The following is a 113,270-nucleotide window of genomic DNA, read 5'->3' on the forward strand; positions in this document are numbered from 1 at the left end:
TATCGTTGATCTCCTCAGTGAGAGTGGACGATACATTCGCTCGGAGCGATTGCGGCGCAGCAGCTCTCAGCGCAGGGTGGCGGTGAGGTGCGGGTAGCCCTTCTTCGGGTGGCGCAGCGCCAGGTCCCAGCCGTCGGCGGCGCGTGCGGCGTAGAGGTTCACGGTCGCGGGCAACAGGACCGGCTTGCCGAACCGGACCGAGTACGTCGCGCGCGACGGGATGCGGCCCTCCACGGCCCGCAGCGCCGCGGCCGCGCTCCACATGCCGTGCGCGATGGGCTTCGGGAACCCGAACGCCTTGGCGCCGAGCCGGGAGACGTGGATCGGGTTGCGGTCACCCGAGACCGATGCGTAGCGGTCGATCGTCTTCTGGTCCACCCGCAGCGTCGACGTCGGCACCGGAGGGATCTCCTCGGCCTTCGGTTCGGGCTTCGGCTGATCCGACAGCGAGGTGCGCTGCTGGTGCAGGAACGACGACGTCTGCCGCCACACCAGCTCCCGGCCGACGCTGATCTCGCTCACCAGGTCGACGAGCAGGCCCTTGCGGTGCTCCCGCAGGTTCTCGGCATGCACCCTCAGATCCAGCGGCTCGGTCACGGACACGGGCCGCACCTGCTCGATCACGTTCTCGGCATGGACGGAACCGACGGCGGCGAAGGGAAAGCCCTTCGACACCATCAGCTTCATCACGACGGGGAACGTCAGCGTGAACGGGTACGTCAGCGGGAGCGTGTCGCCGAAGCGCAGTCCGCACACCTTCGTGTACTCGGCCAGGTTGTCCGGGTCGACGCGCAGGCCGCGCAGTACGAGGGTGTCGTCGGGCAGGCGGTCGCCCGAGGCGCCCACGACGGGCAGCGCCGAGAGCGCCGCCCGCGCGTAGACGTCGAGAGTCGAAGGGCGCGAGGAGAGTTCGACGACAGCCATCACGCCCCCAGCATGGACTGGCCGCACACGCGCACGACCTGGCCGGTGACCGCGCTCGACGCCGGGTTGGCGAACCAGGCGACGGTCTCGGCGACGTCGACGGTCTGCCCGCCCTGCTGCAGCGAACTCATGAGGCGACCGGCCTCGCGGGTGGCCACCGGGATCGCTGCGGTCATGGCCGTCTCGATGAAGCCGGGTGCGACGGCGTTGATGGTGATGTTCTTCTCGGCCAGCACGGGCGCGGTGGCCTGCACCATCCCGATGACACCCGCCTTGGACGCGCCGTAGTTGGTCTGGCCGCGGTTGCCGGCGATGCCGGCGATCGACGACACGTCGACCACGCGGCCGCCCTCCTTCAGCGCGCCCTTCTCGACCAGCTTCTCGGTGATCTTCTGGGGGGCGAGCAGATTCACGGCCATGACGGCGTTCCACCGCGCGGCGTCCATGTTGGCGAGCAGCTTGTCGCGGGTGATGCCGGCGTTGTGGACGATGATGTCGGCGCCGTCGTGCCGCTCGAGCAGGTACTCGGCGAGCCTGTCGCCCGCGTCCGGGGCGGTGACGTCCAGGGCGAGGGAGACGCCGCCGACCTTGTTCGCGGTCTGCGACAGGGCGTCGCCGGCCGCGGGGATGTCCGCGCAGACGACGTGCGCGCCGTCGCGGGCGAGTACCTCGGCGATCGTGGCGCCGATGCCGCGGGCCGCGCCGGTGACGACGGCGACCTTCCCGGCGAGCGGGCGCTCCCACGACTCGGGGGCCTTCGCGTCGCCGGCACCGACGCGGATCACCTGGCCGGAGACGAACGCGGACTTCGCGGACAGCAGGAAGCGCAGCGTGGATTCGAGGCCGGCCAGGCCGGTGGCGGCATCGGGGGAGATGTACACCAGCTGGGCCGTCGCGCCGCGGCGCAGTTCCTTGCCGACGCTGCGGGTGAAGCCTTCGAGCGCGCGCTGGGCGATGCGCTCGTCCACGGAGGAGGCTTCCTCCGGGGTGGTGCCGAGCACCACGACGCGCCCGCTCGGGCCGAGCCCCTTGATCGCGGGCTGGAAGAAGGTGAACAGCTGCTCGAGGCCCGCGACGTCCGTGATGCCGGTGGCGTCGAAGACGAGCGCCCCGTACGCGGTGTCGGCGGGATCGGCGAACGGGTAGTCGGACAGCAGAGTGCGGATCGGTTCGACGAGGCGGCCGTTGCCCCCGACGAGCAGCGGGCCGGCCAGCGGCGGCTGACCCGGCTCGTACCGGCGCAGCTTCTCCGGCTTCGGCAGGCCGAACTGCTTGGCGAGGAATGCTCCGGGCGCGGACCCGATCAACTGGGCGTAGAGGCCGGGGGCGCTCTTGGTTTCAGCCACGATTCCACCTTCTCTGGTTCGGACGTCGGTATTGTCGGGAGGGGCCGACGGTGTGGTGTCGACAACGAACTTACTCGCGAGTAAGAATAGTAGCCAGAGTCTGTATCCACCAGCATCCCGGGAGACGTCAGTGACCACCACCGCTCGTTCCACGCAGCTGCGCCGTGTCGCAATCCTCGGCGGCAACCGGATCCCCTTCGCCCGGTCGGACCGCACGTACGCCCGCGCGTCGAACCAGGACATGTTCACCGCCACGCTCGACGGGCTGGTGAGCCGGTTCAACCTCCAGGGCGAGCGGCTCGGTGCCGTCGTCGGCGGGGCCGTCCTCAAGCACAGCCGCGACTTCAACCTGATCCGCGAGTGCGTACTCGGCAGCGCGCTGAACCCGCACACCCCCGCCTGGGACCTGCAGCAGGCCTGCGGCACCGGCCTGCAGTCGATCATCTCCGTCGGTGACGCCGTCGCCGCCGGCCGCATCGAGGCCGGCATCGGCGGCGGTGTCGACACCACCTCCGATGCCCCCATCGGCGTCAACAACGAGCTGCGCGAGTTCCTGCTCTCCCTCAACCGGGCCCGCTCGACCGGCGACCGCGTCAAGCTGCTCGGCCAGGTCCGGCCGTCGATGCTCGGCATCGAGATCCCCCGCAACGGCGAGCCCCGCACCGGACTGTCGATGGGCGAGCACGCGGCGATCACCGCCAAGGAGTTCGGCATCGCCCGGGAGGCTCAGGACGAGCTGGCCGCCGCGAGCCACCGCAACATGGCCGCCGCCTACGACCGTGGCTTCTTCGACGACCTCGTCACCCCGTTCCTCGGCCTCACCCGCGACGACAACCTGCGCCCGGACTCGACGGTCGAGAAGCTCTCCGGCCTGAAGCCGGTGTTCGGCGTCGAGCTCGGCGGCGCCACCATGACCGCGGGCAATTCGACCCCGCTCACCGACGGTGCGTCGGCGGCGCTGCTGTCCTCGGAGGAGTGGGCTGCGGAGCGCAGGCTGCCCGTGCTCGCCTACCTCGTGGACTCGGAGACCGCGGCGGTCGACTACGTCCACGGTGGCGACGGCCTGCTCATGGCCCCCACCTACGCGATCCCGCGGCTGCTGAAGCGCAACGGCCTGACGCTGCAGGACTTCGACTTCTACGAGATCCACGAGGCGTTCGCCTCCGTCGTCCTGGCCACGCTCCAGGCGTTCGAGTCGGAGGAGTACTGCAAGGGCCGGCTCGGTCTGGATGCTCCGCTCGGGTCCATCGACCGCAGCAAGCTCAACGTCAACGGCTCGTCGCTGGCGGCCGGGCACCCGTTCGCCGCGACGGGTGGCCGCATCGTCGCGTCCCTGGCGAAGATGCTGCATGAGAAGCGGCAGGAGACCGGCAAGCCCGTGCGGGGCCTCATCTCGATCTGCGCCGCAGGTGGGCAGGGTGTGACCGCCATCCTCGAGGCCTGAGCCGACCCCGGCGGCCCCGTCCGGAAAAAATCCCGGAAGTCTGTAACGCCCCGGCGGGGCCGCCGATAAACCAGTCGACCTCGCGTTGCTGCCTGACCCCCGACCTGGCGGCAACGCGAGGTCTTTCGCTTGTCCGCGGGGGCTCGGACCGCCCATCGGCTCGGGGGCGCCGGGAACCCGACATTAGGCTGGATACCGAGTGGTGCGCCCGATCCGGGGCGCACCCCGGTGAAAGGACATGGGTGAGCGGCAAGAGCGGGACGAACGACCCCGAGGACGGCCAGGACGAGGTTCGGTCCGCCGTCCCCGAGCCGGAGGCGACGCCCCAGGACGCCGCCGGCAACCGGACGGAGGCCGTCCCCGTGGCGAGCGCCGAGCCCACCCCGCCCCCGCAGCCCGTCGCCGGCGACGTTGCCGGGGCACCCGAGCAGGTCCCGGACGCCGAGCCGGAACCGCCGGCGGACGCCGACGTGCCGCCCTGGGAGGCGCCCACTGCCGTGCTGCCCGTCGTCGCGCCGGCGTCCGGCCGCACCGACGCCGAGGTCGAGACCGAGGTCATCCCCACCCTGTCGGACGACGCCTCCCGGGAGCCGGCCACCGAGCAGGAAGCGGCCCCTCGGCCGGCGACCGTACCTCCCGAGTCCGGCACCCCGGCCGGACCGCCCCCGGCCGAGCCACCACCGCCCGGACCGCCACCGGCCGAGCCGGCGCAGGCCGGACCCGGACGCGACGGCGGTCCGCCCTGGCGTCGCATCGCGCTGGTGGTCGGCGGCGTCGCCGCCGTGCTCGCCGCCCTCTACGTCGGCGACCTCGCCGTCTCGTCGGGCAACGTGCCGCGCGGCGTCACCGTCGCCGGCATCGAGATCGGCGGGCGGTCGGTCGCGGAGGCGGAACAGATCCTGCGGACCGAACTCGGGCCACGCGTCGACGAGCCCGTGACCGTCACGGCGGGCGACGTGACCGCGCAGATCGTGCCGGCGCAGGCGGGTCTGGACGTCGACTGGGAGCACACCCTCGACCGCATCGGATCGCAGCCGCTCGACCCGATCACCCGCGTGACGTCGTTCTTCGGCGGCGGCAACGAGATCGGCGTCGTGTCGACGCGCGACGACGCCGCGCTGTCGGCGGCGATCGGCGGCGTCCGCGCGGTCGCCGACCGGCCGCCACGGGAGGGCAACCTCGTGTTCGACGGGGCGACCCCGGTGCCCGTGCCGCCGCTGCCCGGGCAGACGCTCGATGCGGAAGCCTCCGCAGACCTGTTCGCCGAACGCTGGGCGTTCGGCGACGTCGCGTTCCCCGTCGAGACGGTCGAGGTGACGGTCACGCCCGAGGGACTCGAACGCGCACTGCGAGACGTCGCGGACCCCGCCGTCGCAGCCGACGTGACGGTGCGCGGTCGCGACGGGGCCGTCGCGACCCTGCCCAGCGACCGTGTCGGCGCCGTGCTGACCTTCGTGCCCGACGGCAACGGGGGACTGACCCCGCAGTACGGGATCGAGGCCGCGACCGAGATCCTCCGGCCGCAACTGGCCGCGACCGAGGTGGAGCCGAAAGACGCCCGGATCGTGCTCGAGGGCGGGGGCCCGACGGTGATCCCGTCGGTCGACGGCGAGCTCGTCGATTGGGCGGTCAGCCTCGAATCGCTGCCGCAGCTGCTGGCCGCGCCGGGGGAGCGGGTGACCGACGCCGTGTACAAGCCGGTCGCTCCCAAGCTGACCACGGAGGCCGCCGAGAAGCTGGGCATCCGCGAGGTGATCGGCGAGTTCACCACCGGGGGCTTCGAGTACGCCTCGGGCGTGAACATCCGCCTGGCGGCCTCGGAGATCAACGGTGCGCTGGTCAAGCCGGGGGAGACGTTCTCGCTCAACGGCTACACCGGCCCGCGCGGCGCGGCGCAGGGGTACGTCGAGTCCGGCATCATCAACAACGGGCGCCCATCCAAAGCGGTGGGCGGCGGCATCAGCCAGCTCGCGACCACCCTGTACAACGCGACGTACTTCGCAGGCATGGAAGACGTCGAGCACACCGAGCACAGCTACTACATCTCCCGGTATCCGGCGGCCCGGGAGGCGACGGTCTTCGAGGGCGCGATCGACCTGAAGTTCCGCAATCCGTTCGACACCGGGGTGCTGATCCAGGCGATCGGCACGTCGTCGGACATCACGGTGCGGATCTGGGGCACCAAGACCGTGGACGTCGAATCCGTGACCGGTTCCCGCACGAACTTCACGGCGCCGAACACGATCACCCTGCCGGCCGGGCCGGGGTGCATCCCGTCGAGCGGCGCGCAGGGTTTCACCGTGAGCGACACCCGCATCATCACCGACGCGGCCACCGGCCGGCAGATCTCGAGCACCACCCGCACGGTCCGCTACGACCCGGTGCCCGTGGTGCGCTGCGTCAGCGCCGAGCCGGAGCCCGCGCCGGAGGCGGCACCGGCCGCGCCGTCGCAGCCGACGCCCGGGGAGGCGGAGACGCCCGGAGGCGGCGCGGAGGCACCCGCCGGCGCGCGACCGGCCGTGACGACGACCCCGCAGCCCGCCCCGAGCACCCCGGACGAATCCGGGGATGCGCCGGCCGCGGCCCCCGCGGGAACGTCGCAGACCGGCACGCCGTAGCGGCGGAACCAGCCTGCACACGACTGTGCCCTCCCGTTACGAAACGGGAGGGCACAGTCCTGTGTACTACCTACTCACTCGGATCCGGGCCGAGCCGGGCCGAGCCGGGCCGGGCCGAGCCGGGCCGGGCCGGGCCGGGCCGAGCGAATGTATCGTTCAGCTCCTCAGCGGTAGCGGACGATACATTCGCTCACCTGCCACGGCCACCTGCCACGGCCACCTGCCACGGCTCAGAAGGCCGCTTCGTCGAGCTCCATGATGTCGAGGTCGACGTTCGCGACGATGCCGCGCACGGCGGTCAGCTCGGGCAGGACGTTCTTGGCGAAGAAGCCGGCGATGGCGACCTTGCCTTCGTAGAACGCCTTGTCCTTGGCGTCCGGGCCGGCGTCGAGGGCCGCGAGGGCGATCTCGGCCTGCTCGAGCAGGCGCCAGCCGATGAGCAGGTCACCGAAGGCGAGCAGGAACCGCACCGAGCCCAGACCCACCTTGTACAGCTCGGTCGGCTGTTCCTGGGCGCCCATGAGGAAGCCGGTCAGGGTGGCGGTCATGGCCTGGACGTCCTCGAGGGCCGTGGCGAGCAGGGCCCGCTCGGACTTGAGGCGCTCGTCGGCGCTGTCGGAGGCGAGGAACTTCTGGATCTGGCCGGTGAGGTGGGCGAGGGCGACGCCGCGGTCGCGGGCGATCTTGCGGAAGAAGAAGTCCTGCGCCTGGATGGCGGTGGTGCCCTCGTAGAGGGAGTCGATCTTCGCGTCGCGGATGTACTGCTCGATCGGGTAGTCCTGCAGGAAGCCGGAGCCGCCGAGGGTCTGCAGCGAGTCGGTCAGGTACTGGTAGGCGCGCTCGGAGCCGACGCCCTTGACGATGGGCAGCAGCAGGTCGTTGACGCGGTGCGCCAGCTCGTGGTCGGCGCCGGAGATCTGCTCGGCGACGACGTCGTCCTGGTGGGCGGCGGTGTAGAGGTAGACCGCGCGCAGACCCTCGGCGTAGGCCTTCTGCATGGCCAGGGCGCGCCGCACGTCCGGGTGGTGGGTGATGGTGACCCGGGGGGCGGTCTTGTCGGTCATCTGGGTCAGATCGGCGCCCTGGACGCGTTCCTTGGCGTAGGCCAGGGCGTTGAGGTAGCCGGTGGAGAGGGTCGCGATGGCCTTGGTGCCCACCATCATGCGGGCGTGCTCGATGACGTCGAACATCTGGGCGATGCCGTTGTGGACCTCGCCGACGAGCCAGCCCTGGGCGGGCACGCCGTGGCCGCCGAAGGTGACCTCGCAGGTGGCGGACGCCTTCAGGCCCATCTTGTGCTCGACGTTGGTGACGAACACACCGTTGCGCTCGCCCATCTCGTTCTTCTCGAAGTCGAAGTGGAACTTCGGGACGAAGAACAGCGACAGGCCCTTGGTGCCGGGGCCGGCGCCCTCGGGGCGTGCGAGGACTAGGTGGAAGATGTTTTCGAACAGATCGTCGGAGTCGGCGGAGGTGATGAACCGCTTGACGCCCTCGATGTGCCAGGAGCCGTCGTCCTGCTTGATCGCCTTGGTGCGGCCGGCGCCGACGTCGGAACCGGCATCGGGCTCGGTCAGGACCATGGTGGCGCCCCAGCCGCGTTCGACGATGGTCGCGGCCCACTTCTTCTGCTCGTCGGTGCCGTTGGCGTGGAGCACGCCGGCGAAGGACGGACCGGCGGCGTACATGAAGGCGGCCGGCTGGGCGCCGAGCATCATCTCGTTGACGGCCCAGCTCAGGGCGCGCGGCGCCGGCGTTCCGCCGATCTCCTCCTCGAGGCCCATGGACCAGTAGCCGGCCTCGTACCAGGAGTTGAACGCCTTCTTGAAGCCTTCGGGCAGCGAGACCGAGTGGGTCTCGGGATCGAAGACCGGGGGGGTGCGGTCGGTTTCGGCGAACGACTCCGCCGCGGGGCCCTCGGTGAGGGTCTTCACCTCGGACAGAATGCCACGAGAGGTCTCCTCGTCGAGGTCACCGAACTTCCCGGCCTCGAGGAGCGTCTGAATCTTCAGCACCTCGAAGAGGTTGAACTCCAGATCCCGGAGGTTGCTCTTGTAATGGCCCATGTCTGCGCTACTCCCAGTGAGATGGTGCGGTCAAGCAGTGTTCGAGTACCGCCCAAGTTATTACTCGTCGGTAACATCCGCCTATGTTACCCGCCGGGCAACTAACTGCCAAGGGTCGGTTTGCGTGCCACGACCAGTGCGTCGATCGCCATTCCTGCGTCCGTTTCCCGCATTCTCCGCTCGGCGGTCCGGATATCCAGACGGTCGTGCATTTCCTCGGCGAGATCCGTTGGTGTGTAGAGGATCTCGGGATCGCGAGGACCTCCGACGCCCTCGGTGGGATTGGTCGAATCGTGCCCCAGAAATATGAGGATTCCGTCAGGTTTCAGGGCCGCGATCACATTGTCGATCAATGCTCGTCGCTGTGGCGGAGGGAAATGGAGATAGGCGGAGAGGACGAGATCATATTCGGCGTCGAAGGTGACCTCGGTCACGTCGGCGCACGCGTACGTCAGGCGCTCACGCACCCGTCGCGGCGCCTGCGCAGCGATCGCCCGGGCCTTGTCCACCGCCACCCGGGAGAAGTCGACGCCGGTCACCTCCCAGCCGCGCGTGGCCAGCCAGAGCGAGTGCCGGCCCTCGCCGCACCCCAGATCCAGTGCCCGGCCGTGCGGCAGCGACGTCGCGAACTCGACGATCACCGGGTTCGGCGGCGATCCCCACACCGTCTCGCTCTCCGCATACCGCGCATCCCACTCCTGTGCGTCCATGGACGCACGGTAGCCCGGACGCCGCGCCGGTCAGGGGTGGAGCGTGGTACGCAGCAGCAGCACGTTGTAGTTCTGGTGCACGGTCGTGAGGAAGTACAGGTCCGGACCCGACGACCACGGGTGGATGTACGCGCCGTACGCCGTCGGCAGCTCCCGGGTGTCGACGACGACCTCCGGCGCGCTCCACGGGCCGGTGGGCGACGGGGCGCGGCGCAGCACCACGGAGTTGTGGCCGTCGGTGGTCAGCAGCACGAACTGCCCGAGGTAGTCGTTCCACTGCACCGACAGCTCGGCCGCGCCGCCCGCCATCACCGGGCGGGCCGCATTCACGTCGCGCACCCACGCGCCGCCGTCCCAGTACTCGTACGCCGCGAGATCGAGCATCTGCAGTTCCGGCACGCGCGCCAGGTGCACCAGGCCGCCGCGGCCGGGCGGCGTTCCGTACTGATAGACGAACCCGCCGTGCCGGACGAAGGCGCCCATCTGAAAGTTCCGGTTCCCGCCGACGCTCGGCCGCTCGGTCTGCGGCGCCACCGTCCAGTTCTCCCCGTTGTCGTGGGAGAAGGCCAGCCCCGAGAAGTTGGTCTCCCACGAGCCGGCCTGCCCCCAGTTCTTCACCGACATCAAGCTCAGGAACTGGGTGTCGCCGACGGCGATCCCTGCGGTGGGGATCCGGCTGATCTCCACGAACGGGATCTTCGGGCTCGGTACGAGTTCCTTCGCCTGACCGAAGAAGTCACGGGCCGCGCTGTCGAACGTCATTCCGTCCGTGAGGTTGCGGTCCGAGCTGCGGAACAGCGCGCTGCTGCGCCAGGCCCAGATGCTGCCCGAGAGAAGGTTGGGCAGCCCGAGGCCCGCCGTGTCGCCGAACGCGGTCAGCACCTGGCCGCGGCCGTTGTCCCACATGACGCCGAGGTCGGTGCCGAGCACGTTCATGTCCTGCGTGCGGTTGGTGCTGAGCATCCCGGTCTGCTGCGCCACCACCTGGGTGCGGCCGCGCAGCTCCGGCAGGCCGTTGACCCCGTTGAGTCCCGGGATGGGATTGATCGCGTTCGGGTTCGCCGCCACAGTGCCCGCGAACGGAACCACCGTCACGGCGGCACAGGTCAGCGCAAGGACTCCGAGGCGGGCGGAAGCACGTCGGTAACCCCCATTACGTGTGTGCACGGCCACAGACGGTAACAGGAGGTGGCAGTAGTCACACGCGGTCCCGGGCCCGTCGGCGTGTCCCGGCGGCCCGCGCGCAAGGGCCGTGGCCGACGGGTCGGCTCCGCTACGATTCGCGCGCGCGTTACCGTGTCAGGAACGCGATGCACTGACAGCCAGTGCACGAAGAAGAGGAGTTCGCCTGATGGGTGCACAGATCGCCGGTCCCGCCCCGCTGCGGAACACCGCACTGCTCGGGCTGGGCGTGCACCGCCCCGAGCGGATCGTGACCAACCACGAGATCTGTCAGCAGATCGACTCGAGCGACGAGTGGATCCAGTCCCGTTCCGGCATCAAGGAGCGGCGCTTCGCGGAGGACACCGGCGAGACCGTCCTCGACATGGCGATCTCCGCGGGCCGCAAGGCGCTCGAGGCCGCCGGCATCACCGGCGACCGGCTCGGCGCCGTCATCGTGGCGACCTCGACCTACCCGTACCAGACCCCGCAGTCCGCCGCGCTGGTCGCCGACGCCCTCGGCACCGGCGGCGCCGCCGCCCTCGACATCTCCGCAGGCTGCGCCGGCTTCTGCTACGCCCTCGGCGTCGCCTCCGACCTGGTGCGCGCGGGCACCGAGGACTACGCGCTCGTCATCGGCGTCGAGCGGATGAGCGACACCACCGAGCCCACCGATCGCTCGGTGCGGTTCATCTTCGGCGACGGCGCCGGCGCCGTGGTCGTCGGCCCGTCCGACGAGGTGGGCATCGGCCCCACCGTGTGGGGATCGGACGGCTCGCAGGCCGACGCCATCCGCCAGGAACCCGACTGGGTGAACTTCGCGAACAACCCCGATCAGAAGCGGCCCTGGATCATCATGGAGGGCACCGCGGTGTTCCGCTGGGCGGCCTTCGAGATGGGCAAGATCGCCCGGCAGATCGCCGACAAGGCCGGTGTCGAGCTCGCCGCCCTCGACGCGTTCGTCCCGCACCAGGCCAACCTGCGCATCAACGACGTCATCGTCCGCCAGCTCGACCTGCCGGAGACGGTCGCCGTCGCCGACGACATCATCGAGACGGGCAACACCTCCGCCGCCTCCATCCCCCTCGCGATGGAGAAGATGCTGCGCACCGGTCAGGTCCAGCCGGGTGGGCTCGGCCTGCTGCTCGCCTTCGGTGCCGGCCTGTCCTACGCGGGACAGGTCGTGAAGATGCCGCCGCTCGCGCAGTAGTGGCCGCGGCGAACTCCGCCGGCCGCCGGCGCTGGTTGTGGTTGCTCGCCTACGTGCTCGCCTTCGTCGCGTTCGTCGTCCTCCAGCAGACGTACGGCGGCGACGAGGCGGGTCCCGGCGGGTCCACGTCGGCGCCCGCGCCGGCCCCGTCGTCGGCCGCCGCCGCCGAGGCGGTCGAACTGCTGAAGAGCCTCGCCGTGCGGGAACCGGACCCGTCCGGCGGTTACGACCGCGCCCTGTTCGGGCCGGCATGGACCGACGACGTGACCGTCGCGGGCGGGCGCAACGGCTGCGACACGCGCAACGACGTCCTGAAGCGGGATCTCGTGAACATCAAGCTGGCGCCGGTGACGAAGGAGTGCACCGTCGAGGCGGGGACCCTGTACGACCCGTACACGGGGCGGGAGATCTACTTCCGGCGCGGCGTCGACACGTCGTCGGCGGTGCAGATCGATCACGTCGTCGCCCTGTCGGACGCGTGGCAGAAGGGTGCGCGGCTGCTCGATGCGCAGGCCCGCAAGAACCTCGCGAACGATCCCCGGAACCTGCAGGCCGTCGATGGGCCCACGAACCAGGGCAAGGGCGACAAGGACGCGGCGCAGTGGCTGCCCCCGAACTCGGAGTACCGCTGCACCTACGTCTCCCGGCAGATCGAGGTGAAGGCGGAGTACGGCCTGTGGATCACGCCGGACGAGAGGGACGCGATGGCCGGCGTCCTGGCCACCTGCTGACGGCCGGGCCTCAGGCGCGGCGGTGCGCGAGGTGCTTGCGGACCGCCGTCACCACCCCGACCGCCGAGGCGACGATCACCACGATGCACACGATGCCGACCGCCAGGTTCAGCTGAGCCGTCAGGTCGGAGCCCGTGCGCTCGCGCAGGTCGGAAAGGAACTGCGGCGAGAAGTACGGCCGGTGCACGAGCACGGCCGTGGCCACCGCGACGGCGAGCAGATCGGAGACCACCGACAGCGCGGTGACGGCCGTCGTCCAGCTGCGCACGACCAGCGCCACGCTCGCCGAGACCACCCACAGCGCCGCGACGGCCATCATCGCCGGCACCAGCCGGTCGGTGAAGCTGGGGTCGAGGGCTTCGTACCCGGCACCGAAGAACGACGGCGCGAGCGACGGGGACAGGCTCGCCACCCCGATCAGCACGACCACCGCGAACACCAGTTCCGCGACCGCCTCGCCGACGGGGATCTCCCGGCCGTGCGGCACCGCCGGGAGGTCGTCCGGGTCCCACCGGCCGAGGTCCGTGCCGGCGGGCGCGGTGCGCTCGAGCACCGCGAAGACGACGGTCACCCAGAACGCGGCGTACACACCGCCGGTCAGGGCCGCGTCGATCGCGTCCCACACGACGTCGGCGGTGTCGAGGGGCGCGGCCGCGGGAGCGGTGGCCTCGGTCAGGGCGCCGAGCAGGGTCAGTCCGCCGAGCACCGCCGCCACGACCCCGACGACGGGCCACAGCACCCGTAGGTAGGTGTCGTAGAGCCGGGGACCGATCAGGTGCCGCGGGGCGCCCCGGTAGGTGCGGGCGAGATCCTCCGGGGAGCCGAGGCCGGCGAGCACCTCACGCACGTCGCGGTCGGCGGCGGCGTCGTCGATGCGCCGGCGCAGTTCGGCGGCCACGTCGTCGCGCCGGGACCGCGGCAGGTGGACGAGGACGGCGTGCAGGTACCGGTCGACGAGTTCCCCGTCGGTGAGGCGGGTGGACATCTCGGTGTTCCTTCCGTTCGGTCCCGGCCTGCATGTGCGGCCGGGCGGGGCGACCCGCGCCGACCGGGACCGGGCGGTACTGTGCCGGTACACAGTATTGGGCAGGACCTGCGAGGGTGTGGGGAAGCGCGATGACGGCCGAGCCGCTCGACGAGTACTTCACCGCCACCGTCCGCGGCTGGAGCGCCGGCCGTGCCGTGGCCGGACAGGTACCGGACGAGCTGGTGCTGCGCTGTTTCGACGCCCAACTGCAGTCCCGTCACCTCGACTTCGCGGCCCGGGAGATGCAGCGGCGCGGTGCCGGGTTCTACACCATCGGCTCGGCCGGGCACGAGGCGAACGCCGCCCTGGGCCTGCTGTCCCGGGTCACCGATCCGGCACTGCTGCACTACCGGTCGGGGGCCTTCTATGCCGCGCGGGCGGCCCGGGTGCCGGGCACGACGCCGGTGCGGGACGTGCTCGCCGGCTGCACCGCCTCGACGCTGGACCCGATCTCCGGCGGCCGGCACAAGGTGTTCGGCAACGCCGAGTTGAACATTCTCCCGCAGACCTCGACGATCGCCTCCCATCTGCCGCGCGCGGTGGGGACGGCGTTCGCCCTCGCCCGCGCGGCCCGGCTGGGCCTGCAGTGCCCGTGGCCCGCGGACTCGGTGGTGCTGTGCAGCTTCGGGGACGCCTCGGCGAACCATTCCACCGCGGTCGGGGCGCTCAACGCGGCCGCCTACTGCGCGTACCGGGGGCTGCCGCTGCCGCTGCTGTTCGTGTGCGAGGACAACGGGTTCGGCATCAGCGTCCGGACGCCGGAGGGCTGGGCGGAACGCACCCTCTCGTCGTATCCGGGGGTGAGCTACCGCGCGGCCGACGGCGCGGACCCGGTCGGCGTGCTCACCGCCGTCGCGGACCTGCTCGTCGCCGTCCGCACCTCCCGCGCACCGGCCGTGCTGCACCTGAAGACGGTGCGGTTCCTCGGCCACGCCGGCTCCGACGCCGAGACCGCGTACCGCACCCGCGAGGAGATCGCCGCCGACTACGTCCGGGATCCGTTGCTGGCCACCGCGCGTACTCTGGTCGACCGCGGAACACTTTCCTCCGCAAGGATTCTCGAACGATACGAGGAGATGCGTTCCGTCGTCGCCGCCGAGATGGAGGCGCTCGCGACCGCCCCGCGGCTGGTATCGGCCGCCGAGGTGATGCGGCCGCTGCACGCGCACGGTCGCCGGCGGGTTCCGGACGAGCCGGGGCTCCCGTCGCCGGAGCCCCGCACGCTCGCCCAGGCGGTGAACGCCGCGCTCACAGGGATTCTCGAGGCGATACCGGAGTCGTTCGTGTTCGGTGAGGACGTGGCGGACAAGGGCGGGGTGTACGGGCTCACGCGCGGTCTGCTCCGCCGATTCGGGCCGCACCGCGTCTTCGACACGATCCTGGACGAGCAGACGATCCTCGGTACGGCACTGGGTTTCGCGGTGGCGGGCCTGCTGCCGATTCCGGAGATCCAATACCTGGCCTACCTGCACAACGCCGAGGACCAGTTGCGCGGCGAGGCGGCGAGTCTGATGTTCTTCTCCGACGGCCGCTTCCGCAACCCGATGGTGGTGCGCATCGCCGGCCTCGCCTACCAGCGCGGCTTCGGTGGGCACTTCCACAACGACAACTCCGTCGCGGTGCTGCGCGACATTCCCGGTCTGGTGCTCGCGGTGCCGAGCCGTCCGTCGGTTGCGGGGGCGCTGCTGCGCAGCTGCGTGCACCTCGCGCGCAGTGAGGGCCGGGTGTGCGTGTTCCTCGAGCCGATCGCGCTGTACCACGAGCGCGACCTGTACGACGAGGGCGACGGGCTGTGGCAGGAGCCGCCCGATTCCGTTGCGGTACAGCCGGGCTCGGTGCGGGTATACGGTACGGGCGACGACGTGCTCATCGTGACGTTCGGCAACGGCGTCCGGATGAGCCTGCGCGCGGCCCGTCGGCTGTCGGCGCGCGGCGTGGAGGCCGCCGTGCTGGACCTGCAGTGGCTGGCGCCGCTGCCGCTGGCGGAACTGCTGGCGTGCGCGCAGTCCTTCCCGCGCGTGCTGGTGGTGGACGAGACGCGGCGCAGCGGCGGGGTGTCGGAGGCGGTGGTCACCGCACTGGTGGACGCGGGCTACCGGGGCCGGATCTCGCGGGTCACCAGCCGCGACAGTTTCGTGCCGCTCGGCCCGGCGGCGGCCGAGGTGCTGCTGTCCGAGGACGACGTCGTCAGCGCGGCGACGGAGTAGAGGCGCGGTCGCGGTCGTCTCCTGGTCGCCGCCGTCGCGCAGCTCGACGGCCTCGCGCCCCGCCCGGCAGGGACGAAGGTCCCGGGAAGCGGGGACCTTCACCGGGCAGGAATACCCGGAGGGGTACTTGAAGAGTCCCGGGCCCGGGTCTACAGTCGTCGTTGAATACCCCACCGGGTATCAAGGGGCGTGGAGGCCCAGCCCGCGTCCGCGCCTGCGTCACGGACGGAAAGGACTGTTCACATGTCGCTCCATTCAGGCAACGGTGCCGCGCGACATCGAGTACTCGTCGTCGGAGGTGGCACGGCCGGAATCGCGACCGCTGCGCGCCTGCGCCGGGCCGGCGTCACCGACATCGCGGTGATCGAGCCCTCCGACGAGCACTGGTACCAGCCCCTGTGGACGCTCGTCGGCGGCGGACAGGCGTCGCTGGACGAGACCCGCCGAGCCGAGGAGAAGCTGATCCCCAAGGGCGTCCGGTGGATCCGGGCCGCCGCGACCGCCGTCGACCCCGGCGCGCAGACCGTCACGACCGACCGCGGGACCGTCGTCGGCTACGACTACCTTGTGCTGGCCACCGGCCTGCAACTCGACTGGGACGGCGTGCCGGGCCTCGCCGAGGCCGTCGGGCACGGTGCCGTCTCGAGCAACTACTCCTCGCAGTACGCCCCCTACACGTGGGAGCTGATCCGGAACATGCGCTCCGGCACGGCGATCTTCACCCAGCCCGCCGGCCCCATCAAGTGCGCCGGCGCGCCGCAGAAGATCGCCTACATCGCCTCCGACTACTGGCGGCGGCAGGGCCTGCTGGACGGGATCCGCGTCATGCTCGTCCTGCCCGGCGACTCGATGTTCGGCATCCCGTCCTGGCGACAGACCCTCGAGGGGGTCGCCGCGAAGTACGGCATCGAGGTGCGCCTGAGCTCGGAGATGACCGCGCTCGACGGATCGTCGCGCAAGGCGACGATCGTGAACAACGCCACCGGCACCGAGGAAGTCGTCGGGTTCGACATGCTCCACGCCGTGCCCCCGCAGCGCGCGCCCGGCTGGGTCGCGGCGAGCCCGCTCGCCAACCCGGCGAGTCCCTTCGGCTACGTCGAGGTCGACAAGCACACGCTCCAGCACCGCCGGTATCCCAACGTGTTCGCACTCGGTGACGTCGCGGACCTGCCGACGTCGAAGACCGGCGCGGCGGTCCGCAAGCAGGCGCCCGTCCTCGTCGCCAACCTGGTCGCCGAGATGCGCGGCGTCGGCAAGCGCAAGAGCTACGACGGGTACTCGTCCTGCCCGTTCGTCACCGCCCGGGACAGGATGATGCTCGCGGAGTTCGACTACGAGCTCAACCCGTCTCCGAGCATCCCGGTCATCGACACCACCAAGGATCGCCGCGACATGTGGCTGCTCAAGCGCTACGGCCTGCCGGCCATGTACTGGCACGGGATGGTCAAGGGCCGCGTCTGAGTCACCGGAGGCGGCGCAGCGCGATCGGTTGCCCGTCCGACGGGTACGGAAGTGATGTGAAGTTCAGCGGCGCAACGTAATCGGACGGAACGTGCCACCGGTACCCGAGCAGCAGGTGGTGCAGCACCGTCTTGATCTCGGCGCCGGAGAAGTACATGCCCAGGCAGCGGTGCTCTCCGGCGCCGAACGGCGTCCACGCGAACTTGTGCACGCGGTCCTCGCGTCGTTCCGGTGCGAAGCGACCGGGATCGAACTTCTCCGGTTCCGGCCACAACTCGGGCATGTGGTGGCTGTAGTGCAGCCCGACGTTGATCAGGGTGCCGCGCGGCACGAAGTGGCCCAGGATCTCGGTGTCGGCGGTGGTGTACCGGACGATGCCGGGTACCGGGGTCACGATCCGCTGGCACTCCTTGATCACCAGGTCCAGGCTCGTGAGCGATTCGAGGTCCGCCAGAGTCGGGGTCGTCGTACCGAGTGCCTGCGACTCCTCCCGGCACAGTTGCTGCCACTGGGGGAACTGGCCGAGGTACTGCAGTACGGTGGACAGCGTGATGGTCGAGGTGTCGTGCGCAGCCATCATCAGGAAGATCATGTGGTTGACGACGTCCTCGTCCGAGAATCGCTCGCCGTCCTCGGATTCCACGTGACACAGCGCGGTGAACAGGTCGTCGCCGTCGCCGGCGCGACGGGCCGGCAGGTAACGCCGGAAGAACTCCTCGAGCCGGCGGCGGCCCACCACGCCACGGCGCCAGCGGGTTCCGGGCAGGGGATAGCGCACGATCGCCGTGGCCGCCTGCACGCACCCGATGAACGCCTTGTTCACCTCGGCCATCTCGGTGGCCGACGATCCCTCGGCACCGCCCATGAAGATCGACGTGGCGAGCCCGAGGGTGAGGTCCTTCAGTGCCGGGTAGGCGCGGAAATCCTCGCTCGGTGTCCACGAGTCGAGGGCCTGTGCGATCGCGGGCTGCATCGAGTCCGTGTAGCGGGCCAGGCGGTCCCGGGTGAAGGCCTGCTGCATGATCCGGCGGTGCGTGCGGTGCTCGTCGCCGTCGAGCAGCATCAGGCCGCGGTCGAAGAACGGGCCGATGAGGGTCCGCCAGCCCGGACCGTTCGCGAGGGCCCGGTCGCGGTTCTGCAGCGCGGCGCCGCAGGCGTCGGGTCCGAGCAGCACCACCCAGGGCCGGCCCGCGAACCGGAACCAGGACACCGGCCCGTGTTCGCGGTATCGCCGGTCGTAGGCCCTCAGCGGGTTGCGCATGTAGTCGAGGGCGTACCCGACGTAGGGCAGGCCGGCGTCCCCGGGTACCGCGGTCAGGCCGGGCGGGGAGGGCGCGAGCACTTTCGTCATGAGGTCTCCGATTCGTCGGACCGTATCTGACATGAAGCTCTGTCAATTGACAGTAGCGTGGATCACAGGCGGCGATCTGTCAAGATTCGACTATGGGCAGGCCCAGTCGTCAGTACCGCGGAAAGAGCGCCGAGCAGCGCACCGCCGACCGCCGTGAGCAGTTGCTCGCGGCCGGCCTGACGGTGTTCGGCCGCGAGGGCGGTGACCGTGCCACCATGACCGCGATCTGCCAGGAGGCCGGGCTCACCGAGCGGTACTTCTACGAGAGCTTCTCCGGCCGGGACGAGCTGCTCGTGTGCGTCGTCGAGCGGATCGCCGACGAGATCCGCGAGCGCGCGCTGACGGCACTCGCCGAATCCGAGCGCGGCCCCGAGGAGCGGGCCCGCGCCGCCATCGCCGCGTTCGTCGCGGTCCTCACCGACGATCCGCGCAAGGGCCGGGTCGCCGTCGTCGAGTCCGCGGCCGCCGAGCCCTTGCGCACCCGTCGCCGGGAACTGCTGCGCCAGTTCGCGGACCTCGTCGCGATCGAATCCCGCGAGCTGTGGGGCGACCGCGCGCTGCAGCCGCCCCACGACCAGATCGCCGCGCTGCTGTTCGTCGGGGGCCTCGCCGAGCTCATGACCGCGTGGCTCGGCGGCGAGATCGACGTGACCCCCGATCAGATCGTGGAGGCGGCGACTCGCCAGTACACGTTCACCGCCCACCGCTGAGGCTGTCGTCGCGCTCGGGCCGCGCCGCGCGGCGCTGGCTGCCCGGCAGCCGCCACACGGGTTCGAGCGCCGCGGTCTCCTCGGCTGTGGCCACCCGGAACGGCGGGGTCGCGGGCGCCGCGAGGCTGCGACGGCCCTGGCCGCGCGTGGCGCGCAGGCTGGCGACGATCGACACGGTCAGGATCGTGGCGACGACGGCGAGCGAGATCGGTGTCGGCACGTAGAACACGTCGATCTTCAGCAGCATCTTGACGCCGACCCACATCAGCACCAGCGCCAGCCCGATCTTCAGGTACACGAAGCGGTGGATCAGGTCGGCGAGCAGGAAGTACATCGCTCGCAGGCCCAGCACCGCGAACGCGTTGGCGGTGAAGACGAGGAACGGCACGTCCGTGACCGCGAAGATCGCGGGGATCGAGTCGACCGCGAAGACGATGTCGGTGATCTCGATGAGCACCAGCACCGCGAGCAGGGGGGTGGCCAGCAGCGCACCACCGCGGCGGACGAGGAACTTCTGTCCGTGGTAGGCGTCGGTCATCGGTACGTGGCGGCGGAACAGCCGCAGCGCCCGGGACTTCTCGGGGTCGAGGTGCTCGTCGCGCTGCCGGATCATCCGGTAGCCGGTGTAGAGCAGGAACGCCGCGAACAGGTAGAGGATCCAGCCGAAGCTCGCGATGAGGACCGAGCCCGCCGCGATGAACAGACCCCGGAACACCAGGGCGCCGAGCACACCGAGGAACAGGACCCGGTGCTGGTACTCACGCGGCACGGCGAAGTACGTCAGGATGATCGCCCAGACGAAGACGTTGTCGACGGCGAGCGACTTCTCGATCAGGTAGCCGGAGAAGTACTGCTGGCCGAACTCCGAGCCGTACTGCCACCAGATCAGCGCGCCGAATCCGACGCCGGTGCCGACCCAGAACAGCGACCAGCCTGCGGCCTCGCGCACGCCGATCACGTGCGCGCGGCGGTGCGCGAACAGATCCACCGCCAGCATCGCCACGATCGCGGCGAGTACCGCCGCCCACAACCACAACGGAACGGTCATCGGGACCACCTCTCAGCCTCGAAACGGCCGAAAGTCTTTCCCGGCTCGAACCGAGCCCGCTCCGCCGGGGGGCCGGCGGACGGCCCCCGAGTTGACGACGAAGCGCGGAGGGATACTCCCTTTCGCGAACTGTAATTAGTGAATAATATTTCCGGTTAGCTGTCAAGGGATCGGGAGGTAGGGGCGGGTGAGCAGCTCGATCGCGTGACCGGCCGGGTCCTTGAAATAGACCCCGCGCCCGCCGTGCCCCGTGTTCGTTTCGCCGGGGCGGCGCATCTGCGGATCGGCCCAGTGCTCGATGCCGGCGTCGCACAGCCGCCGATACGCCCGGTCGAAGAGGTCGTCGTCGACCATGAACGCGTAGTGCTGCATCTGGATCTCCACCGGGGGCTCGGCGAACTGCAGCAGTACGCCGTCGTCGAGCTGGATGTTGGTGAACGGGCCCCAGGACGGTGCTTCCGACAGTTCCAGCAGTTCACGGAAGAACCGCGCCGACTCGTTGCGGTCCACGCTCAGACCTCCACCGGGTCGCCGATCCGTGAGTGGCGTAGTGCCGGCCCGGTGTTCACCCGGCGAACCCTACCCGGGGCCGCCCGGGCGCACCAGGGATGCGGCCGCGGCCCGAGCGCGAAGCGCGATACCGGAAACCGCGGTGCCCTATGGTGTGCGGGTGACCTCCTCCGCCCGCCCCGGAACGCCGCCCGCCGGCGACGAGGACCGTGCCCGGGGCTGGACGTTCCTGACCAACCACGCGCACGTACTGCTGTGTGTCGCCGGAGGCGGACAGCCCACCGTCCGCGAACTCGCGCAGCGGATCGGGATCACCGAGCGGTCCGTGCAGACGATCCTCGCCGACCTGGTCGACGGCGGCTACCTGACCCGCACCCGCGCGGGCCGCCGCAACCTGTACTCGGTGAATCCGGCCGGGCGGCTCCGTCATCCGCTCGAATCCGCACACACCGTCGGCGAGCTGATCGACGCGCTGCGCTGAGCGCGGGGCCCGTCGCCGGGGATGCCCGGCCCGCGCTGTCACGGACACCTGCGTCGTGTGACCGCAGCCACGTGGCATGCTGGCGCCCATGATCGACGTCGAACGTCCCAAGCTGGAAGGTTCCGTCGCGGTCGGGGGCGGCCGCCGGATCGGCTTCGCCGAGTTCGGATCGGCCCAGGGCCGGGCGGTGTTCTGGCTGCACGGCACCCCCGGGGCGCGTCGGCAGATCCCCGTCGAGGCACGCAGCTACGCCGAGCGCGAGCACGTACGGCTCATCGGCCTCGACCGCCCCGGCATCGGCTCGTCGAGTCCGCACCGCTACGAGAACGTCCTCGCCTTCGCGGACGACCTGCGCATCGTCGCGGACACTCTCGGCGTGGACCGGATGGCGGTCGTCGGACTCTCCGGCGGCGGCCCCTACACCCTCGCCGCGGCGCATGCGATGCCCGAGCGGGTCGTGGCCGCCGCGGTGCTCGGGGGCGTTGCGCCCGTCGTCGGGCCCGACGCGATCAGCGGCGGCCTGATGCGGTTGGGCACAATGGTCGCGCCGCTGCTCACCGTCTGGGGTGTCCCCATCGGCATGGGCGTGACGTCGATGATCCGGGTCGTGCGGCCGTTCGCGTCGCCGCTCATCGACATGTACGGGTGGCTCTCGCCCGAGGCCGACCGGCAGTTACTGGCCCGCCCCGAGTTCAAGGCGATGTTCCTCGACGATCTGCTCAACGGCAGCCGCAAGCAGATGGCCGCGCCCTTCGCCGATATCGTGGCGTTCGCCCGGGACTGGGGTTTCCGTCTCGAGGACGTCAAGGTGCCGGTCCGGTGGTGGCACGGCGACACGGACCACATCGTCCCCATGGAACACGGCCTGCATGTGGTGGGCCGGCTGCCCGACGCCCAGTTCCACCACCTGCCCGGCGAGAGCCACCTCGGCGGCCTGGGCGTGTCCGAGGACATCCTCTCGACCATCCTGCGGATCTGGGACGACGCCGACCGCTGACTCCGCGGTGGCCGAATGTCACACAGGTTCGATCACATTGAACGCGTGTCACATTCGGCCGAGGCGGGGCGCACGGCGCCGGAGAGGGCATGATGTCCGGATGGACACCGGCGTCGAAGCGGACGGGTGGGCCACCCGCTGGGTGGAGCCGCTCGCCGACCTCGCCGCCGGCACGACGACCGCCCTGGTCCCGGACGTGATCGTCACCGCGCTCGCTCTGGGCCTGACGCACCGATACGTCGGACGCACCGTCGCGACGGACGTGCACGGCGTGCCGGTGCGGGCGACGGTGCGGTCGGTGCAGGTGCGCCGTCGCCGCGCGCACCTGCAGTCCCGGGTCGAGCTCGCGGCGGTCGACTGGGGCGGGCGCCGGGTGGACGAGGTGACCGTGGTGGCGCACGGGGTGCGTGTCGTCCCCGGGCTCCGCACCCGGCTCAGCGCACACCGCCTCGACGTGCACGGCACCAGCGGCGTCGGCACCGTGCTCGACTGGCTCAACTCCCTCGGCCACGCCTGGGTTCTCGCCCTCGACCGCGACGGATCGATCCGCGCGACGCATCGCCGCCGCCGGCTCACCGCGCTCGTCGACGCCACCGTCACGGACGGCGTGGCCCGGATCGAGCTGGGCGACGCCCGCTGCTACGGCGTGCCGGTGCCGGGACGGCTGCTCCCACCACGCGACGTCGCGCTGCCACCCCTGCCCGGCGGTGCCGGGAGCGTCTGCGCCGCGCGCGAGGGTCACCTCGTCCGGTTCGCGATGCAGGTGCCGGCCGTGTCGTACGCGTTCGACCCGCTCGGCGCGTGAGGGTCCGGGGGGCTCACAGCCACCGGCGCGGCGGCTTCTTCACCCACATGATCTTCTCGTCCGCGGCGGTGGGGGCGGCTGCGGGATGGCCGGGATGCTGCGCGGCCCACGCCGACTTCTCGGTGAGCAGCCGCGCGACGAGCGCCCACGTCTCCATCGTGCGCGGCGGGTGCGCTCCGGCGGCCCGGGCCAGCTTCCGGCGCACGTCGTCGCTCAGGGCCAGCAGCTCGTCCGCGGTGATGCCGCGATTCCAGGCGAACCGGGCGAGGACGAGCGCCTTCTCCCGCCGATTGCGGGCTGCCTCGTCGGTGTGCGCGAAGTCCTCGTCGGTAGCCATGCCCTACAGAATTGGTCGCCGGCCGGGTCGTTGACAACCCACCGCGCGCGGCTCACGCTCGGAGCAGGCGCACGCGCGGCCCGGGGGAGGACGAAATGCCGGTGACTCCGATGGATCTCCCGGACGGCACACCCGCGGACGTGCGGGTGCGCGCGGCGTCCGCCCCCCGGGTGCCGGTGTCGGATCCGGCGCTCGGCCGCGACGTGCGGGTCGACACCAAGGGGGTGCCCCCGCACCGGCTCGTCGCGATCGGCGACTCGGTGCTGCAGGGGTTCCAGAGCGGCGCCGTCTTCCACACCGACGTCTCGGTCCCCGCGATCGTCGCCCACGAACTCGGCTGGCTCCGCCGGTTCCGCTACCCGCGCTACGGCGGTCCGGGCGGGTTGCCGCTCAACATCGAACTGCTCCTGCGCGATCTCGAGCGACGCTTCGGGCCGTCGGTGAACATGTGGGAGACCCCGCTCGCGCTGTTCGCCGTCCGCGCGTTCATGGACCAGGTGGAGGACTACTGGGAGCGCGGGCCCGGTCGGGAGCCGCCGCTGCCGGCGGCATACCAGCACAACCTGTCCTGTTTCGGCTGGGACCTGCGCGACGCCCTGAGCAAGACGGCCGCGACGTGCGAGGCGGCGATCGCCGCACCGAACGACGACCTGCTCGACCAGATCGTGCAGAACAACGGGGAGCGCGCCGCGTTGCAGGTGTATCCGCGCTGGAGCGACGGGGCGAAGGCGATGACGTTGTTCGACGCGGCCGCGGCGCTCGGCGACGACCACGACGACACGACCGAGTCCGGGATCGAGACGCTGGTGGTGTTCCTCGGCTCCAACAACGCGCTCGGCACGGTCACAGACCTGCGCATCGCATGGAGCGGTCCGGACTTTCGCGACCTCACCGCGAAGGACGCCTACACCATCTGGCGGCCCGAGCACTTCGCGGCCGAGTTCGCGGAGGTGGTCGAGCGGGTGGCGGCGATCCGGGCGCGGCACGTCGTGTGGTGCACGATTCCCCACGTCACCATCGCGCCGATCGCGAAGGGACTCGGACGCAAGATGGAACCGGGGTCGCCCTATTTCCCGTACTACACCCGGCCGTGGATCGAGGAGGCGCGGTTCGACCCGGCTCAGGACGAGCACATCACGGGTGCCGGCGCGTACGCGGTGGACGTCGCGATCGACCTGTACAACGACCGCATCGAGCAGGCGGTCGCCGACGCTCGTTCCGGGGTGCACGGCCCGGCCCGGGACTGGTATCTGCTGGACGTGGCCGGCCTGCTCGAGCGCCTCGCATCGCGGCGCTTCGTCACCGATGTCGGTGCCCGTCCGGCGTGGTGGACCCCGTACCCGCTCCCGTCCGCACTCGCCGCGCTCGACCCCGTGCCGGACTCGCGGTTCCTGACGGCCGACGGTCGTGGGGGCCGGGCCGCGGGCGGGCTGTTCTCCCTCGACGGCGTGCATCCGACGACGGTCGCGAACGGGATCCTCGCGCAGGAGCTGATCAACGTGATGCGCCGCGCCGGGGTGCAGTTCCACCACGGCAACGGCGGGGTGCGCCCGGATCCGGTGACCGTGGACTTCGAGCGGTTGATCCGCAGGGACACCCTGGTACGGACGCCGCCGGGGAACATCGACTCGACGCTCGGCATCCTCGCGTGGGCGGACGAGATCGGTGACCTCGTCCGGCGCACGCTGAGCATCCGCTTCCGGTGATCAGTTCTCGGCGGGGGCGGTCCTCCGGTCGAGCAGCGGGCCCCACAGTTCGGCCGCGACGGTGTGGGCGCGCCGGTGTCCGTGGACGGTACGTCGGAGTCCCCGGACGGTGCCGGGACCGGTGGCCAGGTCGGTGAGGGCTTCGCACAGGTCGACGATGTCGACGTGGAAGCGCATCGAGGCGTCGAGCAGTTCGTCGAACGCCTGGTCCTCGGTGTAGGAACGGCCCCTTGCGGAGCGGAGAAGAGCCTGCGCGGTGTCGAGTGCCGTCAGGCGTCGTACCGCGGGGATGTCACGGTGTGCTTCGATCGTCAATTGTCCGCCTCTGAGGTGTCGCCACTGGGCGTGTGTCAACTCGTTGTAGTGCGGGTACCCCGCCGGTTCGGCAGTTACCCGAGTTTGTGTCCTCCGTCACAGTACGAGGACTGTGCCGTCGTGTCCACCGTACCCGTGTTTGCCCAGCGCAGGCCGGTGAGTCGGTGCGGTGCCCCCGGGCGTTCCGTCTTCGATGTCCGAATTCCCCGGAGCGGCAGAGAGATCCGACGCCGTGTATGTTGCGCGCCGGTCAGGCCGGAGGCGCCGGGCGGTGATCGAGGAACCAGTCCCGCGCTTGCTGTGCCACGACCTCGAGCGTGCCGGGTTCCTCGAACAGGTGCGTCGCCCCGCGCACGATCCGCAGTTCGTGTTCGCACCGCATGGCCGCGGCGGCCTGCCGGTTCAGTTCGATCACCATGCGATCCAGGCCGCCGACCAGCATGAGCGTGGGGGCGCGGACCCGGCCGAGCCGGGGCATCGCCAGATCGGGTCGCCCGCCGCGGGAGACGACGGCGGCGATCTCCCGGTCCGGATCGGCGGCGGCCCACAGCGCCGCGGCGGCGCCGGTGCTGGCCCCGAAGTAGCCGATCCACTCGGCTTCCGCGCGGACGAGATCGGTCACCTCGCCGAGCCGGCTCGCGAGCAGTTCGATGTCGAAGACGAGGGCGCGGTCGCCCTCCTCGCCGGCGGTCAGCAGGTCGAACAGCAACGTGCCCAGGCCGGCGGCGTTCAGTTCCCCGGCGACGTACCGGTTACGCGGGCTGAACCGGCTGCTGCCGCTGCCGTGCACGAAGATCACCAGGCCGTCCGATCCGGCGGGGACGGTCAGGGTGCCGGCCAGGCTCACGTCGCGAAGCTCGAGCTCGACGTCCCGGCCGCCGGAATCGACGCCGCGGTCGCGCCGGCTGTCGGCGGTGCTCATCGGGTCCGGCTCAGGCCAGGGTGACGGTGCGGGTGTGCGAGCGGACCGCGGCCTGCAGGTCCTGGCGCGAGAGGGTGTGCGGACCGCACGCGCAGCGCGCGGGCACGTCGTCGTCCTCGAACTGGGTCGCCTCGAGGGTGTCGACGAACTCGGACCCGAGGGATCCGCCGTGGTGCGCGGTCTCGGACCGGTCGCGATTGCCGTGCGCCGTCGGACCACCGCCGGCGACGAGCACCGGCCCCTCCGGGGTGCGGTAGACGGTGGCGACGTTGTGGCTGGCGGGGCACTTCACGCGTACGAGGGCGTGGTCGCTGCGCTGGCTGCCCAACGAATCCACGGCAGCACGAGCCATCCGGCGGCGGTCTGTGGGAAGGAGGTCGGGGATGTTCATGGGACCTATTGCACACCCGATCGCGGCCGGATCGAGGGCTTTCGCGAGCAACGGGCCCGATTCGCCCGTTGCGCTACCAGTGCTCGGGTGTGGCCACTGTGGCGGGCAGCCGGGTACGTGCGTCGCCCCGGGCGGAATCGACCTGTGACTGGACGAGGAACAGGCATCCGGTGAGGTCGGCGCCGCGCAGGTCGGCGTCCCTCAGGTCGGCGCCGATGAGGTCGGCCCGGCGCAGGTCCGCCTCGCGCAGGTCCGCGGCGACGAGGAGGGCGCCGCGCAGGTTCGCACCGTGCAGGTCGGCGCGCCGGAGCTTCGCGCCGAGCAGGTCCGCGCCGCGGCGGTTCTTCCTCCGGCCGGGCACGGCGGCCCGGGCGAGTTCGCTCGCGCGCAACAGCAGGGCATTGATCTCCTGCCGGTGCGCCGCGACGTCGAGTCCGGCGAGGGCGTCGGCGTCGCCGCGGGTCAGCCGGTCGGTCGCGGCACGCGCACCGCGCAGGTCCGCGCGGAGCGGCCCGGAGGTGGGCAGGGACACCGCCTCGTCGAGATACCAGAGCAGCTCGTGCAGTTGGCGCACGACGGGAAAGACGTCGAACATCCGCCGGGCGGTCTGCGGCGCGCGACGCCAGTCCGCGCCGCCGAACGTGACCTGTGAGACCTTCTGGCCGGCGCCGAAACAGTCGTAGACGGTGCACCCGGTGAACCCCTTGCGCCGCAGGTCCCGGTGGATGCCGCAGCGGAAGTCGTCCCGCAGGTTCGGGCAGGGCCGGCCCGCCTCCTTGTCGATCGCGAAATCGGTCGATGCGGCGAAAGGCAGAGCCACACAACACAAACCGAAGCAACTGCCGCAGTCGGCCAGAAGGTCCGGACGGGGAGGGCGGCGGTCCGTCTCGGACAAGGCTCACGTTCCTTTCGGTGGGCGGGGCGCAGCCGGTGGCCGGCCGAGCCTAGCCCGGCCCGCCCTCCGGGGCCCGCGGTGGGCGGCCCGAGGGGCCGGGCGGTGGCCGCCACGACGGGTCACGCCCGCTGAGTCCGATCAGACGATCGAGGTCCGGGGCGTCGTCGGGAACCGCGACCGCCGGCCCGAAGAGCCCGCCGGCCGCGCGTTCCTCGTCGGTGGTCGCGGCGACGAACGACAGGCACGCGGCCAGCGCGGCGGGATCGCAGGAGAACCTCCGGCCGCTGGCGGTGGCGATGTCCCAGCCGTGGATCACGAGTTCGTCGAGCGCCACGATCCCCGCGACGTGACCGGGCAGATCGATGCCGCCGGCCTGGGTGGTTCCGGTCCATGCGCCGGGATCGCGCCACGCCTCGGCGAGGGCGAGGACCTGCCCGGGGATCCTGGTGCGCCAGTCGTCGCCGAGCCGGGACGCGTCGGCGGACGGTCCCTGCCCGGTGTGGTCGCCGACGGCTTTCCCGGCGGCGGCGGTGAATGCCAGGGACAGCCCGCCCACGTGATCCACCAGGTCCCCGATGGTGGTGCCCGCGCACGGGGTGGGACGGGCGAGTTGTTCGTGCGTGAGCGCGCCGACGAGCCGTGCCATCTCGTGGGCGGCCGGTGCCAGGTCGAGGATCTCGGTCATGAGCGTTCCTTCCGGCGGCGGTGTGCTCATGGTGCCGCACCGGTCCGACAGGTTCGGTCGGCCGTTCCGGACGTCTCGACGCGACGAGAAAATCTACAGTCGAAACAGTAGACTTTCGGCATCGAGGCCGATAACATCGAGGACGTCAACGCGAAGGATCCGGAAGAGGGGCAACCGACGGGTTGCCGGGGAAGTTGCAGAGGGGGCGGAGCCGCACTCGGTTCTGCGGCTCCGCCCCGACGACGCGACGGGCGGACTCTGTGGAGGCTGACCACGTCGCCACCGGAGAGCAGAGCGAGAGGCTGGTGATGCGTATCCCTCGGGATTGCGAACTCGTGTATGTCATTTCCTCGTGCCGGTCGAGGCCGGCACTGTCGTAACCGTCACGAACCCCGGCGCCCCATGTGCCGGGGTTCCCTCTCGTAGCAACGAAGGGCACGTGGATCCCACACCCGACCGCGCTCCCGCGGTCACCAACGAACTCGACAACGACGACTACCCCGCCTTCAGCATGGGTCGCGCCGCTGCGGCGCTCGGGGTCACTCCTGCCTTCCTCCGCAGTCTGGACGACACGGGCCTCGTGGTGCCGCACCGTTCCGGGGGCGGTCACCGCCGCTACTCCCGGAACCAGCTCCGGCTCGTCGCGCGGGTGCGGGAACTGGTCGACAGCGGCACCGCGGTGGACGCGGCGTGCCGGATCGTCTACCTCGAGGATCAGCTCGCCGAAGCGCGAAGTCGCATTCCGAGCAAGTGAGGCACCCGGGTTCGGGTGGCGGGATGTGAACGCAGACACGCCTCCGCGCCGCAGGGGCTACCCCTCGTATAGTCCCGGCGGCGCGGAGGTGCTGTGACCTCGGGCCTGCCGCGCGAACACCCCTCCGCGTGCTCGACGGCCGACCCTGTTCATTTGTTTCATTTGTTTCCCGACTGCCTGACACCTTACCATAAACCGGTCGATCGGTTTGTTGGATTCGAAGAATTCATCCGAGCGACCGACGGGGGACGAAAGCCGTTCCCGGCGTCCGATCCAGTCACTGGACACGGGCGTGCTCCGATTCGTCCGGGTCGTCTATAGTCCCTCGATAAAAGCAGTCCGGCCGGTTTGCAATGAAAGAAGCGACAATGACCGTGGATGCGGACGCAGTGCCCCGGAACAGTCCCGTCCTCGGTTTCGAGTCGACGGTGCCCAGGCGGTACGTCCACCGGCAATCGGTGTCGGAGGTGTTCCTGACGGACTGCACGTCCGCCGGCGCCGACCATCGATTCCTGCTCGGCGCGCAGTGGCCACGGCTGCACGGCTTCTACCGGACCGAAACCGGCCGATACGACACCATGCTGATCGCCGAGACCCTGCGCCAGACGGCGATCTACTTGGGGCACACGCAATATCGCGTTCCCCTCGGTCATCCGTTCGTCATGCAGACCCTGCGGGTGGACGCGGCGGTGCAGGCGCTCGCCATCGGTACCGGCGCCGCGGAGGTCGTCCTCGACGCCTGCCTGGAGGACCCGGTGTACCGCGGCGGGCTGCTGTCCCAGTTCGATCTGACGGTGGTGTTCGTCGTCGGCGGACGGCAGGTGGGCACCGGACAGGGAGTGGCGAACGTCCTCACCCCGGACGACTACCAGCGGCTGCGCTGGAACGGCACCGGCCCGCGCACGATCGGGGATCCCGTCTGCCCCCCGGCGATTCCCCCCGCCGTCGTCGGGCAGTCCCGGCCACTGGACGTCGTGCTCGGTCCGCAGTACGCCGAGAACCGCTGGCGCCTGCGGGTCGACGATCGTCATCCGGTCCTGTTCGACCACCCCAGCGATCACGTTCCCGGCATGCTCGTCCTCGAGGCGTTCCGGCAGAGCGCCCGCGCCGCATGCGGCCGCCCACACGCCGACGTCGACCTCATCGAGGCCGCCTACCACCGGTTCGTCGAACTGGACGAGCGGGCGAACGTGGTGGCGCGGATCGATCCGCACGATCCGTGGACCGTGCGGACCTCGGTCGAGCAGTGGGGCGAGGCGCTGGCGACCGGCACGGTGCGGCTCGCACCGGATCGGTCACGATGCTGACCGCCGCGTGGCGTTCAGTCGGCGGGCGGCGTCCAGCGGGCCCGACGGATCCGCGGGATCTCACCGTGGCGGTCTGCGGGCATTACGGCGGGCAGCAACAGGATCCACATCTCGTCGAGGCGCTGTTCGAGATCCTGCCGGTGGGTGAGGACGTTGGACACGAGCTGGACGCCGTTGTAGGCGGAGATCACGAACCGGGCCAGCATGGCCGCGTCGATCGTGTCGAGGATGTCGCCCTGGGCGATCGCCTGCTCGGTGAGCTTCTCGCAGGCGGCGATCCAGTCCAGGTACGGGCCGGTGGGACCGTCGGTGGCGCTGAGTTCGAGCGTCAGGCGGATGCCGGCCCGCACGATCGGCTCGTCGATCATCTGCCGCGCCATCTCGTGCGAGAGCATCACGATCTGCTCGAGTGCGGAAATGTCGAGGCCCGCGATGGCCTCGACCGCGGCGATCGAGATGCGATGCTGCTCCTCGATGACGACTTGGGCGAGTTCGTCCTTCGACCGGAAGTGGAAGTAGAGGGCGCCCTTGGTGATGCCCGAGCTCTCGACGATCGCGCCGAGGCTCGCGCCCTCGTAGCCCGACCGTTCGAAGTTCTCGGCCGCGCCGAGAACGATCTGCTGCCTGGTCGCCACCGCCCGCGCTTGCTGAGCCATCCGTCCTCACTCCGTTCCCACCCTGTGTTCCGACGAGGTGCATCGTGACGAACCCCATCGGGTTTCCCCCACCCGGCCGAATGGTACCCACAGTAATGGACCGCCGCCGCGACGAAGGTTCGTCGCAACCCCTGCGAATCGCGCTGATCGGCGCCACCGGCTTCGTCGGGGGCGCCGTGCTCGCGGCGCTCACGGCGTCCGGCGTGCCCTGCACGGCCGTCGCGCGACGGCCGGACGAGCTGCCCCCCGCCGCGACGCGGAGGGCCGCGGCGGACCTGACCGAACCGTCGTCCCTGGACGCCGTGGTCGCCGCCGCCGACGTGATCGTGCACGCCGCCTCCTACACCGGATCGGACCCGCAGACGTGCGACGCGGTGAACCGTGCCGGGACCGGGAACCTCCTGGCCGCGGCGGCCCGGCAGCACCGGCCGCACGTGATCTACGTCAGCACGATCGGGGTCTACGGTCCCGGCCCGCACCGCGGTGTCGACGAGGATGCCGTCGTGCCGAATCCGGTCTCGGTGCTCAGCGAGAGCCGGCTCGCGGCCGAACTGGCCGTGCGTGATTACGGCGGCACCGTGGTGCGGGCCGCCTTCGTCTACGGGCCCGGAGACCGCTGGTTCGTGCCCGGCATCGCGCAGATCCTCACTCGCCTCGGCGCCTGGGTCGAGGACGGCCGCCCCCTGCTGTCGGTGATCTCGGTCGGTGATCTCGGCCGCCTGATCGCGGCACTCGCGGTCCGCGGCACCCGCCCCGGCTCCGGCGGCGATGTCCTGCACGCCGCCCACCCGGATCCGGTGAGTGTGCGGGCCCTCGCGTCGGCCTTCGCCCGCGACGCCGGATTCGACCTGCCCCGCACCAGTCTCGGGTACGACGAGGCCGTGGCCGTCGCGCCGGAGCGGGGACTGACCGAGCGGCACATAGATCTCGCCGGCCACGACCACTACTACGACGCGGCGCGCATCTGGCGGGAGACCGGGCTGCGGGTGCCGCCCCCTGGCTTCGGTCCATAGGGGCCCTCCCGGCGCGCGGGCTCGGTCCCGTTCCCGGCCACCGGGAACGACCGGGGCGCCTCGGGGCGCGGCAGCTACCGTCGCGACGGTGACCACCGTTCCGGCTTCGAGTAGTACGTCGCATCCCCTGCTGTCCGGAAGAACGGCGATCGTCACCGGAGGGGCGAACGGCATCGGCGCGGCCGTCGTCCGGCTGTTCGCCGAGCACGGTGCCGGCGTCGTCCTCGTCGACACCGATCGTGGGGCGGCCGAGCGGCTGGCCGCCCGAATTCCCGGCGTGGTGCCGATCGTCGGCGACGCCGCGGACCCGGCCGTCGCGACGGAGGCCGCGAGCCATGCCCCGGACGTACTCGTCAACAACGTCGGTGACTTCCTCCGCCCGTCGACGCCCTTCGCGGAGGCCGACGAATCCGAATGGGAGGCCCTGGCCCGCGCCAATCTCGACCACGCCCTGCGGATGACCCGCGCCGTCCTTCCGGGCATGATCGACCGCGGCCGGGGCGGCTCCGTCGTCAACGTCACCACGGTCGAGGCGCACCGCGGCATTCCCGGGCACGTCGTGTACGGCACGTACAAGGCCGGGCTGCGGCACTTCACCCGCAGTCTCGCCGTCGAGGTCGGCCGGCACGGCATCCGGGTGAACGCGATCGCGCCCGACCTGATCGCGACGCCGCAGGTGCCGTACGAGCGGCTCGTGCCGGAGGCGGACCGGCACCGCTGGCCGGGGTGGGCGCCGCTGGGCGGCCCGGGCCGCCCCGAGGACGTCGCCGGACCGGCCCTGTTCCTCGCCTCCGACCTCTCCCGCTACGTCACGGGGTCCACCGTTCACGTCGACGGTGGCAGCCTCGCGGCCGGCGGCTGGTTCCCGCGCGCCGACGGCTCGTGGACCAATCGTCCCCTGTCGCCCTGACCGGATCCTCTACACCCGAAGGGTTTTCGCGTGAACTTCCTCCCCCCGACGCTGAGCGTCAATCTCCCCAATTTCGGCGACGTGCTGGCCCGCGACAACTTCGCCCACCTCGTGGACGTCGCGGTCCGGGCCGAGGAATGCGGCGTGGACCGCGTGAACGTCACCGACCATGTCGTGATGGGAGCCGACACCTCCGGTTACGCGTGGGGACCGTTCGCCACCGAACCCGATGCGATGTGGCTCGAACCCATGACCGTGCTCGCGGTGATCGCCGGCCGGACCCGCACGATTCGCCTCGGCACCGGCGTGATCATCGCGGCGCTGCGGGGCGCCGCCGTGCTCGCCAAGACCGCGGCCACCCTGGACCACATGTCGGGAGGGCGGCTCGACCTCGGGGTCGGAACAGGCTGGCAGGATAAGGAATACGAGGCCGCGGGACTGAGATTCGCCGATCGTGGCCCGCTGCTCGACGACACGCTCGCCGCCTGCCGGGCGCTGTGGGAGCACGCCCCGGCCTCGGTGCAGCGCCCGAGCGTGGCGTTCACCGACGTGTACTGTGCGCCGCGTCCCGGCGGCCGTCGCATCCCGGTCTGGGTCTCGGGGTCGTTGTCGAAGCCGGTGATCCGCCGGCTCGCCCGGTGGGGCGACGGGTGGATTCCCATCATGGGTGCCGGCCCGGACGAGCTGCGCCGGGGCCGCGATCTGCTCCGCGGCGCGCTCGAGCGGGACGGCCGCGATCCCGACGTCCTGCAGATCCGCGGACGGCTGCAGGTGGTCCACGACTCGGCCGGCGAGATCGCCGTGCCCGCGACGGCGCAGGCGGTGAAGGAGCTTCTCGCCGTGGGTGTCACCGACGTGATGGTGCCGCTGACCCTGGTGCATCCCGATCCGGACCGGGCCGCGGACCGGCTCGCGACGCTCGTCACGGTGCTGCGGGAGGCGGCCCTCTAGCGGCGGCGGGCCGCCCACGCGGTGCGGCTGCCACGGACCGTCAGGTCGCCGCGGTGCAGCAGACCGTCGGGGCTGTCGGGCGCCAGCAGAGCGTCGAGGGTCTCGAGATCGTCGGTGGCCAGCCGGCCGTCGAGCGCGGCGCGGATGCGGGACAGGTAGGCGTGTGCGTAGCGGGCCGCGCTCGGTGGTGCCGGCGCCGCCGCCACGGTGAAGCTGCGCTGGGCGGTGACCTCGAAACCGGCCCGCTCCAGGTGGGTCCGCCAGTCCGGGTGCGCGTTCCAGCCCGCGCGCGCCAGGGCCTCGTGGCAGCGCCGCTCCAGGCCCGGCCTGCCCCGCCCGACGTCGTCGGGCAGGAACCGGGGCAGCTCGTCCATCTCGACGACCACCAGCAGGCCACCGGGATTCAGTGCGGCGTGGAGGTCGCGCAGCACCCTGTCCGGGTCGGCGACCTCGTGCAGCGACGAGGCCGCCCACGCGACATCGACCGTACCGATCGAGGGCCAGGCGGCATCCAGGTCGGCGAGCACGACCCGGAGCCGCTCGGCCGTGCCGTGCTCGGCCGCGGCGGCGCGGACGCGTGCGAGCATCGACGCCGACCTGTCGACCGCGACGATCTCGGCGGCGGGGAAGCGGCGCCCGAGCGCCAGGCTGCCCGTGCCCGTTCCGGCGCCGACGTCGACGATCGTGCGCGGCCCCTGCGGGGCGTGCTGCTCGGCCCACGCGGTCACCTCGTCCAGGTACGAGCCCAGTACCTCCGCGTCCAGGTCCAGTAGTTCCGCCAGCCCGGGGTCGTGGTGTGCGTGCCGGCTGCCGGGGGGCTGATGATCGTGCGTCATGGCTGCCACGGTAGCGACTTCGATGCGTGAAGGGCATACCATCTTGCGTATGACGCAAGATCTCGATCTGGACGCCGTGATCCGCCGACGCATCCGCGGCCTGCGACTGGCCCGTGGCTGGTCGCTCGATTCGCTGGCGGCCCGCTGCCGGCTCAGCCCGTCGACGCTGAGCCGCATCGAGACCGGCAACCGCCGGATCGCTCTGGATCAACTGGTGCCGATTGCCCGGGCCCTGGGCACCACGCTCGATCAGCTCGTCGAATCCGCCGAGGACGAGGACGTGGTGATCCGGCCGCAGCCCGAGCACATGCCCGGGGTGACCACGTGGCTGCTGTCCCGGGAACGTGCCCTGCACGGCGTGACGGTGGCGAAGATGCGTATCACCCCCGACCGGGCCACCGGAACCGGTGCGGCGAAGGTGCATCCGGGCCGGGAGTGGTTCACCGTGCTCTCCGGCACGGCCCGATTGCAGCTGGGCGAGCGGACCGTGCTCGTGCGGACCGGCGAGGCCGCCGCGTTCTCGACGATGGTCCCGCACGTGATCGGTGCCCACGACGGTCCGGTGGAGATTCTCACGATCTTCGACCACGACGGCGAGCGTGCCCACCTCCACGGTGAGCACGGCGCGTCGCGGCCGTGACGCCGGCGGCTACAGCGGTTTCAGAAAGTCGAAGAACCCGGGCGTGTGCACCTGCCGCAGCCGGGTGAGCGCGCGGTAGCTGATCAGCCACACGCCGTCGACCCTCCGGTACTCCTCGTGGTAGTGGCCCCAGCCGTGCAGGTGCTCCTCGACCGCTCCGTTCGCCCACCACAGTTGGTCCTCCATCGCCCAGATCCCGGTGGCCGTGGTGTCGGAGGTGAGCGTGATCTCGGGTGTGTGACCGTGGTGCGCGCTGGTGACCGGCGTGTCTCCGTCGAGCAGGTTCTCGATCGCGCGCCGCAGCGGTTCCCGGCCCACCACCCGGTTGGCGCGATCACCGGTCCGCGGCTGGGTGTCCTCGGGCAGGCCGCCCCACGTCTCGCTCACGACGTCCTCGGTGTGCAGCGTGGGATACAGGTCCCATTGCTTGGTGTCCATCACGCGAAGCCGCGCGGCGAAGAGCCGCTTGATCTCCTCGACGGCCAGCAGTTGTTCCGCGGCGGTCAGCGTCAGGGCCGGTTCCGTATGCGTCACAAGGGCTTTCCCTTCACTCGGTAGCGGATCGGAGCAGCCGCACCTCGCGGTCGGCGGTGAGGTCGACGACCAGTTCCCGGCGCGCGATGCGCCACCCGTCCGGCACGCGGCGGTACTCGTCCCGGTAGCGGACGGACACCGTGTAGTCCCGGTATCCGTCGCCGCTCGGGTACACGTGGTGCGCCTCGCAATACAGCTCGCCCCGGGCCCGGTCGCCGTCGAAGTCGATCACATGCTGGCCGAGGACGTGCCGGGTGGAGTGCAGGTGCGCGACCGCGGCGAGCACCCCCTCGGCGATCGGCCCTGCTCCGGTGAGCACCGGGTCGTGCCCGCGACGGACCAGTCCCGGCGGCTGCACGAACTCGGCGTCGTCGGCGAACAGCGAGCGCAGCACGGTCGGATCGCGCCGGTCGACGGCGCGGGCATACCGTGCGACGACGTCCGCGAGGGCGAGGCGGTCCTCGACGGGGCTGCTCATGCCGGCATTCTCCATCGCCCGCCGGCCGGCGCGCGTCCCTCGTCCCGCTGACCGGACGGCGCCGCGCCGGGGCGGGTGAAGCGCAGGACGGGGCAGGTGCCCGGATGGTCGGTGACGGTCACGACCAGGCCGGCGTTCTCGGTGACGGCGGGGAGCAGCGCGGCATACGTCGCGGCGAGGGCGTCGGCGAACGTGCGGCGGTGCGGTGTCACCGATCGCGCGGCGCCGGGACGCAGCACGGTCGCCGTCCCGGCGCCGGCGGGTGCGCGCTCGCCGGTGATCACCACGTGGTCGAACCGGTCGGCGGTGATCGCATCGTCGTGTTCGCCGACGCCGATCATCACCGCGATGTCCGTGGGGTCGAGCATGGACTCGGCGGCCTCGGAGAGGACACGCACGGTGCGCGGCAGGCCCTGCGCCGGCATCAGGACGGCACGGTGCCCGGTGCCGACCGCGCTGACCCACGGCCCCAGCAGCGAGAACAGGGGAGCGGTGCGGGTTCCGAGGATGGCCACCGTCCCGGCGTCGTGGTGGGGGCCGCAGTGCCACAGCGCTCCGGACGGTCCGGGGATCCGGTAGGTGGGACGGGCGGCGGTGCCCCAGCCTTCCAGGGACTCCCGGACGCGGTGCAGCGCCGTCAGGGAGGTGACGATGTCGTCCATGACCACGTGCGACGGCAGCACACCGTCGAAGTCCGCGTGGACCGCCTCGGTCAGCGGCTTGTGGTGCCGCACGAGCACGTCGATCATCGCGCGGACGGTCCGGACGCGGTGCGCGGGATCGGTGGCCGGCGCGGTCGCGGGCGCACGGCGCTGCCGATCGAGTACAGCGGAAAGCTGCTCGGGGAACGAGGATTCCATGGGGCCTCCTGTCGTCACCGCCGCGTACCCGCCCGTGCCGGGCGCTAGGTCAGCGACGCTTCGTGGATCTCGCGGTCGAATGCGGGCAGCGGTCCCCCGGCGCGCAGGGTGGTCGCCAGCGCCGGATCGGCCAGGTGCAGCCGGCCGACGGCGATCAGGTCGAACTCCCCGCTGCCGAGACGCCGTTCGAGCTCGGGGATGTTGTCGTCGACCGGTGCCGAGCCGCTGATCCGGCTCTCCCGCAGCGACTTGCCGATGCCGACGCTGCCGACGGCCATCGTCGTGACCCCGGTCAGCTGCTTCGCCCAGCCGGCGAGCGAGAGGTCGCTGCCCTCGAAGGCGGGCGTGTCGAAGCGCCGGATGCTCGCATCGAGGATGTCGACCCCGGCCTCGACGAGAGCACCGAGGATCACCTTCAGCTCGTCGGGCGTCTCGGCGATGCGGGCGGTGTAGTTCTGCTGCTTGTGCTGCGAGAAACGGAACACGATGGGCAGGTCGTCGCCGATCTCGGCGCGCACGGCCTCGACCACCGCAGCGGGAAACCGGGTGCGGCGCTCGAGGTCGCCGCCCCAGGCGTCGGTGCGGGTGTTGGTGCCCTCCCACAGGAACGAGTCCAGCAGGTAGCCGTGCCCGCCGTGCAGCGCGATCCCGTCGAAGCCGACCTCCGCCGCGGCGGCCGCCGCGCGCGCATAGGCGGAGATCACGTCGGCGATGTCCTGCTCGGTCATCGCCTCCGTCGGGCGCGACGCCCGCGCGACGTAGTCGGCGGAATACGAGGTGACCCCCGGGGTGCCCCAGCTGCCCGAGGGGCGCATGGGCTTCAGTGCGGGGTCCACGGCGCTCATCGCGCCCCACAGCGGCCCGACGTGCCACAACTGCGGGACGATCCGCCCGCCGGCTGCGTGCACCTCGTCCACGACCCGGCGCCAGCCCGCCAGCGCAGCCGCGCCGTGCATGCGGGGTACCCGCGGATTGTCCACGGCCGTCGGATGATCGACGGCCACCCCCTCGGTGACGATCAGGCCGGTCCCGCCCTCGGCCCGCCGGCGGTAGTAGGCGGCGACATCGTCGCCCGGCACGCCGTCGATCGAGTACGACCGCGTCATGGGTGACATGACGATGCGGTTCGCCAGTTCGAGCGAACGCACGCGGAGCGGGCGGAACAGCGGGGAGGAGGAAGCCATGCGGTCGAAAACCTCTCTCGGCAGGACGGTATGGAATCTCCCGCCTCTCGGCGGGACGGTCTGGAAGTGGCCCGCCGGCCGGGTACGACACCGGCCGGCGGGCCCGTGCGGCTCACATTCCCATGCGGTCCGGCCGGCGGCGACCCGGTGTCCCACTCAGTGCGATCGAGGAACGGGCCGGCGTCCCCGGCCGCGTCAGCGCAACTTGATGCTGCCGCCGTCGGCCATCAGCGTCTGGCCCGTCATGTACCTCGAATCGTCGGACGCGAGGAACACGACCACCGGGGCGATGTCCGTCTCGGGATCGCCGATCCGCTGCAAGGGCACCTTCGCCGCCGCGGCGGCCGCCCGGTCGGGGAACGCCTGCTGCCAGGCGAGCACACCTTCCGTGGCGGCGAACGGGCACACGACGTTGACGCGGATGCCGTCGGCCGCCCACTCGTTCGCGGCCACGCGGCTCACCGCCCGGATCGCCTCCTTCGCCGCCGCGTACGACGTCTGCGTCGGCATGCCGTCGAGGGCGGATCCGGAGCCGAAGTTGACGACGGACCCGCGGGCCTGCTTCAACTGCGGGTGGCAGGCCTGCATGAGGTGCACGGTGGGGTAGAAGCCCGTGCCGAACGACAGGTCGAACATCTCCGCGGTGTGCTCGAGCAGCGGGGCCTGGCGGGACGCGTGCGCGTTGTTGACCAGGACGTGGATGCCTCCGAACGCCGCCACGGCGGCGTCCCGGATCCGCTCCGCGCTCTCGCGCCGGGAGATGTCGGCCTGCAGGAACTTCGCCTCGCCGCCGGAGTCGACGAGTTCGGTCTCGAGGGCGTGGCCGCGGTCGTCGTCGACGTCGACGAACAGCACGCGCGCGCCCTCGCGGACGAACACCCGGGTGACGGCGCGCCCGATCCCGCCCGCGCCGCCGGTCACGACGGCGGTTTTTCCGCTCAGTTTCACGACCGTGTCCTTCCGCTCAGGCGCCGACGGTCTCACCGGTGGCCAGCGCGACCTTCTCCAGTTCGGCCACACTGTAGGCCGAGTACGTCTCGTACGGTCCGCGACCGGAGAAGTAGGACGACAGCTGTCCGCCGAGTTCCTCGACGGTGAACGCGGAACCGGCGGCGTCGAAACGGTGCTCGACCTTGGGTGCTTCCATGAGCGCGACCATCTTGCCGTACACGACGAAGACCTGGCCGTTGACCTCGTCGGAGGCGGGGGAGGCGAGGTACCGGACCAGGGTGGCCACTCGCTCGGGCGCGAGCGGGTCCAGGCCCGACGCACCGGTGTTGTTCTCGCCGAACGCGTCCGCCGTCATGGCCGTGCGGGCGCGGGGGCAGATGGCATTGGCTCGCACCCCGTACCGCGACAGGCCCTGGGCGGTCGAGAGGGTCAGGGCCGTGATGCCGGCCTTGGCGGCCGAGTAGTTGGGCTGCCCGGCCGAGCCGAACAGGAACGCCTCGGAGGAGGTGTTGATGACGCGGCCGTAGACCGGGCCGTTTGCGTCCTTCGAAGCCTGCCGCCAGTGCACGGCCGCGGCGCGCGACGTCGCAGCGTGGCCCTTGAGGTGTACCCGGATCACGTCGTCCCAGTCCGACTCGGACAGGTTGAAGATCATCTTGTCGCGCAGGATGCCGGCGTTGTTGACCAGGATGTCCATCGAGCCGAACTCGGTGACCGCGGTGCGGACGAGTTCCTCGCCGAGTGCCCAGTCCGAGACGTCGCCGGTGACGGCGACGGCGCGGCCTCCGACGGCGCGGATCTCGTCGACGACGTCGTGGGCGGCGGCACCCATGTCGTTGACGACGACGGCGGCCCCGGCGTCGGCGAGGGCGAGGGCTTCGGCACGGCCGAGGCCGGCGCCTGCTCCGGTGACGACGGCGGCGCGGCCGTCGAGGGTCAGGTTCTGGGTCATGGTGGGCTCCTTGTGTCCGTGCGGGTATGCAGAACGATGACTGAAAACTAGTATTCATTCTATTGCTTGCACAAGGGTGTTCTCGGACCGCGGTCCCTCGGGTGGGAGGCGGTCCTCGAATCCTGCAGCCAGGCTGGTGGCCTGGCTCCTCGTTCGTCGCTATCCGGCCGTTGATCCAGGAATAGGAATATGTTCTACTGAATCTGCTGTGATCCGCGGCACACACGCGACGATCGTGTGGGCGTGCGCGTCCTCGCCCACCCACGAACTCCGGAAGGACCCGCGATGTCTCTGAACCTGGCCGACCTCACCGAGGCCGTCGTCGATGCGATACCCGACCGGACGGCCCTGAGCTGCGGGGACGAGTCCCGGACGTACGCCGAGTTCGACGCCCGCGCCAACCGGGTCGCGCATTACCTCGCGGCCGTCGGAGTGACCGCAGGTGATCATGTGGGCCTGCACATGCGCAACAGCCTCGAATTCCTCGAGGTCATGTTGGGCTGTTTGAAGATTCGCGCAGTACCCGTGAACATCAACTTCCGCTACGTGGGTGCCGAGCTCGTGCACCTCTACACCGATGCGGACCTCGTGGCACTCGTGCTCGACGACGAGTTCGCCGACGTCGCGGCGCAGGCCGTGCCGCACACCTCACGGCTGCGGCACATCGTCGTCGTCGGAAGCGCGGAGACGGCGGCGCTCGAACAGGCTGCGGCAGGTGCGGGTGCGACCGTGGTGCGGTATGCGGAGGCGGCGGAGAGCGCCTCGGCGGAGAGGGATTTCGGTGAGCGCAGCGGCGACGACCGGTACATCCTCTACACCGGCGGCACGACGGGCATGCCCAAGGGTGTGATGTGGCGGCACGAGGACTTCTACTTCGCGGCGCTGGCCGGCGGCAACCCGTACGGCGAACCGCACCGCAGCCCTGCCGATCTCGCCGCGGCCGCCGCGGCAAACGAGCACCCGATGTCCTATCTCGTCACGGCACCGCTCATGCACGGGGCTGCGATGTATTCGGTGCTGATGGGGTTGTTCACGGGTGCGAAGCAGGTGCTGATGCGGTCGTTCGAGCCGGTGGAGGCGCTACGCCTGATCGAACGGCACCGGATCGCGATCGTGATGGTGGTCGGCGACGCCATCAGCCGGCCGCTGGCCGACGCGGTGGCCGCACGCGGCAAGGAGTTCGACCTGAGTTCGCTGCTGGTCATCGGTTCCGGCGGGGCGCTGTGGTCGGCGAGTGTGCGCGCGCAACTGGCGGAGCTGCTGCCGAACGTCTACCTGCGCAACTCGTTCGGCTCGTCGGAGGCAGGCGCGACCGGCACCCTCGACGTCGGTTCGGACGGCCGTGCCCGGATCTCCCCGTCGCCGACGCTACGGGTGGTCGATACGGATCTGGCCGAGGTCGAGCCCGGCTCGGAGACCATCGGCTACCTCGCGCGCATCGGCCACGTCCCCCTCGGCTACTACAACGACCCGGACAAGTCCGCGGCGACGTTCCCCGAGCGCGACGGCGTGCGCATGTGCCTGCTCGGCGACCTGGCCACCGTGGAGCCGGACGGCTCGATCGTGGTACTCGGCCGCGGCTCGGCGTGCATCAACACCGGCGGCGAGAAGGTCTACGCGGAGGAGGTCGAGGAGGCCGTCAAGAGCCATCCAGCCGTCCTCGATGCGGTGGTGGCTGGAGTGCCGGATCCGCTACTGGGAGAACGGGTCTCGGTGGCCGTCCAGTTCCGTCCCGGTGTGGAAGCGCCCTCGGTCACGGAACTGGCCGATCACTGCCGGACCCTGATCGCCGGGTACAAGATCCCGAAGACGATCGTGTCGGTTCCCGAGGTGATGCGCTCACCGGCGGGGAAGGCGGACTATCGGTGGGCCAAGGCGACGCTCGAGAACGCGACCGTCGACGCCTGACGCCGTCGGACACGGGAGCGGCCGGCCCCACATCCGGGGCCGGCCGTTCCCGGTCTTCGGGGCACGTCAGCGGCCGGCTCGGGCGAGCAGCTCGCGCGCTTCGTCGCGGCCGTCGAGGACCCGTGCGGTGCGCTTGCGGATCCGCCACCGACCGTCGTTCTTGACGAGTTCGAAGCGGTTGGCCGTTACGCGCCAGACGCGGAAGCCGTTCTCGTCGTGCCGCAGCAGCTGCGAATGGCAGGTGGCCACGGCAGTGTCACCCTCGACCCGGATGTGCACAGGGTCGAGGAGGTGTCCGCATCCTTCGTGGATGTAGTCCTGGTGCGGCCGCGTGCGCACCATCTCCATGATCTCCTCGCGGCCGTTCATGGTGCGCATGTCGACGTCGTAGACGGCGTCCTCGGTCCACAATTCGCCCACCGCGGCGGCGTCACCGGCATCGACGGCCGGGCCGTAGGCGGTGACGATCTCCTGGACGGCGATCTTGTCCTCGAGGAGCTGGACGCGGGCGAGGAGGGACTGGACGAGCTGTGCGGTGTCGGTCATCGGGTCTCCTGTTCGGACGGTTCGGCCGGGGCGAAGTCCAGCCCCAGGTCGGTGCCGAGTGCCCGCAGGCACTCGAGTTGTTCGCAGTAGTGTTCGACGCCGGTCGCGGCGACGGTCGCCCCCACGACGGTGGCGCCGGCCTCGCGACGGCGTTCCAGGGACCGGACGGTGCGCTCGCGCGCGCCCAGCGGGTCGAGGGGCGCCCCGGTGTCGAGGACGACGTCGAAGCCCGCCGGGAGGTCCACCCGGCCCAGCATCGCGGTCAGGTCGGGCAGGGGCAGACCGAACGGCACCCAGCCGTCGCCGTGGGAGACGGCGCGGCGCAGCGAGCGCAGCGTGCGGCCCCCGATCCACAGCGGGACGCGGGGTTGGACGGCGTGCGGCTCCACGAGCAGGTTCTGGAATTCGTAATAGGACCCGTGGTACTCCGGCAGGCGTCGGGACAACGCGGCGCGCAACGCGGCCAGGGCGTCGTCGGCGCGGGCGCCCCGGTCGTCGAACGGGGCGCCGAGGAGGTCGAACTCCTCGCGCAGGCTGCCCACCCCGAGGCCGAGCGTCAGCCGGCCGCCGCTGAGGACGTCGAGGGTGCCGTAGCGTTTGGCGATCTCGAGCGGGTGGTGGTAACCCAGGACGAGCACCTGGGTGGCGAGCCGGATGCGGTGCGTCCGGGCGGCGAGATAGCTCAGGGTGGCGAGCGGGTCCCAGTAGGTGCCTCCGCGGGTGTCCGCGATGTCCACCGGCACGGCGACGTGCTCACTGCAGGTCAGATGGTGGAAGCCGAGCCGGTCGGCGGTCCGGGCCACCCGGACGAGGTCGTCGACGCCGGCGGCGCGTTCCCACGGTGAGTGCACGCCGGGGTGCTGGACCACGACGGGGCTGACGATTCCGATGCGCATGCGAGCCTCTCCGCTGCCGGGACTGGGAGGGTGTCGGTCCGTTGTACCGGACGGCATCGCTCCGTCGCGGCCGACGTTCCGATGAGCGGGATCCGGGTCGATCGCGGACGCGAGGCGCGTCAGGGTCGCAGGTGGGAGATTCGCGCCGCCGATCACTACTGGTGGCGAGAGTGAGCTGATACACTTTCAGAATTCATTTCAGTTTTCCCGCTTCCACCCCGGGAGCAGATGTATCGGGAGGCCGCAGATGGCAGTCGTCGAAGCAACGGAACCGACAGCTACCTCCGCCCCGCGGCGCGACGTGCCGCCGTCGATGGTCGAACGGATGACACTCATCCTCGACGCGTTCGAGGGCCGGTCCTCGCGGCTGACGCTGGAGGAGGTGGCGTGCCGCACCCGGCTGCCCCGCTCGACCGTGCACCGCATCCTCGATCAGCTCGTGAAGCTGAACTGGGTCGATCACGCATCCTTCGGCTACTGCCTCGGCCGGCGGGCGCTCGGTCTCGGCGGCGGGGACGGTGGCCACGGGGAGATCCGGGCGTCGGCGGCGCCGCTCCTGCACGAGCTGCACATGCAGACCGGCATGGTGGTCCACCTCGCCGTCCTCGACGGCGCCGAGAGCGTCTACCTCGACAAGGTCGGCGGCCGCTTCGCCGCGGCGCTGCCCTCGCGGGTCGGCGGCCGGGCATCGGCGTATACCACTGCCGGCGGCAAGGCGATGCTCGCGTGGCTCGAGCCCGAACGCGTGGACGACCTGTACGAGCGGCGCCTGGCCCGCCGCACCGAGCACACCATCGGTGACCTTGCGACCCTGCACCAGGAACTCAGCCGGATCCGGCAGCGGCGCGGTCTGTCGTTCGAGCGCAGCGAGTCCGTACGCGGCGTTGCCTGCGTCGCCGTCGCGGTGCGCGGGCACGACGGTCCGGTCGCCGCGATCTCGCTGTGTGGCGACGCCCGCACCGCGCAGCTCGAGCGGGTCGCGCCCCTCGTGGTGGATGCCGCCCGGGAGGTCTCCCGCAGCCTCTACCCGGAACTCGGCGCCCCGCGCCGGGGCCGCAGGGCACCCGAACCGCCCGAGAGCACGTGGTCCCCGGACGCGATGGACCGGTTGCTGTCGGTCCAGAGCGGGCAGTGGCTCTAGCGACCAGCGGCGCCAGCGGTCACCAGCTCTGATCGAGACCGCGGCCTGGGCACCGCCGACAGCGGTTCGTCGGCGCGTCCTGCGCCGCCCCCGGCGGACTGCACCCAGACCGTCGGCGCGCGTGATCCGGCGCCCAACATGTAGAGGATCGGCTGCGGCCGCCGGCGGAACAGCCGATACGGTATGCCGCGGTCCGCGGCACTCCCAGTCGACTTCTGTCCGTGCCGGTGCACTCGAATTCGGTTTCGGACGGGCGGGTGTCATTGCCGCGGATCGGTGACACCTGCTGGTTCGACGCCTCAGTTCCGCACCGCATCCGATCGGTCGCAACCGAGCCCTCCGAGGCGCTCGTGGTGACCAACGATGTTCCCGTGCAACAGCGGGACAACGAGGGCATGGCGAGCGGGCGGTCGACCCGACCGAGGATGCGATCGCCGAGGCCGTGTCGGCCGAGCACCACAGGCGCATGGCCGCCGTGCTCGACGACTTCACTGCCGCCGCTGCACCGGTGTTCGAGCGGATGGCCCGGCTGGGACACATCAGGATCTGCGCAACGACCTGGATTCCAGCCAAGTGGCCTTCGTGACGGCGGCTGCCATCCGCGGGGTGGAGGAGGTGTGACCACCGACCACTGAATTCACCAGGCACACAGCGGTCTTCACCGGTTTACTACCGACACCGCCGGATCAGGGCGCATGAAGTGCCGACGGGAGTACCCGGAGCAACCCCCGCGCCGAGCGGATGTCGGATGCTCTCCTCGCGCGGCGCCAGTCCGTGCCTGCTTCTCGGGCGCGCGGTACCCAGCTCGCGCGCGTTCCGTGCGGCGCTCGGCCCGGCTGCCACCGCGAGTGCTCGTGCGGGGTCCGGGCTGCAATCCGCTGCAACGTTGAGTGGGCTCGCCCCCTCTCCCTACATTCGTGGCCTGGGTTACACGGCGTGAGACGAGAACCGTCCCGAAGTCTCGTCACGCTCGGGGCCTGAACCTGTGCGGCCGGCCCTCGGACAGAAAGTAGAGGAGAGCAATGGCGCTGAACAAGAGTGCATTACTGAGCGCGTATCGGAAGATGTCGGAGATCCGCGAATTCGAGGACCGGTTGCACGAGGAGAACGCGACCGGCGACATCCCGGGGTTCATCCACCTGTACTCGGGGCAGGAAGCGATCGCAGTCGGTGTGTGCGAGAACCTGAACGACACCGACTACATCGGCTCCACCCACCGCGGGCACGGCCACTGCATTGCCAAGGGGTGTGACCTCGACGGGATGATGGCCGAAATCTTCGGCAAGAACGACGGATTGTGCCACGGCAAGGGCGGATCGATGCACATCGCCGACCTGTCGGTCGGCATGCTCGGCGCGAACGCGATCGTCGGCGGTGCCCCGTCGCTGGCGATCGGCGCTGCGCTGAGCGCCAAGACCCTGGGGAACGGCGGTGTCGCGGCCTCGTTCACCGGCGACGGCGGATCCAATCAGGGCACCGTGTTCGAGGCCATGAACATGGCGGTCGTGCTCGAGTTGCCGATCGTCTTCGTCATCGAGAACAACGGATTCGGTGAGGCCACCGGCCGCGACTACGCGGTCGGCACACCGAGTATCGCTGGGCGGGCCGCGTCGTTCGGGATGCCCGCCACCACCGTCGACGGTACCGACTTCTTCGAGGTCCACGAGGCAGCGCGCGAGGCGGTCGAACGAGCCCGCAGGGGAGGCGGTCCCTCCACCATCGAGGCGGTGGCACACCGCTGGCACGGCCACTTCGAGGGCGACGCCCAGCTGTACCGCACCGCGGACCAGGTCGCCGAACTCCGCAGGACCCAGGATCCGCTGGTGAAGTTCCGCGCGAAGGTCGACGGCAAGAAGGTCACCGCGAAGGAACTCGATGCGATCGACGCCGAGGCTCGTGAACGGGTCGACGTCGCCGTCACGAAGGCGCGAGCTGCCGAGTACCCGCCGCTGACGAACCTGCTGACCGACGTCTACGTGTCGTACTGAGAGAGAGAACGAAAATGACCACGTCGAAGACGACATATCGCGAAGCGATCAAGGCCGCACTCGCACAGGAGATGCAGCGGGACGCGACGGTCGTGCAGATCGGTGAGGACCTGCGCGGTGGTCACGCCGGCACCAATCCGGAACTCGAGTCCGGGAAGGTGGAGGCGTTCGGCGGTGTGCTGGGGGTGACGAAGGGTCTGTGGACCGAGTTCGGTTCCGACCGTGTCATCGACACCCCGATCACCGAGTCCGCGATCATCGGCATGGCAGCCGGCGCTGCTCTGACCGGGCTGCGGCCGGTGGCCGAGTTGATGTTCATGGACTTCTTCGGAGTCTGCTACGACGCGCTCTACAACCAGGCGGCGAAGTTCCGGTACATGTTCGGCGGCAAGGCCCGTACCCCGCTGGTGGTGCGGGGCATGATCGGCGCCGGATTCTCCGCCGCCGCTCAGCACTCGCAGTCACCGTACAACGTGTTCGCCGCCGTTCCCGGCCTCAAGGTCGTCGCCCCGTCGAACGCCTACGACGCCAAAGGCCTGCTGATCCAGTCGATTCGCGACGACGATCCGGTCGTGTTCTGCGAACACAAGACACTCTACGACGTTAAGGGCGAGGTTCCGGACGAGCCGTACACGATCCCGTTCGGTGTCGCCAACTACACCCGTGAAGGCACGGACGTCACGATCATCGCGCTGTCGGCGATGGTGAACGCCGCCAACGCCGCCGCGGACAAGCTGGCCGCCGAGGGGATCTCCGTCGAGGTCGTCGACCCCCGCACGGTGTCGCCGCTCGACGAGGAGGGCATCCTCGAATCCGTGGCGTCCACCGGCCGGGTAGTGATCGCCGACGAGTCCGCGGCGCGCTGCGGGTTCGGTCACGACGTCGCCGCGCTGATCGCGACGCGTGCTTTCGGGTCACTGAAGGCGCCGATCGAACTGGTCACCCCGCCGCACACTCCGGTGCCGTTCTCCCCGGTCCTCGAGCAGGCGTGGCTGCCGAACGCGGCTCGGATCGAGGCCGCCGTCCGCAAGGTTGTGAGTGCCTGACATGAGTGAGATCAAATTGATCGAAGTTCCGAAGTGGGGCCTGTCCATGGAGGAAGGCACCGTGGCGGAGTGGCTGGTCGAGGAGGGAGCGTCCTTTTCGAAGGGCGACCTGATCTGCGAGATCGAGACCAGCAAGATCGCCAACCAGTTGGAGGCGCCGTTCGACGGGGTGCTCCGACGGGTCGTCGCCAAGCCGGGGGAGACGTTGCCGGTCGGTGCGGTGCTGGCGGTGTCGGCCGAGGCTGCAGTCTCCGACGCCGAAATCGAGGAATTCCTCGCCGGCATCGGGGCGGATCAGGTGCCGACCCCGGCCGAGTCCGGGCGCTCACCGGCCGGACAGCCCGCCCCCGCGCAGCCGGATCTCGAGAGCAGCCCGCCGGCGCCGGCGGCCCACGAATCGGTACCGGTGACCGGGGCGACCACCGGGTCCCGTCAGCGGCCCGGTGCGATGATCGTTCCCGATGCCCTGCGAGGACGGACGAACGGTGACGTGTTCGCGACCCCGCACGCCCACCGCTTGGCGGACGAGTTGTCGATCGACCTGGCCCGTGTGACGGGGACCGGCCGGGACGGCCGGATCTCCGTTGCCGACATCCACGACACGATCCGGGCGGCCGGTGGAACCGTCGCACAACCGCCGTCGCCGACGCGGTCAGGTATACCGGGACGTTCCTTCGAGGACGACAGCACCGTCCCGGCCACCCCCGTGGCCCGACGTCTGGCCGCATCCCTCGGGATCAACCTGCACGACTGCCGGGCCACCGGGTCACGCGGCCGGGTGTGTGAGGCCGACGTCCGCGAGGCCGAGTGCCGGTTCCGGCTGCAACCGGAAGTCGTCGCAGCGCCCGAACCCGTCGCGGAGGCGGAGTTCGAGACGATTCCGTTCACCGCGATGCGCAAGGCGATCGGGCAGCGGTTGCAGGAGTCGAAACGCAGCGCCCCGCACTTCCGGCTCACCGCGGACCTGCAGATCGACGATCTTCTGGCCTTGCGGGCAAAGATCAATGCAACCGTTCCGGCCGTCAAGCTGTCGGTCAACGATTTCGTCGTCAAGGCGTGTGCCGCGGCGCTGCGGAAGGTGCCCGATGTCAACGTTCAGTTCGACGAGGCGACACAGTCGGTGCTGCGCTATGCAAGTGCCGACATCTCGGTGGCTGTCGCACTGCCGTCGGGTCTGATCACCCCGATCGTGCGCGGCGCCGACGGCAAGACTCTCGCCGAGATTTCCGGGGAGGTGCAGTCACTGGTGACCAAGGCCAAGACCGGGAAACTGGCGGTCGACGAGTTCCAGGGCGGCACCTTCACGGTGTCCAATCTCGGCATGTTCGGTGTGCGGGAATTCGACGCGATCATCAACCCACCGCAGGGCGCCATCCTCGCGGTCGGTGCCGCACAGGAGCGTCCCGTCGTTGTCGACGGTCAGGTCGTTGCGCGCACGATGCTCACCGTCACGCTCTCGTGCGACCACCGGGTGATCGACGGCGCGCTCGGCGCGACCTTCCTGCGAGAACTCCGGCGTTTCGTCGAGTCACCCGCGCTGATGCTGGTCTGAGAGGTACACCATGACAGAGAAATACGACGTCCTCGTCGTCGGCAGCGGGCCGGGTGGCTATGTCGCCGCAATCCGTGCCGCGCAGCACGGTCTGCGCACCGCCGTCGTCGAGCGGGACCGGCTCGGCGGGATCTGCCTGAACTGGGGGTGCATCCCTACCAAAGCGTTGCTGCACGGTGCCGATGTCGCCCACACGCTGGCGAACCTTCGGCCGCTCGGGTTCAGTGCGAGTGGTGTGGAATTCGACATGGCACGCCTCGTCGAGTTCAGCCGGTCGGTGTCGGGGCGACTGTCCGACGGCATCGGCTACCTGATGAAGAAGAACGGCATCGACGTCGTCCGGGGGTCGGCGCGGCTGCTCGACAAGGGAGTCGTCGCAGTGACGGCCGCGGACGAGTCGGTGTCCGAGTATCGGGCCGACCACGTCATCCTGGCCACCGGAGCCCGGCCGCGTTCGGTTCCCGGTGTCGTGCCTGACGGCGACCGGGTCTGGACATACTTCGATGCTCTGGTCCCGTCGGAGCTGCCGAAGTCATTGCTGGTCATCGGATCCGGTGCCATCGGCGTCGAATTCGCGAGTCTGTACAACGATCTCGGGACTGACGTCACCCTCGTCGAATTGGCCCCGCAGATCATGCCGGTCGAGGATGCTGCCGTCGCAGGCCATGTACGGCGGCAGTTCGAGAAGCGAGGCATCGGGATTCACACCGGCGCCTCGGTGTCCGAACTGACGGTCGGCACGGATGCCGTCACCGTGGCCGTCCGGTCGGCCGACGGAACGATCGATGAAGCGACCGTGGACAGAGTTCTCGTTGCGGCCGGAATCCAGGGCAACGTCGAGGGTCTCGGCCTCGAGGAACTCGGTGTCGAAGTCGATCGCGGATTCGTCACCACCGACCAGTGGTGTCGCACTACCGCATTCGGCGTGTACGCGATCGGTGACGTGGCGGGCGCACCCTGCCTCGCCCACAAGGCCAGCCACGAAGCCGTGCTGTGTGTGGACAGGCTCGCCGGTGCGGATCACGTCCGGCCGTTGGACCGCGACTACGTTCCGGGCTGTACCTACGCGAGGCCGCAGGTCGCCAGCCTCGGTCTCACCGAAGAACGAGCGCGTGCGACCGGCCGTCGCCTGCAGATCGGGCAGTTCGATCTGCAGGCGTCCGGAAAGGCGCGCGCGATCGGCGAAGCCGACGGCTTCGTGAAGACGATCTTCGACGCCGACAGCGGCGAACTCCTCGGTGCCCACATGGTCGGCCCGGATGTCACCGAGCAGATTCAGGGATTCGGCATCGCTCGATCCCTGGAGGCGACCGCCGACGATCTCGCCGAGGTCGTCTTCGCGCACCCGACACTATCGGAGGCGATGCACGAATCGGTTCTGGCCGCACTGGGCCGTCCGATCAACATGTAGCAAGTCCCGCCGAACCGCGGACCCGGGTGGGACCGTGGTTCGGCGGGAACTCACGCCCAGGAATCGAACAAAACGTGAATCCCATACCTGGAACATCACCCGAGGGGCCGGTTCCGTCGGGCCGCAGATTGCTTCGACTGGAGGTCCGCAATGCGCAAACCCCCATCGAACGCAAGCCGAACTGGATCAAGACCCGCGTCAAGACGAGTCCTGCGTACGCCGAACTCGAGAGCCTGGTCGAACGCGAAGGACTGCACACGGTGTGTGCGGAAGCCGGCTGCCCCAACATCTTCGAATGCTGGGAAGACCGCGAAGCCACGTTCCTGATCGGCGGTCGGCAGTGCACGCGCCGCTGCGACTTCTGCCAGATCGACACCGGCAAACCCACCGACCTCGACCGGGACGAGCCCCGCCGCGTCGCCGAGTCCGTGCACGCGATGGGACTTCGGTACTCCACCATCACCGGGGTTGCCCGCGACGACCTGCCCGACGGCGGCGCCTGGCTCTACGCCGAAACCGTCCGACAGATCCACGCCCTCAACCCCGGGACCGGCGTCGAGAATCTCGTCCCCGACTTCAGCGGAAGGCCCGACCTGCTGGCTGAGGTGTTCGACTCCCGGCCCGAGGTGCTCGCCCACAACCTCGAGACCGTGCCGCGGATCTTCAAGCAGATCCGCCCCGCGTTTCGCTACGAACGCTCGCTCGGTGTGCTCGCCGCGGCCCGCGACTTCGGCCTGATCACCAAGTCGAACCTGATCCTCGGTATGGGGGAGACCCCACAGGAAGTGCAGCAGGCGATGATCGACCTGCACGATGCCGGCTGCGACATCCTCACCATCACCCAGTATCTGCGTCCCTCGCCGCGGCACCACCCGGTAGAGCGGTGGGTCGAGCCGGAAGAATTCGTCGAGTACTCGAAGGCCGCCGAGGAGGTCGGTTTCGCCGGCGTCCTGGCGGGGCCGCTCGTGCGTTCCTCGTACCGCGCCGGCCGCCTCTACGCCGACGCCATGGCTCACCACCGCCGTGAACTCGCGGCTCCCCTCAGCCATCTCGCCGAAGCGCACCCGTCAGGAGATTGACCACATGAGTTCCGCTATCGAAGACAACCGCATCATCGAATTCGCCCGTCGCGGGCTGCCGTACGGGGGCGGAAGTCCCGGCGACCTTCTGGTCGAATTCGGTATGACCCCAGCCGATTATCTGATCCGGTTGGGTGAGATCCTCGACAGCCCTGTCGCCTTACGACTGCACCCCCGGCTACGTGCGGACCTGCGCAACTTCGTCGCTGCGCGCACCCCTGCGCCGCGCGCCGCGCCGAATCGGAGCGACCAGGTTCGGAGAGGATCCCGGTCCGCCGCGGTGTGAGCCCCGGGAGCAGGGCACGCGTGCCCCCAGATTCGTCGACACGGAGGCGGCGGGGTTCGGAGCGAGATGTTCGCAGGCGGAATGTCACCTGATCACACGGACTTCGACACCGTCCGCGAACCGGTACGGCTGGGGCGTCAGCACAGGGCCGAGGCTCTTGCGCAGCCGGGAGACCTCGGCGCGGACGGCAACGATGTGGTCCCGGTCGCCGAACAGGGCCTCGCTCAACGACGCGGCATCGATACCGGCCGATCGGGTACGTGCCAATACCCTCAGAATCTGCGCGTGCCGCGGTGACAGGGCACGCGTCCATTCCATCTCCCCCCGCACCGTCGCCCGAGGGGCCGCCCCCAGGTCGAGTTCGAGTTCGATGGCCGTCCGTTCCGCGCGGCGGCGCACCAACCATGCGTCACCGAGCGGTTCGGGTACGCAAAGTCCGAGACCGGGCACGAGCAGTGGTCGGTCGGCCTCCGGTGATGCCAGTCGTTCGGGAACGCCGATGCCGCTGGCTGCCACGACCCAGCCGTGACCGTCCACGACGACAGCAGGCCCGCACGTCCTTGCGAGCACCGGCGCCGCGTCAGTACGGAGCCTGTCGAGGTGGGCGGCATGCTCGCGCCAGAGCATCGACTCAGCCAACCGCACAGCCGTCTGCACGAGGGCCACGGTGGCCGGATGCACCGACATCGCCGACCCGCTGAGATCCAGTACGCCGAGTACCTCGCCGGAGCGTGGATCGTGGACCGGTGACCCCGTACACGACCAGCCGTAGTGGGACCGCGCATAGTGTTCGGCCGAGAAGAGCTGTACCGGAGCGTCCTCGACCAGCGACGTGCCGACAGAATTGGTGCCTACCGACTTCTCCGACCAGCGGGCGCCTTCCACGAATCCGAGGACGTCAGCTTCCCTCTGCACGTCGCGTGCACCCTCTCGCCACAGCACCACCCCGTCCGAGTCGGCGACGACCACGATGAAGTTCGCGTCGCTCGCCACCTCGGTCAAGGCGCCGCGTAGCTCGGGCAGAACCGACGTCAGGGCACTTCGTGCACGGCGAGCTTCGAGTTCGGAGACGTCCGCGAGTACGACGTCCTCACACCGGGCGGGACTGACACCGTCTGCCCGAAGACGCGACCACGACCGGGCGACAACGTCACGCGGAGGCACCGGCGGCGTCCGACCGGACATCACCGCGTCGTGGACGTCGCTCAACAATCGGGCGCGTCGCGACAAGTCTTCACCGGAACCGAAAGCGAGCAACCGTTGGCGCGCCGAACTGGCCCTACTCACACCGTTCAGCCTACCGTCAGGAGTGTGAGCCGCACCATGGCCCCTGCCGTCTGCGGCCATCACGAACGCGGAAGTCGTCGACGATCTCACGCACTCGTCGAGGAGTGGTTCGTTGCCGGCGCCTGCGACGGATTCAACCTGATGTGTCCGGCGTATCCGGATTCGCTGGACGACTTCGTCGACCTCGTCGTCCCGGAACTGCAGCGCCGCAGCCTGTTTCGCGCCACGTACCCGGGTACCACGTTGCGCGACAGTCTGGGACTGTGGTCCTTCGCGTAAAGGCGCTCGGGTGATGGCGCCGCTCGGGTAGTGGACAGCGGGTTATGGGTCCTGCTCGTCGAGCACCCGCCCGATGAAGCCACCGAGTCGAGTCTCGAGGTGGCGGATCCGAGTCTCGGTGGGCAGTGCTCGATCGGGCTGATTGCCAGGCAGTGGCAGCAGCTCTCGCACATACAGTGAGCACGCGAAGTTGCTGCACATGTAGGTTCCGACGCTGTTTCCGGCCTTGCCGCCGGCGCCGGCCTTGCGTGCCGTGAACAGCGCCGTTCCGCCGATGCGGTGAACGGCGTGGCAGATGGTGCACATCGTGCTGCGCGGCCGGGAGCTGTCGGTCTCGGCCTGTCGCAACTCGATTCCGACCACCTGCCCGGCGTGCTGGGCAATCAGATACGCGCGAAGCGGGGCTCGGGGGTCCGTCCAGCCGAAGAAGTCGAGTTCCGCCCAGCGCACGGTGTCGAAGTCGGGCGGGAACGTCACCGTCCTGATCTTGCTGCGCGAGCTGTTGACGAACGATCCGAGGACGTCGTCGCGGGACGGTGCCTGCATCACCACTATTCCTTCCACGTTTGATTCATGAAACAAGTGGAGTATAAACTCGCGGGCATGGGTCGCCACAAGGATGTCGAGCGTCGGCGCGCGCTCCTCGAGGGCTGCTGCGCCTACGCCGAGGAGCAGGGGCTGTTCGGTCTCACCCTCCGCCCGCTGGCCGATCGGCTCGAAACGTCGACCCGAAATCTCCTCCACCACTTCGGCAGTCGTGAGAACCTGATCGTCGAGATCGTCGACCGCACCCTGGTGACCCATCTGACCGCGTCGCGGGATCTGCTCCTGCGGATCCGCGATCTCTCGGCCGACGAGTCGTCGCCGTCGGCGACCGCCGCCCACGTGACCGCCGTGATCTCGCAGGGGCTCGAGATGGCGTGGGCGGAAGCGCACACGCCGGATGGGCGCCGGCGAACCGCCATGTTCTTGGAGATCTATGCCGCGGCGACGCGGGATCCCGAGCTGCAGCAGACATTCCTCGTCCCGGTGGTGACGGAATGGGTCGACCCCATGGCCGCGGCGATCGAGGCCGCGGGCGCGTCACCGGGCGCGGCCCGGTCCGTCGCCTCGCGCATCCTCGCGGCCCATCGAGGTCTTCTCCTCGAGGATCTCGCGCTCGGCTGCAACGTCGCCACCGATGCCGCGCATCGGGACGCCGTCCTGGCGGTCCGTACCGAGATCTCCCGTGCGACTTCCTCGGGCGGGGAAGGGGTCCATGACCCGGCGGAGTGAGCAGCCCGCCAGTCGTTCGTCGCGATCTCGTTCGCACCGCTGTTCCGGGCTTTCCCGTCGTCGCCGGGGTCGCCGGCCGGCCTGGTATCGAGCCCCGGCTCGATCGGCTGACCGGCACGAGCTGCCGGACCTTTCCTGGGCACCTGTTCTCGCCAGGCTCGCAATCTTCGACACACCGGTCTTGCTAACGATAACGATTATCAGTAGCTTCTGTGGCGCTGGGTACTGCGGGAGATGCGAGCGGAAGGCCACGTGTGGCACACCTACTGCTGGTGGAGAGCTGGGTCGGCGCAATGGGAACGTTGCTGCCGAGAGCGATTGCCGACCTGGGAGTCGAGTTCACGTTCCTGACCCGACGGCCGGAGCACTACCCGGACACCCTGCCGGACGGTTCCCCGCATCCGCTGCGTCTCGGTCGCGCGGTAGCGACTGCCGAGACCAACGATCCGGCTGCCGCACTCGAGGCGGCGCGGCGGATCGATGCCGAGGCAAGGATCGACGGCGTCCTCACCAGCTGCGACTACTACCTGCCGACCGCCGCGCGAATTGCCTCCGCACTCGGACTTCCCGGTCCGACACCCGAGGCGATCGAGACCGCCTGCGACAAGGCGCGCACCCGGGCGGTGTTGGATTGCGTCGGTGTCCCGGGGCCGCGGCACACCACCGCGTCGGTCGACGACACGATCCGGCTCCGTACCGCGGCCGAGTCGGTGGGATTCCCCTTGGTGGTCAAACCCACCGATCTGTGTGCGGGAATGTTCGTGCGACGCGCGGACAGTTGGCTGGATGTCGAGTCGGCGGTGCACGCGCTGCGGGGGTTCGAGATCAATGCGCGCGGGCAGCGGCGGAACTCGACGGTGTTGCTCGAGGAGTTCCTCACCGGCCCGGAATTCAGTGTGGAGAGCTGGATTTCGCGCGGCAAGGTCCACACGGTCGGCGTGACCGACAAGAGCTTGGGTGGGGCGTCGGGTTTCGTGGAGACCGGGCACATGTTCCCGGCCGACCTGGCTGAGGGAGACCGCGCGAGAGTGGTGGCCGCCGCGGAGGAGGCGATCGATGCGGTGGGTCTCGATCACGGTGTGGTGCACACCGAACTACGCCTGACCGCCGCTGGGCCGCGGATCATCGAGATCAATCCACGGCCGGCCGGCAATCAGATCACCGAGCTGATCCGGCATGTGAGCGGAGTCGACCTGCCGCGGGTGGCGGTCGAGCTCGCACTGGGACGCGAGCCGATCGTCCCGACGGTCCCGGACGAGCACCGTGACGGCGGACGGCCCTCGAGCGCAGCCGTGAGCATGCTGGTGCCGACGAGGGCGGGTGTTGTCACCGGAATCGAGGGAGTGGACACCGTCGCAGCCGATCCGTCGGTGGTCTCGGCGGCGTTCAAGGGGCCCGGTCACCGAACCACGCCGGGAATGGACAACAACAGCTACCTGGGCAGCGTCGTCGTCATCTCGCCGGAGCGGTCCGGGGCCCGCCCGCTGGCGGAGCGCCTGTTGTCGTCGATCTCCGCCACATACGGCGAGGAGCCGGCGTCATGACCGCCACCTCAGCGATCGGTACCGCGACGAACGGTCGCCTGGCTGCGCTTCTCGAGCGCTACCGCACCGACCCTGCCCGGCGTCCCGCGCGCGATGTGGTGGTGTCGGTTGCGTTCACCACGTCACAGGGAGTACGGCACGGCGGGCGCAGTGGCGGCTACCGCAACCAGGTGATCTCGCTGCGGGTGGGGGCTGCGACGGGCTCGTGCGCGGTCGAGCCGGGCTCGGTGGATCCGGAGATCGTGCACGCGTGCGCAGGGGTGGCGGTGGCCGATCTGCTGCACCATGCCGAGATCGCCGTGCAGATCGCCGCACTCGATGCTTACCTGACGCACCAGCGCCCGCACTCGGGTGAGCCCCGCGCAGTGACGGTGCAGCTGGATTCCGGGGATTCGCTGCAGCGCTCGCTGGCCCGGGCGCATCACGTGACCGGGCTGGTCGACGCACCACCCGACGGGCGGGTGCTGGTGATCGGAGTGGTCAACTCGCTGCTCGTCAGCTTGCGCGAGCGCGGGCTGCGGTACGTGCCGTGTGATCTGAAGGGCGGCACCACCGAGTGGGGTGAGCCGATCGTTACCGGCTTCGCCGAGCATCTCGACGAGTGTGATGCGGTGCTGGCCAGCGGAATGATGCTGGGCAACGGCACCGTCGACACCTTGTTCGCGCGGGTGGCAGGGTCCGGCCGGCGGCTTCCGGTCACGATGTTCGCCCAGAGTGGCGCCGCGGTCGCCCGGGAGTTGCTCGGACGCGGCATCGACGCACTCTCCGCCGAGCCGTACCCGTTCTTCTGGCTGACCGGGGACGCCGGCCCGATCTACCTGTACCACGGGTCGCGTGCACGATGACCGTGATCGATTCGCCGGCGCGGGTGGGGAACAGCCCACTCGTGCGCATCCTCACCCCGGTGCCGAACCCGCATCCGGGCTACTTCGCGAAGATCGAGTCGCTCGGCTTCGGTGGGCTCAAGGCGCGGTCGGCCCTGTCGATGCTGGCCGGTGCCCGGCGACGCGGGGAACTGCGTGACGGCGCGCGGATCGTCGAATCCACCAGCGGCACTTTGGGGGTCGGGCTGGCATACGTGGCACAGCCACTCGGCCACCCCGTCACCCTGGTGGTGGACTGCGAGCTCGAACCCGCCATGCGCAATCTGCTGTGCGCGCTGGGTGCCACCTTGGAGATCGTGGGCCGTCCGCACCCGGAGGGCGGGTGGCAGCAGGCCAGGCTCGACGTCCTGCACCAAATTCTTGCCGCCGACCCGGATGCGTACTGGCCCAACCAGTACGACAATCCCGACAACGCCGTGGGCTACCACGGGCTCGCCGACGAGATCGTCGCGGGCCTGGCCGCACAGGGTATCGAGCGGGCCGAGGTGCTTGTGTGCAGTGTGGGCACCGGCGGCCACAGCAGCGGAGTGGGTCTGCGGTTGCGGCAGGTGTGGCCGGACCTGCGGATCATCGGGGTCGATGCGGTGGGGTCGACGATCTTCGGACAGCCTGCCGCCTGCCGGGTCATGCGGGGACTGGGCAGCAGCGTGCATCCGGGCAATGTGCGATACGAGATGTTCGACGAGGTGCACTGGGTCGGCCCGCGCGAGGCCGTGCACGCCTGCCGCAGCCTGGCGCGGGACGGGTTCCACACCGGCGGCTGGTCGACGGGTGCGGTGGCCACGGTGGCCGGGTGGGCGGCCACCCGCTGGCCGGGCCCGGTGGTCACCGTCTTTCCGGACGGCCCCGACCGCTACCTGCGCACCATCTTCGACGACGACTGGTGCGCTCGGCACGGCCTGCTCGCTCCGCCGCGAACACATCCGCACGAGATCGCCGAGTGCGGTGACCCGGCGGAGTGCTGGACGCGGTGCGAATCCGTGCGGGCCCCGCACCCGTCGGCGAGGGACCGGATGGAGACGGCGCGATGAGCCTGACCTGGTCGGTGAGCACCCTCGCCCTGGCCCGGCCGTTCCGGATCAGCCGGGCGGTGATGTCGTCCCGCCAGGCGGTCACGGTCACCGTGACCGATCCCGAAACGGGATCGTGCGGCCGCGGCGAGGTCGTCACCTCCGTGTTCGCGGGCCTGGACGTGCACCACATCGAGACCCAGCTGCGGGCAGTCGCGGCGTACTGCGGTGCCCGAGGGATCCCCGAAACGATTCCGGCACAGGTGCACCCGGCGGTTGCCGGCGCCGTGTGGTCCGCCGTCGCCGACTACCGGGCACGTGTGAACAGGCAGACGGTCGCTGCGCACCTCGGGTTGCCGCTGCCCGCCGAGATCCCGATCTCCCGCACCCTCGGAATCGGTGCGCCCCAGGACATGGCCGCCGAGGCCGCCGAGTTGTCCGGGTGTGGGTTCGCTCTGCTGAAGGTCAAGACCGACGCCGACCCGACCGAATCGGTACGGCGGCTGGCCGCCATCGCCGCTGCCGCTCCAGGCGTGGATCTGATCGTCGACCCGAACGAAGCGTGGACCGCGGCCACCGCCCTGTCGGTGCTCGCCGACAGCGGTGGTCTGCCGATCGTCGCGCTCGAACAACCGCTGCCGGTGCACGACCGCGACGGAATGCGGGAGCTGCGCAGCCGCACCGATCTTCCGCTCGTCGCGGACGAGGCCGTCCACGGCCTGGCGGACCTGGACGAGCTGACCGGCCTCGCGGACGTGGTGAACATCAAACTCGCCAAGTGCGGCGGCATCTACCGCGCCCACGCACTGGCCGCGGCGGCCGGCGCGCGCGGAATGGAGGTGATGCTCGGCTGCCTGGTGTGCAGCTCGCTGGGTATCGCCCCCGCGGCGCAGCTGGCGTCCCTGGCCCGATGGTGCGACCTGGACGGGCACCTGCTGCTCGCCCGAGACCCGTGGGCCGGCCTCGGGGGTGAAGACGGAAAGCTGCGCCCGAGCGGCCTGCCCGGACTCGGCGTGTACCGACCCGACAACGAGGAAACGCGATGACCGCCAACGACTCCCCGGCAGGGACATTCGCTCTGCTGCGCAGCTTCCCCCGCTCGGTACAACTGCTGGTGCTCAACCAGTACGGCGTCAACACCGGTTTCTACATGCTGGTGCCGTACCTGTCCATGCATCTGACCGGGAACCTGGGTCTGTCCCTGACGATCACCGGCCTGGTCCTCGGGGTGCGTACCCTCAGCCAGCAGGGCTTGTTCCTGATCGGGGGCACCGCTGCCGACCGGCTCGGACCCCATCGGGTCATCATCGCCGGCTGTGCCCTGCGGTCGGTGGGCTTCGCAGTGTTCGCTGTGGGCACCAGCGTGCCGCTGCTGCTTCTCGCCTCAGTTCTGTCGGGATTGGCTGGGGCTCTGTTCAATCCGGCCGTGCGCTCCTACATCGCGGTCGCCGAACCCCGGCGCCGGGCGGAGGCATTCGCGGTCTTCAACGTCTTCGCACAGGCGGGGGCACTGTCCGGACCGCTGATCGGCAGCGCGCTGCTGACGGTGGACTTCCGTACCGTCGCCGTCGCCGCGGCGGCCGTCTTCGCCGCCCTCACCCTGGCGCAGTTGCGGTTTCTGCCCTCCCACCCGGTGGACCGCGCCGAGACGACGGTGCTCCGCGGCTGGGGTGCGGTGCTGGCCGACCGCCGGTTCGTGCTGTTCACCGTGACCATGCTCGGGATGTTCGCCCTGCAGACGCAGATGTACCTGGTGTATCCGGTGCTGGCCGGGCGGATCACCGACTGGAGTGGGGCAGTGGCGGTGCTGTTCCTGTCCACCACCGTCTTCGGTCTGCTCGCCCAGGTGCGGCTGACCCGATGGTTCGATCGCCACACCAGCCGGGGCACGGCCATCACGGCGGGGCTGATGTTGATGGGCGCCGCGTTCGTGGTGGCACTGCCGGTCCTGTGGGGCGAACCCTCCCACGGCGCGGGACGGATCGGGCTGACGCTGGCGCCGTTGTTGCTTTCCGCCCTGATCCTCGAAGCGGGCATCCTGATCGCGCAGCCGTTCGTGATGGAACTGATCCCGGCATACGGGGCGTCGAACATCTCCGGAACTCTGTTCGGGATGTTCTACCTGGTCTCCGGGGTGGCCGCCGCCGGCGGCAATGCGTTGATCGGGTACGGCCTCGACCTGGGCAACGGGTGGCCCGGTGCGCTGGTGTGCGTCGCCCTTGCGTGGGGTTCGGCCACCGGGATCTGGCTGTTGCACCGCCGCGGCCTGCTCGCCGACCAGGCCGGAGCGCGGACATGACCACGGCTGCAGGGGCTCGGAACCTGTTGACGGACAACCCCGCTCTGTACGAGGCACGATTCCCCGACCCCGACCACAGTGCCGCCCGGTTCGTCGACGACATTCTCGCGACCTACCTGACCTCCGACGACGCGGCGCCGCGGACACACCCGGCGACGGTGCTGGACCTGGACTGCGGCACCGGCCGCGACCTGGGATACCTGGCCCGGCGGGGATACCGTTGCCTGGGCATCGACCAATCCCCGGCGATGGTGCGATACGCGCAACAACAGTATCCCGGCGTGAGAGCCGCGGTCGGCGACCTGCGCACCTTCGAGGTCGACGCGAGCGTCGACGCCATCGTCTGCCTCGACAGTGCCCTGCTGTACTGCCACACCGACGCCGAGCTGGAATCGTGCCTGCGCTGCTGCCGCAGGCACCTACGTCCCGGTGGGTTGCTGATCGCCGAAATGCGCAACGGCGCCTTCTTCCTCGGCAACCCCGAACTCCTCGACGGCCCCACCCACTCGGCCTTCTCCTGGCACGGTCACACCTGGCGGGCGGAGACCACCCTGTGGATCGACCACGCCGCACAGCTGCTACGCCGCCGCCGGCAGTGGCAGATCCCCGAGTGCACCGAGCCCCTCGTCCAAACCTCGGCGTGGCGGCTGCTGTTTCCGCTGGAGCTGACCGGCCACCTGCAGCGCGCCGGATTCGTGGTTCGGGCACTGTTCGACACGCCCGGACCCCGCACCGAGACCGGCTGGCCGGGACGAGGAACCGATCTCGGCGGCACTGCTCTCTGCGGCGACCGGCTGCACGTGATCGCCGAGGCCGTCTGATTCACCCCCACGCTCCACCCCGACCCGCTCGATCCACTGCCCGAGGAGATACCCCGATGAATCCGATTCCCCTGCCACCGCTTCCGCACCTGAGCCGGCGCTCGTTCCTCGGACTCGGCGCCGCCGCCGGCGCCGTACTGCTCGGCGCATGCAGCACGAGCGGCGAGACCGCCCCCGCGGCCACCGCCGCGCCCCGGGACGGCGGCCGACTGCGAGCGGTGTTCGCCGGCGGCGGCGCACAGGAGGTGTTGGACCCGCACAAGACCAACCTGTACGCCGACGTCGCCCGCGCGAACGCGCTCTACGACAAGCTCGTCGAATACGGCGACGACCTCGGTCCGGTACCGCGGCTCGCCACCGCCTGGCATCCGAACGCCGACGCGACCACCTGGACGGTGGAGCTGCGCCCGGCGGTCTTCCACGACGGCCGGCCGGTGCGCGCCGCCGACGTGCTGTACTCCTACCAGCGGATCCTGGACCCGACGAACGCACTGCGCCCGCGGGCCTCTCTCGAGGTGATCGACATCGCGCGCTCCCGAGCTCTCGACGACCACATGATCGAATTCGTCTGCGCCCGCCCGTGCGGGGAACTGGCGAACGTGCTGGCCGCGTTCGGCGCCTACATCATCCCGGAGGGCACCACCGACTTCAGCCGTCCGATCGGCTCCGGGCCGTTCACGTTCGTCTCGTTCGAACCGGGTCGCTCGCTCGTCACCGCGCGATTCCCCGACTACTGGGACGGCGCCCCTCACGTGGACGAACTCGAGATCCTCACCGCTCCGGACGAGACCGCACGGATCAACGCCCTGCTCGGGGGGCAGGTCGACTACGCCGACGACCTCGGTGTCACCTCGGCGCGCACCTACGAAACCGATGCCCGGATGCAGATCCTGCGGTCCCCGCGCAGCGCGATGTCGGCGTTCGCGATGAAGGTGGACCGGCCACCCTTCGACAACGTGGATCTGCGGCGGGCGATGTTCGCCCTCGTCGATCGCGACGAGCTGGTCACCACCGTGCTGGGGAGCACCGGTGTGGTCGGCAACGACCTGTTCGGCAAGGACTTCAAGTACTACGCCGCCGACCTGCCGCACCGCACCATGGACCTGGACGAGGCCGAGGCCCTGATCCGCAAGGCCGGCGCCCGGAACACCACCATCGAACTGCAGACCACCGGCGCCACCAATGGATTCGTCGAGGCCGCGAACATCCTCGCCGAACAGGCCGGTCGCGCCGGACTGCGCATCGACGTCAAGGTGACGGAGGGATCGACCTATTGGACACACACCCTCGACGAGGGTGTGTTGTCGAGTTTCCGTTCCGGGGCCATGCCCATCGAAACCCACTTCGCGCAGCGGATGCTGTCGACCTCGGCGAAGAACTACACCCAGTGGCGCCGCCCCGAGTTCGACGCATTGTTCGCCACCGCCAGCGAAACCACCGACGAGAACATCCGGGCCCGCGCATATCAGCAGATGCAGTCGCAGCTCCACAGCGAGGGAGGTCTGCTGGTGTGGGGCTTCTCCGACGGCCTGCACGGGATGGCGCCGCACCTGGCGGGGATGGCCGAGAACGCGCCCAGCAACACCCTCGGGTACGCCCGCTTCGACAGGGCCTGGCTTTCGTGATGCTCGCCCGCTACGCCGGTACCCGCCTCACGGTGGGACTGGCCCAGGTGCTGGGCGTACTCGTCGTCGTCTTCTCGATCGCCTCCGCGCTGCCGGGGGACGCTGCGGTGGTGATCGCGGGCGATGACGCAGATCCGAGGCGGATTGCGCAGCTACGCGAGCTCCTCGGGCTGGACCGGCCGCTGTCCGTGCAGTTCGGGGACTGGCTGACCGGTCTGCTCGGCGGCGACCTGGGCACCTCCGTGGTATCCGGTCGCCCGGTCACCGCGATGCTGGGCTCGGCGCTGGCGCCGACGCTGACCCTCGCCGCTCTGGCGTTCGTGGTGCTCGTCCCGCTGGCACTGCTCCTCGGAGTGGTCGCCGCGGTGCGCCGCGGCCACCGGATCGACCGGGCCGTCACCGCCCTGACCGTAGCGTTCTACGCGGCACCGGAATTCGCGTTGGCGATCGTGCTGGTGGCAGTGTTCGCGGTCGGGCTGGGATGGTTCGCGCCCACCGCGGTCGGCGCCGGCGGTCCGTTGCTGATGCAACCGGAGCTGTGGGTGCTGCCCGTACTGGTGCTGGTGATCCGCCCGGTGTGCTCGCTGTCGCGGTTGGTGCGCTCGTCGCTGATCACCATCCTCGACACCGAATACATCCGGCACACCCGTCGCCTCGGTGTGCCCGTGCGCCGGGTGATCTGGCGGCATGCCCTGCCGGGCTCGCTCACCCCGGCGGCACAGCATCTCGCGCGGGTCGCCGATTGGCTGCTCGGCGGGGTCGTGGTCGTCGAGGCGGTGTTCGCGCTCGGCGGTCTCGGGCAGTTGCTGGTCAGCGCGGTCAGCAGCCGCGACATTCCGCTGTTGATGGGATTGGTGACGGTGTTCGCGGTGATCACGGTGGCGGTGAACACGGTCGCGGACATCGCGGCGTTCCAGCTCAACCCCACGGCCGGACTGGCATCGTGACCGGCTCCACGCTTCTCGAGCGTGCGGGTGGGCGGTCCCGGGTGCGCATCGGGGCTGCCCTGACCGCGGTCCCGCTCGCGGTCGCGCTGCTGGGGCCCCTGTTCACCGAACCCGGTGCCCGTGGCCCGGCGTTCACCTACGGGGACCAGTGGCTCGTGGGAACCGACTCCGAGGGGCGCGACCTGCTCACGCAGGTCCTGCTCGGGGGGCGCTCGCTGGTGCTGGTGGCCGCGGCATCCGTGGCCCTGACCTACCTGCTCGCCGTGCCGTGGGGGGCAGCTGCCGCGACCGCTCGGGTACGGATCGTCGACGAGATGCTGATGCGCCCCCTGGACCTGCTGCTGTCGCTGCCGTCGATCATGGTGCTGCTGCTGGCCGTTGCGCTCACCGACGCCGACCTGGTCGTTCTGACAGTCACCGTGGCGGTGCTGCTGTTCCCGGATGCGGCGCGTCTGGTGCGGGCATCGGCGCTGCACGCCGCGCACACCCCGGCCATGGAGGCGCTGCTGCTGCAACACGAAACCTGGTGGCGCCGGCACCTCGGCTATCTGGGACGATCGCTGCTCCCGGTCCTCGCGGCAGACGCAGGACTGCGGTTCGTCGGGGCGATCTACCTGGTTGCCTCGGCCAGCTTCCTGGGGGTGAGCGCGGACTCCGCCGGCACCGACTGGGCCGTGATGATCGACCGAAACCGCGCGGGCCTCGCCCTGGTCCCGTGGGGTGTCGTCCTGCCCGCGGCCCTGATCATCGCCTTGGCGATGGGTGTGAATCTGCTGTTCGACTCCGGCGCTCGCGCGGTAACACGCGAGGTGTCGACGAGGAAGTGGCGATGACCGAGGTAATCCCGGCGGCCCCGGCCGCCGCTGTGCCCAGCGGCACCATCCGAGTGCGCGGTCTGACCGCACGGACACGGGATCGGCTCCTGGTCGAAGGCGTCGACCTGGACATTCCCGCCGGGGTGGTCACCGCGCTCGTCGGGGCCTCCGGGAGCGGCAAGACCACTACCGCGCTGGCCTTGATGGGCGAGCGCCGCCCGGGGGTCGAAGTGACCACGACCGCCCTGGACACGGGCGGGGCACGGTTCGGGTATGTGCCCCAGCACCCCTCCTCGGCGCTGAACCCGGCCCTGCGGATCGGTACCGTGCTCGACGACATCGCTCGTGCCGGCCGACGGCACGGGCATCCGGTGACCGTGGCCGACGCACTCGAACGTGCAGGATTCGCCGATGATCCGGGCATGCTGCGCCGTTACCCGCATCAACTGTCGGGCGGACAGCAACAACGACTGGTCATCGCCCAGGCTCTGCTGACCGACCCGACATGCCTGATCCTCGACGAACCCACTACCGGGCAGGACCCGGCTCGTCGCACGGCGGTCCTCGACGAGATCACCCGACTTGCCCGGCAGGGCCTGACGATCGTGCTCGTCACCCACGACCTGGACGCGGTCCGCGCGGTCGCCCAGCGTGTGATCGTCATGGGCGGCGGCCGGGTGCTCGAGACCGGTGACGCCGCGATCCTGCCGGTCGCCGCCCCGCGGATCCCGCAGACACGCGCCGACAGCGCTGATTGCCGCCCGACCCGGGCCGACGCCCGGTTGATCCTGGACGCCGTCTCGGCGGGGTACCGCAACACCGAAGTTCTGCAGCGTTACTCGCTCTCGTTGCAGCCGGGCGAATGTCTGGCACTTCACGGCCCCTCGGGTTGCGGTAAGACCACCGCGGCTCGGGTCGTCGCGGGCTTGCACCCACCCACGGCCGGGCGGGTTCTTCTCGACGGCCACCCGTTGGCCGCATCGGTACGGCGACGGACCCGGCACCAAGCGGCGGCGATCGGGTACGTCTTCCAGGACGCCAAGGCGGCCTTCGACCCGTACCGCAGCGTGTGGGATCAGATCCTGCGCGGTCCGACACGCCTGCGCGGTGCCACCGGCCCGGAAGCGGCCGCGGCGGCCCGCCGCGCGCTCGACCAAGTGGGTCTGGCCGAACGGATCACCCGACAGCATCCCTCCGCACTTTCCGGCGGCGAGGCCCAGCGCGCCGCCCTCGCCCGTGTCCTGGCGGTCGAGCCGTCGCTGCTCATCTGCGACGAAGTCACCACGGGACTCGACCCCGCATCCCGACAGCGGGTGCTCGACATCTTGTCCGATCTCGTACGAACACAACGCATATCCCTGCTGATGATCAGCCACGACGGCGCCGTGGTGGACGCGGTCGCCGACCGGATCGTCGACATGACGCTCCCGGCCACGAACGGGGAACCGCCGTGAGCGCGCATCGCCGCGTCCGTCGCCGAGGAAACCCGACTGTATCCGCACCGAGCCCGAACCGGACAAATCACTCGCGTTCGGGGAGTCGGTTGTGTCAGTCTCTCGGACATGACCGTGCACGACGCCCTCACCATCCGTACCGCCACCGACGACGACTGGCCGGCCCTGGAGCTGCTCGACTCGGTGGCGTTCGGGTATCACCCCATCGATGCCGATCGGACGCTGCTTCGTCCGATGTTCCGCACGGAGAACATCGTGGTGGCGACCGAGCGGGGGGCGCCGATCGGTCAGGCGCTGTATCTGGACATGGAGCTCACCGTGCCCGGCGGGCACCAGGTCCCGGCATGTGGTGTCAGCTGGGTTTCGGTCGCTCCCACGCACCGTCGCCGCGGCGTGCTGCGGTCGATGTTCACCGAACTGCACCGCCGGATGGAGGCGACCGGGGCACCGCTGGCCGCCTTGACCGCCAGCGACGCCGGCATCTACGGGCGCTTCGGATACGGTCCGGCCACCGTCGCCACCGAGGTCACCGTCGATCGGCGCTTCGCTCGCTTCCGCGAGGACGCCCCCGATCCCGGCGGGGTGGTCCTTGCCGACGCTGTGACGGCGGCCAACCAGTTGCCGGAACTCTACGACCGGTGGCGGTTGCGCACGCCGGGAGCGCAGGCACGTCCGAAAGCCGAGTGGGACTACACCTTTGCCGATCCCGAAGAGCGCCGCGACGGCGCCTCGGCGCTGTTCTTCCTGGTTCATCCCGACGGGTACGCGACCTTCCGCCGCAAGGGATCCGACGCCGAGCCGGTCGCGGTGGTCGAGGAGTTGGTCGCGATCACCGACGACGCTCACGCCGCGCTGTGGCGCACCCTGTGCGGACTGGACCTGACCCACCGCATCGAAACCGTCCAGCATCCCGACGATCCGCTGCGCCTGCTGCTGACCGACTACCGCCTGCCGCGCACCACCTCCCGGGTGGACGAGTTGTGGCTGCGGATCATGGACGTGCCGGCCGCGTTGACCGCCCGCGACTATGCCGCCGATCTGGACACCGTGCTGACGGTCCGAGATCCGTTCCGCAGCGCCGGGGGCACTTTCGCGTTGACGGTACGCAACGGCCGGGCCCGGTGTGTCCGCACCGACTCGGCGCCGGTGATCACGCTGGATCTGGACGCGCTATCCGCGTTGTATCTCGGCGCGCACAGGGCCCGCACATTTGCTGCCGCCGGCCGGGTGGAGGCGCGCAGCGCCGGTGACATCGACGACCTGGACCGCGCATTCGACGTCGCCCGCCCCGCAATGTTGGGCTGGCACTTCTGAATCGAGCGCTGACCTGTGTCTTATCGGCACAGTGCGGGGCTCTCATGATCTGGTCGGATTTCTCGAGTTGTGACCTTCAGCAGTCGGCGGGCCGGGAGGGCGCCGCTCAGACACCCGAGTTAGGGGTCAGGGCTCGGCCGGGGGCACGACCTGCTGACCCGGGTGTAGGCGTGCCTGCAGCTCGATCCCGCCGCCGGTCGGTGCCGGCGGCAGCGCACCGTCCACACCACCAGCACCCACAGTGCCGCCCGGGGCGTGCCGAGCCTGGAGCCGATGACGTCGACGGTGGCTGTCGATGCCACGGTCAGTCACACCAGCACGATCACCGAGGTTACCGCCGCGAGCCCGCCACACCTCCGGACTGCGCGGACCGGCGACGCGTCAGCTCGGCGACGTCGATTCGACGACGTGTTCAGGTCAATCGGCGACCAGTCGCGCCGACCCGTAGCGTCCTGCGCCGTGCTCTCGTTGTCGACGGATCACGTAGCAGCCCGGAGCGATACCCGTCGCCCCGTGCTCGGGGTGAAGAAGATACGCCGTCCCGGTGGTCTCGGCGATGCCCAGAGCGAGACCCATGGTGTCCCGGACGGGAGTCGTCCACGTGCAGGTGCCCTCGTCGGCGACGAGGGAATGCGGGTTGCCGCCGGCGGCGCTCCGCAGCAACTCCACTCCCGATCGTGGCACCCGGATGGAGCGCGCCCACGATGTGCGTTCGACGGCGGCACCGACCATCGGGTAGGGGATGACGATCAGATCACCTTGAGCCTGGAGACCACCGGTCACCGGGACGGTGACCTCCCGGTCCAGGTGGTCGAGGACGTCCAGCCCGCTGAGGGCCGTGAGGTCGGACAGTGTGAGTTCGGAATGCATGGGATCACCTTGGTGGGGTTCAGGTTCGGCGAACGAGTTGTGCATAGTCGGTACCGCTGATGCCATAGGTCCAGCCCGCGGCGTCCAGAGCGGACGGAACCCATTCGGGGACGTGAAGGCCGTACCGGCGCCGTTGCCCGTCGCGTTCGACGGAACCGTTGACGACGAGCAGGATCCGGCCGGGGCGACCCCAACCGGTCGGGGATGCATACAGTCCGAGCGTGCATCCCGGGTTTCCCGGATCGTCTGCATGGTCCACGAGTGCGAGCGCGGCCATGTCGATGTACCTGTCCCAGCCGATTCGCTCGACGGCGCATCGGCGGACCTCGACATTGCGCTCGTCGTTGATCCGCTCGACGGTGGGATCGAGGACGACCCAATCGGGAACGATGGTGCCATGTTGCACGAAAACATGGCTGCCGTCCGAGAATTCGAGCGCCGGACGATCGGGGTGGTGTAAGCGGCGTTCGTTGTGGACGCCCTCGGGTGTGGGTTCGGTGTGCACGGCGGTGGGCCGTTCGGCCATGACGCAGACTCCGTCGAACGCCCACCACCACCCGGTGGCGCGGACCAGTGCGGCCTGAAGATCGAGAAGGTCGCCGTCGCGCGACTCGAAGCTCGCGAGGCCGAAGCGTCGGACCGTGTCGTAGTACGCGACCCGATGTGCCTCCTGTTGCCCGTACCAGGTGACGCCGGGAGTCGGGCGCGGCCACAGTGTGCGTATCGCCGTCGCGACACCGACGTACAGAGAGGTCCGCAACGAATCCCACACGGCCGCACGAACGAGCGGGTCCGGCCGGTGCCGCCGAAGTATGCGCGCGTCCATCCGGTCACGGGACGCGGACCAGAGTGCGGCGATCCCTGCCGAAGGGTGTGCAGGCTTTCCGAAGCGCAGCGGGGGGACCGATAAGCTTTCGTCGGCAATCAACTGCAGTGCCACTGGGGGAGAGGGTACCCAGACGAACTCCGGTTCCTCGAACCCCGCTCGTCGGTAGAGTCCTGCGACGGCGGATTCCGCGGAGGGCCGGTCGGAAGGTCTCGTACACAGTCCTTGCGCGAGCCAATGGTCGCGCCGGACGGACACCGCGGCGGCAATCGCGTGAGGATCGGTGATTCTGGTGGACAGGGTGCGGTGTGGAACCGCTGATGAGATCGGCACGGCGCTCACCGGATGGTGGCGGTGGCCGCCTTTCCTGTAGTCATGGTTATCGAGGATGGCACGGGAAGGCTCTGGGCGCAAGCAATTGTCCCGCCCAGGCATTCGGACGTGGACGAAGACCGGCGCCTACTTCATCGGCCGATCGTGACCGTCATCGATCGTCGTACGGGACTGCTGCAGAAGGGCATTCTCGGAGCTACCGCCGCGTCCAGGGCAACGGATCGACACATGGGCAACGGCGCGCGCGTCAGCCGATCTGCTCGAAGAGGGACACGATGATCCCTTCGGGTCCACGCACGTAGGCCATCCGCACGCTGTTCTCGTACTCGCCGATGCCGCCGATGAGCCCGTATCCGTCCGCAGCCACCGCATCGACGGCCGCTTGGAGGTCGCCGACCTCGAAGGACACGTTGCGCAGCCCGAGCTCGTTGGCCATCGCCAAGGGTGATCCGGGCACGTGGTCGGGCGTGACGAAGGTTGCGAGCTCGAGTCGGGTCCCTCCGTCGGGCGGCCGCAGCATGGCGATCTCACAGTGCGCTCCGGGGATGCCGCAGACGGTCTCCACGAACTCGCCCTCCACGGATCCGGTGCCCTCCACTTCGAGACCCAGTCCGACGAAGAACGCTGTCACCGAGTCGAGGTCCGCGACGGTGATGCCGATGTGGTCGAAACGTTTCACGTGCGCCATGGGATCCATCCTCCGATTGTCGTTGTGCCGATGCTGGGACGGAGGCGGGTCTGGGATCTCGACATGTACTTGCCGCAGAGCTGCGGGCGACCCGTGGTGTCGAAGGTCGCTGCCGTCCTGCACGTACCGGACCTCGCTGGTCATGGGCACGCATCCAGTGTTGTCCCGGGTGCTACGAAACCTGAGAAGTGACACGCGAGCGACCGGGCCGTCCGCGACGTCACCGAGGAGATCGGCGAGGAGTGGATCACCCGGCCGTCGACGGCGGGCGGCTCACAGGCCGTCGGCGCGTAGCCAGGTGCGGAGGCGGCGTCGGGCGTTGGTGTACGGGGAGGAGGTGTTGAGCTGGATCATCCGTCCCGCGGTGTACGTGCGATACCAGGGCGCGCCGTAGAGTTCGCCGTTGTCGAGCCCGCGCACCAGGGCAACGATGCGGTCGTGGGCGGCATCGAGCCGCTGCAGCAGCTGCGGCCACGGTACGTCGGCATGATCGCGGTAGAACTTCTGCGCCGGCGAGCCGAGTTGGTTCCAGGTGAATCCCGGTGCCGGGAGTTGCGGTTCGATGCCGCGAGCGCGGTCGTCGTGCCACGAAACGACCAGTTCGTTCCATCCGATCAGGTACGCCACCAGATCGGCCGGGCTCATCCGGGTTCCGGTGCGGTGCCCGGGCAGCGACGCCTCCCGGGCCCGTTCGACTGGCACACGTTGCAGCGCGCGCGTGAGCGCGCCGTACGTCTCGGTGAGGGCGCGCAGCAACTCGTCCTCGGTGTGCGGTACCGGCATGCGTGTCTCCGTGTGGCGGGCGGTGGTGTCGGCATGCACGGTATCGGCGACGGTGGTTCCTGTGCCTGGCGACGGCCCCGGTCAGACCACCGGCGCCGGGTGGTCGATCCCGAACCGGCCCCGGAAGAACAGCATCGGCCGCTCCTCGCACACGGTGTCCAGCTCGAGCACCCGGCCGATGATCACGTCGTGATCGCCGGCGACGTGCACCTCGTGCACCTCGGCGTGCACGCGCATCAGCACGTCCGGCAGTGTCGGCGTCCCCCACCGGGAGACCTCCCAGTCGAGTTCCTCGTACCTGCGGCCCCGGCTCGAGCCGAACCGCGCGCACAGGTCGGACTGGTCCTCGCGGAGCACGTTGACGCAGAAGCGCCCCGCGGCCCGGATGCGCGGCCACGCGCGGCCCCGGTGATCGGCGCAGATGAGGATCAGCGGCGGCTCCAGGGACACCGAGGCGAACGACTGGCACGCGAACCCCACCGGGCCCGCGTCGTCCAGTCCCGTCACCACGGTGACCCCGGTGGCGAACTGTCCCATCACCCGGCGCATCTCCTCCGGATCGGGCGCAGCGACGGTCGATCGTGCGAGTGTCGTCGTCTCGAGGGGCATGAGTCCACCTCCGGTTGTGGGGACGGATCGGCGTGCATACGCCGTGGTCGATGCGACCGACGCTAGGGCAGGCCCGGCGTGCCCCCCATCGGGGTCCCGCTGAGCGGAAGCGGCCGCGCGCGCCGCCTCGGCGGGCCGGGCGATCTCGCTGAACGGGATGGTGTATGGCCGCTGCGGGCCACGGCTGGCAGCCTGCGGTTCGTATGGGCGGTGCGCCCGGCACCACGGCGACGAACAGGGACGACGATGACGGATGTGAGCTACGAGGGGACCTTGAAGGAACTCTCCACCGACCAGGGTGTGCTGCGCTACCACGAGGCCGGCGACGGCCCGCCGCTGCTCCTGCTGCACGGCTCCGGCCCGGGGGTGACCGGTTGGCGCAACTACCGCGGCGTCCTCGCCGACTTCGCGCGGCACTTCCGCTGCCTGGTGCTCGAGTTCCCCGGCTTCGGCGTGAGCGATCCCGGCGACGGCCACCCCATGGTGATGGCCCAGGGCGCCGTCGGCACCTTCCTCGACGGCCTCGGCCTCGGGGCCGTGGACATGATCGGCAACTCCATGGGCGGGATCGTCGCCACCAAGGTCGCCATCGACGAGCCGCACCGGGTGCGCAGACTCGTCACCATCGGCGGCATGGGAAAGAACGTCTTCGCGCCGGGGCCGGGCGAGGGCATCAAGCTGCTGATGGAATTCACCGACAATCCCACGCGCGAGGGGCTCGTCCGCTGGCTCCACTCCATGGTCTACGACCCGGCCGTCGTCACCGAACAGCTGATCGAGGAGCGCTGGGCGCTGGCGACCGAGCCGAAGACGCTCGAGATCGCCCGCCGGATGTACAGCTCGCAGGCGTTCGCGGCCGGCGCCGCGGCCGCCGCGGCGTCGAACGCGACCCCGTACTGGGCGCAGCTGCACAAGATCAAGGCCCCCACCCTGCTGACGTGGGGCCGCGACGACCGGGTCAGCCCCGTCGACATGGCGATGCTGCCCATGCGCGACATCCCGAACAGCGAGCTGCACACCTTCCCGAAGTGCGGGCACTGGACGATGATCGAGGCCCGCGACGCGTGGCTCTCGGCCGTCCTCGCCTTCCTGCTGCGCGACGAGCGGCGGACCTAGCCCACGGTCCCGCTGAGCGGGAGAGCTTTTGCCCTCCCACCTGCGCATATGTCACCTTTCGAGTCAGTCGATCGGCGCGGAGAAGAAGCGCGGATCCTTCACCAGTTCCAGGAGTGCACGATGCTCGACGGTTCGCAGCGAATCGCCGCCGCCGATCTCTTGTGGGCCGCCGAGCGAGACCGCGCCCCGATCGGTCCGCTGACGGAGACGTTCCCCGAGATCGACGTGGTGGACTCGTACGAGATCCAGCTGATCAACATCCGCCGGCGGCTCGAGGCCGGCGCCACGGTGTACGGCCACAAGGTCGGGCTCTCGTCCGAGGTCATGCAGAAGATGATGGGCGTCGACGAACCCGACTACGGGCACCTGCTCTCGACCATGGTGTACTCCGAGGACGAGCCGATCGACACCGCGCAGTTCTGCTACCCGCGCATCGAGGTCGAGATCGGCTACGTCCTCGGCGAGACGCTGCCCGGCGCGGACTGCACCGAGGAGGACGTGCTCCGGGCCACCGAATACATCGTTCCCAGCATCGAACTCATCGACTCCCGGATCGAGGACTGGCGCATCGGCCTCGCCGACACGATCGCCGACAACGCCTCCTCGGCGGGCGTGATCCTCGGTGCCGGCCGCATCGCGCCGGACCGGGTCGACATCGGCGGTATCGCCGCGGTGCTGTACCAGGGCGACGAGGAGATCGCGCGCGGTGCGGCGGCCGCCGTGCTCGGCGACCCGACCCGTGCCGTGGCGTGGCTGGCCCGCAAGGTTGCCGGCTTCGGGGTGCGGCTCGAGGCCGGGCACGTGATCCTGCCCGGCTCGTGCACCCGCGCGATCGACGCCCGGCCGGGCGACACCTTCCGGGCCGAGTTCAGTGATATCGGCTCTGTCTCAGTCGAATTCAAGTGAGGAACAGACCAGTGACCAAGGCTACCGCCGCGATCGTCGGGCCCGGCAACATCGGCACCGACCTGATGTACAAACTGCTGCGCTCGGACGTCATCGAGCCGCGCTGGATGATCGGCGTCGACCCCGCCAGCGAGGGGCTCACCCGGGCGGCCGCCGAGGGTCTGGTCGCGAGCCACGAGGGCGTGGACTGGCTGCTCGCCCAGGACGAGCGCCCCGACGTGATCTTCGAGGCCACCTCGGCCTACGTGCACCGGGCGAATGCGCCCCGCTACGCCGAGCTCGGCATCCAGGTCGTCGACCTCACCCCGGCCGCCCTCGGACCCGCCGTCGTGCCCGCCGTGAACATGGGGGAGCACGAGGACGCACCGAACGTCAACCTCATCACCTGCGGCGGCCAGGCCACGATCCCGATGGTGCACGCCGTCTCCCGCGTCACCGAGGTGGAGTACGCCGAGATCGTCGCGAGCGTCGCTTCGCCGTCGGCCGGTCCCGGAACCCGCGCCAACATCGACGAGTTCACCCTCACCACCAGCCGCGGCATCGAGACGATCGGCGGTGCCCGAACGGGCAAGGCCATCATCGTTCTCAACCCCGCCGAACCGCCGATGCTCATGCGCGACACCGTGTTCTGCTCGATCCCCGAGGATGCCGACCGGGACGCGATCGCCGCGTCGATCCACGACGTGGCCGCGACCGTGCAGGGCTACGTTCCCGGTTACCGGCTGCGTGCCGAGCCGCAGTTCGACGATCCCACCCCGATGAGCGGCGGGCGCGCCCGGGTCGCGATCTTCCTCGAGGTCGAGGGCGCCGGCGACTTCCTGCCGCCGTACTCGGGCAATCTCGACATCATGACCGCGGCCGCCACCAAGGTGGGCGAGAGCTTCGCGGCCAAGCTGCTCGCCGCCCGCGTGTAGACCCCCACCGCAGACCGTACTTTCGAAGGAACACAGTCGATGCCCTACAGCGCAGATCTCGACATCCGGATCACGGACTCGTCGTTGCGTGACGGCTCCCACGCCAAGCGTCACCAGTTCACCGTCGAGGACGTGCGCTCCATCGTCGGTGCGCTCGACGACGCCGGCGTGCCCGTCATCGAGGTCACCCACGGCGACGGCCTCGGCGGCTCGTCGTTCAACTACGGCTTCAGCCGCACCCCGGAGCAGGAGCTCATCAAGGCCGCCGTCGAGACGGCGACGCAGGCGAAGATCGCGTTCCTGATGCTCCCGGGGCTCGGGGTGCGCTCGGACATCCGGGAGGCCGCCGACAACGGTGCCGCGATCTGCCGGATCGCCACGCACTGCACCGAGGCCGACATCTCCGCCCAGCACTTCGGTCTCGCCCGGGAACTCGGCCTCGAGACCGTCGGATTCCTGATGATGTCGCACAGTCAGCCGCCCGAGGTGCTCGCGAAGCAGGCCCGCATCATGGCCGACGCCGGCTGCCAGTGCGTGTACGTCGTCGACTCGGCCGGCGCCCTCGTCCTCGAGGGGGTCTCGGACCGGGTCGCGGCTCTGGTCGCCGAGCTGGGCGACGACGCCCAGGTCGGATTCCACGGCCACGAGAACATGGGCCTCGGCGTGGCCAATTCGGTGCTCGCCGTGCGGGCCGGGGCCCTGCAGATCGACGGGTCCACCCGCCGGTTCGGCGCCGGTGCGGGCAACACCCCGGTCGAGGCGTTCGTCGCCGTGGCCGAGAAGCTCGGTATCCGAACGGGTATCGACACCCTGAAGATCATCGACGCCGCCGAGGACGTCGTCCGGCCGGTCATGGACGGCGAGTGCCTCCTCGACCGGCTGTCGCTGACGATGGGCTACGCCGGTGTGTACTCGAGCTTCCTCAAGCACGCCGCCGCCCACGCCGAGCGGTACGGGGTCTCCGGTGCGGAGATCCTCATCGAGGCCGGCCGGCGCAACCTCGTCGGTGGCCAGGAAGACCAGCTGATCGAGATCGCCGTCGGTCTCGCCGCCCAGAAGTAGACCCCCGGGTCTTGAGAGAGAGCTGACAGTCATGGGCCAGGTTTTGGACAACATCATCCAGTACGCGGACGAGATCCGCGCCGAGGGCACCGAGGGCGACAAGCTCATGCGCCTGACGGACAACAACGCCAAGCGGCTGCGCGACGCCGGTGTCATCCGCATGCTGCAGCCGAAGGAACACGGCGGCCTCGAGGTCCACCCGCGGGAGTTCGCCGAGACCGCGATGGCGATCGGCGCGATGGACGGCGCCACCGGATGGGTCGCCGGCATCGTCGGCGTGCATCCGTGGGAGCTCACGTTCTTCGACCCCAAGGCGCAGGACGAGATCTGGGGCGAGGATCCCGACATGTGGATGGCCTCCCCGTACGCCCCGATGGGCGTCGCGGTTCCGGTCGACGGCGGCTACGTCCTCAACGGCCGCTGGTCGTTCTCCTCCGGCACCGACCACTGCGGCTGGATCATGATCGGCGCCGCAGTGGGCGACAAGGACGGCAACCGGCTGAACCCGCCGCAGGTCCTGCACGTGCTGCTGCCGCGCTCGGACTACGACATCGACCAGGACAGCTGGAACGTCGTGGGCCTGCGCGGCACCGGCTCGAAGGACCTGATCGTCGAGGACGCCTTCATCCCTGCCTACCGCACCCTCGACGCCGACATCGTCCTCGGCGGCAACGGGTGGCGTCACGCGGGCCGGGACGAAACCCTCTACAAGTTCCCGTTCTCGTGCATCTTCCCGCTGGGCATCACCTCGTCGCTCATCGGCATGGCCGAAGGCGCGCTCGCGTGCTACATCGCGGCCCAGAAGGAGCGCGTCGCGGTCACCGGCATCCCGATCAAGGAGGACCCGTACGTCCTCTACGCCCTCGGTGAGGCGGCCGCCGAGATCGCCGCGTCGCGCGCCGCGATCCTCGAGACCGTCGACCGCTTCTGGGACAAGACGGACAAGGGCCAGGAGGTCACGTTCGAGGAGCGCGCGATCGGCCGCCGCACCCAGACCGCCGCCGCGTGGCGGGCCGTGCGCGCCGTCGACGAGATCTTCGCCCGCTCCGGCGGCGGCGCGATGCACCTGAAGTTCCCGATGCAGCGCTTCTGGCGCGACGCGCACGTCGGCCTGTCGCACGCGATCCACGTCCCCGGCTCGATCTTCCACGCGTCTTCGCTGACCCAGCTCGGCGGCGAGCCGCAGGGCGTCCACCGCTCGATGATCTAGCCTGCCCCGCCGACCTTTTCAGGATGGAAGACAAATGACGGACATTCGAGCACTCGGATACCTCCGGATCCAGACCACCGACGTCGCGCGCTGGCGCGAACTCGTCGTCGACGGACTCGGCATGGCCGTGGGCTCCGGCCCGGAGCCGGACGGCCTCTACCTGCGGGTGGACGAGCGGCGCGCACGCCTGATCGTCCTGCCCGGCGAATCGGACAGGGCGCTCGCGGTCGGCTGGGAGGTGCGGGATCAGTTCGCACTCCAGCGTGTCCGGGAGACCGTGGAGAAGGCGGGTATCACCGTCGACGTCCTCTCGCAGGAGGAGTGCGACTACCGCGATGCCGAGCAGGTCATCGCGTTCGACGACCCGATCGGCACCCGCGTCGAGGTGTTCTTCGGTCCGGTGCTCGATCACAGCCCGGTGGTGACTCCGCACGGTGGCCGGTGGGTCACCGGCGAACAGGGCCTCGGCCATGTCGTACTGCCCGCCACCGATTTCGATGCGGCGTACGCGTTCTACACCGAGGTGCTCGGTTTCCTGCCGCGTGGCGCGATCCGCCTCCAGGCACCCGGACCGGCGCGGCGCGTGCGCTTCCTCGGAGTGAACCAGCGCCACCACAGCCTGGCCCTGTGCCCGGCGCCGCCGACCGAGGAGCCCGGCCTCGTGCACCTGATGACGGAGGTCGACACCCTCGACGCCGTCGGGCAGGCGCTCGACCGTGTGCGCAAGCTCGGCTTCTCCATCTCCTCGACGCTGGGCCGGCACACGAACGACAAGATGGTGTCGTTCTACGTTCGCGCGCCGGGCGGGTGGGACCTCGAGTTCGGCACCGAGGGGATGCTCGTCGACGAAACCTATTACACGGCCGAGGAGATCACCGCCGACAGCTACTGGGGCCACGACTGGTCCGAGTCCGAGCCGTTGGCGGCCTTCACGCCGAAGGCCTGACTCTCGCAGTGGAACACGACGAAGGCCCGGCCGGGGGATCGCCCCGGCCGGGTCTTCGTCTCTCGTTCCCGGAGTCGTACTCCGTGGCTCTCGGGAGTCGTACTCCGTGGCTCTCCGGAGTCGTGCTCCGTGGTTCGGAACCGCGTGGATCAGGCGTGGGTGACCTGTTCGAGCTGTGGCGGCGGGAGGCGTCGGACGAAGGGCGCGGCGACCACGGCGATGAGGGCGAGCACACCGCCCAGCACGAATGCGGTCTGCGCACCCGAGGCCTGGGCCTCGGCCGTGCCGGAGCCGGCGGCGGCGTCGGCGCCGATCGTGAGCGCGGCGACGAGCAGCGCGGTACCGGCGGCACCGGCGAGCTGCTGCAGCGTGTTCATGATCCCGCTGCCGTGGCCGTAGAGCCGCGGCGGCAGGGCGCCGAGCGAGACGGTCATCAGCGGGGTCATGAGCATGGCCATGCCGATGCAGAACACCACGTGCATCGCGATCACGAGCCCGATCGACGTGTCGGTGCCGACGGTGCTCAGCCACCACTGGCCGGCGGCCAGCAGGAGCGCGCCCGGGGTCACGATCGGGCGCGGCCCCACGGCGTCGTAGATGCGGCCGACGATCGGCGAGATCACGCCCTGGACGAGACCGCCGGGCAGCAGGATCAGGCCGGTCGTCAGGATGCTCACCCCGAGCCCGGCCTGCAGGTAGATCGGCAGGACGACGACGGTGCCGAGCATGGTCGCCATGGCGATGACGACGATGACGACCGAGATGCGGAAGTGGGGCACCTCGAACGGATTCAGGTCCAGCAGTGCGGTGCCGGTGCGCTCGAGGCGCTTCTGGCGCGCGACGAAGAGGCCGAGGGCAACGACGCCGACGATCAGCGCGGTCGCGGGGCCGACGATGGTGCCGTCGAGGAGGGACGCGACGTTCGCGAGGCCGTAGACCAGGCCGCCGAAGGCGAAGACCGAGAGGACGACCGACACCACGTCCAACGGCGCCTTGCGGGTCCTGCCGGTGTTGCGGAGGAGGAGCAGGCCCGCCGCGAAGGCGACGATCGTGGCCGGAAGCATGAGACCGAACAGCCAGCGCCAGCTCATGGAGTCGACGATGATGCCGGAGACGGTGGGGCCGATCGCGGGCGCGACCGAGATGACGACGGAGTTCAGGCCCATGACGGTGCCGCGGTGGGCGACGGGAACCGTGGTGATGGTCGTGGTCATCAGCAGCGGCAGGATGACCGCCGTGCCACCGGCCTGGACGACGCGGGCGAGCAGCATGATCTCGAAGCCGGGGGCGGCGGCGGCGAGTGCGGTGCCGGCGATGAACAGGATCATGGCGGCGGTGAACAGGGTTCGGGTCGAGAACCTCTGCAGCAGGAAGCCCGTGGTGGGGATGACCACGGCCATCGTCAGCATGAAGCCGGTGGTGAGCCACTGGACGGTGGCGGCGGAGACCGAGAAGTCCCCCATGAGTTGCGGGAGCGCAACACTGAGCACGGTCTCGTTGAGGATCATGATCAGGGCGGAGACCACCAGCACGCCGATCACCTGAGCGATGTGCCGCGTGGAGGTGAGCCCCTCCGACGCGCCGGGGGCCGCGCCGGCCGGGCGCGTGTCTTTCAGTTCGAGGTTCGTCATCGACACCTTCGCTTCTTCGGTCGTGGACCGGTCAATGATGTCACAGAGTGACGAAGTGTCATAATGTGACATCAACCGCCTTGGCGGGTGCAGTGGGGGCGTGGAGCCGCCCGTGGCCGGACATGCAGGCAGGAAAATTGTCACCAAGAAAGTATTCTTGACACTCTGTCATTGAAGCGCATACGGTGTTGCGTGGCGCACGTGTTGCAGCTCACACCCGGGCGCATGTCCGCCGACGTCCTGTCCGAGGACGCGTCCGGTGGGGCGTCTTCGACGTGGTCGTGCCGAACGCGTCACAGCCCTGACCATCACTCACGAGGGAATGATCGAATGTCTCTGCAAAACAAGGGGATTCTGATCCAGGCCGGGCTCGGCGCGGTGCTCGTCACCGTCCTGATGATTCCGTTCCAGTCCCTGACCCCGCTCGCGCTCTACAGCCCGATGCTCATCCTGCCCGTCATGCTGTTCTTCACGCTGCAGGCACCACCGCGGGCCCTGCTCGGCATGTTCCTCAGCTTCGTGGGCGGCGTTGCCTGGGGCGCAGCGTTTCTCGCCGTCCAGAGCGCCCTGCCCGGCGTACCGCTCGAGCTCGTGATGGGCATCGGAGTGGCGTGCGTGATCTTCCTCGTCCTCGCGGTGCACCCGCTCGTATTCGGCCGCACCCCGCTCGGCATGGTCCCCGCCGTGCTGCTCGGCGTCGTGGAGACGCTGCTCGTGACGAACCTGTCGGTTCTGCTGCCCGACGGTGCGCCCGTGCCGAACCTGCCGTGGCTCGTCGTGATCTTCGGTTACGGCTGCGTCATGACCCTGATCCTCGTCCTCGTGCAGGACAAGATCATCGGGGCCCTGCTCGGTGCGCAGTGGCGCTCCGCGCCCACCGACGAGGCGCCGAGCTCCCAGATCCCGCCCACCCCGCCGGTGCGTCCGTCCCCCCGGCCGACGGCCTGATCCGCCGCGGTTGAGCCGTGTCCGAACGGCATCGGCCGTCGGCTCCGGTGGATCGGGCCGGCCTGCCGGCGCAGCAAGTCGACGGTGGACCGACTGTCATGGAATGTGCGCCGCCCGGCCGACCCGATCCCGGGTAAGGTACCCGCCCGTCGACACTTTCACACCAACGGAGCCCGGGGAACCGGTGTGAGGTTTCTCGCGCTCGGAACGGACGTCGCAGGGCCGGCATCCGATTCCGGATGCCGGCCCTGCGATGCGAGCGAGTCAGCCGCGGTTGAGCAGCTTGCGCATGGCGTCGGCCGCGCCCTTGACGAGCGTGTCGCGCGGGAAGCCGCTGCGCTTGACCGCCGCGTCGTAGTTGCCGCCGGCCACCCACACCGGCCCGTCGGTGAGGTGTTCGAGCCCCTCGCGGGCCACATCCTCCGGCTCGGCGACGAGCATGCCGGGGATGTCGAAGTTCAGCCCGGCGCGGATCATCGCCGGGGTGCGGGTCACGCCGAGGACGAGTTCGACGACGTGTACCCCGTGCGGGGCGAGCTCGAGCCACAGGCTTTCGGCGAACACGCGACTGAACGCCTTGGACGCCGCGTAGATGCTCTGGTGTTCCGCCCCCATGTAGCCGGCGAGCGAACCGAGCAGCATGATGCCGCCCCGGCCGCGCTCCTTCATCTTCGCGCCGAACAGGTGCGAGAGTTCGAGCTGCCGATGGATGTTGAGGTCGATGACGCCGCGGAAGCCGTCGAGGTCGCCGGTGACGAACTCGTTGCCGTAGCTGTTGGCGCCGGCGTTGAAGATGAGCAGGCCCACCTCGACGTCGTCGGTCGCCTGCCGGATCTGCTCGACGGCGTCGGCAGAGAGCAGGTCGAGTGCCAGGGTGCGGACCTGGACGCCGTTGCTGCGCACCTTCTCCGCGGTCTCCTCGAGCGGGCCGGGCTTGCGGGCGATGAGCACCAGATTCAGCCCCGCCTTGCTCAGCTCGTCGGCGAAGGCGGAGCCGACGCCCTCGGAGCCACCGGCGATGACGGCCCACGGGCCGTACTGCTGGACGTTGATCACGAAAGTTCCTTTCCAGCTGATTTACTGGACGATCGGCCCCGGCACCGGGGTGTCGTCGAGGACGGTGATGCGGCCCTCGGTCGCGGCCCGCGTGATCGTCTCGGCGAGCCGGGCGCAGCCGCGGCGCGGAGCCCCGGGGCGGTCGTCCCGGCCGCCCCGTTCCCGCATCTCGGGGCACCGCGCGCGGGCCTGTTCGTTCCATTGGACGGAGGTGTGCTCCCAGCTGTTCTTCGAAACGAGAACGCGGGCACCGCACTCAGTGCACTGCAGGGGCTGCATCGGGATTCGCCGCCTCCTCGGCGTCCTTCGTGCGGGCGAGGTTCTCCTCGACTTCCCTCATCCACGCCGCCACCGGGCGGGCGGTGTCCATCTCGAACTCGAACCGCTCGGTCATCTCCGGCTTGACGTCGGCCGCGTCCACGTAGAACTGCTCGTACCAGCGGCGCAGCTGGTAGACCGGGCCGTCCTCGTCGCACAGCAGCGGATTCTCGATGCGCGTCTTGTTCTTCCAGATCTCGACGTCCTGCTCGAAGCCTCGGGCGATGAAGTCACCGAACTTGCGGGCCGTCTCGTCGGCCGAGTCGCCGAGGGCGTCCGACTTCTTCACGATGATCCCGTACATCAGGACGAACTTGTTCTCGGTGACGGGGTAGTGGCAGTTGAGCAGCACCGAGTCGATATCGTAGCCCTCGTACTTGTACTGCAGGTCGTCGATCATGAACGACGGTCCGAAGTACGCCGCCTCGGAGCGGCTGCCGACGAGCTTCGGCTGGCCGTCGGCGTGCGGCCGCATGTCCTCCCGCGCCTGACCGTGCATGATCTGCGTGGCGACGTGCCCCTCGAAGATGTTCTTGAAATACGTGGGGAACGAGTAGTGCACGTAGAAGAAGTGCGCCATGTCGACGATGTTGTCGATGATCTCGCGGCAGTTGGTGTCGACCTCGGTGGTGTACCAGACCCAGTCGGTCCACTCGTCGCTCGTCGCGCCGGCGATGCGGGGAATGGTCACGTCGGCCGGCGGCGGGTTGCCCTCGGGGTCGTTCCAGACGAACAGCATCCCGTCCTGATCGAGCGTGTGCCAGGCGCGGGTCTTCGCGATCGGCGGAACGCGGCGGGCGTAGGGGATTGCGGTGCAACGTCCGTTGCCGCCCCAGCGCCAGTCGTGGAACGGGCAGGCCACCGAGTCGCCCTTGATCGTGCCCTGGCTGAGGTCGCCGCCCATGTGCCGGCAGTACGCGTCGAGGATCTTCAGGTCGCCGTTGCTGTCGGCGAACACGACGAGCTTGGTGCCGAAGGCATGGACCGAGTGCGGCTTGCCGTCCTTGAAGGACTCGGACAGGCCGAGGCAGTGCCAGCCGCGGGCGAACCGGGTGGGCGCGGAACCGGCCTCGATCTCGCGAACTTCGACGTCGTCGGACTTGCTGGAGCTCACTGTCGTCCGTCCTTTCGAATGGAATGTCGTATCGGATGGAGCACCTCGGGCACCGGTGCTGTGCGCGGGTGGGCCGGGGGACGGTGGCCGCCTGCGACCGTGTGCTCGACGCTAGGTGAGCCCGCTCACCGGGGATGGAGCGCATCCCACTGTCCGGGACCGTCTGCGGCGGTGTATCCGGACGGCACCGCAGGATGGGGTGCCTGTTCCTGCCACGGTGACCCGTCCGGGTCGCGAAGGAGACACACCGATGTCCGACGACGTGCTGACGAAGGTCCGCGAGCTGCTGCCGTCCATCGCGGAGCGCGCCCGCAGCGTCGACGAAACACGCCGGGTGCCCGACCAGACCGTCCAGGACCTGGCCGCCGCGGGAGTGTTCCGGATGCTGCAGCCCGCCCGGCACAGTGGTCTGGAGAGCAACCCTGTGCGCTTCTACGAGGTGGTGCGGGCGATCTCGGGTGCCTGCGGCTCGACGGGCTGGGTGGCCTCGATCCTCGGCGTCCACTCGTGGCATCTGGCGTTGTTCGATGCGCGGGCACAGGACGACGTGTGGGGACAGGACGAGTCGACGCTCCTGTCGTCGTCGTACGCACCGGTCGGCGAGCTCGTCCCGGTCGAGGGCGGCTTCGAGCTGTCGGGCAGCTGGCGGTTCTCCTCCGGCTGCGAACACGCGTCCTGGGCGCTGCTCGGGGCGCTCGTCGTCGGGGCCGAGGGCCGGCCGGTGGACTTCATGACGGTGCTCGTGCCGCGCACCGACTACCGGATCCAGGACGTGTGGGACGTCGTCGGCATGCGCGGCACCGCGAGCAACGAGATCACCGTGGAGAAGGCGTTCGTCCCGCACCACCGGACGGTGCGCAACTACGAGCTCGCGCAGCTGCGGGCCCCCGGGCACAAGGTCAACCCGGGGCCGCTGTTCAGGCTGCCGTTCGCGGCGGTCTTCACCACCGCCGTTGCCGCGCCGGTCATCGGAACGGTCGCCGGATGCTACGAGCAGTACCTGAGCGCGATGCGCGACCGGGTGCGCCTGAGCCTGGGTGGAGGCCGGTTCGCCGAGGACCAGTTCGCGCAGGTCGCCGTCGCCCGCGCCGCGTCCGAGATCGACGCGGCGATCCTGCAGACGGACCGCAACATCCGCGAGTTGTACGAGCTGGCCGTGGCCGGGGAGCCGCTGCCGACGAGCATGCGGCTGCGGGTGCGCCGCGATCAGGTGCGCGGCACCGAGCGCGCCGTCGAGGCGATCGATCTGCTGTTCAAGACCGCGGGCGGCAACTCGCTCGGCCGCGGCAACCCCGTCGAGCGGGCGTGGCGCGACGCGCATGCCGGCAGCGTGCACGTCGCCAACGATCCCGAACGTGCCCTCGCCCTGTACGGCCGGGGCGTGTTCGGGCTGCCGGTGGAGGACAACCTCGTCTGAGCCGGTCCTTCCCGCGCGCGTCGATGCTTCCTGCGCGCGTCGGCACACGCAAGTAAGCACCGTGCCGCGCAACCACATGGGATCGCCCGGTTCGGTATCCTCCATCTGGCCTGGGCGTGGACGTCGAACCCGGACGCAGGGATGCGGCACAGTCCAGGGCAGGTCCCACTGAGCGGAAGATTTCTGCCGGCGCGACGCAGGATGAGGGACGCTGGGCGGCACGGCGTAGCCGCAGGTACGAGACGACGGAGGAACCACGGTGCCGAGAGTTGCCGAAGCGCGGGACGCCGCGGAGCCGACGTCCGCCGAGCAGCGCGCACGGTTCGGCCGCATCCTCGACGCGGCGGCGCGCCTGGCAACCGAGAAGGAACTCGAGCGGGTGCAGATGCATGAGGTCGCGAAGATGGCCGGCGTGGCCATCGGCACCTTGTACCGCTACTTCCCGTCCAAGACGCACCTGTTCGTGGCGGTGATGGTCGACCAGATCGAGCAGATGAGCGATCGGATGACCCAGCGCCCGAACCCGGATTCGACTCCGCAGGAGGCCATCTACGAGGCTCTCGTGCGGGCCACCCGGGCGCTGCGGCGACGGCCGTTGCTGGCGGCGGCGATGATCCAGTCCACGAGCACCGCCAAGGCCACGGCCATCCCCGACGTCGCCAAGATCGACCGCCGGTTCCGGGAGGTCCTCTACCGCGCGGCCGGGCTCGAGTACGTCACCGAGCGGGATGCGACGCTCGTGCGGGTGCTCGAGCAGGCGTGGTTCGGGATCATCCAGTCGAGTCTCAACGGCCGGATCTCGGTGCCGGATGCGGAGTCGGACCTGCGCGTGGCCTGCGAGCTGCTGCTCGCGGGCCTGTCGAACGCGCGGCCAGCTCCGTCCGCCTGACGCCGGGCCGCTCCGGTCCCCCGCCGGGGCGCCGTGCCCGCCCAGTACTGAAATGAATTCTTCTATCGTCGACGGTCGCGCGGGCCGGTCGGCTGCGCGACGTGCGCATGCATACTGGTAGTTCATTGCGAGAGCAGCCTCGCCGCCGACAGGCCATTGTCTCGGCGTAGTTAATAGAATACATTTCAAAAATGAACGCGTTCCCGGTTCGTCCGTTGGCGCGTCCGATTGCCTTCCAGCCCAGCACTCACGTTCCGAGGAGCTTGTTCATGACCGAGGTAGTCATCGTCGAGGCGGCGCGCACCCCCATCGGCCGCCGCCGGGGCGCCCTGGCCGGTCTGCACCCGGCCACCCTGCTCGGCACCGCACAGCGCGCCGTGCTCGACCGCGCCGGCCTCGCCCCCGACCAGGTGGGTCAGATCGTCGGCGGCTGTGTCACCCAGGCCGGGGAACAGTCCAACAACATCACCCGGCAGGCGTGGCTGCACGCCGGCCTGCCCTACGGCACGGCCGCCACATCGATCGACTGCGCGTGCGGCTCCTCCCAGCAGGCCGTCCACATCGTCGCCGGCCTCATCGCCTCCGGGCAGATCTCCGCGGGCATCGGCTGCGGTGTCGAGTCCATGAGCCGGGTGTTCCTCGGCCAGGCACTCACCCCGGAGACCGGCAACCCGTACCCGGACGACTGGACCATCGACATGGGCGACCAGTTCACGTCGGCCGAGCGCATCGCCACCCATCGCGGCATCAAGCGGGGTGACACCGACGCCTTCGGCCTCGAGTCGCAGCGCCGCGCCGCCCGGGCCTGGGCCGAGGGCCGGTTCGACCGCGAGATCGTGCCCACCGAGGCGCCCGTCCTCGCCGACGGCGTGCCCACCGGGGAGACCACCGTCGTCACCCGCGACGGCGGCCTGCGCGAGACCACCGCCGAGGGGCTGGCCGCCCTGAAGCCCGTCGTGGAGGGCGGCATCCATACGGCCGGGTCGGCATCGCAGATCAGCGACGGCGCCGCCGCCGTCCTGCTGACCAGCGCGCAGCGCGCACAGGAACTGGGCCTGCGGCCCCGCGCACGCATCGTCGCCTCGGGAATGGTCGGGTCGGACCCCTACTACCACCTCGACGGCCCGATCGACGCCACGCGGAACGTCCTGGACAAGGCCGGCATGACGCTGGGCGACATCGATCTCGTCGAGATCAACGAGGCGTTCGCGTCGGTCGTGCTGTCGTGGGCGCAGGTGCTCGGCGCCGACCTGTCCAAGGTCAACGTCAACGGCGGCGCCATCGCCCTCGGCCACCCGGTCGGCTCGACCGGCGCCCGGCTCCTCACCACCGCACTGCACGAACTCGAACGATCCGACCGGTCCACGGCACTGGTCACCATGTGCGCGGGCGGCGCACTGTCCACCGCCACCGTCATCGAACGCATCTGACCACACCATCGAATCCACGAGGCCGACATGACCATTGGACTGACAGACGAGGATCGCGACCTGCGCGACTCGGTGCGGAGCTGGGCCGCCCGGCACGTCACCCCCGAGGTGCTGCGTGAGGCCGTCGAGGCCAAGGCCGACACCCGCCCGGCGTTCTGGGGCTCGCTCGCCGAGCTCGGGGTGCTCGGCCTGCACCTTCCCGAGGAGGTCGGCGGTGCCGGATGCGGCCTCGTCGAACTCGCCGTCGTCACCGAGGAACTCGGCCGGTCGATGGTGCCGGGCCCGTTCCTGCCGACCGTGCTGACCGCGGCCGTGCTGCGCGACGCCGGCCGGACCGGCGAGCTCGCCGGCCTCGCGGACGGATCCACGCTCGCCGGCATCGCTCTCGACCCGGGCACGCTGCGGGTGGAGCGCGGCGCCTCGGGCACCACGCTGTCCGGCCGGTCCGGGTACGTGCTCGGCGGCCACACCGCCGACCTGCTGCTCGTCGCCGCCGAGGACGCCGGCAACCGGGCCTGGGTGCTGCTGCGCCGGGACGGACTCGAGCTCGAGGACCTGCCCAGCCACGATGTGGTGCGCGGCAATTCGCAGATCGTGGTGGACGGTTTCGCGCTCGCCGCGGCGGACGTGCTGCGGATCGAGCCGCAGCGGGTCACCGACCTCGCCGCCACTCTGTTCGCGGCCGAGGCGTCCGGAATCGCGGACTGGTGCGTGCGCACCGCGGCCGACTACGCCGCCGTGCGCCGCCAGTTCGGCCGCCCGATCGGCCAGTTCCAGGGTGTCAAGCACCGGGCGGCGCGCATGCTCACGCTCGCGGAGCAGGCCCGCGTGTGCGCGTGGGACGCCGCCCGCGCGCTGACGCCCGGCGCTGCCGACGCCGACGAGGCGTCCCTCGCGGCCGCCGTCGCCGGCGCCACCGCCCCCGAGTCCGCCTTCGCCGTGGCCAAGGACTGCATCCAGATCCTCGGCGGCATCGGCTACACGTGGGAGCACGACGCGCACCTGTATCTGCGTCGCGCACAGTCGCTGCGAATCCTGCTGGGCTCCACCGCGTCCTGGCGCCGGCGCGTCACCGATCTCACCCGCCGCGGCGCCCGCCGCGTCCTCGGCATCGACCTGCCGCCGGAGGCGGAGCAGATCCGCACCGGGGTGCGTGACGAACTCGCCCCGGCCGTCGACCTCGGCGGCGGCGAACGCACGCGGTATCTCGCGGAGAAGGGATACACCGCACCGCATCTGCCCGCACCCTGGGGCAAGGGCGCCGACGCCGTCACCCAGCTGGTGATCGCCGAGGAGCTGCGCGCGGCGAACCTGACGCCGCACGACATGATCATCGGCAACTGGGTGGTGCCGACCCTCATCGCGCACGGCAGCCCCGAGCAGCAGCGACGGTTCGTGCCGCCGTCCCTTCGGGGCGAGATCGTCTGGTGCCAGCTGTTCTCCGAGCCCGGCGCCGGCTCCGACCTCGCGTCGCTCACCACCAAAGCCACCAAGGTCGACGGCGGATGGGTGCTGCAGGGCCAGAAGGTGTGGACCTCGATGGCGCGCGATGCCCACTGGGGCATCTGCCTCGCCCGCACAGACGCCTCGGTGCCCAAGCACAAGGGCCTGTCGTACTTCCTCGTCGACATGCGCGGCAGCGAGGGGCTCGACATCCGCCCGCTGCGCGAGATCACCGGCGAGGCCCTGTTCAACGAGGTCTTCATCGACAACGTGTTCGTTCCCGACGACTGCCTCGTCGGCGAGCCCGGCGACGGCTGGAAGCTCGCCCGCACCACCCTCGCCAACGAACGCGTCTCCCTCTCGCACGACTCGTCCCTCGGTTCCGGGGGTGAGGCCCTCCTCGAGCTGGCGGCCGGACTGCCCGGCGGCCTCGACGACGAGCAGGCCACCACGCTCGGAAAGGTGCTGTGCGACGCCCAGACCGGCGGTCTGATGGGCCTGCGCACCACGCTGCGGTCCCTCGCCGGGGCCCAGCCGGGAGCCGAGTCCTCGGTCGCGAAGCTGCTCGGCGTCGAGCACATCCAGCAGGTGTGGGAGGTCGCGATGGACTGGGCCGGGCCGCGCGCCCTGCTCGGCGGGCAGCACCGCCGGTCGGCGACGCAGATGTTCCTCAACTCGCAGTGCATGTCGATCGCCGGCGGCACCACCAACGTTCAGCTCAACATCATCGGCGAGCGGCTGCTCGGCCTGCCCCGCGACCCCGAACCCGGAAAGTGAGCACGGCGATGACATCGACGCAACGAGGCGCCGGTTCCACGGACGAAGAGGAGAACTGACCGTGCCCATCGACCCGAACGTCGCCCTGTCCGCCGAACCGACGGTGCGCGAAGCGATCTGGACCGACCGCGACGTCATGCTCTACCACCTCGGTCTCGGCGCCGGGGGCGACGGACTCGACCCGGCCGAGCTGAGCTGGGTGTACGAGAAGAACCTGCGCGTGCTCCCGACGTTCGCAATGGTCGCCGGTCAGGGGATCTCGGCCGGCGCGCTGAAGCCGGCCGGAATGAACCTGCCCGGCATCGACATCGACCTGCGCCGGATCCTGCACGGCGGGCAGTCGCTGCAGGTGCACGCACCGATCCCCATCTCCGGCACGGCGCACATCTCGTCGCGGGTGGCGCACGTGTGGGACAAGGGCAAGGCCGCGGTCATCGTGCTGGAGCAGTCCGCCGCCACCCCCGAGGGCGCCCCGCTGTGGACCACCGGCATGCAGATCTGGGCCCGGGGCGAGGGCGGCTTCGGCGGTGAGCCCGGACCGGAAGCGGCCCAGTCGATTCCGGATCGGGAGGCGGACGCGGTCCTCGTCTCCCCGACGAGCCCGCGGCAGGCGCTGCTGTACCGGCTCAGCGGCGACATGAACCCGCTGCACGCCGATCCGGCGTTCGCGCGGGCCGCCGGCTTCGACCGGCCGATCCTGCACGGCCTCGCGTCGTACGGCATCGTGTGCAAGGCCGTCGTCGACGGCATCCTCGACGGCGATCCCACCCGGGTGCGGGACTTCTCGGTGCGGTTCGCCGGCTCCCTGTTCCCGGGCGAGACCCTCGAGACCGCCGTCTGGCGCGACGGCGACCGGCTGACGCTGCTCGCCACCTGCCCGGAGCGCGACGGCGCCCCCGTCCTCACCCACGCCACGATGGAGGTCCGCTCGTGAAGACCGGCACCCATCCCACCGCCGCCACCCACGCGCACCGCACGGTGCTGACGTCGGCGCCGCAGGACGCACCCGTCGACCGGGCCACCGCCGCTGCGCGGCGCGTGGTCGACGCCATGCTGCGCACCGACCGGGGCAACGCCAACCTCGACCGCGTCGCCGAGGAACTCGACAGCATCGCCGACCACCTCGAGGAGCACGCACCCGCCGTCGCCGAGCGGCTGATCGACATGTGGAACGGCGAGGGTGTCACCCGGCACGACCCGGTCACCGGCCCCGAGAACGCGATCGCGCCGCCCCTGGTCCTCGAGGGCCTCGAGGACGGCTCGGTACAGGGCACCGTCACGCTCACGCTGCCGTACCAGGGCCCGCCCGGATGCGTGCACGGCGGCGTATCCGCGCTGATCCTCGACCACGTGCTCGGCGTCGCCAACGCCTGGGGCGGCAAGTCCGGCATGACGGCGAACCTCGTCACGAACTACCACCGGCCGACGCCGCTGTTCGAGCCGCTCGTCGTCACCGGCCGGCTCGTCTCCGTCGACGGCCGCAAGATCCGCACCGTCGGCAACATCGCGACGGCCGACGGGCAGCTGTGTGTCTCGGTGGAGGGGCTGTTCGTCGACAGGACGGTGCCGCGGCCCCGCTAGGAGGAGAACACCGATGGGAGCACTCGAAGGCCGGGTCGCGCTGGTCACCGGCGCCGGCATGGGCATCGGCCGGGGCATCGCCGCGGCGTTCGCGCGGGAGGGCGCGGACGTCGTCGTCGCCGAGATCGACGAGACGGCCGGCGCCGGCACGGCCCGGTGGCTGCGGGACGAGTGGGGCGTGCGCGCCCACTTCCAGCGCACCGACATCACCGACAAGGGCCAGGTCCACGCGATGGTCGACGCCGCGGTCGAGCGGTTCGGCCGCCTCGACATCCTCGTCAACAACGCGTGGCGCAGCTCCGGTTACGCCCGGTTCGAGAACATGACCGACGAGCAGCTGCGCGGCGGCTTCGACATGGCGGTGATGGCCGCGTTCTGGGCGATGCGGCGCGCCCTGCCCGAACTCGAGCGTCGCGGCACCGGCCGGGTGATCAACCTGTGCTCCCTCAACGGCGTCAACGCGCACATGTACTCCGTGCAGTACAACGCCGCCAAGGAGGCGCTGCGCACCCTCACCCGCACCGCCGCGCGGGAATGGGCGCCGAAGCAGATCTGCTGCAACGTGATCTGCCCGGGCGCGCAGAGCGAGGCGTTCCGGCGGGTGGCCGAGGCCAACCCGCAGATGGCGGCCGCGTCGGCGGCGGCCAACCCGATGGGCCGGATCGGCGATCCGGTCGAGGACATCGGGCCCGTCGCGGTGTTCCTCGCCGGCGACGCCTCCCGCTACGTGACGGGCAACACGCTGTTCGTCGACGGCGGCGCCCACATCAACGGTGTCCAGTGGGCGCCGCAGGTGGACTGAGCCCGTCGCCGACAACGGTCCCGGACATCGACAACTGTCGCGACGTGTGTCGGTGTCCGGTTCCGTCCACCGCACCTGTTCGACGGGACGCGGGCCCCGAATCCGGGCGCGACCACAGCGTCGACCTCCCCCCGCGACCGAACCGTGACCGACGCCGACGAGGATGGAGCGGACACGAGTCGGTGAGTGGCGGGAGGCGTGGGCGGCGATGAGGCCGAGCAGGTGCGTGCGGTGCGGCCGGGTAATGGGCCCGTTCGAGGAGCGGATCCACGATCGGTGCGCGCGGTGCGCGGGCCCGGCACCGCGCTCGTCGGCACCGCGCTGGGCGGCACCGCGCTCGTCGGCACCGCGCTGGGCGGCACCGCAGCGCGACGCCGGACCCACGCCCTGGCCGCCGTCCGGTGAGCCGCCGCGCCCCGAGCCCGGCCCCGGGTCCCTGCTGCAGAGGCTTCGGCGCTCCCGACTGCACTGGCGTCGTCCCGCCCCCGCACCGCCGCCGCGCGTCCCGGTCCCGCCGCCGAATCCCTGGCTGCGCCGGGCGAAACGCGCGGCCGCGGCGCTCACGGTGGTCGCGTTCGTCACCGTCGTCGCGGCCTCGTCGCTGCGCGTGTGGACGCCGTCGTCGTCGCGGTTCATGCGGATCGACGACGGTCCGATCGCCTACCAGTACGTCTCGCTCGACCATGTCAGCCGGTACGTCGTCGCGTCGGTGATCGCGCACGAGGACGACCAGATGGGCCTGCGGGCACAGGCGTTCCACTGGGGTGACTTCGCCGACCGCGCCCGTGCCCATCTGACGGGCGAGGAACAACAGACGTATTCGACGATCCCGCAGCAGCTGGCGAAGAACATGTTCTTCACCCCCGACCAGAGCGCGGTCCGCAAGGCCGTCGAGACGGTGCCCTCGGTGCTGCTGAGTGCGACCCTGCCGGACGCCCGCATCATGGAGCTGTACCTGAACTACGCGCAGTTCGGCCCGGACCTGTACGGGGTGTGCGCGGCCAGCTGGTACTACTTCGACACCCCGCCATGGGAGATGTACCAGTACCACGCGATGCAGCTGGCCGGCATGCTGCCCAACCCGGAGGACGTGGTGCGCCTGCCCGGGGGCGGTGTCGCGACTCCCGCCGACGCGCAGTACCCGAGCGCGGCGTTCCACATCAACGGCGCCGCGAACGTCGACCTGCCCGCCCGGTTCGCCGGCTGGGGCGGCTGGGAGAACCTCGTCGCGTCGGTCGGGATCGACGACTCGGCCGCCGACCACGCCGACGACCGTCCGAGCGACGACTCGTGCTCGTCGATGCCCGAGCCGGTGCGGCAGCGCCTGGCCGTGGAGGATCCGGGGTTCGTGTCCCGGTCGCAGTAGCCGGACACGCCGCGACGGACCTGGCGGTTGCGCGCAGCGGTGTTTCTTGCGCACGTACGGACGCGCGCAAGAAACACCTTGCCGCGCAGGAGCATTCGACGACGGCCGCTAGATGCCGACCTCGCGGCGCAGCGTCTTGCCCGTCGCGTTGCGGGGCAGCAGGTCGGAAGTGATCCGCCAGCGCGTGGGCACCTTGAAGTACGACAGCCGCTCGGCCGCGAACTCGCGCAGTTCCTCCTCGGTGACGTGAGCCCCCTCGGCGACGACGACCACGGCCGCGACCTCCTGGCCGAGGTCGGGGTGCGGAACGCCGATCACGGCGCACTCGCGCACGGCCGGGTGCTCGTCGAGGGTCTGCTCGATCTCGGTGGGATAGACGTTTTCGCCGCCGCGCAGGATCAGGTCGGAGCGACGGCCCGTCAGTCGCAGCCGGCCGTTCTCGATGACGCCGTAGTCGCCGGTGCGCAGCCACCGGTCCGGGGTGATGGCCGCGGCCGTGGCCTCCTCGTCCTCCCAGTAGCCGAGCATGACGAACGGGCTGCGCACGCACACCTCGCCCTCCACGCCGTCCGGCAGCCATTCGCCGAACGGGTCGCGGATCTCGAGGCTCACGGTGATGATCGGCCGGCCCAGGGTGCCGGGGAACGCCTCGAGGTCCTGGGAGTTGGCCACCGCGATGGCGGTGCTGCACTCGGTGAGGCCGTAGCTGTCGACGAGGGCGTTGCGGGCGAACGGCACCTTCTCGCGCAGCCGGTCCTTGAACGCGATCGACGACGGCGCCGACGCGAGCGCGAACGCCGTCAGCGACGACAGGTCGTACTTGCCGAGGTCGTCGTGCTCGAGCAGCCGCGACGCCATGGTGGGGACCGCACCCCAGTTGGTGACGCGTTCGCGCTCGATGAGGCCGAGCACCTTGTCGACGTCGAACGAGCCCTGGTGCATGATCACGGCGCTGCCCGTCGCCAGGCGCGGGACGACCAGGTTGTGCAGGCTCGCGATGTGGAACAGCGGCGAGGTGAGCAGGTAGCGCAGGTCGCTGGGGACGTCGTCGCCGGCGGTCCGCCCGGTGAACGCGGCGAGCAGGGCGTCGCTGAACCGGTGGTAGTCCACGACGGCGAGCAGGTTGCGGTGCGAGTGCAGCGCGCCTTTGGGCCGGCCGCTGGTGCCGCTGGTGTACAGGATGACGGACGGGTCGTCCTCGTCGATGTCGACGCGCGGCGGCACGGCGTCGGGGAACTGCGCGATCAGCCGGGGCAGGTCCTCCTCCATCGTCAGGACCGTGATCCCACCGGTGTCGACGTCGGCCAGGGCCGCGGCGCGCTTGGCGTCGACGACGAGGATCTTCGGCCGGCTGTGCTTCAGGCCGTACTCGATCTCCCGCGGCACCCACCATCCGTTGAGGCCGACGGTGATGGCGCCGAGCACCTGGCTCGCCCAGAACGCGATCACCCATTCGGGGGTGTTCGCTCCCAGTATCGCGACCCGGTCACCCTTCTCCACGCCGTACCGCTCGCGTAACGCGTGGGCGAGGGAGTACGCCGCGGCGGCGTGCTCGGTGAACGACAGCCGGCGGTCGGCGGTGACGAGGTAGTCCCGGTCGCCCCAGCGCAGGGAGTCGGCGAGCAGGTCGCCCACGGCCTTGCCGCGGTTCTTCATCACCGGCATCGAGGCGCCGAGCACCTCTTCCTCGACGATCTCGAACCGGCCACCCGGGCCGGTGAGGCGGGAGACGACCTCGTCGAGGTACAGCCGGGGATCTGCGGACGCAGTCATGCGGGGACCTTTCCTTCGTGTCACGTGAATACCGTGTCACCTGCTGCGATGGGCCTGGAACCCCACCCCGGCCGCGGCCGCGTGTGAGGCGTGCCACTGCAATTTCTCATGCCGGATCGCGGCCGCGGAAGTGGTTACCACTGAGCGGGACTTCCCGTGATCCACCCGACAGCCGGGGCTACGTTCGGCGCAGAATCGCTGCCGGAGGAGCAACCGCATGTCCACATTTCTCGACAACCCGACGACGAGGATCGATCCCTTCGCCCCCGCGAAGCTCGGTCCGCTGACCCTGCGCAACCGGGTCATCAAGGCGGCCACGTTCGAGGGGCTCACCCCGAAGGGGCTCGTCACCGACGAGCTCATCGAGTTCCACCGCCGGCCCGCCGCCGGCGGCGTCGGCATGACGACGGTCGCGTACTGCGCCGTCGCGCCGGACGGCCGCACCGCGCCCGGCCAGCTGCAGTGGACCGACGAGACCCGGCCCGGCATGCGCAGGCTCACCGACGCGATCCACGCCGAGGGCGCCGCGGTGTCGGCGCAGATCGGGCACGCCGGACCGGTCGCCGCCGCCAAGTACCTGGGCACCCCCGCCCTCGGTCCGAGCCGCGCCTTCCGCATGACGACCCAGAACTTCAGCAAGCCCGCGACCAAGGCGGACATCGCCCGCATCACCGAAGCCCACGCCGAGGCCGCGCGCCGCGCCGTCGAGGCCGGGTTCGACGCGGTCGAGATCCATTTCGGGCACAACTACCTGATCAGCTCGTTCCTGAGCCCGAAGATCAACAAGCGCAAGGACGAGTACGGCGGCTCGCTCGAGAACCGCGCGCGCTTCGCGCGGGAAGCCGCCCGCGCCGTCCGCGACGCCGTGGGAGACAGGATCGCGATCCTCGCCAAGCTCAACATGGACGACGGTGTGCCCGGCGGCTTCTGGCTCGACGAGTCGATCCAGGTGGCCAAGTGGCTCGAGGCCGACGGCTCCCTCGACGCGCTCGAGCTCACCGCCGGCAGCTCCCTGCTCAACCCGATGTACCTGTTCAAGGGCGACGCGCCGCTGCGCGACTTCGCCGCCGTGATGCCGCAGCCCACGAAGCTCGGGATCCAGCTGGTGGGCAAGCACTTCCTGCGCGAGTACCCCTACCGCGACGGCTACCTGCTCGAGGACGCCAAGCAGTTCCGGTCGCAGCTGAAGATGCCGCTGGTGCTGCTCGGCGGCATCACCAACCGGGCGATCATCGACGAGGCGATGGCCGAGGGCTTCCAGTTCGTCGCCGCCGCGCGGGCGCTGCTGCGCGAGCCGGATCTCGTCAACCGCATGCAGGAGGACGCGGCCGCCGCGTCGCTGTGCAACCACTGCAACAAGTGCATGACCGCCATCTACGGGGGCACCCACTGCGTGCTCCGGACGGCGTGAAGGGAGCCGCGACGATGACGAGCACCGTGAACCCCCGCGCCGCCGCAACGGAGACGGGGGTGCAGCGCGCCACCATCGCCGAGATGCTGCTCGACCGCGTCGGCGACGACCGGCTCGGCCTGCGGACCCGGGAGCAGGACTGGACCTGGGACGCCGTGGTGCGCGAGAGCGCGGCCCGCGGCGAGCTGGCCCGCGCGCTGCGCGTCGACGGCCCGTTCCACATCGGCATTCTTCTCGACAACGTCCCGGACTTCCTGTTCTGGCTCGGCGGGGCGGCCCTGGCGGGCGCGACGGTCGTCGGCATCAATCCCACGCGCGGCGCGGCGGAGCTCGAGGCCGAGATCCGGTACGTGGACTGCCAGCTCATCGTCACCGACACCGCCGGGATGGCGAAGCTGCGCGGCCTCGACCTGGGCCTCGACGAGGACCGCTTCCTGCTGATCGACGATCCCGACTACGCGGCGCGGCTCGAGCGGGTGGAACCGGCGATCGCCGACGGCGTCGGCGAGGACAGCCTGTTCCTGCTGCTGTTCACCTCCGGCACCACCGGCCGTTCGAAGGCCGTCAAGTGCTCCCAGGGCCGGTTGTCGCGGCTCGCGTACGCCAACACCGCCAAGTACGGGCACCACCGCGACGACGTCGACTACTGCTGCATGCCGCTGTTCCACGGCAACGCGCTGATGGCGCTGTGGGCGCCGGCGCTGGCCAACGGCGCGACGGTGTGCCTGACCCGCAAGTTCTCCGCGTCCGGCTTCCTGCCCGACGTGAAGTTCTTCGGGGCGACGTTCTTCACCTACGTCGGCAAGGCCCTGGCGTACCTGATGGCCACGCCGGAGCAGCCCGACGACGCCGACAACCGGCTCGAACGGGGTTTCGGCACCGAGGCCTCGCCCGAGGACAAGGCCGAGTTCGTGCGCCGGTTCGGTGCGGTGCTGTACGAGGGGTACGGCTCGAGCGAGGGCGCCGGTTCGGTCCGGCTCGATCCGCAGGCCCCGGAGGGCGCCCTCGGCCGGCCCGCCCACGCGGGTATCGCGGTGGTGAACCCCGACACCCTCGAGGAGTGCGCCCGCGCGGTGCTCGACGAGCACGGCCGCGTCCTCAACCCGGACGAGGCGATCGGGGAGATGATCAACAAGGAGGGCGCCCGCGCCTTCGAGGGCTACTACAAGAACGACGTCGCCGACGCGGAGCGGATCCGCAACGGCTGGTACTGGACCGGCGATCTCGGCTACGTCGACGAGGCCGGCTTCATCTACTTCGCCGGCCGCAAGGGCGACTGGATCCGGGTCGACGGCGAGAACACCTCGGCCCTGATGATCGAGCGGGTCCTGCGCCGGCATCCGAAGGTCGTGAGCACCGGCGTCTACGCGGTGCCGGATCCCCGGTCGGGCGATCAGGTGATGGCGGCGATCGAGGTCGAGTCCCTCGCCGGCTTCGATCCGGTCGAGTTCGCCGAATTCCTCACCGGGCAGGCCGATCTCGGTTCGAAGGCCGCGCCGCGGTTCGTGCGCGTGTCGACGAACCTGCCGGTGACGGGCTCGAACAAGGTCCTCAAGCGCGAGCTGCAGGCGCAGCGCTGGCACACCACCGAGCCCGTGTACCGGTGGGTGGGACGCGGCGCGCCGGAGTACACCGCGATGAGCGCGGACGACAAGGCCGCGCTCGACCGGGAGTTCGCCGCGCACGGCCGGCAACGGCTGCTGAGCGTGTAGGCGATGCCGGACACCCGCGTCGCCCTCGTCACCGGTGCCAGCCGCGGCATCGGGCGCGAGACCGCCCTCGCGTTCGCCCGGGCCGGCTTCGACGTCGCGGTCACCGCCCGCACGGTCCGCGAGGGCCGGGGCACGGTGCCTCCGCGCACCCGCCGCGACGGCGACGAGCCGATCGCCGTCCCCGGCAGCCTCGAGACCACCGCGGCGGCGATCGAATCGCTCGGGGTGCGGGCACTGCCCGTCCCGATGGACCTGCTCGACGTCGACTCCGTGCGGGCCGCGGGCCGCCGTGTGCTGGACGTGTGGGGCCGGATCGACGTGCTCGTCAACAACGCCTACGCACAGACGAGCGGCAACATGGACCGGCTCCTCGACATCGATCTCGCCGACGCCGCCGCCATGGTGGAGGGCAACTACCTGCACCAGCTGGCGCTGATCCAGACGGTGCTGCCGGCCATGCTCGCCCGCGGCGGCGGCGTCGTGATCGACCTCGTGTCCGGGTCGGCCGCGATCGATCCGCCCGCGCCGCCGGGGGAGGGCGGCTGGGGCCTGTCGTACGCGGCGTCGAAGGCCGCGTTCGCGCGGGTCGCCGGGATGATCAACGCCGAGTACCGCGCCCGCGGTGTCCGGGCGTTCAACCTCAGTCCGGGTTTCGTCGTCACCGAGTCGGGGCGGGCCCGGGGCGGCACCCGCGCGGTGGAGGACGCCGGGTTCGACGCGGTGCCGGCGACGGTGCCCGCCGACGCCGCGGTGTGGCTGGCGACGGTGCCCGACGCGGACCGGTTGCTGGGCAAGGTCGTATGGGCGCCGACGCTGATCGAGAGGATGTCCGCTTCCGCGGTGGAGCGGCGGAACGAGAGGACGGACGTCACGTGAAGCTGGGTGTGGTGGTGCCGGTCGAGCTGGAGCAGAGCGGGGAACCCGAGTGGATCCTCGAATTCGCCCGCGCCGCCGAGAAACTGGGTTTCGACGAGATCTCCGCCGTCGAGCATTCCGTCGTCGTCGCGAACACGGGCAGCGCGTACCCGTATGCGCCGACCGGCAAGTCGCACCTGCCCGACGACTGCGACCTGCCCGACCCGCTCGAGCTGCTGTCGTTCGTCGCCGGCGCCACCACCGACCTCGGGCTCGCGACCGGGGTGCTGGTGCTGCCCAACCACCATCCCGTGGTCCTGGCCAAACGCCTGGCCACCCTCGACCGGCTCGCCCGCGGCCGGGTCCGGATCTGCCTGGGACTGGGCTGGATGCGGGAGGAGATCGAGGCGTGCGGCGGCGACTTCGACCGTCGCGGGAAGATCGCCGACGAGGCGATCGCGGTGATGCGGGCCCTGTGGGCCGGCACCGGTCCGGCCGGGGTGGACTTCGACGGCGAGTTCTACACGTTCCGCGGCGCCCACAGCTGGCCGAAACCGCACCGCGAGACCGGGGTGCCGCTGTACATCGGTGGGCACAGCGCGGCCGCCGCGCGGCGGGCCGGCCGGCTCGGCGACGGGTTCCAGCCGCTCGGCCTGGCGGGGGAGGACCTCGACCGCGCGATCGGGCGGATGCGCCGCGCCGCCGAGGCGGCGGGCCGCGATCCCGGCACCGTCGAGCTGGTGCTCGGGGCGACCCTGCCGCGGCTGGACGAGGCGCGGATGGACCGGGCCCGGAAGCTGGGGGCGGGGCGGATGGTGCTGTCGGCCTCGCCGAACGCGGGATCGCTGAGCCAGGTCGTCGACGAGATGGCCGCCTGCGCCGAACGCCTCGGCCGGGTCTGACGCCGGGCCGGTTCCCGCTGGCCGAGATGCTCCGCCCGGCCGCCGGCAACGCTGACTAGCGTCCGAGGTCACAACGACATTCGGTCGCTAGGAGAATCGCGATGGATCTGAAGGAATCCCCGGAGCAGGTCGCGCTCAGGAAGGAGCTGCGCACCTACTTCGCGTCGCTGCTGCCGGAGGACAAGCGCCGCCGTGCCGGTGAGCAGGGGGTGGGCGGCGAGCACTTCCGCGAGGTCGTCACGCTGCTCGGCAAGGACGGCTGGCTGGGGATCGGCTGGCCCACGGAGTACGGCGGGCAGGGCCGCTCCATCGAGGAACAGTTCGTGTTCTTCGACGAGGTGCAGCGGGCGGGCCTGCCCTTCCCGTTCGTCACCGTGAACACCGTCGGGCCGACCCTGATGAAATACGGCACGCAGGAACAGAAGGACCGCTTCCTGCCCGGCATCCTCTCCGGCGACATCGTCTTCGCCATCGGCTACACCGAACCGGAGGCCGGCACCGACCTGGCGTCGCTGAAGACCCGCGCGGTGCGCGACGGCGACGAGTGGGTGGTCGACGGCAACAAGATCTTCACCTCGGGCGCGAACACGGCCGACTACGTGTGGCTCGCGTGCCGCACCGACCCGGACGTCCCGAAGCACAAGGGCATCTCGATCCTCATCGTGCCGACCGACGCGCCCGGGTTCTCGTGGTCGCCGATCCACACCGTCGGGGGTCTCTCGGTCACCGCCACCTACTACAGCGGTATCCGAATCCCGGACCGGGACGTCGTCGGCGAGGTCGGCGGCGGCTGGCCGCTGATCACCGCGCAGCTCAACCACGAACGCATCGGCCTCGCCGCGATCGGCGGCCGCACCTACGGGCTGTGGCAGCAGGTGCTGGACTGGGCGAAGGAGAACGGCGCCGTCGAGATTCCCTGGGTGCAGCAGGAGTTCGCTCGCACCCACGCCAAGCTCGAGGCGATGCGGCTGCTGAACTGGAAGATGACCGCCGCCGTCGCGGCCGACACCCTCTCCGGTGCCGACGCGGGCGCGACCAAGGTGTACGGCACGGAGACGCACGTCGACGTGTACCGGACGCTGCTGGGCATTCTCGGGGCCGCCGGCCGGATCCGCCCCGAGTCGCCGGGAGCCGTGCTCGCCGGACAGATCGAGCAGATCTCCCGTCAGGGCATGGTCAACACGTTCGGCGGCGGTGTCAACGAGGTCCTGCGCGACATGGTCGGCACGATGGGCCTGGGCCTGGTGCGGGAGAAGAGGGTCAAGTGAGCGAACTGCTGACCAGGCTGAGGGCGTTCGAGGGGCAGACCCTGACGCCGACGACGTGGGGCCCGGACGCGGTCAACACCCCGATGATCCGGCACTGGGTCGAGACGATGGGTGACACCAGCCCGATCTACCTCGACGACGCCGCCGCCCGCGCCACCGGCCGCGACGGTGCCGTCGCGCCCGCGCTCATGACGCAGGTGTGGACGATGCGCACCTTCACCGACAAGATGGCGAACAACGACCCGTCGCCGGTGTGGACCGACCTGATCGCCACGCTCGACGACGCCGGCTTCACGTCCGTCGTCGCGACGGACTCGGACTTCGAGTTCTTCGTCGAACTGCGCCCCGGCGAACGGGTTTCACTCACCGAGGTGATCGAATCGATCTCCGAGGAGAAGAGGACCGGGCTCGGCGCGGGTCACTTCGTGACCACCCTCAAGACGTACCGCAACGGGGACGGCGCGGTCGTCGCCACCCAGCGCTGGCGCACCCTGCGCTTCCGGCCGAAGGACACGGCGCAGCCGGAGCCGAAGCGCGAGAGCTCGCCCGGCTCGGAATCCGCCGCTCCGAAGGGTCTGCGCCCGCGTCCGGCGATCAACGCCGACAACGCCTTCTGGTTCGAGGCGGCCAGGGAGCACCGCCTGGTGATCCAGCGTTGCGCGGCGTGCGGCACGCTGCGGCATCCGACCGGGCCGATGTGCGGGCGGTGCCGTTCCCTCGAGTGGGACACCGTCGACGCGTCGGGCCGCGGCACCGTCTACAGCTTCGTCGTCAACCACCACCCGCGGATCCCCGGGTTCGAGTACCCGCTCGTCGTCGCGACGATCGAACTCGAGGAGGGCACCCGGCTGATCGCGAACATGACCGGTGTAGAACCGCACGCGGTCGAGATCGGCATGGCGGTGGAACTGGACTGGATCGACGCCGACCCCGAGTTGACGCTGCCCGCGTTCCGGCCGGCCGCACGGAAGGATTCGTAGATGGATTTCAACTTCAGCGAAGAGCAGGAAGCGATTCGCGGCCTCGCGCACGAGGTCTTCACCGGCAAGGCCGGCATCGATCGGGTCAAGCAGGTCGAGCTGAGCGACGAGCGCCTCGACCGGGAGCTGTGGCGGGAGCTGGCCACCACGGGTCTGCTCGGCGTCGCGCTGCCCGAAGACCTCGGCGGCGGTGGGCTCGGCCTGGCGGAGCTGTACGTCCTGCTCGAGCAGCAGGGCCGGCACGTGGCGCCGGTGCCGATCTGGCAATCGGTGCTCGCCGCGCTCGCCGTCGCCGAGTTCGGCACCGACGACCAGCGCACCGCGCTGGTGCCGGGTGTCGCCGACGGCAGCCGGTTCCTGACGATCGGTCTCGAGGAGTTCGGCCCCTACGTCCCCGGTGACCCGCAGACCACCGCCACGGAGGCCGGTGGCCGGTGGACCCTCACCGGCGCGAAGGCCGTCGTCCCGGTCACCCACGTCGCGTCCCGCGCGATCGTCTCGGCGACCACGCCGGCCGGTGCCGCGCTGTTCGTCGTCGATCTCGCCGGCGCGGGCGTCTCCGTCGAGCAGACGCACTCGACCACCTGGGAGATCTGCGGCAACGTCACGTTCGACTCGGCTCCCGCCGAGCTGCTCGGGCCCACCGACGGCACCGCAGCGCAGTGGCTGCTCGACCGCGTCGAGCTCGCGCTCGCCGCGATCCAGCTCGGTGTCGGCTCGGGTGCCGTCCAGCAGGCCGTCACCTACCTCAACGGGCGCATGCAGTTCGGACGTCCGCTCGCGACGTTCCAGGCCGTGGGCCACCAGCTGGCCGACTGCTACATCGACCTCGAGGCGATGCGCGTGACGCTGTGGCAGGCCGCGTGGCTGCTCGCCGAGGGACAGGACCCCGGCACCTCGGTGCTCGTCGCGAAGTGGTGGGCCACCGACGGCGGCCAGCGCGTCGTGCACCGCACCACGCACGTGCACGGCGGCATGGGCGTCGACACCGACTATCCGGTGCATCGGCACCTGTTGTGGGGCAAGCAGATCGGCGCCAACCTCGGTGGCTCCGCGTCGGATCTGGCGCGCCTGGGCGCCCAGCTCGCCGCCGGCGTCGAGGTGGTCGCGTGACCGCCACCGTGTCCACGGGCCGCAGCTACGACGACATCGAGATCGGCGAGGTACTGCCCGAACTCGCGATCCCGCTCACCCGCACACTGATCGTCGCGACCGCCCTCGCGACCCGCGACTTCCAGGATGTCCACCACGACCCCGAGCTGGCGCGCGAGCGCGGCTCGAAGGACGTGTTCATGAACATCCTCACCAGCAACGGCCTGGTGGGCCGGTTCGTCACGGACTGGTCCGGTCCGTGCGCCGTCGTGCGGCGGGTGAAGATCCGTCTGGGCGCACCGAACTACCCCGGGGACACCATGACGATGACCGGCGAGGTGGTCGGCAAGTCCGACGGCCTCGTCGAGGTCCGCGTCCGCGGCGCCAACAGCCTCGGCGACCACGCCACCGGCACTGTCACGATCGCCTTCACCGACCGGCCGGGAGGAACCCGATGACCAGCCCGCTCTCCGGTGCCGCCGCGATCGTCGGCATCGGCGCCACCGAGTTCTCCAAGAAGTCCGGCCGCTCGGAGCTGCAGCTCGCGTGCGAGGCCGTCGTCGCCGCACTGGCCGACGCCGGCATCGACCCGTCCGAGGTCGACGGACTGGCCACCTACACGATGGAGACCAACGGCGAGATCCTCGTCGCCCGCAACTGCGGGCTCGGGGAGCTGAAGTTCTTCTCCCGCATCGGCTACGGCGGCGGGGCGGCGTGCGCGACGGTGCAGCAGGCCGCGATGGCCGTCGCGACGGGCGTCGCCGAGGTCGTCGTGGTCTACCGCGCGTTCAACGAACGTTCCGGTATCCGGTTCGGTCTCGGCCAGCACGACCGGCCGATGGATTCGACCGCCGACCGCGCCGCCTACGCGTGGCTGACCCCGCAGGGGCTGGCGACGCCCGCTCAGTGGGTCGCGATGTTCGCCCGCCGCTACATGCACCAGTACGGTGCCACGAGTGAGGATTTCGGTCGGGTTGCCGTCGTCGCCCGCAAGCACGCCGCGAACAATCCGGCCGCGTGGTTCCACGGCAAGCCCATCACGCTCGCGGACCATCAGAACTCGCGGTGGATCGCCGAGCCGCTGCACCTGCTCGACTGCTGCCAGGAGACCGACGGCGGTCAGGCCCTCGTCGTCGTCTCGGCGGAACGCGCCCGGGACCTGCGGCACCGGCCCGTGCTCGTCAAGGGCGCCGCGCAGGGCTCCGGCAAGGACCAGCACATGATGACCAGCTACTACCGTCCGGACATCACCGGCATCCCCGAGATGGGACTGGTGGGCCGCCAGCTCTACGGCCAGAGCGGACTGAGTCCGGACCACATCGACGCGGCGATCCTCTACGACCACTTCACCCCGCTGGTGCTGCCGCAGCTCGAGGAACTCGGCTTCTGTGGCGTCGGCGAGGCCAGGGACTTCGTCCGCGAGGGCAACCTCGAGATCGGGGGCCGGCTGCCGAGCAACACCCACGGCGGCCAGGTCGGCGAGGCGTATCTGCACGGTGTCAACGGCATCGCCGAGGCGGTCCGCCTGGTGCGCGGCACCTCCACCAATCAACCCGACGGCGTCGAGAACGTGATCGTCACGGCGGGAACCGCGGTTCCCACGTCCGGACTGATCCTCGGTGCCGCCTGATCCCGGAAGGATTCGACAATGACGGCAGTGGAGCAGAAGGCCGGCGCGTGGCGCGGAGCCGACCTGGGCACCCGCACGGTGGCCTACGACGAGCGCGACGCGATCCTCTACGCGCTCGCCGTCGGCGCCCAGCCCGCCACCGACCTGGACCTGGTGCTCGAGGACCGGCTGCGGGTACTGCCGACGTTCGCGCTGACCCTGGCCCAGTGGGCACCGGACGAGCTGGGCTCGCGCGGCGCGTTCGACACGACGACGGCGCTGCACGGCTCGCAGGAGCTGACCGTGCTGGCCCCGCTGCCGCGTCGCGGTGAGGTGGAGCTGCGGGCGTCGGTGGGCGAGGTGTGGGACAAGGGGGCCGCGGCCGTGTTCGAGGTCCGCGTCGAGTGCGAGTACTTCGTCGCGACGTGGTCGATCTTCGCGCCCGGCGCGGGTGGTTTCGGGGGCGAGCGCGGCCCGTCGAAGCCGGCGGCGCCGCAGGGCGAGCCGGAGCTGACCGGGGCACTGGCCACGGCCGCGAACCAGGCCGCGCTGTACCGGCTCACCGGCGACCGGCACCACATCCACATCGATCCGGAGGCGGCCGCGCGGATCGGTCAGCCGCGCCCGATCATGCATGGGCTGTGCACCCTGGCGGCGGCGACCCTGCCCCTGGCCCGGCTCCTCGGGGCGCATCCGGCGGACCTGACCGAACTGCAGGGCCGCTTCGCGGCGCCGGTGTTCCCCGGCGACGTCGCCGGGCTGCGGGTGTGGGGCGGACGCGACGACGCCGTGTTCGAGGTGGCCGCGGACGGGCAGGCCGTGATCTCGGGGGCGCGAGCGTCGTTCGCGTGAGGTCGTGGACCGGTGCCCGGCTGCCGGGCACCGGTCCACGCGTCACTTGCCGTGCAGGGCCATGTAGCGGGCGGGGTACTCGCCGCCGCCGTGGACCGCCAGGTCGGCGCCGTTGACGTAGGACGCGAGGTCGCTGCCGAGGAACAGGCAGGCGCGCGCGATGTCCGACGGGACGGCCATCCGCTCCATCGGCAGGGTGCGGGTCACCGCGGCGCCGCCGTCGTCGCCGTAGACCGAGGCCGCGGCCTCGGTGCGGATCAGGCCGGTGGTGATGTGGTTGACCCGCACCTTCGGCGCCCATTCGAGGGCGAGGGCCTTGGTCAGGCCCAGCAGACCGGCCTTTGCGGCGGTGTACGCGGCGGTGCCGGGCTGCGGATCGTGTGCCGAGACGCTGCCGATGTTGATGATCGAGCCGCCCCCGGGCCGCTCCTGCATCACCCGGTTGGCCGCCTGCGCCGCGTAGAACGGGGCGAGCAGGTTCAGCGCGACGATCTTCTCCACGAAGCGCGGGGAGACGGTGGCGGCGTCGGAGTCCGGCGACCCGCCGGCATTGTTGACCAGCACGTCGAGCCGGCCGAACCGGGCGACGGCGTCGTCGACCAGGGCGGCCACGTCGGCGGGGTCGCGCACGTCGACGGCCCGGAACGCCGCGCTCCGCCCGCCGGCCGAGGGCAGGGACCCGGGCTCGTTGCGGGCGCATACCAGGACGTCGGCGCCCGCGGCGAGGAAGTGTTCGGCGACGACGAAGCCGATGCCCTTGGTGCCGCCGGTGACGATCACGGCGCGTCCGGTGTGGTCGACGGGATTGGGAAGGTGCACGTGGCTACCTTTCTGGAACTCGGGTCGGTTCGAGACTGCTTGCCGTCGCGCGCCTTTCGTGGACGCGAACGGGAACCGACGTGGACAAGCAAGTGCTTGGTCAAGGATAGTGGACGGGACGCCTGGGGCACCAGGATTTCCGTAGTGGCGAGAGAACCGGGAGCAGGGACACATGGGCAAGCTGGACGGCAAGGTCGCGCTCATCACGGGCGCGGGACAGGGGATCGGACGGGGCATCGCCCTCGCGCTCGCCAAGGAGGGGGTGCACATCGCGGCCGCCGGCCGCACCGAATCCAAGGTGGTCGCGACGGCCGAGGCGATCGAGGAACTCGGTGGCAAGGCGCTGGCGTTGCGCTGCGACGTGAGCAGCGCCGACGACGTCGACGCGGCGGTGCAGCGCACCGTGACGCATTTCGGCGGCGTGGACATCCTGGTCAACAACGCCAACGACTGCCGGCCCGGCCCGCTGCTGTCGTTCACCGACGCCGAGTACGAGCGGTCCTTCGCTACCGGCCCGCTCGCGACGCTGCGGCTGATGCGGGCCTGCTACCCGGTGATGAAGGAGCGCGGGGGCGGCTCGATCGTCAACCTCGTCACGTCGGCGGCGGTCCGCTGGGACGCGAGCAACTACGGCGTCTACGGGTCGATCAAGGAGGGCATGCGGTCGCTGACCCGCGCCGCGGCCTGCGAGTGGGGAGTCGACGGGATCCGCGTCAACGCCATTGCACCACACGCGATGTCGCCGGGACTCGAGGCCTGGATGGCGCGCAACCCGGAGGAGGCGGAGGAGTTCCGCGCGGGAATCCCGTTGCGCCGCATCGGCGACCCCGAGACCGACATCGGGCGGGCGGTGGTCTTCCTCGTCGGCGAGGACGCGGGGTATCTCACCGGCGCGACGATCCCCCTCGACGGCGGCCAGTCGCGCTGGGGCTGACGCCCCCGGTGCGTCCTTTGGGCTGCCCTGGCGGCCCAAAGGACGCACCGGCGCCGCAGGCGCCTATCCGGTGACCCGCCCGGCGTTGCCGGCGTCGACCGGCAGCACGGTGCCGCTGATGTGGGCGCTCGCCTCGGCGGCGAAGAACAGCACCACGCGGGTGATCTCCGCCGGTTCGAGCCACGGCACCGGCTGCGCGTGCAGGCTCTGGAAGATCGGGGCCACGTCGTCGGCGCCGGGATGCTCGAGATCCGGGCGCATCAGGCCGTAGAGGAAGTCGTTGTGGATCATCGGTGTCGAGATGTTCCCGGGGGCAATCGCATTCACCGTGACACCGTGCGGCGCCAGATCCAGCGCGGCGCTCTTGGTCAGGCCGATCACGCCCCACTTCGATGCGCTGTACGCCGCCATGTTGGTGTTGCCCGCGCGGCCGAGCATCGACGAGATCGTCACGATCCGCCCGTAGCCGCGCGCGACCATGCCGGGCGCCACCGCACCGACGGTGTTGAAGACACCGGTCAGATTCGAGCCGATCGCCTCCGCCCACTGCGCCTCGGTCATCGCCTGGATCGGGGCGGCCACCGACACGCCCGCGTTCGCCACCGCGATGTCGATCCGCCCGAACTCGGCGTGCGCCTGCGCCACGAGTTCGTCCATTGCCGGGCGGTCCGCGGTGTCCAGCTTCGCGGTCAGGCACCGGCGCCCGGTGGCGCGCACCGCCGCCGCGGTCTCCTCCAGATCCGCCTCCGTGGCCAGCGGGTACGGCACCACCGGGCTGTCGGCGCACCGGTCGCACAGCACGATGTCGGCGCCGCGCTCGGCCAGCGCCACCGCGTGGCTGCGGCCCTGGCCCCGCGCCCCGCCCGTGATCAGCGCGACCCGGCCTTCGAACTCACTCATCGAATCCACTCCTGTCCTCCTCGGTCAGCAGGTCGATGCTCCAGCCCCGGCGGGCCCGCAGGGGTGCGGCGATCCCGCTCAGCGGGAAAAGGGCAGGCCGCGGGCCGTCACACCACCGCTGCGGCGGGCACCAGCGCGGCGCCCAGGCCGGACGGCGCGTAGTTCGGCCGGTACGACGGCTGGGGCCGGTTCCCCGCGACGAGCAGCGCGACGACGACGAACGCGATCGCCAGCACGAGCGCGAGCGCGCCGACGATCGACCAGAAATCCGGCCGCAACGACCGTCGGCGGGGTTCGTCGCCGTAGGTGAGCCGCTTGACGCGCCGGACCTCGGCGGCGGGCGGGGCGGAGTGGGCGGCCGCCGCGTGCCGGGACGCCGGCGGGCGGACCGGCTCCACCGCGGAATCGCCCGGCGTGAGCACCTGTGCGATGGGCTGTGTGATCGCCTGGGGGTCCACCGACTCGAGGTTGTGCATGGCCGTCCGTTCTCTCCATTGCCGACGGCCGTGAATCGCCGATTCGGAGACGTCCGTTACCTCGATCGTCGCGACACGGTCAGTCGGTCCACGCGAAGCGGAACCGTTCCGCGAGTTCGGCGGGCGGCCGCGAGCGGTACTCCCCGAACTCGTAGCGTTTCACGGCGAGCAGGGCCTCCATGATCGACGGTCCGAACAGGCGCTGCGCGAGGCCGGAGGACCCGAGCGCGGCGAGCACGCCGTCGGGGTCCGTCGGCAGGACGCGGACCCCGAGTTCGGCGCGTTCGGCATCGGTCATCCGGCCCGGATCGACCGGGATCTCCGGCGGAACCGGGAGTGCGTCGGTGAGACCGGCGTGGGCCGCCCCGAGGATCGCCGCGCCGGCGAGGTAGGGGTTGGCCGACGGGTCCACGGGCTTGACCTCGAGGTGGGCGCCGTAGGGGCTCCCGGGCGTGAGCGCGCACAGCCGCAGCGCGGCCTCACGGTTCTCGAGCCCCCAGCAGCACCACGCGCCGGACCACATGCCCGGCTGCAGCCGCAGATGCGAGAGCACGGACCCGGTGAGGACCGCCCCGAACTCGGGCAGCGCGCGCACGATGCCGGCGACGACGCTGCCGCCCGCCGCAGTCACCCCGCGCGGGCCGTCGCCGCCGGACAGGAGCGGCCGCCCCTCGCGGGTGAAGGACACGTGGACGTGGGCCCCGTTGCCCGCCCCGCCGACGACGGGGACGGGGGAGAACGACGCCCGCAGACCGTGCCGCCGGGCGGTGCGGCTGATCAGGATGCGTGCGAGCACCAGGTTGTCGACCGACTCCACGGGGGCTGCCGGAGACAGGGAGAGTTCGAACTGCTGCGCGCCCGCCTCGGCGTGAATCTGGTCGATGCCCAGACCCGCCTGCGCGGCCGCGTGCAACAGATCCGCGACGAACGGGTCCCGCCCGAGGACGGCACCGAGACCGTATGCGGACCATTCGCTGCGCCCGCCGTCGAAGAGCGTGAACTCGATCTCGTGCCCTGCCCGGGCCTGCACGCCGGCCGCGGCGAGCTCCTCGACGACGCGTTCGAGCGCTGCGCGCGTGCACAACGGTGACCGCGTCCCGTCCTGCTCGTACAGGCCGGCCGGCGCCCACCGGACGCCGTCCCCGACGGGCCGGAGCCGGTCGCCGTCGATCCGCAGCCGGAGATCGCCCGTCACCGACAGTGACGGCGTGAACGCCAGGTGGTCGTCGACGCAGAAGACCACCCAGCTCGGCGACGCGCCCGCGCCCGACTCGACGAACGACGTAAGCCTGTGTCCGGGAAACACCTTCGCCCGCGAGATGCCGGTCGAATCGACGACCGAGCCGACGATGCGCTCCTCGCGGGCGCGTTCGCCCGTCACGGGGTCGAAGCCTTCCTCCGTCACAGGGACCTCCCGCCCGCGCCGTCGGCCACCGGCGGCGTCGCCGGGCACGAGGACGCCGGGCACAAGGACACAGTAGAGGCGAGGTCGGGTCACGGGGACCGTCTTCGCCGATACAGGGCCGTGCCGGCGAAGACGGGCGTCCTCACCGCGGCTGATGCTGGGTGATGCAGTGGATGCCGCCGCCGCGGCGGAAGAGCGGCCGGGCATCCACTCCCACGACGCGACGGCCGGGATACGCGGCCGCCAGGATCTCCGCGGCCTCGTCGTCGGCGGGGTCGCCGAAGCGGCAGGCGATCACCCCACCATTGACGACGTAGTGGTTGATGTAGCTGTAATCCACCCAGCCCTCGTCGTCGCGGACCGTCGCCGGGGCCGGAACCCGGACGATGCGCCACGGCTCACCGCGCACGTCCGCCGTGTGCTGCAGCCGCTCGACGATCAGCGCGGTGACGTCGAAATCCGGGTGATTCCGGTTGCGCTGGTCGTGGACGAGGACCACACCCGGGGACGCGATCGCGGCGACGATGTCGACGTGACCGCGGGTGCCGTAGCGCTCCTGGTCCCGCGTCAGCCCGCGCGGGAGCCAGATCGCGCAGGTCGCGCCGATGGTGCGCCGCAGTTCCGCTTCGACCGCGGCCTTGTCGAGGTGCGGGTTGCGCCCGGGGTCGAGCTGGACGGTCTCGGTGAGCAGGACGGTGCCGAGACCGTCCACCTGCATGCCACCGCCCTCGTTGACGAGTGTCGACGCGACCCGTTCCACGCCGGCCCGCTCGAGGACGAACGACGCGATCCGGGCGTCGTGGTCCCACCGGGCCCAGTCCTGCGCGCCCCAGCCGTTGAACACCCAGTCGACCCCGCCGCACCGGCCGTCGTCGTCGAGGACGAAGGTCGGCCCGATGTCGCGCATCCAGGCGTCGTTCAGCGGGGCCTCGACGAGTTCCACGTCGCGGGACAGGTACCGGCGGGCCGCGTCGACCTGGCCGGGATCGGCCACCACGGTGAGGGGTTCGAACTCTGCGACGGCGTGCGCGACCGCGGCCCACGTGGCGCGGGCCTCGTGGTGCTCCTCCGCGGTGTCGCCCAGCGAATATCCCTCGGTGGGGAAGGCCATCCACGTGCGCTCGTGCGGTTCGCTCTCCGCGGGCATGCGCCAGGTCATCGCGTGGCTCCGAAGGGTGCGTGCGCGTCCACCGGTGCGGTCAGCGAGCCGTAGGTGTCCGGGCGGCGGGTGCTCAGGAACGGGAACAGCGACAACCAGTCCCGGCGCTGCGCGAGGTCGAGATCGGCCACCAGCACGGCGGATTCGTCGCGCGGAGCTTGCACCAGGATGCGCCCGTAGGGATCGGAGACGAACGAGGAGCCGTAGAAGGTGATGGCTCCCTCGCAGCCGTGCCGGTTCGGCACGATCATGAACGTGCCGTTGGCGATGCCGTTTCCGACGATCACCTGCTGCCACAGCGGGCGGGTGTCGAACTCGGGGTGGTCGGGCTCGGAGCCGATCGCCGTCGGGTAGACCAGGATCTCGGCCCCGGCGAGCGAGTACGCCCGCGCCACCTCCGGGAACCACTCGTCCCAGCAGGTCGGCATGCCGATGCGGGCGCCGTCGAGGCCGTCGGGGGTGTGGACGGGATACGGGTCACCGGCCGGATACGGGTCACCGGCCGGACCGCCCCGGAAGTAGGTGTCCTCGTAGTATCCGGCGGTCACGGGGATGTGCAGTTTCCGGGTCCGGGCCACCGGTTCGCCGGCGGGGGAGACGAGGACGGCGGTGTTGTAGCCGAGGCCGTCGGGTGCGTCGGCGCGTTCGTAGAGGGACGCGTGTACGAACACACCGTGGGCGGACGCGGCGGCCGCGGCGAAGGCGACGGTCGGGCCGGTCCGCAGGTCCTCGGCGGTCCGGGCGGCGTCGGCGCCGCCGGGCGTGTCGGCCGGGTAGCGGCTCAACGTGAGTTCGGGCAGGAACACGACGCGCGCGCCGAGTCCGGCGGCGCGGGCGATGCCCTCGGTGAGTTCGGCGTGCAACGCCCGCCCGTCGTCGTGCCAGCGGTGCTGAACCAGTCCGACGCGCAGCGGCGGCCGATCGGGGGCGTCGACCCGGCACAGCGAGTCGGGCGGCGTGGTGGCGGTGATGGTGAGCATGGGAAGTCCTCGGCTCGATCCGGGGGGATAAAACGAATTTGATTCGTTAAGTATGGTGGACGAGCGCGTCCCGGGCAAGAGCCCACGACGATTTCGAGGAGTTTTCGTATGCCACGACCGCCGAAGCGGCTGCTGTCGCCCGAGATCATCACGGACGCAGCGATTCACATGGTGGACACGGCGGGCGACTTCACCATGCCGGGATTGGCCGAGCGGCTGAAGGTGCGGCCGTCGTCGCTGTACAACCACGTGTCGGGACGCGCCGAGATCGTCGAGGCCATGCGGGCGCGCATCATGTCCACCATCGTCGTGGGCGAACCGGCCGGCGACTGGTCCGAGACGGTCGCCGGCCTCGCCCGCGAGTACCGTCGCGCCTACGCCGCGCATCCGCGGCTGATCCCGTTGTTCACCGCGCAGACCGTGCAGTCCCCGGTCGCGTTCGGCCTCTACAACGCTCTCGCGCAGGCCTTCACGGATGCCGGATTCACGCCCGCGCACGTGCTGCATGCCATCACCACCGTGGACAGCTTCGTCCTCGGCTCGGCGCTCGACCTCGCCGCGCCCGAGGTGGTGTGGGCGAACGTCCCCGAAACCGGCGACGCGATGCGCGCCGCGCTGCAGACCGCCTGCCCGAATCCGCAACGGGCCGACGCCGCCTTCGAATTCGGCCTGCGCGCACTGGTGGCCGGCCTGGTCGCCCAGACGCCGGCCGGGGCCTGAACGGCCCGGCCGGCGTCGGCGCGGTGGTCGGTGCGGTCAGGGTTCAACCGCGGTCGGTGGTGAACACGTCCGTCTCCCCCGTGAGCGCGGCGGTGCTGCGCGTGAGGGTCTCCCCGCGGAAGAACTGCGGATTGCGCACCCGCATCACCAGCATCAGGACCGCGCCGAGCAGCAGGATGCCGAAGCCGAGGAAGAACACCAGCCCGACGCCGCCGATCTCGGCGCCGCTGCCGTTGTCGGGATTCATGCTCTCGCCCACCGAGATCGCGAAGACGGCGGCGAGCATGATCCCGCCCGACAGGGGGAAGACGAACCGGAACACGGCGTTGCGGGCACTGGTGAACAGACGTCCGCGGAAGTACCACACGCACGCGAACGCGGTGATCCCGTAGTACCAGCAGATCATGATGCCCAGCGCGGCGATGGTGTCGAGGAGGGTGCGTTCGGACAGGAACGTCACGCCGGCGTAGAACACCGCGGTGACGACCCCCGCGACGACCGTCGCGTACGAGGGCACAAGAAAGCGGGGATGCACCGCGGCCAGCCGGCGCGGGAACGCGCCGTAGGCACCCATCGCGAGCATCGTCCGGGCCGCCGGGAGGAAGGTGGTCTGCAGGCTCGCCACCGACGAGACGAAGATGGCGAGGAAGAGCAGCAGACCACCCCACTGGCCCAGGACCGGATCGGCGAGGGCGCCGAAGATGTTCTCGGAGTTGTCGGGATTGCCCAGCCCGAGACCCGTCGTACCGACACCGGCATACATCATCGCCGCGACCGACACCAGCAGGTAGGTCAGCAGGATCGTCGCCACGCACAACAGGCCGGCCCGGCCCGGGGTCTTCTTGGGGTCCCGGGACTCCTCCCCGAGGGTGAGGCACGTGTCCCACCCCCAGAACG

At 70.5% G+C, this 113,270-nt stretch carries 109 protein-coding genes and 1 pseudogene (1 of these 110 running past the window's edge); 66 read left to right on the top strand and 44 right to left on the bottom strand.

Annotation, left to right across the window (positions count from 1 at the left end; translation table 11 throughout):
- Positions 1-66 precede the first annotated feature (66 nt).
- Together OCS65_RS05900 and OCS65_RS05905 are read right to left on the bottom strand one after the other, a co-directional pair.
- Complete coding sequence (locus tag OCS65_RS05900; protein WP_029546038.1) at positions 67-924, bottom strand: MaoC/PaaZ C-terminal domain-containing protein; 858 nt, start codon at positions 922-924, stop codon at positions 67-69.
- Positions 924-2,270: a 3-oxoacyl-ACP reductase gene (locus OCS65_RS05905; protein ID WP_263509152.1), complete on the bottom strand. Its 1,347-nt coding sequence runs from the start codon at positions 2,268-2,270 to the stop codon at positions 924-926. The genes OCS65_RS05900 and OCS65_RS05905 overlap by 1 nt, the downstream gene beginning before the upstream one ends.
- A gap of 130 nt (positions 2,271-2,400) precedes the next feature.
- Between OCS65_RS05905 and OCS65_RS05910 the strand changes: the two genes are divergently transcribed.
- Together OCS65_RS05910 and OCS65_RS05915 are read left to right on the top strand one after the other, a co-directional pair.
- Positions 2,401-3,714 carry an acetyl-CoA C-acetyltransferase gene (locus tag OCS65_RS05910; RefSeq protein WP_006931659.1) on the top strand — a complete coding sequence of 438 codons (1,314 nt, stop codon included), beginning with the start codon at positions 2,401-2,403 and terminating at the stop codon, positions 3,712-3,714.
- A gap of 242 nt (positions 3,715-3,956) precedes the next feature.
- Positions 3,957-6,332, top strand: a complete 2,376-nt coding sequence (locus OCS65_RS05915; RefSeq protein ID WP_201356140.1) for a VanW family protein — start codon at positions 3,957-3,959, stop codon at positions 6,330-6,332.
- A 230-nt stretch (positions 6,333-6,562) separates the two neighbouring features.
- On the opposite strand, the gene OCS65_RS05920 is transcribed toward OCS65_RS05915, so the two are convergent.
- From OCS65_RS05920 to OCS65_RS05930, 3 genes are all read right to left on the bottom strand, one after another.
- On the bottom strand, positions 6,563-8,398 hold the full coding sequence (locus tag OCS65_RS05920; RefSeq protein WP_006931656.1) for an acyl-CoA dehydrogenase: 1,836 nt from the start codon (positions 8,396-8,398) through the stop codon (positions 6,563-6,565).
- A gap of 101 nt (positions 8,399-8,499) precedes the next feature.
- Positions 8,500-9,108 carry a class I SAM-dependent methyltransferase gene (locus tag OCS65_RS05925; protein WP_029546031.1) on the bottom strand — a complete coding sequence of 203 codons (609 nt, stop codon included), beginning with the start codon at positions 9,106-9,108 and terminating at the stop codon, positions 8,500-8,502.
- 30 nt (positions 9,109-9,138) lie between these two features.
- Positions 9,139-10,275 (bottom strand): DUF4185 domain-containing protein, encoded by a 1,137-nt coding sequence (locus tag OCS65_RS05930; protein ID WP_414602381.1) that lies wholly within the window; start codon positions 10,273-10,275, stop codon positions 9,139-9,141.
- A 184-nt stretch (positions 10,276-10,459) separates the two neighbouring features.
- Between OCS65_RS05930 and OCS65_RS05935 the strand changes: the two genes are divergently transcribed.
- Complete coding sequence (locus tag OCS65_RS05935; protein ID WP_006931650.1) at positions 10,460-11,479, top strand: beta-ketoacyl-ACP synthase III; 1,020 nt, start codon at positions 10,460-10,462, stop codon at positions 11,477-11,479.
- On the top strand, positions 11,479-12,210 hold the full coding sequence (locus OCS65_RS05940) for an HNH endonuclease family protein (RefSeq protein WP_006931648.1): 732 nt from the start codon (positions 11,479-11,481) through the stop codon (positions 12,208-12,210). Before OCS65_RS05935 ends, OCS65_RS05940 begins: the two co-directional genes overlap by 1 nt.
- 10 nt (positions 12,211-12,220) lie before the next feature.
- Here OCS65_RS05940 and OCS65_RS05945 read toward each other — a convergent pair whose 3' ends face one another.
- Positions 12,221-13,195 carry an HAAS signaling domain-containing protein gene (locus tag OCS65_RS05945; protein ID WP_029546026.1) on the bottom strand — a complete coding sequence of 325 codons (975 nt, stop codon included), beginning with the start codon at positions 13,193-13,195 and terminating at the stop codon, positions 12,221-12,223.
- Positions 13,196-13,326: 131 nt separating this feature from the next.
- On the opposite strand from OCS65_RS05945, the gene OCS65_RS05950 reads away from it, so the two are divergent.
- Entirely contained in the window at positions 13,327-15,444 is a 2,118-nt protein-coding gene (locus OCS65_RS05950) for a thiamine pyrophosphate-dependent enzyme (RefSeq protein ID WP_029546024.1), read from the top strand.
- Between the two features lie 243 nt (positions 15,445-15,687).
- Positions 15,688-16,905, top strand: coding sequence for an NAD(P)/FAD-dependent oxidoreductase (locus tag OCS65_RS05955; protein ID WP_029546022.1), 1,218 nt, complete (start codon positions 15,688-15,690; stop codon positions 16,903-16,905).
- A gap of 1 nt (position 16,906) precedes the next feature.
- Here OCS65_RS05955 and OCS65_RS05960 read toward each other — a convergent pair whose 3' ends face one another.
- Positions 16,907-18,256, bottom strand: a complete 1,350-nt coding sequence (locus OCS65_RS05960; RefSeq protein ID WP_029546020.1) for a cytochrome P450 — start codon at positions 18,254-18,256, stop codon at positions 16,907-16,909.
- Between the two features lie 92 nt (positions 18,257-18,348).
- Between OCS65_RS05960 and OCS65_RS05965 the strand changes: the two genes are divergently transcribed.
- Positions 18,349-18,966 carry a TetR/AcrR family transcriptional regulator gene (locus tag OCS65_RS05965; RefSeq protein WP_029546018.1) on the top strand — a complete coding sequence of 206 codons (618 nt, stop codon included), beginning with the start codon at positions 18,349-18,351 and terminating at the stop codon, positions 18,964-18,966.
- On the opposite strand, the gene OCS65_RS05970 is transcribed toward OCS65_RS05965, so the two are convergent.
- Positions 18,950-20,014 (bottom strand): TerC family protein, encoded by a 1,065-nt coding sequence (locus OCS65_RS05970; protein WP_029546015.1) that lies wholly within the window; start codon positions 20,012-20,014, stop codon positions 18,950-18,952. The two genes, OCS65_RS05965 and OCS65_RS05970, sit on opposite strands and share 17 nt — an antisense overlap.
- Positions 20,015-20,176: 162 nt before the next feature.
- On the bottom strand, positions 20,177-20,524 hold the full coding sequence (locus OCS65_RS05975; RefSeq protein WP_029546013.1) for a VOC family protein: 348 nt from the start codon (positions 20,522-20,524) through the stop codon (positions 20,177-20,179).
- A 160-nt stretch (positions 20,525-20,684) separates the two neighbouring features.
- Here OCS65_RS05975 and OCS65_RS05980 point away from each other — a divergent pair, with 160 nt between their 5' ends.
- The 3 genes from OCS65_RS05980 to OCS65_RS05990 all read left to right on the top strand — a co-directional run bounded on the left by OCS65_RS05980 (position 20,685) and on the right by OCS65_RS05990 (position 22,807).
- Positions 20,685-21,005 (top strand): helix-turn-helix transcriptional regulator, encoded by a 321-nt coding sequence (locus OCS65_RS05980; RefSeq protein WP_029546012.1) that lies wholly within the window; start codon positions 20,685-20,687, stop codon positions 21,003-21,005.
- A 76-nt stretch (positions 21,006-21,081) separates the two neighbouring features.
- A complete protein-coding gene (locus OCS65_RS05985) occupies positions 21,082-22,002 on the top strand; it encodes an alpha/beta fold hydrolase (protein WP_037201162.1) in 921 nt (306 codons plus the stop codon).
- A 100-nt stretch (positions 22,003-22,102) separates the two neighbouring features.
- Entirely contained in the window at positions 22,103-22,807 is a 705-nt protein-coding gene (locus OCS65_RS05990; RefSeq protein ID WP_202917635.1) for a hypothetical protein, read from the top strand.
- Between the two features lie 13 nt (positions 22,808-22,820).
- Here OCS65_RS05990 and OCS65_RS05995 read toward each other — a convergent pair whose 3' ends face one another.
- A complete protein-coding gene (locus OCS65_RS05995; protein ID WP_006931622.1) occupies positions 22,821-23,144 on the bottom strand; it encodes a hypothetical protein in 324 nt (107 codons plus the stop codon).
- A gap of 95 nt (positions 23,145-23,239) precedes the next feature.
- Here OCS65_RS05995 and OCS65_RS06000 point away from each other — a divergent pair, with 95 nt between their 5' ends.
- The gene (locus OCS65_RS06000) at positions 23,240-24,850 is read left to right on the top strand and encodes a hypothetical protein (RefSeq protein ID WP_037201160.1); all 1,611 of its coding nucleotides are present in this window, start codon (positions 23,240-23,242) and stop codon (positions 24,848-24,850) included.
- Here the strand turns inward: OCS65_RS06000 and OCS65_RS06005 are convergent, their stop codons facing one another.
- The 5 genes from OCS65_RS06005 to OCS65_RS06025 all read right to left on the bottom strand — a co-directional run bounded on the left by OCS65_RS06005 (position 24,851) and on the right by OCS65_RS06025 (position 28,058).
- The gene (locus OCS65_RS06005; protein ID WP_029546005.1) at positions 24,851-25,165 is read right to left on the bottom strand and encodes an ANTAR domain-containing protein; all 315 of its coding nucleotides are present in this window, start codon (positions 25,163-25,165) and stop codon (positions 24,851-24,853) included.
- Positions 25,166-25,415: 250 nt separating this feature from the next.
- Entirely contained in the window at positions 25,416-26,087 is a 672-nt protein-coding gene (locus OCS65_RS06010) for a dienelactone hydrolase family protein (RefSeq protein ID WP_029546002.1), read from the bottom strand.
- Between the two features lie 10 nt (positions 26,088-26,097).
- The gene (locus OCS65_RS06015) at positions 26,098-26,439 is read right to left on the bottom strand and encodes a hypothetical protein (RefSeq protein ID WP_230304533.1); all 342 of its coding nucleotides are present in this window, start codon (positions 26,437-26,439) and stop codon (positions 26,098-26,100) included.
- A gap of 112 nt (positions 26,440-26,551) precedes the next feature.
- Positions 26,552-27,298 carry a pentapeptide repeat-containing protein gene (locus OCS65_RS06020; protein WP_006931611.1) on the bottom strand — a complete coding sequence of 249 codons (747 nt, stop codon included), beginning with the start codon at positions 27,296-27,298 and terminating at the stop codon, positions 26,552-26,554.
- A gap of 124 nt (positions 27,299-27,422) precedes the next feature.
- A complete protein-coding gene (locus OCS65_RS06025) occupies positions 27,423-28,058 on the bottom strand; it encodes a TIGR03086 family metal-binding protein (RefSeq protein WP_029545998.1) in 636 nt (211 codons plus the stop codon).
- Positions 28,059-28,497: 439 nt separating this feature from the next.
- Here OCS65_RS06025 and OCS65_RS06030 point away from each other — a divergent pair, with 439 nt between their 5' ends.
- Positions 28,498-28,812, top strand: coding sequence for a helix-turn-helix domain-containing protein (locus tag OCS65_RS06030; RefSeq protein ID WP_029545995.1), 315 nt, complete (start codon positions 28,498-28,500; stop codon positions 28,810-28,812).
- Between the two features lie 368 nt (positions 28,813-29,180).
- On the top strand, positions 29,181-30,119 hold the full coding sequence (locus OCS65_RS06035; protein ID WP_029545993.1) for a ScbA/BarX family gamma-butyrolactone biosynthesis protein: 939 nt from the start codon (positions 29,181-29,183) through the stop codon (positions 30,117-30,119).
- A gap of 14 nt (positions 30,120-30,133) precedes the next feature.
- On the opposite strand, the gene OCS65_RS06040 is transcribed toward OCS65_RS06035, so the two are convergent.
- Positions 30,134-30,775: a ScbR family autoregulator-binding transcription factor gene (locus OCS65_RS06040; RefSeq protein WP_006931603.1), complete on the bottom strand. Its 642-nt coding sequence runs from the start codon at positions 30,773-30,775 to the stop codon at positions 30,134-30,136.
- 95 nt (positions 30,776-30,870) lie between these two features.
- On the opposite strand from OCS65_RS06040, the gene OCS65_RS06045 reads away from it, so the two are divergent.
- From OCS65_RS06045 to OCS65_RS06055, 3 genes are all read left to right on the top strand, one after another.
- Entirely contained in the window at positions 30,871-31,788 is a 918-nt protein-coding gene (locus OCS65_RS06045; RefSeq protein WP_051359213.1) for an NAD-dependent epimerase/dehydratase family protein, read from the top strand.
- Between the two features lie 88 nt (positions 31,789-31,876).
- Positions 31,877-32,698, top strand: coding sequence for an SDR family NAD(P)-dependent oxidoreductase (locus OCS65_RS06050; protein WP_006931599.1), 822 nt, complete (start codon positions 31,877-31,879; stop codon positions 32,696-32,698).
- Positions 32,699-32,728: 30 nt separating this feature from the next.
- A complete protein-coding gene (locus OCS65_RS06055; protein ID WP_006931597.1) occupies positions 32,729-33,649 on the top strand; it encodes a TIGR03619 family F420-dependent LLM class oxidoreductase in 921 nt (306 codons plus the stop codon).
- Here the strand turns inward: OCS65_RS06055 and OCS65_RS06060 are convergent.
- Positions 33,646-34,485 carry a class I SAM-dependent methyltransferase gene (locus OCS65_RS06060; RefSeq protein ID WP_037201157.1) on the bottom strand — a complete coding sequence of 280 codons (840 nt, stop codon included), beginning with the start codon at positions 34,483-34,485 and terminating at the stop codon, positions 33,646-33,648. The genes OCS65_RS06055 and OCS65_RS06060 overlap by 4 nt on opposite strands.
- A gap of 49 nt (positions 34,486-34,534) precedes the next feature.
- On the opposite strand from OCS65_RS06060, the gene OCS65_RS06065 reads away from it, so the two are divergent.
- Positions 34,535-35,125 carry a helix-turn-helix domain-containing protein gene (locus OCS65_RS06065; protein WP_029545988.1) on the top strand — a complete coding sequence of 197 codons (591 nt, stop codon included), beginning with the start codon at positions 34,535-34,537 and terminating at the stop codon, positions 35,123-35,125.
- A gap of 9 nt (positions 35,126-35,134) precedes the next feature.
- Here OCS65_RS06065 and OCS65_RS06070 read toward each other — a convergent pair whose 3' ends face one another.
- The 6 genes from OCS65_RS06070 to OCS65_RS06095 form a co-directional block, all read right to left on the bottom strand.
- The gene (locus tag OCS65_RS06070; RefSeq protein WP_029545986.1) at positions 35,135-35,659 is read right to left on the bottom strand and encodes a nuclear transport factor 2 family protein; all 525 of its coding nucleotides are present in this window, start codon (positions 35,657-35,659) and stop codon (positions 35,135-35,137) included.
- A 13-nt stretch (positions 35,660-35,672) separates the two neighbouring features.
- Entirely contained in the window at positions 35,673-36,137 is a 465-nt protein-coding gene (locus OCS65_RS06075) for a nuclear transport factor 2 family protein (RefSeq protein WP_006931591.1), read from the bottom strand.
- A complete protein-coding gene (locus OCS65_RS06080; protein WP_029545984.1) occupies positions 36,134-36,997 on the bottom strand; it encodes an aldehyde dehydrogenase family protein in 864 nt (287 codons plus the stop codon). Before OCS65_RS06080 ends, OCS65_RS06075 begins: the two co-directional genes overlap by 4 nt.
- 44 nt (positions 36,998-37,041) lie before the next feature.
- On the bottom strand, positions 37,042-38,181 hold the full coding sequence (locus OCS65_RS06085; protein WP_006931588.1) for an oxidoreductase: 1,140 nt from the start codon (positions 38,179-38,181) through the stop codon (positions 37,042-37,044).
- Positions 38,182-38,376: 195 nt separating this feature from the next.
- Positions 38,377-39,129 (bottom strand): SDR family NAD(P)-dependent oxidoreductase, encoded by a 753-nt coding sequence (locus tag OCS65_RS06090; protein ID WP_006944197.1) that lies wholly within the window; start codon positions 39,127-39,129, stop codon positions 38,377-38,379.
- A 16-nt stretch (positions 39,130-39,145) separates the two neighbouring features.
- Positions 39,146-40,084 carry a 3-oxoacyl-ACP reductase gene (locus tag OCS65_RS06095; protein WP_006944199.1) on the bottom strand — a complete coding sequence of 313 codons (939 nt, stop codon included), beginning with the start codon at positions 40,082-40,084 and terminating at the stop codon, positions 39,146-39,148.
- A gap of 285 nt (positions 40,085-40,369) precedes the next feature.
- Here OCS65_RS06095 and OCS65_RS06100 point away from each other — a divergent pair, with 285 nt between their 5' ends.
- On the top strand, positions 40,370-41,992 hold the full coding sequence (locus OCS65_RS06100; protein ID WP_006944202.1) for an acyl-CoA synthetase: 1,623 nt from the start codon (positions 40,370-40,372) through the stop codon (positions 41,990-41,992).
- 66 nt (positions 41,993-42,058) lie between these two features.
- On the opposite strand, the gene OCS65_RS06105 is transcribed toward OCS65_RS06100, so the two are convergent.
- Complete coding sequence (locus OCS65_RS06105; RefSeq protein WP_029545981.1) at positions 42,059-42,538, bottom strand: nuclear transport factor 2 family protein; 480 nt, start codon at positions 42,536-42,538, stop codon at positions 42,059-42,061.
- Positions 42,535-43,434, bottom strand: a complete 900-nt coding sequence (locus tag OCS65_RS06110; RefSeq protein ID WP_006944207.1) for a TIGR03619 family F420-dependent LLM class oxidoreductase — start codon at positions 43,432-43,434, stop codon at positions 42,535-42,537. The genes OCS65_RS06105 and OCS65_RS06110 overlap by 4 nt, the downstream gene beginning before the upstream one ends.
- 247 nt (positions 43,435-43,681) lie before the next feature.
- Here OCS65_RS06110 and OCS65_RS06115 point away from each other — a divergent pair, with 247 nt between their 5' ends.
- The 7 genes from OCS65_RS06115 to OCS65_RS06145 all read left to right on the top strand — a co-directional run bounded on the left by OCS65_RS06115 (position 43,682) and on the right by OCS65_RS06145 (position 51,937).
- Complete coding sequence (locus OCS65_RS06115) at positions 43,682-44,575, top strand: IclR family transcriptional regulator (protein WP_006944211.1); 894 nt, start codon at positions 43,682-43,684, stop codon at positions 44,573-44,575.
- Positions 44,576-45,597: 1,022 nt separating this feature from the next.
- A complete protein-coding gene (locus OCS65_RS06120; protein WP_006944220.1) occupies positions 45,598-46,563 on the top strand; it encodes a thiamine pyrophosphate-dependent dehydrogenase E1 component subunit alpha in 966 nt (321 codons plus the stop codon).
- Positions 46,564-46,577: 14 nt separating this feature from the next.
- The gene (locus tag OCS65_RS06125) at positions 46,578-47,609 is read left to right on the top strand and encodes an alpha-ketoacid dehydrogenase subunit beta (protein WP_006944221.1); all 1,032 of its coding nucleotides are present in this window, start codon (positions 46,578-46,580) and stop codon (positions 47,607-47,609) included.
- 1 nt (position 47,610) lies between these two features.
- On the top strand, positions 47,611-49,161 hold the full coding sequence (locus OCS65_RS06130; protein WP_044476366.1) for a 2-oxo acid dehydrogenase subunit E2: 1,551 nt from the start codon (positions 47,611-47,613) through the stop codon (positions 49,159-49,161).
- A 10-nt stretch (positions 49,162-49,171) separates the two neighbouring features.
- Positions 49,172-50,572 carry a dihydrolipoyl dehydrogenase gene (gene lpdA / locus OCS65_RS06135; RefSeq protein ID WP_006944224.1) on the top strand — a complete coding sequence of 467 codons (1,401 nt, stop codon included), beginning with the start codon at positions 49,172-49,174 and terminating at the stop codon, positions 50,570-50,572.
- 74 nt (positions 50,573-50,646) lie between these two features.
- On the top strand, positions 50,647-51,651 hold the full coding sequence (gene lipA / locus OCS65_RS06140; protein ID WP_044476367.1) for a lipoyl synthase: 1,005 nt from the start codon (positions 50,647-50,649) through the stop codon (positions 51,649-51,651).
- Between the two features lie 4 nt (positions 51,652-51,655).
- Positions 51,656-51,937 (top strand): DUF3263 domain-containing protein, encoded by a 282-nt coding sequence (locus OCS65_RS06145; protein ID WP_006944226.1) that lies wholly within the window; start codon positions 51,656-51,658, stop codon positions 51,935-51,937.
- 84 nt (positions 51,938-52,021) lie between these two features.
- On the opposite strand, the gene OCS65_RS06150 is transcribed toward OCS65_RS06145, so the two are convergent.
- On the bottom strand, positions 52,022-53,149 hold the full coding sequence (locus tag OCS65_RS06150; RefSeq protein ID WP_180986965.1) for a helix-turn-helix domain-containing protein: 1,128 nt from the start codon (positions 53,147-53,149) through the stop codon (positions 52,022-52,024).
- Positions 53,150-53,320: 171 nt separating this feature from the next.
- Between OCS65_RS06150 and OCS65_RS06155 the strand changes: the two are divergent.
- Positions 53,321-53,503: pseudogene (locus tag OCS65_RS06155) on the top strand (nitrilotriacetate monooxygenase); the annotation flags it as partial.
- Positions 53,504-53,545: 42 nt separating this feature from the next.
- On the opposite strand, the gene OCS65_RS06160 reads toward OCS65_RS06155, so the two are convergent.
- Positions 53,546-54,049: an FBP domain-containing protein gene (locus OCS65_RS06160; RefSeq protein WP_029545972.1), complete on the bottom strand. Its 504-nt coding sequence runs from the start codon at positions 54,047-54,049 to the stop codon at positions 53,546-53,548.
- A gap of 27 nt (positions 54,050-54,076) precedes the next feature.
- Between OCS65_RS06160 and OCS65_RS06165 the strand changes: the two genes are divergently transcribed.
- The 12 genes from OCS65_RS06165 to OCS65_RS06220 all read left to right on the top strand — a co-directional run bounded on the left by OCS65_RS06165 (position 54,077) and on the right by OCS65_RS06220 (position 67,491).
- On the top strand, positions 54,077-54,778 hold the full coding sequence (locus OCS65_RS06165) for a TetR/AcrR family transcriptional regulator (protein ID WP_232334153.1): 702 nt from the start codon (positions 54,077-54,079) through the stop codon (positions 54,776-54,778).
- Positions 54,779-55,032: 254 nt separating this feature from the next.
- Positions 55,033-56,322, top strand: a complete 1,290-nt coding sequence (locus tag OCS65_RS06170) for an ATP-grasp domain-containing protein (RefSeq protein ID WP_029545970.1) — start codon at positions 55,033-55,035, stop codon at positions 56,320-56,322.
- Entirely contained in the window at positions 56,319-57,167 is an 849-nt protein-coding gene (locus tag OCS65_RS06175) for a hypothetical protein (protein WP_029545968.1), read from the top strand. Before OCS65_RS06170 ends, OCS65_RS06175 begins: the two co-directional genes overlap by 4 nt.
- Positions 57,164-58,237 carry a PLP-dependent cysteine synthase family protein gene (locus tag OCS65_RS06180; RefSeq protein WP_029545965.1) on the top strand — a complete coding sequence of 358 codons (1,074 nt, stop codon included), beginning with the start codon at positions 57,164-57,166 and terminating at the stop codon, positions 58,235-58,237. Before OCS65_RS06175 ends, OCS65_RS06180 begins: the two co-directional genes overlap by 4 nt.
- The gene (locus tag OCS65_RS06185) at positions 58,234-59,262 is read left to right on the top strand and encodes an enolase C-terminal domain-like protein (RefSeq protein ID WP_029545963.1); all 1,029 of its coding nucleotides are present in this window, start codon (positions 58,234-58,236) and stop codon (positions 59,260-59,262) included. Before OCS65_RS06180 ends, OCS65_RS06185 begins: the two co-directional genes overlap by 4 nt.
- Positions 59,259-60,515, top strand: a complete 1,257-nt coding sequence (locus OCS65_RS06190) for an MFS transporter (RefSeq protein ID WP_029545961.1) — start codon at positions 59,259-59,261, stop codon at positions 60,513-60,515. The genes OCS65_RS06185 and OCS65_RS06190 overlap by 4 nt, the downstream gene beginning before the upstream one ends.
- The gene (locus OCS65_RS06195; protein ID WP_029545959.1) at positions 60,512-61,336 is read left to right on the top strand and encodes a class I SAM-dependent methyltransferase; all 825 of its coding nucleotides are present in this window, start codon (positions 60,512-60,514) and stop codon (positions 61,334-61,336) included. The genes OCS65_RS06190 and OCS65_RS06195 overlap by 4 nt, the downstream gene beginning before the upstream one ends.
- 56 nt (positions 61,337-61,392) lie before the next feature.
- On the top strand, positions 61,393-62,961 hold the full coding sequence (locus tag OCS65_RS06200; protein ID WP_029545957.1) for an ABC transporter substrate-binding protein: 1,569 nt from the start codon (positions 61,393-61,395) through the stop codon (positions 62,959-62,961).
- Between the two features lie 32 nt (positions 62,962-62,993).
- Entirely contained in the window at positions 62,994-63,908 is a 915-nt protein-coding gene (locus OCS65_RS06205) for an ABC transporter permease (RefSeq protein ID WP_263509184.1), read from the top strand.
- Complete coding sequence (locus OCS65_RS06210) at positions 63,905-64,741, top strand: ABC transporter permease subunit (RefSeq protein WP_006944265.1); 837 nt, start codon at positions 63,905-63,907, stop codon at positions 64,739-64,741. Before OCS65_RS06205 ends, OCS65_RS06210 begins: the two co-directional genes overlap by 4 nt.
- Complete coding sequence (locus OCS65_RS06215; RefSeq protein ID WP_029545951.1) at positions 64,738-66,177, top strand: ABC transporter ATP-binding protein; 1,440 nt, start codon at positions 64,738-64,740, stop codon at positions 66,175-66,177. The genes OCS65_RS06210 and OCS65_RS06215 overlap by 4 nt, the downstream gene beginning before the upstream one ends.
- Before the next feature lie 108 nt (positions 66,178-66,285).
- Entirely contained in the window at positions 66,286-67,491 is a 1,206-nt protein-coding gene (locus OCS65_RS06220; RefSeq protein ID WP_006935090.1) for an enhanced intracellular survival protein Eis, read from the top strand.
- A gap of 417 nt (positions 67,492-67,908) precedes the next feature.
- Here OCS65_RS06220 and OCS65_RS06225 read toward each other — a convergent pair whose 3' ends face one another.
- The 5 genes from OCS65_RS06225 to OCS65_RS06245 form a co-directional block, all read right to left on the bottom strand.
- On the bottom strand, positions 67,909-68,361 hold the full coding sequence (locus OCS65_RS06225) for a hypothetical protein (protein ID WP_029545948.1): 453 nt from the start codon (positions 68,359-68,361) through the stop codon (positions 67,909-67,911).
- A 19-nt stretch (positions 68,362-68,380) separates the two neighbouring features.
- A complete protein-coding gene (locus OCS65_RS06230; protein ID WP_029545946.1) occupies positions 68,381-69,529 on the bottom strand; it encodes a DUF6745 domain-containing protein in 1,149 nt (382 codons plus the stop codon).
- A 238-nt stretch (positions 69,530-69,767) separates the two neighbouring features.
- Positions 69,768-70,208: a VOC family protein gene (locus tag OCS65_RS06235; RefSeq protein WP_029545944.1), complete on the bottom strand. Its 441-nt coding sequence runs from the start codon at positions 70,206-70,208 to the stop codon at positions 69,768-69,770.
- A gap of 273 nt (positions 70,209-70,481) precedes the next feature.
- On the bottom strand, positions 70,482-70,991 hold the full coding sequence (locus tag OCS65_RS06240) for a ClbS/DfsB family four-helix bundle protein (protein ID WP_029545942.1): 510 nt from the start codon (positions 70,989-70,991) through the stop codon (positions 70,482-70,484).
- Between the two features lie 81 nt (positions 70,992-71,072).
- The gene (locus tag OCS65_RS06245) at positions 71,073-71,600 is read right to left on the bottom strand and encodes a flavin reductase family protein (RefSeq protein ID WP_029545940.1); all 528 of its coding nucleotides are present in this window, start codon (positions 71,598-71,600) and stop codon (positions 71,073-71,075) included.
- Between the two features lie 246 nt (positions 71,601-71,846).
- Between OCS65_RS06245 and OCS65_RS06250 the strand changes: the two genes are divergently transcribed.
- The 6 genes from OCS65_RS06250 to bphC all read left to right on the top strand — a co-directional run bounded on the left by OCS65_RS06250 (position 71,847) and on the right by bphC (position 77,754).
- The gene (locus OCS65_RS06250) at positions 71,847-72,716 is read left to right on the top strand and encodes an alpha/beta fold hydrolase (RefSeq protein ID WP_029545938.1); all 870 of its coding nucleotides are present in this window, start codon (positions 71,847-71,849) and stop codon (positions 72,714-72,716) included.
- Between the two features lie 120 nt (positions 72,717-72,836).
- Positions 72,837-73,622 (top strand): 2-keto-4-pentenoate hydratase, encoded by a 786-nt coding sequence (locus OCS65_RS06255; protein WP_006935104.1) that lies wholly within the window; start codon positions 72,837-72,839, stop codon positions 73,620-73,622.
- An 11-nt stretch (positions 73,623-73,633) separates the two neighbouring features.
- On the top strand, positions 73,634-74,536 hold the full coding sequence (locus OCS65_RS06260; RefSeq protein ID WP_029545936.1) for an acetaldehyde dehydrogenase (acetylating): 903 nt from the start codon (positions 73,634-73,636) through the stop codon (positions 74,534-74,536).
- 39 nt (positions 74,537-74,575) lie between these two features.
- Complete coding sequence (dmpG, locus tag OCS65_RS06265; RefSeq protein WP_102799512.1) at positions 74,576-75,598, top strand: 4-hydroxy-2-oxovalerate aldolase; 1,023 nt, start codon at positions 74,576-74,578, stop codon at positions 75,596-75,598.
- A gap of 31 nt (positions 75,599-75,629) precedes the next feature.
- On the top strand, positions 75,630-76,808 hold the full coding sequence (locus tag OCS65_RS06270) for an acyl-CoA dehydrogenase family protein (RefSeq protein ID WP_102799513.1): 1,179 nt from the start codon (positions 75,630-75,632) through the stop codon (positions 76,806-76,808).
- A 34-nt stretch (positions 76,809-76,842) separates the two neighbouring features.
- A complete protein-coding gene (bphC, locus tag OCS65_RS06275; RefSeq protein WP_043798586.1) occupies positions 76,843-77,754 on the top strand; it encodes a biphenyl-2,3-diol 1,2-dioxygenase in 912 nt (303 codons plus the stop codon).
- Positions 77,755-77,903: 149 nt separating this feature from the next.
- On the opposite strand, the gene OCS65_RS06280 is transcribed toward bphC, so the two are convergent.
- Positions 77,904-79,385, bottom strand: coding sequence for an MDR family MFS transporter (locus OCS65_RS06280; protein WP_051359271.1), 1,482 nt, complete (start codon positions 79,383-79,385; stop codon positions 77,904-77,906).
- A 330-nt stretch (positions 79,386-79,715) separates the two neighbouring features.
- Between OCS65_RS06280 and OCS65_RS06285 the strand changes: the two genes are divergently transcribed.
- Entirely contained in the window at positions 79,716-80,333 is a 618-nt protein-coding gene (locus OCS65_RS06285) for a hypothetical protein (RefSeq protein ID WP_263509191.1), read from the top strand.
- Positions 80,334-80,597: 264 nt separating this feature from the next.
- On the opposite strand, the gene OCS65_RS06290 is transcribed toward OCS65_RS06285, so the two are convergent.
- From OCS65_RS06290 to OCS65_RS06300, 3 genes are read right to left on the bottom strand one after another with little or no spacing between them, the layout of a single operon-like run.
- Positions 80,598-81,389 carry an SDR family NAD(P)-dependent oxidoreductase gene (locus OCS65_RS06290; RefSeq protein ID WP_168580090.1) on the bottom strand — a complete coding sequence of 264 codons (792 nt, stop codon included), beginning with the start codon at positions 81,387-81,389 and terminating at the stop codon, positions 80,598-80,600.
- Between the two features lie 21 nt (positions 81,390-81,410).
- A complete protein-coding gene (locus OCS65_RS06295) occupies positions 81,411-81,668 on the bottom strand; it encodes a hypothetical protein (RefSeq protein WP_168580089.1) in 258 nt (85 codons plus the stop codon).
- On the bottom strand, positions 81,646-82,821 hold the full coding sequence (locus OCS65_RS06300) for a 3-ketosteroid-9-alpha-monooxygenase, oxygenase component (RefSeq protein ID WP_263509194.1): 1,176 nt from the start codon (positions 82,819-82,821) through the stop codon (positions 81,646-81,648). Before OCS65_RS06300 ends, OCS65_RS06295 begins: the two co-directional genes overlap by 23 nt.
- A 250-nt stretch (positions 82,822-83,071) precedes the next feature.
- Between OCS65_RS06300 and hsaA the strand changes: the two genes are divergently transcribed.
- From hsaA to OCS65_RS06345, 9 genes are all read left to right on the top strand, one after another.
- The gene (gene hsaA, locus OCS65_RS06305; RefSeq protein WP_263509196.1) at positions 83,072-84,238 is read left to right on the top strand and encodes a 3-hydroxy-9,10-secoandrosta-1,3,5(10)-triene-9,17-dione monooxygenase oxygenase subunit; all 1,167 of its coding nucleotides are present in this window, start codon (positions 83,072-83,074) and stop codon (positions 84,236-84,238) included.
- Between the two features lie 259 nt (positions 84,239-84,497).
- Positions 84,498-85,127 carry a TetR/AcrR family transcriptional regulator gene (locus tag OCS65_RS06310; RefSeq protein WP_006935134.1) on the top strand — a complete coding sequence of 210 codons (630 nt, stop codon included), beginning with the start codon at positions 84,498-84,500 and terminating at the stop codon, positions 85,125-85,127.
- Between the two features lie 269 nt (positions 85,128-85,396).
- Complete coding sequence (locus OCS65_RS06315; RefSeq protein ID WP_029545923.1) at positions 85,397-86,557, top strand: steroid 3-ketoacyl-CoA thiolase; 1,161 nt, start codon at positions 85,397-85,399, stop codon at positions 86,555-86,557.
- A gap of 27 nt (positions 86,558-86,584) precedes the next feature.
- Entirely contained in the window at positions 86,585-88,777 is a 2,193-nt protein-coding gene (locus OCS65_RS06320) for an acyl-CoA dehydrogenase family protein (RefSeq protein WP_263509199.1), read from the top strand.
- A gap of 61 nt (positions 88,778-88,838) precedes the next feature.
- Positions 88,839-89,711 carry a MaoC/PaaZ C-terminal domain-containing protein gene (locus tag OCS65_RS06325; RefSeq protein ID WP_006935146.1) on the top strand — a complete coding sequence of 291 codons (873 nt, stop codon included), beginning with the start codon at positions 88,839-88,841 and terminating at the stop codon, positions 89,709-89,711.
- Positions 89,708-90,358 carry a PaaI family thioesterase gene (locus OCS65_RS06330; RefSeq protein ID WP_065922103.1) on the top strand — a complete coding sequence of 217 codons (651 nt, stop codon included), beginning with the start codon at positions 89,708-89,710 and terminating at the stop codon, positions 90,356-90,358. Before OCS65_RS06325 ends, OCS65_RS06330 begins: the two co-directional genes overlap by 4 nt.
- A 13-nt stretch (positions 90,359-90,371) precedes the next feature.
- Positions 90,372-91,160 carry an SDR family NAD(P)-dependent oxidoreductase gene (locus OCS65_RS06335; RefSeq protein ID WP_029545917.1) on the top strand — a complete coding sequence of 263 codons (789 nt, stop codon included), beginning with the start codon at positions 90,372-90,374 and terminating at the stop codon, positions 91,158-91,160.
- Positions 91,161-91,436: 276 nt separating this feature from the next.
- A complete protein-coding gene (locus OCS65_RS06340; protein ID WP_255326706.1) occupies positions 91,437-91,565 on the top strand; it encodes a hypothetical protein in 129 nt (42 codons plus the stop codon).
- Between the two features lie 160 nt (positions 91,566-91,725).
- Positions 91,726-92,526, top strand: coding sequence for a biosynthetic peptidoglycan transglycosylase (locus tag OCS65_RS06345; protein WP_006935153.1), 801 nt, complete (start codon positions 91,726-91,728; stop codon positions 92,524-92,526).
- A gap of 108 nt (positions 92,527-92,634) precedes the next feature.
- On the opposite strand, the gene casG is transcribed toward OCS65_RS06345, so the two are convergent.
- Positions 92,635-94,299 (bottom strand): steroid-24-oyl-CoA synthetase, encoded by a 1,665-nt coding sequence (gene casG, locus OCS65_RS06350; protein WP_029545915.1) that lies wholly within the window; start codon positions 94,297-94,299, stop codon positions 92,635-92,637.
- A 217-nt stretch (positions 94,300-94,516) separates the two neighbouring features.
- Here casG and OCS65_RS06355 point away from each other — a divergent pair, with 217 nt between their 5' ends.
- The 10 genes from OCS65_RS06355 (at position 94,517) to OCS65_RS06400 (ending at position 104,980) form a co-directional block, all read left to right on the top strand.
- Positions 94,517-95,710: an NADH:flavin oxidoreductase gene (locus OCS65_RS06355; RefSeq protein WP_102800495.1), complete on the top strand. Its 1,194-nt coding sequence runs from the start codon at positions 94,517-94,519 to the stop codon at positions 95,708-95,710.
- Between the two features lie 14 nt (positions 95,711-95,724).
- Positions 95,725-97,422: a steroid-22-oyl-CoA synthetase gene (gene casI, locus OCS65_RS06360; RefSeq protein WP_102800499.1), complete on the top strand. Its 1,698-nt coding sequence runs from the start codon at positions 95,725-95,727 to the stop codon at positions 97,420-97,422.
- A 3-nt stretch (positions 97,423-97,425) separates the two neighbouring features.
- The gene (locus tag OCS65_RS06365; RefSeq protein ID WP_006935160.1) at positions 97,426-98,298 is read left to right on the top strand and encodes an SDR family NAD(P)-dependent oxidoreductase; all 873 of its coding nucleotides are present in this window, start codon (positions 97,426-97,428) and stop codon (positions 98,296-98,298) included.
- A complete protein-coding gene (locus OCS65_RS06370; RefSeq protein ID WP_006935161.1) occupies positions 98,295-99,179 on the top strand; it encodes an LLM class F420-dependent oxidoreductase in 885 nt (294 codons plus the stop codon). The genes OCS65_RS06365 and OCS65_RS06370 overlap by 4 nt, the downstream gene beginning before the upstream one ends.
- A gap of 101 nt (positions 99,180-99,280) precedes the next feature.
- Complete coding sequence (locus tag OCS65_RS06375) at positions 99,281-100,447, top strand: acyl-CoA dehydrogenase family protein (protein ID WP_050035867.1); 1,167 nt, start codon at positions 99,281-99,283, stop codon at positions 100,445-100,447.
- Positions 100,444-101,427 (top strand): bifunctional MaoC family dehydratase N-terminal/OB-fold nucleic acid binding domain-containing protein, encoded by a 984-nt coding sequence (locus OCS65_RS06380; protein WP_006935165.1) that lies wholly within the window; start codon positions 100,444-100,446, stop codon positions 101,425-101,427. Before OCS65_RS06375 ends, OCS65_RS06380 begins: the two co-directional genes overlap by 4 nt.
- The gene (locus OCS65_RS06385; protein ID WP_029545905.1) at positions 101,428-102,540 is read left to right on the top strand and encodes an acyl-CoA dehydrogenase family protein; all 1,113 of its coding nucleotides are present in this window, start codon (positions 101,428-101,430) and stop codon (positions 102,538-102,540) included.
- Positions 102,537-102,977: a MaoC family dehydratase gene (locus tag OCS65_RS06390; protein WP_006935168.1), complete on the top strand. Its 441-nt coding sequence runs from the start codon at positions 102,537-102,539 to the stop codon at positions 102,975-102,977. Before OCS65_RS06385 ends, OCS65_RS06390 begins: the two co-directional genes overlap by 4 nt.
- Positions 102,974-104,149, top strand: a complete 1,176-nt coding sequence (locus OCS65_RS06395; protein WP_006935170.1) for a lipid-transfer protein — start codon at positions 102,974-102,976, stop codon at positions 104,147-104,149. Before OCS65_RS06390 ends, OCS65_RS06395 begins: the two co-directional genes overlap by 4 nt.
- 18 nt (positions 104,150-104,167) lie before the next feature.
- A complete protein-coding gene (locus tag OCS65_RS06400; protein ID WP_050035866.1) occupies positions 104,168-104,980 on the top strand; it encodes a MaoC/PaaZ C-terminal domain-containing protein in 813 nt (270 codons plus the stop codon).
- Positions 104,981-105,022: 42 nt separating this feature from the next.
- On the opposite strand, the gene OCS65_RS06405 is transcribed toward OCS65_RS06400, so the two are convergent.
- Positions 105,023-105,799, bottom strand: coding sequence for an SDR family oxidoreductase (locus tag OCS65_RS06405; protein WP_006935178.1), 777 nt, complete (start codon positions 105,797-105,799; stop codon positions 105,023-105,025).
- A gap of 172 nt (positions 105,800-105,971) precedes the next feature.
- On the opposite strand from OCS65_RS06405, the gene OCS65_RS06410 reads away from it, so the two are divergent.
- Positions 105,972-106,733 (top strand): SDR family NAD(P)-dependent oxidoreductase, encoded by a 762-nt coding sequence (locus OCS65_RS06410; RefSeq protein WP_006935179.1) that lies wholly within the window; start codon positions 105,972-105,974, stop codon positions 106,731-106,733.
- A 63-nt stretch (positions 106,734-106,796) separates the two neighbouring features.
- On the opposite strand, the gene OCS65_RS06415 is transcribed toward OCS65_RS06410, so the two are convergent.
- The 5 genes from OCS65_RS06415 to OCS65_RS06435 all read right to left on the bottom strand — a co-directional run bounded on the left by OCS65_RS06415 (position 106,797) and on the right by OCS65_RS06435 (position 111,653).
- Positions 106,797-107,633, bottom strand: a complete 837-nt coding sequence (locus OCS65_RS06415) for a mycofactocin-coupled SDR family oxidoreductase (RefSeq protein ID WP_043798722.1) — start codon at positions 107,631-107,633, stop codon at positions 106,797-106,799.
- A gap of 107 nt (positions 107,634-107,740) precedes the next feature.
- On the bottom strand, positions 107,741-108,109 hold the full coding sequence (locus tag OCS65_RS06420; RefSeq protein WP_043798543.1) for a hypothetical protein: 369 nt from the start codon (positions 108,107-108,109) through the stop codon (positions 107,741-107,743).
- A 79-nt stretch (positions 108,110-108,188) separates the two neighbouring features.
- Positions 108,189-109,514 carry a type I glutamate--ammonia ligase gene (locus OCS65_RS06425; RefSeq protein ID WP_239010554.1) on the bottom strand — a complete coding sequence of 442 codons (1,326 nt, stop codon included), beginning with the start codon at positions 109,512-109,514 and terminating at the stop codon, positions 108,189-108,191.
- A 142-nt stretch (positions 109,515-109,656) separates the two neighbouring features.
- Complete coding sequence (locus OCS65_RS06430) at positions 109,657-110,673, bottom strand: agmatine deiminase family protein (RefSeq protein ID WP_203329916.1); 1,017 nt, start codon at positions 110,671-110,673, stop codon at positions 109,657-109,659.
- Positions 110,670-111,653 carry a nitrilase-related carbon-nitrogen hydrolase gene (locus tag OCS65_RS06435; RefSeq protein WP_263509209.1) on the bottom strand — a complete coding sequence of 328 codons (984 nt, stop codon included), beginning with the start codon at positions 111,651-111,653 and terminating at the stop codon, positions 110,670-110,672. The genes OCS65_RS06430 and OCS65_RS06435 overlap by 4 nt, the downstream gene beginning before the upstream one ends.
- Before the next feature lie 108 nt (positions 111,654-111,761).
- Between OCS65_RS06435 and OCS65_RS06440 the strand changes: the two genes are divergently transcribed.
- Positions 111,762-112,373 (top strand): TetR/AcrR family transcriptional regulator C-terminal domain-containing protein, encoded by a 612-nt coding sequence (locus OCS65_RS06440; protein WP_006935187.1) that lies wholly within the window; start codon positions 111,762-111,764, stop codon positions 112,371-112,373.
- A gap of 43 nt (positions 112,374-112,416) precedes the next feature.
- On the opposite strand, the gene OCS65_RS06445 is transcribed toward OCS65_RS06440, so the two are convergent.
- Positions 112,417-113,270 carry the 3' portion of an APC family permease gene (locus OCS65_RS06445; RefSeq protein ID WP_006935188.1) on the bottom strand. The gene runs 733 nt beyond the window's last position, so 854 of the gene's 1,587 nt are visible here — the last part of the coding sequence; the start codon falls outside the window, past its right edge; its stop codon occupies positions 112,417-112,419.

It is taken from the genome of Rhodococcus aetherivorans, from assembly GCF_025722975.1.
In the GTDB taxonomy this organism is placed as follows: domain Bacteria; phylum Actinomycetota; class Actinomycetes; order Mycobacteriales; family Mycobacteriaceae; genus Rhodococcus; species Rhodococcus aetherivorans.

Coding starts and splice junctions, on each gene's coding strand:
- OCS65_RS05900 (WP_029546038.1), bottom strand. CDS start 924: ATGGCTGTCGTCGAACTCTCCTCGCGCCCTTCGACTCTCGACGTCTAC.
- OCS65_RS05920 (WP_006931656.1), bottom strand. CDS start 8,398: ATGGGCCATTACAAGAGCAACCTCCGGGATCTGGAGTTCAACCTCTTC.
- OCS65_RS05925 (WP_029546031.1), bottom strand. CDS start 9,108: ATGGACGCACAGGAGTGGGATGCGCGGTATGCGGAGAGCGAGACGGTG.
- OCS65_RS05935 (WP_006931650.1), top strand. CDS start 10,460: ATGGGTGCACAGATCGCCGGTCCCGCCCCGCTGCGGAACACCGCACTG.
- OCS65_RS05945 (WP_029546026.1), bottom strand. CDS start 13,195: ATGTCCACCCGCCTCACCGACGGGGAACTCGTCGACCGGTACCTGCAC.
- OCS65_RS05950 (WP_029546024.1), top strand. CDS start 13,327: ATGACGGCCGAGCCGCTCGACGAGTACTTCACCGCCACCGTCCGCGGC.
- OCS65_RS05955 (WP_029546022.1), top strand. CDS start 15,688: ATGTCGCTCCATTCAGGCAACGGTGCCGCGCGACATCGAGTACTCGTC.
- OCS65_RS05960 (WP_029546020.1), bottom strand. CDS start 18,256: ATGACGAAAGTGCTCGCGCCCTCCCCGCCCGGCCTGACCGCGGTACCC.
- OCS65_RS05965 (WP_029546018.1), top strand. CDS start 18,349: ATGGGCAGGCCCAGTCGTCAGTACCGCGGAAAGAGCGCCGAGCAGCGC.
- OCS65_RS05970 (WP_029546015.1), bottom strand. CDS start 20,014: ATGACCGTTCCGTTGTGGTTGTGGGCGGCGGTACTCGCCGCGATCGTG.
- OCS65_RS05985 (WP_037201162.1), top strand. CDS start 21,082: ATGCTGGCGCCCATGATCGACGTCGAACGTCCCAAGCTGGAAGGTTCC.
- OCS65_RS05990 (WP_202917635.1), top strand. CDS start 22,103: ATGGACACCGGCGTCGAAGCGGACGGGTGGGCCACCCGCTGGGTGGAG.
- OCS65_RS05995 (WP_006931622.1), bottom strand. CDS start 23,144: ATGGCTACCGACGAGGACTTCGCGCACACCGACGAGGCAGCCCGCAAT.
- OCS65_RS06000 (WP_037201160.1), top strand. CDS start 23,240: ATGCCGGTGACTCCGATGGATCTCCCGGACGGCACACCCGCGGACGTG.
- OCS65_RS06010 (WP_029546002.1), bottom strand. CDS start 26,087: ATGAGCACCGCCGACAGCCGGCGCGACCGCGGCGTCGATTCCGGCGGC.
- OCS65_RS06015 (WP_230304533.1), bottom strand. CDS start 26,439: ATGGCTCGTGCTGCCGTGGATTCGTTGGGCAGCCAGCGCAGCGACCAC.
- OCS65_RS06025 (WP_029545998.1), bottom strand. CDS start 28,058: ATGACCGAGATCCTCGACCTGGCACCGGCCGCCCACGAGATGGCACGG.
- OCS65_RS06035 (WP_029545993.1), top strand. CDS start 29,181: ATGACCGTGGATGCGGACGCAGTGCCCCGGAACAGTCCCGTCCTCGGT.
- OCS65_RS06040 (WP_006931603.1), bottom strand. CDS start 30,775: ATGGCTCAGCAAGCGCGGGCGGTGGCGACCAGGCAGCAGATCGTTCTC.
- OCS65_RS06045 (WP_051359213.1), top strand. CDS start 30,871: ATGGACCGCCGCCGCGACGAAGGTTCGTCGCAACCCCTGCGAATCGCG.
- OCS65_RS06060 (WP_037201157.1), bottom strand. CDS start 34,485: ATGACGCACGATCATCAGCCCCCCGGCAGCCGGCACGCACACCACGAC.
- OCS65_RS06065 (WP_029545988.1), top strand. CDS start 34,535: ATGACGCAAGATCTCGATCTGGACGCCGTGATCCGCCGACGCATCCGC.
- OCS65_RS06075 (WP_006931591.1), bottom strand. CDS start 36,137: ATGAGCAGCCCCGTCGAGGACCGCCTCGCCCTCGCGGACGTCGTCGCA.
- OCS65_RS06080 (WP_029545984.1), bottom strand. CDS start 36,997: ATGGAATCCTCGTTCCCCGAGCAGCTTTCCGCTGTACTCGATCGGCAG.
- OCS65_RS06085 (WP_006931588.1), bottom strand. CDS start 38,181: ATGGCTTCCTCCTCCCCGCTGTTCCGCCCGCTCCGCGTGCGTTCGCTC.
- OCS65_RS06095 (WP_006944199.1), bottom strand. CDS start 40,084: ATGACCCAGAACCTGACCCTCGACGGCCGCGCCGCCGTCGTCACCGGA.
- OCS65_RS06100 (WP_006944202.1), top strand. CDS start 40,370: ATGTCTCTGAACCTGGCCGACCTCACCGAGGCCGTCGTCGATGCGATA.
- OCS65_RS06105 (WP_029545981.1), bottom strand. CDS start 42,538: ATGACCGACACCGCACAGCTCGTCCAGTCCCTCCTCGCCCGCGTCCAG.
- OCS65_RS06110 (WP_006944207.1), bottom strand. CDS start 43,434: ATGCGCATCGGAATCGTCAGCCCCGTCGTGGTCCAGCACCCCGGCGTG.
- OCS65_RS06115 (WP_006944211.1), top strand. CDS start 43,682: ATGGCAGTCGTCGAAGCAACGGAACCGACAGCTACCTCCGCCCCGCGG.
- OCS65_RS06120 (WP_006944220.1), top strand. CDS start 45,598: ATGGCGCTGAACAAGAGTGCATTACTGAGCGCGTATCGGAAGATGTCG.
- OCS65_RS06125 (WP_006944221.1), top strand. CDS start 46,578: ATGACCACGTCGAAGACGACATATCGCGAAGCGATCAAGGCCGCACTC.
- OCS65_RS06130 (WP_044476366.1), top strand. CDS start 47,611: ATGAGTGAGATCAAATTGATCGAAGTTCCGAAGTGGGGCCTGTCCATG.
- lpdA (WP_006944224.1), top strand. CDS start 49,172: ATGACAGAGAAATACGACGTCCTCGTCGTCGGCAGCGGGCCGGGTGGC.
- OCS65_RS06145 (WP_006944226.1), top strand. CDS start 51,656: ATGAGTTCCGCTATCGAAGACAACCGCATCATCGAATTCGCCCGTCGC.
- OCS65_RS06160 (WP_029545972.1), bottom strand. CDS start 54,049: ATGCAGGCACCGTCCCGCGACGACGTCCTCGGATCGTTCGTCAACAGC.
- OCS65_RS06165 (WP_232334153.1), top strand. CDS start 54,077: ATGAAACAAGTGGAGTATAAACTCGCGGGCATGGGTCGCCACAAGGAT.
- OCS65_RS06175 (WP_029545968.1), top strand. CDS start 56,319: ATGACCGCCACCTCAGCGATCGGTACCGCGACGAACGGTCGCCTGGCT.
- OCS65_RS06180 (WP_029545965.1), top strand. CDS start 57,164: ATGACCGTGATCGATTCGCCGGCGCGGGTGGGGAACAGCCCACTCGTG.
- OCS65_RS06185 (WP_029545963.1), top strand. CDS start 58,234: ATGAGCCTGACCTGGTCGGTGAGCACCCTCGCCCTGGCCCGGCCGTTC.
- OCS65_RS06190 (WP_029545961.1), top strand. CDS start 59,259: ATGACCGCCAACGACTCCCCGGCAGGGACATTCGCTCTGCTGCGCAGC.
- OCS65_RS06195 (WP_029545959.1), top strand. CDS start 60,512: ATGACCACGGCTGCAGGGGCTCGGAACCTGTTGACGGACAACCCCGCT.
- OCS65_RS06200 (WP_029545957.1), top strand. CDS start 61,393: ATGAATCCGATTCCCCTGCCACCGCTTCCGCACCTGAGCCGGCGCTCG.
- OCS65_RS06215 (WP_029545951.1), top strand. CDS start 64,738: ATGACCGAGGTAATCCCGGCGGCCCCGGCCGCCGCTGTGCCCAGCGGC.
- OCS65_RS06220 (WP_006935090.1), top strand. CDS start 66,286: ATGACCGTGCACGACGCCCTCACCATCCGTACCGCCACCGACGACGAC.
- OCS65_RS06225 (WP_029545948.1), bottom strand. CDS start 68,361: ATGCATTCCGAACTCACACTGTCCGACCTCACGGCCCTCAGCGGGCTG.
- OCS65_RS06235 (WP_029545944.1), bottom strand. CDS start 70,208: ATGGCGCACGTGAAACGTTTCGACCACATCGGCATCACCGTCGCGGAC.
- OCS65_RS06240 (WP_029545942.1), bottom strand. CDS start 70,991: ATGCCGGTACCGCACACCGAGGACGAGTTGCTGCGCGCCCTCACCGAG.
- OCS65_RS06245 (WP_029545940.1), bottom strand. CDS start 71,600: ATGCCCCTCGAGACGACGACACTCGCACGATCGACCGTCGCTGCGCCC.
- OCS65_RS06250 (WP_029545938.1), top strand. CDS start 71,847: ATGACGGATGTGAGCTACGAGGGGACCTTGAAGGAACTCTCCACCGAC.
- OCS65_RS06255 (WP_006935104.1), top strand. CDS start 72,837: ATGCTCGACGGTTCGCAGCGAATCGCCGCCGCCGATCTCTTGTGGGCC.
- dmpG (WP_102799512.1), top strand. CDS start 74,576: ATGCCCTACAGCGCAGATCTCGACATCCGGATCACGGACTCGTCGTTG.
- OCS65_RS06270 (WP_102799513.1), top strand. CDS start 75,630: ATGGGCCAGGTTTTGGACAACATCATCCAGTACGCGGACGAGATCCGC.
- bphC (WP_043798586.1), top strand. CDS start 76,843: ATGACGGACATTCGAGCACTCGGATACCTCCGGATCCAGACCACCGAC.
- OCS65_RS06280 (WP_051359271.1), bottom strand. CDS start 79,385: ATGACGAACCTCGAACTGAAAGACACGCGCCCGGCCGGCGCGGCCCCC.
- OCS65_RS06285 (WP_263509191.1), top strand. CDS start 79,716: ATGTCTCTGCAAAACAAGGGGATTCTGATCCAGGCCGGGCTCGGCGCG.
- OCS65_RS06295 (WP_168580089.1), bottom strand. CDS start 81,668: ATGCAGCCCCTGCAGTGCACTGAGTGCGGTGCCCGCGTTCTCGTTTCG.
- hsaA (WP_263509196.1), top strand. CDS start 83,072: ATGTCCGACGACGTGCTGACGAAGGTCCGCGAGCTGCTGCCGTCCATC.
- OCS65_RS06315 (WP_029545923.1), top strand. CDS start 85,397: ATGACCGAGGTAGTCATCGTCGAGGCGGCGCGCACCCCCATCGGCCGC.
- OCS65_RS06320 (WP_263509199.1), top strand. CDS start 86,585: ATGACCATTGGACTGACAGACGAGGATCGCGACCTGCGCGACTCGGTG.
- OCS65_RS06335 (WP_029545917.1), top strand. CDS start 90,372: ATGGGAGCACTCGAAGGCCGGGTCGCGCTGGTCACCGGCGCCGGCATG.
- casG (WP_029545915.1), bottom strand. CDS start 94,299: ATGACTGCGTCCGCAGATCCCCGGCTGTACCTCGACGAGGTCGTCTCC.
- OCS65_RS06355 (WP_102800495.1), top strand. CDS start 94,517: ATGTCCACATTTCTCGACAACCCGACGACGAGGATCGATCCCTTCGCC.
- casI (WP_102800499.1), top strand. CDS start 95,725: ATGACGAGCACCGTGAACCCCCGCGCCGCCGCAACGGAGACGGGGGTG.
- OCS65_RS06365 (WP_006935160.1), top strand. CDS start 97,426: ATGCCGGACACCCGCGTCGCCCTCGTCACCGGTGCCAGCCGCGGCATC.
- OCS65_RS06375 (WP_050035867.1), top strand. CDS start 99,281: ATGGATCTGAAGGAATCCCCGGAGCAGGTCGCGCTCAGGAAGGAGCTG.
- OCS65_RS06385 (WP_029545905.1), top strand. CDS start 101,428: ATGGATTTCAACTTCAGCGAAGAGCAGGAAGCGATTCGCGGCCTCGCG.
- OCS65_RS06395 (WP_006935170.1), top strand. CDS start 102,974: ATGACCAGCCCGCTCTCCGGTGCCGCCGCGATCGTCGGCATCGGCGCC.
- OCS65_RS06400 (WP_050035866.1), top strand. CDS start 104,168: ATGACGGCAGTGGAGCAGAAGGCCGGCGCGTGGCGCGGAGCCGACCTG.
- OCS65_RS06410 (WP_006935179.1), top strand. CDS start 105,972: ATGGGCAAGCTGGACGGCAAGGTCGCGCTCATCACGGGCGCGGGACAG.
- OCS65_RS06415 (WP_043798722.1), bottom strand. CDS start 107,633: ATGAGTGAGTTCGAAGGCCGGGTCGCGCTGATCACGGGCGGGGCGCGG.
- OCS65_RS06420 (WP_043798543.1), bottom strand. CDS start 108,109: ATGCACAACCTCGAGTCGGTGGACCCCCAGGCGATCACACAGCCCATC.
- OCS65_RS06430 (WP_203329916.1), bottom strand. CDS start 110,673: ATGACCTGGCGCATGCCCGCGGAGAGCGAACCGCACGAGCGCACGTGG.
- OCS65_RS06435 (WP_263509209.1), bottom strand. CDS start 111,653: ATGCTCACCATCACCGCCACCACGCCGCCCGACTCGCTGTGCCGGGTC.
- OCS65_RS06440 (WP_006935187.1), top strand. CDS start 111,762: ATGCCACGACCGCCGAAGCGGCTGCTGTCGCCCGAGATCATCACGGAC.